Origin of the sequence: Pseudonocardia terrae, from assembly GCF_021343995.1 — a bacterium.
Classification (GTDB): Bacteria; Actinomycetota; Actinomycetes; order Mycobacteriales; family Pseudonocardiaceae; genus Pseudonocardia; species Pseudonocardia terrae.
In genome coordinates this window covers 1-82,987 of the sequence record NZ_JAJTTE010000034.1, presented here as the reverse complement: position 1 = coordinate 82,987, position 82,987 = coordinate 1, and the positions used below count along the sequence as shown (strand labels likewise).

The following is an 82,987-nucleotide window of genomic DNA, read 5'->3' as shown; positions in this document are numbered from 1 at the left end:
TCGTGTGTCACGACTCGCCCGAATCAGCGCGCTTCACCGGTGGATCCAGGCTGAGCTAACGGCCGGACCCGGCGGTGACGATCACGGTCGAGCCGCTCACCGTCGCGCTGATCCCGGGCGTGGCGCTGGCCGAGGCCCAGGGGGTGCCGAAGGCGTCGACGTCGAACTCGATGTCGACGTGCGGGTGCCCGGCACCGGCCGGGATCTCCACGCACAGGTCGGCCTTGTTCTCGTGACCGAACCGGTGGCCGACCTCGAAGTTCCACGCCTGGTCCGTGTGCAGGACCGCGCCCACCGCCGGACGGCTCTCCCACTCGCCCGACTCGTACGCCACGATCGCGAGGTCGCGGTCGACGAGGTTGAGGATCTGGAACCGGCGGGGGTAGCCGGCCACGAGGATCTCGGGGTCGTCGACGGCGGTGGCGGGAGCGGTCGTGGCGGGGGCGGTCATGGCGGGTGTCCTTCGCTCGAGGTGGGGCCGGTCGACCGGGCGGTCGGCGACCTCACGACGGTCCCGCCGACGCGGGCCGGGCCCCATCCGTCGCCCGGCCGGTCCGGCGCACGACCCGGCCGTCGGTCGATCGGGGGACGTCGCGAGTACTCACAACGAAGGGGAGACACCATGTCCGAGACCCTGCAGCCCGTGGACCTCACCGTCGTCGACACGAACACCGCGGAGTGGCAGAAGTTCCCGATCCCGCAGATCGAGGCCGTGCTCGACTGCCTGCCGCTCCTGTCGGATCCCGACACCGGCATGCAGGTCATGAAGATGGTCTACAAGGCCGGTTTCACCAACCCCTGGCACACCCACCCGTGCGCCCACGGGATCTACGTCCTCGACGGCACGCTGTCCACTCACCGGGGCGACTACCCGGCCGGCAGCTTCGTCTGGTTCCCGGAGGGCGGCACGATGCACCACGGCGCCACCGCCGACGCGGACTGCACCTTCCTGTTCATCACGAACAAGCCGTTCGACATCCACTACTCCACGGACTGACCCGCGGGGGTCAGTCCCGGCGCGGGCCCCGCGCCCGCTCCCGCAGCGCGAGAACGGCGCGGTCGCGCAGCTCGTCGGCCGCCTTGATCCCGGTCTGGACGAACGGGATCATGTCCCGGACCAGGTCCAGGACCGCGGCCGTCACGTGCTCCGGCCGCGCCGTCCGCGAGAGCCACGTCCCCGGTACCACCGCCACACCGTCACCCCCTGGAATCGGTCCCGCCGCAGTCAAGCCGAGGACGGACCGCGACGCCAGGGCCGGACGCCGTCTCGTCCGGTGTCCGGCGAAAGTCGGGTCGGCACCGCCGCGCGTCGGACGCACGAAAGGACCACGATGGTCGTGGCACCTGCCACACTGGACCGCTCGACGAGTGCCGCGGAGGCCGCCCGGTGAACACCACGCGCGCGCACGGCACCGCCCTGCAGCGGCTCGCGGTCGCCCTGCTGGGTGCCGTCACGCCCGAGGCGATCGGCCGGGTCTCGGTCACCGTCTCGGTGCAGCTGCTGGGCGCCGACGCCGGGATCCTCTTCGACCGCACCGACGCCGGCACCCTGACCTCGCTGTTCAGCGTCGGCTGGCCCGCCGAGATCGAGGCGCCGTACCGGCACCTCGAGCTGCGCCGGGGACGCCCGTTGTCCGACGCGGCGCTCGACGGCACCCCCGTGTGGCTCGAGGGCGCCGGCCAGTGGCGTGCGCGCTACCCGGAGATGGCCGCGATCGGCACCGCGGGCGACCGCGAGGCCACCGCCTGCCTGCCGCTGCGCGTCGACGGCCGCGACCTCGGCGCGATGGTGTTCAGCTTCGACCGCCCGCACGCGTTCGGGCCCGACGAGCGGGCCTACCTCGAGGCCGTCGCCGCCCTCTGCGCGCAGGCGCTGGACCGCGCCCGGCTGCTCGTGGTGGAGCGCCGCGCGCGGGGCGACGCCGAGCGGGAGCGCGACCGCATGGAGGTCCTGGCCCGCACAGCGGGACTGATGGAGGAACCGCTGTCCGTCGAGGAACGTCTGCAGCGGCTGGCCGACCTGATGGTGCCCGCGCTGGCCGACTGGTGCGCCGTCCACCTCGTGCGGGGCGACGAGGTGGAACAGATCGCCGTCGCCCACGACGACCCGGCCCGGCTCGACTTCGTGCTGCGGCTGCAGGAGCGGTACCCGCCGGACCCGTCGGAGCGGAGCGGCGCGTTCGAGGTCAGCCGCAGCGGCACGCCCGTGTTCCTCCCCGACATCCCGGACGAGCTCCTCGTCGCCGGCGCCGTCGACGAGGAACACCTGCAGCTGATCCGCTCGATCGGCATGCGGTCGGCGGTCCTGGTGCCACTGGTGGTGCGCGGGCACAGCCTCGGGGCGCTGACGCTGGTGCACGCCGAGTCGGGCCGGCGGTTCGACGAGCTCGATCTCGCGTTCGTGCAGCGCGTCGCGGGTACGGCGGCCGTCGCCCTGGACAACGCGCGGCTGTACCAGCAGCAGCGGCGGATCGCCCACACCCTGCAGGCGGCGCTGCTGCCGACGGTCCTGCCCGACACGCCGGGACTGCGGCTGGCCGCGCGGTACCGGCCGCAGACCGACGAGCGGACCGGCGTCGAGGTGGGCGGCGACGTCTACGACGTGGTGGCCACCCCGGACGGCCGGTCGGCGGCGATGATCGCCGACGTCTGCGGCAAGGGCCCGGACGCCGCCGCCCTCACCGCCCTGATCCGGCACACCCTGCGCGCCGAGGTCGCGCACGGCCTCGGCCCGGTCGACGCGCTCCACCGGCTCAACGACGCGATACTGCGCGAGGCCCGCGCCGACGGCCGGTTCGCGACGGTGGCGCACGCGCGGATCGCGGTCGAACCCGACGGCGGGGCCACGGTGACGCTGGTCGGGGCCGGGCACCCGCCCGCACTGGTGCGCCGCACGGCCACGGTCGAGCTCGTCCCGACGTCGGGGACCCTGCTCGGCGTGTTCCCCGACCCCGTGCTGCGCGAGACGACGCTCCGGCTGGACCCGGGGGACATACTGGTGCTGTACACCGACGGGGTGACGGAGGCCCGAGGCGTGGACGGCTTCTACGGCGTGGACCGCATGACCGCGGCGGCGGGCGCACCTGGCCCGTGGACCGCCGCGGCGCTCGCCGACGCGCTGCTGACGGACGTCGTGACCTTCCAGCAGGGCGTGCTGCACGACGACGTGGCCCTGCTCCTCGTCGAGGTGGCGCCGTGAAGCCGGTCCCGGAGGACGCCGCCCCCGACGACGCCGCCCCCGACCCCGCCGACCAGGAGGGCGCCGCCGTCGCCGAGGTCGTGCTCGACGGCGAGCTCGACATCTCCACCCTCGACCGGGCGACCCACCGGGTCGAGGAGGCCGAGCGCGGCGGGCCACGGCTGCTCGTCGTCGACCTCTCGCAGCTGCGGTTCGTCGACTCGTCCGGGGTCCGGCTGGTGCTCCTCGCCCAGGAGCGGGCCCGGGCCGAGGGCCGCCGGGTCGCGGTGCGGCTGGGAACGGGACCGGCGCTGCGGGTGTTCCAGGCGCTCGGCCTGGTGGACAAGCTCGACGTGCTCCCGCCGCGTCCCGTCGGCGAGACCGCGCCCGGCGCACGGACCTGACGACCGCGTCCGGCGCGCGCCGGACCTCCACCCCGGGGAGCACCGATGACGTCGCCACCGGCGGGCAACACGAGGTCGCTGGAGGCGGACATCGTCCGGGACCTCCGGTCGACGACCTCGTACGGCTCCTACCTGTGTCTCGACCGCCTGCTCGACGCGCAGCACCCGCGCAGCGAGCCGCCGCACCACGACGAGATGCTGTTCATCATCCAGCACCAGGTGTCGGAGCTCTGGCTCAAGCTGGTCCTGCACGAGCTGCGCGCGGCGATGCGCAACATCGCGGCGGACGACCTGGCGCTCGCCCTCAAGCAGCTGGCCCGGATCAAGCACGTGCAGCGCACGCTCACCGACCAGTGGTCCGTGCTGGCCACCCTCACCCCCGCCGAGTACGCCGAGTTCCGGCCGGCGCTCGGGCCGTCGTCGGGTTTCCAGTCCCACCAGTACCGCGCGGTGGAGTTCGCGCTCGGCAACAAGAACGCCGACATGATCGAGGTGTTCGGCCACGACCCGGCCGCGCAGGCGCTGCTGCGGGAGCTGCTCGACGCGCCCAGCCTCTACGACGAGTTCCTCCGCTACCTCGCCCGGCTCGGCCACGCGGTCCCGGCGCACCTGCTCGAGCGCGACGTCCGGCGGGCCCACACCTTCGACGCCGGCCTGGTCGAGGTGTTCCGCCGGGTCTACGAGCACGCCCACGACCACTGGGCGGTCTACGAGACCTGCGAGGAGCTGGTCGACATCGAGGAGAACTTCCAGCTCTGGCGCTTCCGCCACCTCAAGACGGTCGAGCGGACGATCGGGTTCAAGCGCGGCACGGGCGGGTCGAGCGGGGTCACGTTCCTGCGCGAGGCCCTCTCGCTGACCTTCTTCCCGGAGCTGTACGCGGTCCGCACCGAGATCGGGCGGTGACCGTGGCCCCGGTGACAGACGTCCACACCCACTACGTGCCGCGGGGCTGGCCCACCCTGCCCGGCACCGGCCCACGCCCCTCGCTGCGGGTCGACGGGCCCGGAACGGCGACCATCCTGCTCGGCGAGCACCCGTTCCGGGTGATCACCGACTCGGCGTGGAACGCCGACGTGCGGCTGGCCCACATGGACGCCCACGGCGTGGACCGGCAGGTCCTCTCCCCCACCCCGGTGTTCTTCTCCTACGAGCAGGCGGCCGACGCCGCGGCCCGCACCGCCGCCGTGTTCAACGACCTCGCCCTGGGGATCGCCGCCGAGGCCCCGGACCGGCTGCTGCCGTTCTGCCAGGTCCCGCTGCAGGACGCCGACGCGGCGTGCCGCGAGCTGGACCGGGCCGTGGCGGCCGGGCACGTGGGCGTCGAGATCGGCAACCACGTCGGCGACCGCGACCTCGACGACGTCGGGATCGTGACGTTCCTGCAGCACGCCGCCGCGCTCGGGGTGCCGGTGTTCGTGCACCCCTGGGACATGCCGGAGTCGTTGCGCAGCTCGCGGTGGATGGCGCGGTGGCTGGTGGGGATGCCGGCCGAGACGCACCTGTCGATCCTGGCGCTGGTGCTCGGTGGCGTGTTCGACCGGATCGGCCCCGAGCTGCGGATCTGCTTCGCCCACGGCGGCGGCTCGTTCCCGTTCTGGATCGGCCGGATGGACAACGCCTGGCGCGAGCGGCACGACGTCGTGGGCACCTCCGAGCTGCCGCCCTCGGGGTACCTCGACCGGTTCGCCGTCGACTCGGTGGTGTTCGACGAGCGGGCGCTGCGGCTGCTGGTCGACACACTCGGCGCCGAGCGGGTCCTGCTCGGCACCGACTACCCGTACCCGCTCGGCGAGCAGGCGCCCGGGTCGCTGATCCGCGGCGCCTCCTTCCTCACCGAGGCCCGCCGGGACCTGCTGCTGGGCGGCAACGCCGAGGCGTTCCTGGGCCTGCCCGCGCGCGAGGGGGCGGGATGAGCACCGTGGTGTGCCCGGTCGACGAGGCGCATGCGCTGCACCTCGACGCCGTCGACCCGCTGCCCGCGCGGCGGGCCGACTTCCACGTGCCGCCGACCACCGCGGGCGGGTACGCCGAGGTCGCCTACCTGGCCGGGAACTCGCTCGGGCTCCAGCCCCGCGCCACCCGCGCGGCGCTCGAACAGGAGCTGGCCGACTGGGCGCGGCTCGGGGTCGAGGGGCACCTCGAAGCGGGGCGGCCGTGGAAGCCGTACCACGAGCTCCTGCGCGATCCCGCCGCCCGGCTCGTCGGGGCCCTGCCCGCCGAGACCGTGGTGATGAACTCGCTGACCGTCGACCTGCACCTGATGATGACCAGCTTCTACCGGCCCACCCCGGAGCGGTACGCGATCGTCGTCGAGGACAGCACGTTCCCGTCGGACTCCTACGCCGTGCAGAGCCAGGCCCGGCTGCACGGGCTCGACCCGGCCGAGGCGGTCGTCCGGCTCCGCCCGCGACCGGGCGAGGACTGCCTGCGCACCGAGGACGTGCTGGGGTTCCTGCGCCGCGAGGGGCACCGGGTCGCGCTGGTGCTGTTCGGCGGGGTCAACTACCTGACCGGCGAGCTGATGGACGTCCCCGCGATCACGGCGGCGGGCCGGGCGGCGGGTGCCGTGGTCGGCTGGGACCTGGCGCACGCCGTCGGCAACGTCCCGCTGCGGCTGCACGAGTGGGGTGTCGACTGGGCTGCGTGGTGCCACTACAAGTACGTCAACGGCGGGCCCGGCGCCGTCGCCGGGTGCTTCGTGCACGAACGGCACATCGCGGACCGGACCCTGCCGAAGCTGCAGGGCTGGTGGAGCACCGATCCGGCGACCCGGTTCGCGATGGGGCCCGACGTCGCCCCCGTCGACACCGCGGACTCGTGGCAGCTCTCCAACCCGCCGATCCTCGCGATGGCACCGGTCCTGGTCTCGCTGCGGATGTTCGACGAGGTCGGGATGGAAGCGTTGCGGGACCGCAGCGTCCGGCTCACCGGGTACCTCGCCGACCTGCTCGCCACGGCGTGCGCGGACGTGTCGGCCCGGGTGATCACCCCCGCCGACCCGCGGCGGCGCGGCTGCCAGCTCTCGGTGCGGATCACCAGGACGCCGGCCGAGGAGGTCTGCGCGCGGCTCCGCCACGAGCACGGGGTGATCGCCGACGCCCGGCCGCCCGACGTCGTCCGGTTCGCGCCGGTCCCGCTCTACTGCACCCACCACGACGCCTGGCGGGCGGCGACCGCGCTGGCCGCGGTGCTGTCGTCCGGTCCCCTGTCGTCCGGTTCCGGGGAGACGCACGATGCCTGAGCCGACCTGGTCCGGGGCCCCCGTCGGACGGGTGGCCGTGGTGGGCGCCGGGCTGGCCGGCTGCCTGCTCGCCGCCCTGCTCGGCCGGCGCGGCATCGCCGTCGACCTCTACGAGCGGCGCCCGGACCCGCGCAGCGCGGGTGCCGAACGCGGCCGGTCGATCAACCTCGCGATCTCCGCCCGCGGCCTCGACGCCCTCGACCGCGTCGGGCTCGCCGACCAGGTCCTCGCCGAGGCCCTCCCCATGCGCGGCCGGACCCTGCACCCGGTCCGCGGCGCGCTGGGGTTCCAGTCCTACTCCGCGGACGGCACCCGGGCGATCAACTCGATCGGCCGGGCGCGGCTCAACCACGCCCTGCTGGACTGCGCCGAGAAGACCGCCGAGGTCGCGCTGCACTTCGAGCACCGGCTCACCGCCGTCGACCCGGCCACCGGCGAGCTGACCTTCGCCGGGGGCGGCACCCGTCGCGCCGACGTCGTGATCGGGGCCGACGGCGCCTGGTCGGCCGTCCGGCGGTCCGTGCAGTTCACCGAGGGGTTCGACTTCCGCCAGGACTTCCTCCCGCACGGCTACAAGGAGCTGGAGATCCCGCCCACCCGCGGCGGGGACTTCGCGCTGGACCCGGGCTCGCTGCACATCTGGCCGCGCGGGTCGTCGATGATGATCGCGCTGCCGAACCCCGACCGCTCCTTCACCTGCACGCTGTTCTGGCCGCAGGAGGGGCCCGGCGGGTTCGCCGCGCTCGACACCCCCGAGGCGGTGACCGGCTACTTCGCCGCGCACTATCCGGACGCCGTGCCGCTGATGCCCACGCTCGCCGAGGACTTCCTGCGCAACCCGGTCGGCTCGCTGGTCACGATCCGCTGCGCGCCGTGGGTGCGGGGCCGGGTGGCGCTGCTCGGCGACGCGGCGCACGCCATCGTCCCGTTCTTCGGGCAGGGCGCGAACTGCGCCTTCGAGGACTGCGTGGAGCTCGACCGCTGCCTCGACGCCGCCGGTGGGGACCTGGCCGTCGCGCTGCCGCGCTACCAGGAGCGGCGCAAGGCGAACGCCGAGGCGATCGCCGACATGGCCCTGGACAACTTCGTCGAGATGAGCGACCGGGTGAACTCGCCGGTCTTCCGCTGGACCACGAGGGCCCGGCACGCGCTGGAGCGCGTCGTGCCCGGGTACGTGTCCCGCTACGAGCTCGTCTCGTTCACGACGTTGCCGTACTCGCAGGTCGAGGGGCGCATCCGCCGGCAGGACCGGATCGCCGGTGCGGTCCTCGCGGCGGGTGTCGCGGCGGGCGCGGCCGCCCTGCGGAGCGTGCGGTCATGAGCGACGACGCCTTCCTGGTCCCGGGGCGGGCCCGCCCCCGCGGCCGGTTCCCGCACGCCCGCCGCGCCGGCGACCTGATCTACGTCTCCGGGACGAGCAGCCGCCGCCCGGACGGGACGTTCGCCGGCGCCGCGGCCGACGCGACGGGCACCACGGCCCTGGACATCCGGGTCCAGACCCGCGCAGTGATCGAGAACGTCCGGGAGATCCTCGCCGCGGCCGGGTCCGGGCTGGAGGACCTCGTCTCGGTCACCACCTACCTGGTGAACATGAACGACTTCGGCGGCTACAACGAGGTCTACGCCGAGTTCTTCGACGAGTCCGGCCCGGCGCGCACCACGGTCGCCGTGCACCAGCTCCCCCATCCCCACCTGCTGATCGAGATCTCCGCCGTGGCGTACCGCCCCGTGCCGGGACCCGAGCCGAGGGAGCACACATGACCGGGATCAGCGAGCCCGTCCGGTTCGACGGCTGGGTCGACGAGCACCGCCACCTGCTGCGGCCGCCGGTGGGCAACAAGCAGCTGCACGAGGGGGCCGAGGACCTGATCGTGATGGTCGTGGGCGGGCCGAACCAGCGCCAGGACTACCACGTCGACCCGTACGAGGAGTGGTTCTTCCAGATCAAGGGCGACATCCACGTCCACCTGGTCACCGCCGAGGGCCCGCGCACGGTGCACATCCATGAGGGCGAGTCGTGGCTGCTGCCGGCCGGGGTCCCGCACTCGCCGCAGCGGCCGCAGGAGGGCTCGATCGGGCTCGTCGTCGAGCAGGTCCGCAAGCCGGGGACGCTCGAGAAGTTCCAGTGGTACGCCCACACCGCCGACACCGCGACGCTCGTCCACGAGGTCGAGCTGCAGGTCGGCGACATCCGTGCGGACCTGCCGCCGGTGTTCGCGGAGTTCTACGAGAAGACGCTGCCCACCCTGCGCGGGGCCGACGGTGCTCCGTTGTCGCGGGACGCGTTGTCCCCGGCGACGTGAGCAGAACCGCATCCGTGCGCAGGTTCAGATCGTCACCGAGTGGGCACCCGGGTGTCCGGTGGGATCGGCCGAGGGGCTCGGCCGGGTTGTTGAGCCGACAGCAACTGAAGGCGGGACCGATGCTGGAACAGAGCAGTGCGCCGACGCAGGGACAGGTCACCGCCGGGCTTCCTCCCGAGACCGGCGGGTTCACCGTGACCGCCAACGCCGCGGAGTGGCGGTTGTCCACGCCGAAGGGCGCGGGCCCGCCGTCGGCCGACCAGATCGGCACCCTGCTGCGGGAGTGGCTGCGCACCCTCGCCTGGCCCCGCGCCCAGACCGCGCTCGTCCTGAAGGCCGTGGCCGAGGCCGTCGACGCGCTGCAGCGCTGCCGGGACGTCCCCGCGGTCCTCCTCGCCGAGCTGCGGATCGAGACGACCCAGGTCGCGACCGCAACTGCCCGGTGGCTGCAGATCCTTGTCGCCGGCGGGGGCGCGACGGCCGGCCCGGACGTGTCGACGCTCCGCGAGCTGGTGGACGACGTGACGGCCGGTCCGGGTGCGACGATCACGATGCAGAGCCGCGTGGTCCCACGGTGGTGAGGGAACCCGTCCCGTCCGGCGCCGGGGGTGTCGACGTAATCCCGGCGTGATCAGCTGCGAGCAGGGCGGTGTGATCACGTGGCTGGCCGACACCTCCCTCGCGCTGCTGACCGCGGTGATCTTCTTCGCGGTGTACCTCGCCGCGGCGGTCGTCCTGGTCGTGCTGTACCTGGTGCGCCGGTCCGGCCACGCAGCGGCGCTCGGCCCGCTGAGCCCCGGGCTGCTGTCGCCGCTGGGGCTGATATTCGGTCTTCTGGTCGGGTTCCTCGTGGCCGACGTCTGGTCCGACCGTGCCCAGGCCGCGACCGCCGTCGGCCAGGAGGCGAGCGCCCTGCGCGACGTCGACCTGCTGAGCAGCGCGTTCCCGGCCCAACAGCCGCAGATCCGGCAGCTGCTGCGCGACCAGATCGACGAGTACGTCGCCGGCGAGTGGCCGCGGATGGCCGACGGGCAGGGCACGTTGACCCTCGCTCCCGCGCTCCTCGTCCAGATCCGGGGCGTCGTCCTGGGAGTCCCGATCCAGAGCGACGGCCAGCGCGTGGCCCAGGATCGCCTCGAGACCTCGATCGACCGGGCGCTCGAGGCCGCCGCACCCGCCTGGCGCTGAGCACCTCCGCCATCGACCCCCTGCGGCTGACGGCGTTGTACCTGGTCGCGGTGACGACCCTCGCCGCCATGGCGTGCGTGCAGGCCGACCGGCTGCGCCGGGCCGCGACCGCCCTGGCGCTCCTCGCCACGGCCATGGCGCTCGCCCTGACGCTGCTGGTGGCGCAGGGTGCGCCCTTCACGGGCCACTACGCGATCGGCCCCGATCTCCTGCTCCAGGTGCACCCGTGAACACCGCTCCAACTCCCGGGCCCGGCGTTGGCGTGGTTCTGGAGCGGCCGTTGCGAGCCTCGGTGCCCCACACGCACAGGAGGACCTCACGATGACCGAGCACGCCGCCGGCACCCGGCGCGGCCGGAGCCCCCTCACCCTTCTCTCGATCGTCGCCGGCTTCGTGCCCTGGATCGCCTTCTCCTTCGTCTCCACCCGGCTCGCCGCGGACGGGGTCGCCTGGAGCGCCCTGCTCGCAGTGGCGATGACGGTGATCGCACTGGTCCACGGACGCCGCCGACACGCCCCGACCCGGCTCACCCTGTACTCGTTCGTCCTGTTCGGGTCGCGGTGGTCGGCTTCGTCGGCGGCCCGGACGTCGACCGCTGGCTGTTCGACTGGGGACGGCCCCTGGTCGGGGTCGTGCTCGGACTGACGATCCTGGTCACCGCACCGTTCTCGCCGTTCACGGCGGAGTACGCCCGGCAGAGCACGCCGCGCGAGTACTGGGGGTCGCCGACGTTCCTGGAGATCACCCGGACAATCTCGACGGTCTGCGGCGTCGCGCTGGTGGTGATGGGTGTGGCCGCCGTCGTGGTCAGCGCCCTCGATGTGCACGCCGACGGGACCGACAGCGCATACCTGCTCGACCTGCTGCTGAACTGGGTCGTCCCGATCGTGGCGATCGTCGTCGCGGTCCGCTTCACGGCCGTCCACCCGGCCCGGGTCACCGGCGACCGGCCCACCGACGCCGCGGCGCCCTGACGGCGAGGACGAACACCACAGTGCTCCACGCCGCCCGCAACCCGACCGAGGCCGCGGAGGCGCGCGACGCCCTGGAGCGGGCCGTGCGGACGCTCGACGCCTCGTCGCCGTCCCGGAGCCGAAAGGCTCGTCCGACTCCTAGGACGACCCGCGTCCCCTGGGTCGGAGGGCCGCCGGGAGCTCTCCGTTCGGCCCTGGTGCCCACCGCGGCGCCGGACGACCGTCGGCCGGGCCCGGCACCACGACCCCAGGAGCGACCATGCCCACCAGCGCCAGCACCGCGACCGTCGTCGACGACAGCGGCGTCCGCATCGGCACCGTGGACCAGGACGGGAAGGTGCTCGACTTCGCCCATGTCCGCATCGGTACCAGCCGGTCCGACGGGGTCGCCCTCGACTTCTCCGGACGCCGGCTCGGGCGCGTCGTCTCCTGACATGTCCACGGATCTCGCCGCCGGCATGCTCGAGCGGTCCGTCCAGCTCGCGCTCCGGGCGCCGTCGGTGCACAACACCCAGCCGTGGCGCTGGCGGCTGCGCCCGCGCGAGGTCGAGCTGCACAGCGACGCCGCGCGACACCTGCCGGGCACGGACCCGGACCGCCGGGACCTGGTGATCAGCTGCGGCGCCGCCCTCCACCACCTGTGCGTGGCCGTGGCGGGGTTCGGCGGCGCCGTCGACGTCGACCGGCTGCCCGATCCGGAGGACTCCACGCACCTGGCCACGGTCCGGCTCACGGACGGGCAGCCGGACCCGTCCGCGGCCGCGCTGTTCGGCCAGCTCGCGCGCCGGCACAGCGACCGGCGGAGGTACTCGCCGGAGCCCGTCCCCGCGGCGCACCTGGCGGCGCTGGTCCAGCGCGCCGCCCAACTCGGCGCGGTCGCGGTCCCGGTGACCGATCCTGCGGTCCTGACGAAGATGAACGATGTCCTCGGGCAGGCCGCTCGGGAGCAGCGCCACGAGCCCGGCTACCTCGCCGAGCTGTTGATGTGGACCCGCCGCTACGCCGACGCCGGCGACGGTGTGCCACCCGCCGCCGTGCCGGTCCGGACCGGCCAGTGGGACGAGCCGGGCCTGCAGCGTTTCCCGTCGGGCACCCTGTCCCCCGGCCACGGACTCGGGCCCGACGGCGGCGTGCTGCTCGTGCTGGCGACGCCGGACGACGACACCGCGGCGCGGCTGGCGGCCGGGGAGGCCACCAGCGCCGTGCTGCTCACCGCCACGCGCGGCGGGCTGGCCACGGACCCCCTCAGCCAGGCCGTCGAGATGCCGGACGCCCGGGAGGGCCTGCGCGCCGCGCTGGGTCTCGCGGAGCACCCGCAGCTCGTGATCCGGCTGGGCTTCCCCGCGCCTGGCGCGCCGCCGCTGGAGCCCACGCCCCGCCGTCCCCTGCGGTCGGTCCTACTGCCGCCGTGAGGGGGTGATCGTCCGCCCCGGACACGCCGGTGATCGCCCGCCCCGGCCCGCCGGGATGAGGCCACCCTGCTGAGCCTTGGTCTTCCCGCTCTTCGGGTAGGTCGTCGGGTGGTGCCGTCGTGCGGCGCGGCTGAGGGCGGGGGTCGACGATCAAGCCTCGACGACGAGTGGCGGAGGCCGGGACGCAGGCGCCCGGCCCCCGCGTTCTGCCGGCTACCGCGCCGCAGCGGCCTGCGACTCGCTCATGTCGCCGCCGATCCACTCCCACATGGTCCAGCGGTAGCTCCCATCCTCCTCGACCTCGTACTCGATCACGTTCGCGACCTCGCCGAGGCGGCCGAGCTTCTCCGACTTCGTCTGCGCGGTGCCGAAGACGCCGTAGCTCGCCTTGTACCCAGGCCCCGTCGGCCGGCCCACACCACCGCCGACCCAGTCGACGAGATCACCGGCCGGCGACATCATCAGCACGTGGCCCTCCCCGTAGAGGACCCCGCCGGGCCGGATCGTCTGCCGGTAGGTTCCGGTGTCCGCGATCTCCTGTCCCAGCAGGTTCCCGCTGCCCTGGAAGGACACCTCGATCCAGACCTGCTCGCCCTCCGTGGGGAGGACGCGGACGCCCGTGATCCTGCCGGCGGACTCGCCCAGTCGATCACCCAACATTGCTGGTGCACCTCCTCGTGCGTCCGTGCCCCGGTCGGCCGGCCGAGGCGCACCGGACAGGGTGGGCCTGCCCTGCCCGCGCTCCAATACGGAGAGGTACGTACTGGCGGTGATCACGAAGCAGCCCTGGCTCCCGGCACGAGAATCAGCGGGCGGGAACGCGATGGTCAGTGCGTCGTGGCGCGGCCGCGGTGGACCCGCACGTTGATCCGGGGGGCCGCAGGTCCTGGTGCAGTAGGTCCGGCGGCCTCCCCTGGAGACGTCGATGAACACCCGCCGGCAGTCGGGCGCGGCACAGGCGTCGAGGCGCTCCTCCGTGGCTTCGGCCACGATCGCCGCGAGTCCGGCGATGGTCACCGCACGAACCCGCACCACGACGTCGGCCTGGTCGTCCGCGTAGTGCAGGTGCGGGGCCTGCCCGTCGTGGGTGGAGAGGAACGGTCGGGCCGCAGCCTCCGCCAGGAGCTCGTTGACCCGTCCGACCAACGCAGGCCCTCCGGCGAAGATCGGACGCAGGCGGTCGCCCCAGACCAGCAGCGCGGCCAGCTGGTCGTCGTCGACGGTGGCGCGGGCGACGAGCCGGCAATCGTCGGCCAGCACCCGGTATCGCATCCCGATGTGAGGCCACTCAGGTGTCGCCTACCCGCTTCGTGGGGAGCGGTGAGTGAGACGCGACGAGTGGTCCGACCTCTGAGGGCAGCGCCGTACCGGTCCACGAAGGGCGCGCCGAATGGCATCTGAACTGCGACGATGTGCTGCATTTCGAACTGGTGTTCGACTAGGATCAGGGCATGGACGCAGGGGCGGTCGGCACCGCGCGCGAACGCCTCCAGCAGGCCATCGCGCAACTGGTCGACGCCGCCGGACCCACCGCCGCGGCCGACGCGGTCGTCGATGGGCTGCGTGCCTTCGAAGAGGCCCGCCGGGCGCTGGACCGCGCCGTGGTCGAGGCGACCGCCGATCTGCAACGGCGGGGTGTGTTCGCCGAGCGTGGCTACCGCTCCCCCACCGGGGCGCTGTCCGACCTGCTCGGGTGGGAACGCTTCCAAGCCCGCCGGCGGGTGATCGCCGCCGAGAACGTGTGCGCACAGATCGGGCTCGACGGCAGCGTCCTGCCCGCCCGGCTCCCGGCCACCGCCACCGTGTTCGCCGCCGGCGAGGCCGGGCTACGCCACGTCGAAGTCATCGCCCGCCTCCTCGACAGCGGCCCCGCCCGCCGACTACCGGCAGAAACCTGGGCCGGCGCCGAAGTCCAACTCGCCGCCAACGCCGCCAACTACACACCTTCCGAGCTGCACACCTGGGGCACCCAACTGATCGAGCTCCTCGATCAGGACGGGCCCGAACCCGACGACTCCCCACCGGTGCAGCTCAACGAACTACGCCTCTCCCGCTTCCGCACCCGCCCCGGCGGCAAACTCGCCGGCCGCTACGACGACGCCGCCCTGTTCGACGCCATCGCCGCCGCCATCGACGCCGGCGCCGCACCCCGCGACCCCGACGACCCCCGCACCGCCGCCGAACGACACGCCGAAGCCCTCGCCGAAGTGTGCGCCCAAGTCCTCTCCCGCGGCCGGCTCCCCGAGACCGGCGGGCGGCGCCCCCAGCTCACCGTCACCGTGCGCCTGGAAGACCTGGAGCGCCGCGCCGCGTCCGCCTCCCTGGAATTCGGCGGCCAACTCACCGCCCCCACCCTGCGCCAACTGGCCTGCGACGCCGCCGTCATCCCGGTCGTGCTCGACGGCCGCGGGGTGCCCCTCGACGTCGGCCGGATCTCCCGCACCGTCCCCGACGGACTCCGCCGCGCCGTCACCACCCGCGACGGCGGCTGCGCCTTCCCCGGCTGCGACCGCCCACCCTCCTGGTGCGAAAATCCACCACGTCCACGAATGGCAACACGGCGGCCCCACCGCGCTGCACAACCTCGTCATGCTCTGCGCGGTGCACCACCGGCTCATCCACCACTCGCACTGGGAAGCCCGCATCCTCGACGGCCTGCCGGAGTTCATCCCACCGTCCTGGATCGACCTCAGCAGAACGCCCCGCCGCCGACCACCACCGCTCCTCCAGCCGGTGGGGTGAGCGCCCACGGGCAGGTCTCACCAATGACCTGGAAGGCGCGCCGTCATGCGCTGCTGTTCGACGCGGAGGTCTACCTGGCGGCCCGCAGGACTGGCCCTACCGCGATCGCCGTCGGCCGGGTCCGAGCGCGACACCCCGCCGAGCTGCGGGGGTTATCTACGAGGCGCTCCTCCGGCTCGAGGAGGTGGAGCCGGTCGACCGGACCGTCGACGTCGACGGCCGCACCCGCCTGGCCCTGCGCCACGACGGTGCAGAGCGGGACCGCGACCTGCTGATCGACGTCGACTCCGGCCACTATGCCGGCGAGCGCGACGTCGTCACCGGCTACGCGGGACCACTCCCGGCCGGCACCATCACGGCGACCAGCAGTGTCCTCACCGCCGTCGTCGACGAACCCGGTGTTCTCCCTCCCGGCTTCGACGCACCCAGCCGTACCGGCACCCCGCACGACGACCGAGGGAGCACCTGAGCGAGATCCACGCCGGGTCTGGCCGACCTCAGCGTCGGACCGTCCGCAGCACCCGGGTGACCATGGGCAGCGCGAAGCCGGCGTCCGTGATCTCCGGCCGCGCGGCGAGGTAGCGGCGCAGTCGGTCGAAGGCGGCCTCGCGGTCCTCCCGCGAGCTGATCAGCGCCCGGCGAGCACCCCGCCCGGCCGCAGCACGCGCGCGATCTCGGGGAACGCACGCCCGGGGTCGAACCAGTGGATGGCCTGCCCGACCAGAACGGCGTCGACCGAGGCGTCCGGGAGCGGGATCTGCTCGGCGGCCCCCTCGTGGGCCTCGACGTCGGGCAGCTCTGCGCGGAGCCGGGCGAGCATCGCGGGATCGGGCTCCACGCCGACCACCTCGCGGACCCGGCCGACGAGGCTCGCCGTCAGTTTCCCGATCCCGGCGGCCAGGTCGAGCACCCGGCCCCGCACGGTGCCGAGGGCCCAGTCGACCGCCGGGCCCGGGTAGCCCGGCCGGTGGGCCGCGTAGGCCTCCGCGCTCGGGCCGAAGGACCGCGCCCGCGCGGGATCGGGGAGCTGCGTCACCACCCGACCGTAACCGCCGGTGCGATCAGCGGCCGCCGTTTCCACCGCAGCCTCGCGACGGCGGCAGGCAGGAGGGCGAGGCAATGGGGCAGTCCGGCGACGGGCGTCGGGTCGACGGGGCGCGGTGGTCGCCGCGACCCCTGAGCTCGGGCGGAGCCGGTCGGCGACCCGCATCGCCCGGCGGGTGATCAGCTCGAACACCTCTCACCAGTCGCCCGAGCGGGCCACGTACGGGCCGCCGGTGAAGCCGGCCCATTCGCGACGGCGAGGAACGGCCCGTCACCGCCGCGTCAATTCCCTCCCTCATTCTGACGACGGCGACGAAAACGCGACACGACGACGGGTCTGGGCCCGGGAGAACGGCGTCCCGCCACGGAGTCCCCGAGCGCACGCCCGGCGAGAAGCGCCAATGCCGCGACGAGGACGACGGCCACCGACGGGGCCAGGACGACGTGCGGTGCGGCGAACAGGAACTCCCGGCCCTCGGCGACCATCGCACCCCACTCCGGGGAGGGCGGCTGGATGCCGAGCCCGAGGAACGACAGGCCGGACACCGTGAGCAGCGTCCCGGCGAACCGCACGCAGGCGTGCGCGACGAGCGGGCGGGCGATGTTGCGCAGGACGTGCCCGCCGAGCACCCGGGCCCGCGCGGCCCCGAGGGCGCCGGCGCCCTCGACGTAGCCCTGCCCGAGCTCCCGCACCGTGAGCTGGTGGGCCTGCCGCGCGAACGGGGTCCAGCCGACGAGGGTCACGGCGATCAGCAGGGCCACGGTCCCGGGTCCGAGGACGACCGCGGCGAGCAGCCCGAACAGGACCGTCGGGAGCGCGGCGAGCAGGTCGGTCAGGCGCAGCACCGCCCGCCCGACGGGCCCGCCCGCGTATCCGGACGCCAGCCCGACGGCGGTCCCGACGACGCCGGTGACCAGGACCGTCACCGCCGACAGCCCCAGCGTGAGCCGGGCCCCGACCAGCAGCCGGGCGGCCACGTCACGGCCGAGCTGGTCGGTCCCCGACGGGTGCGCGGCCGACGGCGGGCGGAGGATCGCCGCGAAGTCCGTGGCCACCGGGTCGGGCAGCAGCATCGGCAGGACGACGACCAGGAGCAGCAGGATCCCGGCCCCACCGGCGAGCCGCCTCACCGGTCCGCCTCGCGGTCGTGGGCGACCGGGTCGAGCGCGAGCTGCGCGACCTCGGCCACCATCCCGGCGACCACCGCGACGGCGACGAGGACGAGCGTGCCGGCCTGCAGCACGGGCAGGTCCCGGGCCAGGACGGCGTCGAGCAGCAGCCGGCCCACCCCGGGGATCCCGAACACGGTCTCCACCACCACCGCCCCGCCGAGCAGCCCGGCCACGAACATCCCGGACAGTGAGGTCACCGAGGTCAGCGCGAGCCGGGCGGCGTGCCGCCAGAGCACCCGCCGCTCCGGCAGCCCCTTCGCCCGGGCGAGTCGGACGTGGTCGCGGCCGAGGACGTCGATCGTCTCGGCCCGCACCAGCTGCGCCGCCAGGGCGGCCGGGTAGGCGGCCAGGGTGAGCACCGGGAGTACCAGGTGCTCCGGCCCGCCCCAGCCGATGGCCGGGAACAGCCCGGCGCCGACCGCGAACACCAGGACCAGCCACGGCGCGAGGACGAACTCGGGCACGGCGATCCCGGCGATGCCGGCGGCGGACAGGGCCCGGTCGAGCGGGCCGCCGGGGCGTCGGGCGGCGAGCACCCCGGCCGGGATGCCCACCAGCGCGGCGAGCGCGAGGGCGGCCCCGGTGAGCAGCCCGGACACCCCGAGCGCCGACCCGAGCTGGTCGGCGACGGGCGTGCGGGCGACGTAGCCGATGCCGAGGTCCCCACGCAGCACGGCGCCGAGCCACCGCAGGTACTGCCCCGCCACCGGGCCGTCGAGCCCGAGCTCCGCGGCGACCCGGGCCGTCACCGCGGGGTCCGGCGCGTCGGAGGCGACCCGGGCGCGGAGCACCGCCCGCGTGACGTCGCCGCCGACGAGCCGGGGCAGCGCGAACGCCACGACCGAGGCCGCCAGCAGGATCAGCGGGAGCGGCAGCAGCCGCCGCAGCAGCGGGCCGAGCACTCAGGTGTCGGTGCGCGACAACGGGGGCAGCACCGGGCGCACCCCGAGCGGGTCGGCCACGAAGCCGCTCGCCCCGCGCGAGCCCGCGGTGTTCAGCGGGTGCACCACCATCACCCCGACGGCGTCGGCGGTCAGCACGCGTGCCGCCTCGGCGAAGAGGCGCTGCCGCTCTGCGGTGTCGGTCACGGTCGGCAACCGGGCGGTCAGCGCGTCGTAGGCCGCGGAGCAGTAGTGATCGATGTTGTAGCTGCCTGCGCAGGTGTAGTCGGAGGTCAGCGTGCTGGTCGCGTCCGGGTAGTCCGACAGGTAGCTGCGCGAGTTGAGGAACATGTCGAAGCGCCCGGCGAGCACGTCGGGCTCCTGCGCGGAGTAGTCCCCGACGGTCACCTCGACGCCGATCCCGGCCCGGCCCAGCATCGACTGGATCGCACCGGCCAGGACGGGCATCTCCGGGCGGTTCGGGAAGGTCCACAGCCGCACCTGCAGCGGCCGATCCGGGCCGTACCCGGCCTCGGCGAGCAGGGCCTTCGCGCCGTCGACGTCCGCTCCCGGCGGCGGGGCGGTCCCGCCCCACGGCACCGCCGCCCCGAACAGGTCCGCCGCGGGCGCCGCCGCACCGCCGAGCACCTGCGCGGCCAGCACCGGTCGGTCGATCGCCTTCGTCACCGCCTGCCGCACCCGCAGGTCCGAGAAGGGCGCTGCGGACTGGTTGAGCAGCAGCTCGATCGTCCGTGCGGCCGGATACTCGGCCACGTCGACGCCGGCCGAGCGCAGCTGGTCCAGCGACGCGTTCGGCAGGCCCTCGGCGAACTGGACGTCGCCGGACTGCAGGGCCAGCGCCCGGCTCTGCGGGTCGGTCACGTACCGCACGGTCACGCGTGCGGCGCCGGCCTTCGGGCCCCAGTAGCCGTCGTTGCGCACCAGGACCGCGGAGTCGGTGCCGTTCACCGTGTTCAGCACGTACGGGCCGGTGCCCGTCCGGACCACGTCCGGCTGCCCGCCGGTGTAGGCCGCGGGCGCGAGGATCCCGAGGTTCCCGCTGCTCATCCGCAGCGGCACGACCGGGTCCGGCGCCGCCGTCGTGATCCGCACGGCATCCGCGCCGTCCGCGGCGATCGTGAACCCGATCCCGCGGATCGAGCGCGGGGGCGCCGTGACGCCCGCGATGTAGCGCAACGCCGTGACCACGGCGTCCGGGGTCAGCGGGCTGCCGTCGTGGAAGGTCACGCCGTGGCGCAGCACGAACCGCCAGGTCCGCGGGTCCGCGGTCTGCTCCCACGAGGTCGCCAGGCCCGGCGCGGGCTGCACCGCGTCGTCGACCGTCGTCAGGGTCTCGGCCACGCCGAGGCTCTGGAGCCGGGCCCCGTCGTCGGCGTCGAAGGCGTACGCGGCACGCGGCGGGAACTGCAGCGCCACGGTGAGCTCGCCGTCCGCCCCGGCCTCGCCCCCTCCGCCACCCTGTCCGCTGCACCCCGCGGCCAGCAGGATCGCCCCGGCCACCGCGGCCACCAGCCGCGCCGCCCGCCGTCGTGGCATCCGGTCGTCACCTCGCCCCTCGTCCGGGCCACCCCGGCTCCGGCGCGGCCGGGTGCATCATCTGTGCAACTGTTCAGGTTGGTCAACATGAGATCCACCGAGCTCAGTTGCGCGGCGGAACGAACTGGGGCCGGCGGGTCAGCCCGCCCTGACCCATCTGTCGTCTTTTCGACCTCGACGTCGAGGGCGGGGTTGGATCACCCCGCTCCGCAGGTTAGGGTCCGGCGGACCTCGCGGTTCCGGGCACGCCAGGACCGCGGGCGTGCCCGCCCGTCGGCTCGTGCACCGGAGAGTGCCCGTGTACCCGCGGCGGTCGAACCAGGCGCCTGCCCGATGCCCACCCCTCCGGCCTCGCGGCAGGCGCCCGCTCCCGCCCCGCCGCTCCTGAGGGGCGGGCGTCCGCGCGCTACACCACCGCGGTCTCGCCCCAGATGTCCTCGAGGTAGCGGTTGCTCGTCCGCAGGCCCGCGAGCCAGGCCTCGCCGTCGGACGCCCCGGTCCCGGTCTTGGCGCGGAACACCGAGACCAGCGCGGCGCGCACGCCGGGGGCCATGGTCGAGGCGTTGCCGCACACGAGCACGACGGCCTCGTCCTGCAGGGCCTCCCACACCTGGTCGGCCGACGCCTCGAGGGCGTGCTGGACGTAGCGGTGCGGGTAGCCCTTCACCCGTGAGCACGCCCGGATCAGCGTCGCGACACCGTCGGCCTCGTAGCCCTTGAGCTCGTCGGCGTAGAGCAGGTCGTCCTCGGGGTCCCGGCAGCCGAGGAACAGCAGCGACCGGGCGATCGGCACGCCGCGGGCCCGCAACGACTCCCGCTCCTGGAGGAACCCGCGGAACGGGGCCATCCCGGTGCCGGCGCCCACCATGATCATCGGTACGTGCGGGTTCTCCGGTGGCCGGAAGGCGATGGTCGGCTGCCGGACGAAGGTGAACACGGTGCCGCCCTCGGGCACCGCGCTCAGGTGCCCGGAGCAGACCCCGCGGAAGGTCGAGCCGTCCCCGCTGCGCGCCGGGCCCTCGAGCACGCCGACGGTCACCGAGGCGGCGGAGCTCATCGTCGGCGACGACGAGATGGAGTAGTAGCGCGGGCGCAGCGGCGGCAGGAGGTCGAGGTACTCCGCGAACGGGAGGTCGCACTCCGGGTGCTCCTCGAGCAGGTCGAGCAGCGTGCGGCGCGGCGCTGCGATCTTCTCCCGGTAGCGGGCCTTCGCCTCGTCGTCGGTCCCGGCCAGCCCGGCCAGCTCGTCGCGGTAGGGCCCCTCCGGCATGTGCGCCGCCATCGCCGCCAGGCCGGCCCGGCTCGCGACGTCCTGCAGCTCCACGCAGCCCGCCAGGATGCCGAGCAGCGGGTAGGGCTCGCCGATCGGCAGGTGGGTCGGGCTCGCCCCGCTGGCGGTGAGCGTCGCGTACTGGCCGCCGTCGAGGCCGAAGCGCGCGATCACCCGGTTGACGACCGCCATGTCGTTGCGCGGCAGCACCCCGAGGTGGTCGCCCGCGGCGTAGGTCGTGCCCGTGGGCAGCGCGATCTCCAGGTGCCGCACCGAGCGCCCGCCCGGGGTGCCCGCCCGGGCGGTGAGCTCGCGGTTGACGCGGACGGTCGCGGCCTGCCCGCGGTAGGACTGCAGGATCGGGCTCGCGGTGCGGCGCTGCTCCAGCTCCACGGCCAGCCGCGGGCCGCCGCCGGCCGCCGTCGTCGCCCCGGCCTCCAGCCCGAGCGCCGACCCGAGGGCGTCCCACAGCCCCGCGTACCAGGCCTCGAACTGCCCGTCGAAGTCGCCGCGCGCATCGCCCTCGCCGCGCGGGTAGACGCGCGTCGCGCCGCGGGCCTCGAGCGCGGCGTCGACCCGCGTCGGCACCGCCTGGTAGGTCGCGGCCCAGTCGCGGTTGCCGCAGCCGAAGACCGTGTAGCGCACCCCGGCCGCCGAGGTGGCGGCGTCGTCGGCCCACGTGCAGAACTTCCCCGCGTTGTCCGGGGGCTGTCCGTTGTACGACGAGGTGACGACCACGACCGCGCCGTCCGTGGGCAGCTCCCCGACCGCGTCGTCCAGCCCCGCGGTGCGCGCCGTGTAGCCCCGGTCCGTCGCGTCCCGGGCGATCCGCGAGGCGAGATCCTCCGAGGCCCCCAGATTGGAGCCGAACAGCACCAGCAGCGGGGTGCCGTGCCGGTCGGCCGGCGCGACGGCGAGGGCCGGGGACCGCGGGATCGAGACGACCTCCGCCTGCCGCGACGACGCGCCCCAGGTCCGGCCGCTGCGCGGGCGGATGGTGATCGTCAGGCCCTCGGGCTTGAGGGTCAGCGACTCCTTGATCTTCAGCTGGTAGTTCGCGTGGTCGATCAGCTCGAAGCGCTGCAGGACCATGCCGAGCACCAGGGTCGCCTCCTGCAGCGCGAACTGGCGCCCGATGCAGGCCCGCTGGCCGGAACCGAAGGGCCGGAAGGCGTTGGGGGGCAGGCCGTCGAGACGCTCGGGCGCGACGTGGTCCGGGTTGAACTCCTCCGCGTCCGGCCCCCACACCTCGGTCAGCCGGTGCAGCATCGGCGTCAGGGCGATGACCGCCTGTCCGGGCTCGAAGGGCCCCCACCCGCCCACGGTGGTCGCCCGGCGGGTCTGGCGGGTGAACGCCGGCGCGGTCGGCCAGAGCCGCAGCGTCTCGTCGAGGATCTGCCGGACGTAGCCCAGCTGCTGGACCTGCGCCACGGTGGGCGGCACCGACGGGTCGGTGCCCAGCACACGGTCGACCTCCTCGTACGCCCGCGCGACGACCTCGGGGTGCTTGAGCAGGTAGGAGATGGCGAACGACAGCAGCCCGCTGGTCGTCTCGTGGCCGGCGACCAGGAAGGTCTGGCACTGGGCGACGATGTTGTGGTCGGGCAGCTTGTTCCCCTGCTTGTCCGTGCCGACGAGCATGTGCCCCAGCAGGTCGTTCCCGGGGTCCCCGGACGCCTTCCGCTCCGCGAGGATCTTCCCCACCGTGTCGTCCATGAACCTGCTGTCGGCCTCGAGCTGTCGCTGGGCCCCGCGGCGCACCTTGATCGCCACCGGGAGCAGGCGCTGCCGGGCCTGGGTCTCGTGCAGCGCCCCCATCATCGCCGCGACGAACGGGTGCTGGCCCTCGCGGTAGAACGAGTTGAACCGGTAGCTGAACCCGCAGAGCGCGATGGTGTCGAGGGTCAGCCGCGTCATGTCGGCGGTGACGTCGATCGGCTCGTCGGTGTTCAGCCGCTCCCACTTGAGGCACAGCTGCTCGGCGATGTCGATCATCGGGTCGAGGTAGCCCTTCATCGCCCAGGTGCTGAAGCTGGGCAGCAGGATGTCGTGCGCGGACTTCCACAGTGGGTCGTCGGTGTCCGCGGTGAACAGCCCGGCGCTCTCGTGCGTCTTGCGCAACTCCCGCTGGCTCAGCCCGACGAGCTTGTCGAACCGGCTGTCGTCGCACAGGTCGTTCACCATCTCCAGGCCGGAGGCGACGTAGAGCGGCCCGTTGGGGGTGTTGAGCCTGAGCATCGGCCCCCACTCGCGCACGAGCTTCATCAGGTCCTGGATCATCGTGGCCTGGCGGATCTCGAACATGTTGCCGAGGAACGGCACGCCCTTGGGCCCGGGGATGTCGTCGACGGTCTTCGAGGTGACGGGCGTGACGGAGGCGGTCATGGCTGGTCACTCCTGAGGCTCGGGCTGGTGGTGTCGAGGGCCGGGGCGGCGTCGGGCGCGGGTTCCTGAGGCCCGGTGTCGGGCTCCGGCGCGTGCGCGGCCGCGCGGTGCGCGTGGCGCAGCAGGAAGATCGAGATCAGCACGACCCACGCGGGGAAGACGAGGACGGCCACGGGCTTGTTGGTCACCGCGAGCAGCAGGAAGGCGGCGAGCAGGTACGCGACCACGGCCGGTACCAGTGGCAACACCTTGGCGTTGCGCAGCAGGGTCGTGGTGGTGAGCGCGAACATCCCGGCCCCACGGACCGCGAAGATGAACACCAGGCCGTATCCGACGCCGGTGAGCGCCCGCGCCGTCTGCGGGTCCTCGGCGGGCGAGTGGCCGAAGTAGACGCCGAACGCCACCGCACCGGCGGCGGCCGTCCCGGCGAACAGCAGCGTCACGAAGATGGCCCCGGCCAGCAGGTTCAGCCCGTGCGCCATCGCCGACGGCGTCGGGGTCAGCGTGTCCAGGACGGCGCGGATCGCGGTCATGTGCCAGAGGAAGGCGATGCCCGCGAGCGGCACGAGATAGATCCCGACGGCGACGAAGAGCTGGTCGCCGCCGTTCGCGTAGAAGCCCGCGTACGCCGAGTCGGGGTCGGCGAGCGTCGGGGCCCGGTGCACCAGGAGCAGCGCCACCACGAACAGGACCGCGAAGACGATCCCGCTGATCGCCGCGATCCGCGCGGCCGAGGCGGTGTCCGACGACGACGCCCCGGTCGACGCGGATGCCGCTTCCGGCGCGGTCACCGGGGCCGCCGGGGCGCCGGCCCGTCGCGGGGCGGGCCCGGCGGCTCGAGGTCCTCGAGGTCCTCGAGGATCCGCAGCAGGTCGAGCGTGCCGGAGAACGGCAGTTCCCGGCCGGAGTCTGTCGTCACGGTGCCCCCCAGTCGCCCGTCGGCGGCGCGGAGAAGCTGGACCCTCAGGTACATGACCTCCCCCTGTCACCGCCGGACACGGTGGCAGGGGGAGGACGTGGCGGACCACGGTCGGACCTTCCAGCCGACCTTCCAGTTGACTCCGGCGGACCGGCCGGGCGCCGTCCGTGACGGGGAGCCGGGCTCAGTCCCGCGTGACGCAGCGGCGCCCGGTGCCCGGTGCCCGGACCCGCCAGCGGGCCGCGCGGGCTGCCAGAGCGCGAGCGTCATCGGCACCACCCCACCCGGGACTACACCCGGCCCGCCACCCGGGTCAGGAGGTCGCGCAGGTACCGGTGTTCCGGGTCGTCGTCGTACAGGGGGTGCCACCAGATCGCCTCGACGAGCGGGGCGACGTCCACGGGGCAGGGCAGCGCGCGGACCCCGAGCTCCACGGGGATCCGGTCGACGAGCCGGCGCTGCAGCAGCGCGACCCGGTCGGAGCCGGCGACCAGGCCGGGCACGGTCAGGAAGTTCTCGGTGACGACCTGGACGTCGGGTTCGATGCCGAGCATGCGCATCTGCCGCAGGGCCGGCGTCGACGCCGTCGGGCCGTGGTAGGTGACGACCCAGGGCTGTACTTCCGCGCCACCAACTACCTGTGCCAGGCCGAGCGCATGCTGGGCCACTCCGACCCGAACCGGGTCCCGACCTACCGCCGGGTGCTGGAGCTGGCGCAGAAGTCGTTCGACCTGCGGGACCCGCGGATCAGCCGGGTGGCGATTCCGTACGAGGCCACCACGCTGCCCGCCTACTTCAGCGCCGCGCCCGCCACCGACGACGGCCCCGCCCCGGTGGTCGTGCTGGTCAACGGCCTGGACTCCACCAAGGAGCACATGTACGGCTCGGCCCACTGGGAGGAGTTGGCCGCCCGCGGCGTCTCCTGCCTCATGCTCGACCAGCCCGGCACCGGCGAGGCCCTGCGCCTGCAGGGCCTCACCGCCCGCATCGACACCGAGGCCTGGGCGGGCGCCGCCGTCGACTGGCTCGAGCAGCGCGACGACGTCGACGCCTCGCGGATCGGGATCGTCGACTGGTCGCTGGGCGGCTACTACGCACCGCGCGCCGCGGCGTTCGAGAAGCGGTTCGCGCTCTGCGTGGCCTGGGGTGCCAACCACGACTGGGGCGCCGTGCAGCGCCGCCGCCTCGAGCGCGAGGGCGAGGGCGAGGGCGAGGGCGAGGGCGAGGGCGAGCGTCCCGTGCCGCACTACTGGGAGCACGTGCTGTGGGTGTGGGGACACGACGACCTCGACACCTTCATCGCCTTCGCCGACGACGTGCACCTCGACGGCGTCGTCGAGAAGATCACCGTGCCGTTCCTGATCGCGCACGGCGCCAACGACCGGCAGATCCCGCTCGAGTACGCCCACCGCTCCTACGACAAGGCGGTGAACTCCCCCAAGCGGGAGCTGCGCGTCTTCACCCCGGAGGAGGGCGCGACCGAGCACATCGGCCTCGACCACCTGCCCCACGTCAGCACCTACATCGCCGACTGGGTGGCCGACACCTTCGCCGAGCTCGGGACGCCCCGCACTCAGTAGGTGATCAGCGGCTCAGTAGGTGATCAGCGGCTTGATCACCCCGTCCCGCTTCTCCCGCATCACCGCGAAGGCCTCCTCGGCGTCGCCGACGGAGAACCGGTGGGTGGTCATCGGGGTGGGGTCGACAGCATGTCGCAGGCGTAGACGGCGACCTCGTCGGCGAGCGCGTCCGGGATCGGGGCGAGGTTGTAGTCGGCGTCGTTGACGTGGAAGTACTCGGCGAGGTTGCCGTCCTTCTGCACGGTGAAGCGGTAGCCGCCGAGCGGGCCGCCGCACTGCGAGCTCAGCCCGCGCTGGCAGTAGTCGCAGGTGCCGTCGGGGGTGACGGCGTTGACCGCGACCCGGTCCCCGACCTGGACCGAGGTGACGCCGTCGCCGATCTCGTGGACGACGCCGACGCTCTCGTGCCCGAGGAGCCGCCCCTCGGGCACGGGGAGGACCCCGGCCACGGTGTGGACGTCGGAGGTGCAGATCAGCGAGGCGGTGCTCCGGACGACGGCCTCGCCGGGGCCGGCGGTCGGGATGCCGCGCTCGACGAGCCCGATCCGGCCCTCGCCGAGGAACGCGAGGCCGCGCATGGTGCTGCTCATGGGTGTCCTTCCGGGGAGGGCGGTCAGGCCGGGCCGGCCAGGAGCTCGCCGAGGTGCTGGTCGATCTGGGGCATGTAGGTGGGCGCCACACCGAACAGGCCGAGGTGGCCGAGGATGTCGTCGACCACGCGCAGCTCGGAGCTCTTGATCTTCTCCTGCTCGGCCCGGCAGTCCCGGACCGGGAAGAACATGTCCTCGCTGATGGGCATGACGAACGTGCGGGCGGTGATGCGGCCCAACGCGGCGTCGAGGTCCCCGCCGGTGTGCCGGGCGACGTCGCCGCGCTGCCACTTCCAGGCCATGCACAACAGGTCGTTGGGGTCCATGACGGTGAAGTAGGGCTCCAGGAAGCCCTCGAGGAAGGCCTCCTTGGACTCGAACTCCAGGGCCCGCCACACCTCCTGCTTCCAGAACTCCGTGGACAGCCCCATCACCGCCCAGATCCCCGCGTGCCGCTTCAGCCCGGCCTCGACCTCGGTGTTCGAGGTGTACTCGCCGTCGGCGAAGCCGGGATCGGAGGTGATCGCCTCGTTGAGGGCCTTGGTGAACAGGAAGTCGTGCGGGGTGTTCTGCGCGGTGCCCGCGATCGCCGCGGCCCGCTTCACCTTGTCCGGGAAGCGGACGGCCCACTCGTACGTCTGCTGGGCGCCCATGGACCCGCCGACGACGGCGTGCAGCGTCTCGATGCCGAAGTGCTCGCGCAGCAGCCGCTCCTGGGCGACCACGTCGTCGCCGATCCGGACGTGCGGGAACGCCGACATGGCGATCCCGGCGTTCTCGCCGTCGGCGTTGTGCGGCGAGGTCGACAGGCCGGAGCCGATCTGGTCGACCACCACGATGAAGTACCGCTCGGGGTTCAACGCGTGGTCGGGACCGATGTAGACGTCGCGCCAGATCTGGTGGCTGCCGGAGTACCAGGTCGTCACCAGGATCGCATTGTCCCGGGCCTCGTTCAGCTCGCCGAAGGTGGCGACGGCCAGCCGGCAGTCGGGGATGCTGCCGCCCTCCTCCAGGTCGAGCCGGCCGACGGAGATCAGGTCGTAGTCGCCGTGGAACTCGGGCGAGTAGAACGGGTTGTCGATCATGTCCAGCTCCTCGTCGAGGGACCGTGTCGCCCCACTCTCCGGGGTGTCCCGCCGACCGTCGTGTCCCTTCTTGGGACACGCCACGAGCTTGACCCGTGCCGCAGGATGTGAGTGGGGCCACAAGGAGGTGCTCCTGACGATGACCGACGCACCGGACCGCCGCCTGCTGCTCGCGAGCGCCCGCGCCGACCTGCTGGAAGGCGGTGGCGCCCCGGAGCGGGAGGGGGTGCCCGACCACGTGGCGGCCTCCTGGCGGCGCAGCGTCGCCGGCGGGGTGCCGCCGGACAGCGTGGAGACCCAGTACTTCACCGAGCTCGACCTGGGGTCCCGCCTGGTCCGCTGCGCCGCCCCGGTGATCGACCAGCTCGCGGAGCAGATCGCCGGCGTCCCGATGTGCGTCGCGCTCACCGACGACCGGGCCCGGATCCTGGCCCGCCGGGACAGCAGCCGCTGGCTCGGGCGGATCCTCGACCGGGTCTACTTCGCGCAGGGCTTCGGCTACGCCGAGGGGGCGGTCGGCACCAACGGCGTGGGCACGGTGCTGGAGTTCGGCGAGTCCGTGCACATCGTCGGCGCCGAGCACTTCGTCGGCACGCTGCAGGCCTTCGCCTGCGCCGGCGCCCCGGTCCGGGACCCCTTCACCGGACGCATCGAGGGCGTCCTCGACATCAGCTGCCTCGCCGACCACTCGACGCCGCTCATGCACTCGCTGGTACGCGACGCGGCCCGGCGCATCGAGCACAACCTCGTCCGGGACCGCGACCAGGCCCAGCAGGCGCTCTTCGACGTCTACTCGCGGGTCGACGCCCGCACCCGCGGCGCGGTGCTCGCCGTCGGCCCCCGGGTGGTCGTGGCCAACACGTCGCTGCAGACCCTGCTCGCGGCCGGGGACCAGGAGGCCCTCCACGACCACCTGCGCTTCCTCGCGGGCCGGCACGACTCCGTCGACCAGCGGATCGACCTGCCCTCCGGCGCGCGGGTGCGGCTGCGGGGCTCGACCGTCGCGGTGGGCGACGACGTCGCGGGCATGATCGGCGTCGTCACGCTGCTGGACGAGGTCGACGCCCACCCCGCCGACCATCCCGCCGCCCCGGCGGTGGCCCGGCCCCGGGGCGCCTCGTCGTCGCCCGGGTGGTGCGCGGCGGCCGCCGCCGCGCGCGCCGAGCTCGACGCCGGCAATCCGGTGCTCGTGCTCGGCGAACCCGGCTCCGGCCGGGTCGCCCTGCTGAGCGAGCAGCACCTGCACCGGAACCCGGGAGGCCGGATCGCCCGGGTCGCCGCCCCGACGGTCGAGGCCGATCCCCAGCAGGTCGCCGCCGCCGTCGCGGAGCCCGGGGAGGGGACCCTCACCGTGCTGTGCGACGTCGACCGCCTCTCGCCGCGGGCCGCGGAACGGCTGGTGGCCGCCCTCGCCGAGCACGGCGGTGCACCGGCCCTCCTCGCCGCGACCGCCGCGACCGCCGCGACCGCCACGACAGCCACAGCAGCGGACGGCTCGGCCCCCTCCGTGCACCGCTCGCTCCTGGCGGTCTTCCGCGGCTGCGTCACCGTGCCGCCGCTGCGCCACCGCACGGCGGACCTTCCCGCGCTGGCCAGGGAGATCCTCGACCAGCTCGCACCGCACCGCGAGGTCCGGCTCTCGGCCGAGGCCACCCGCCTGCTCACCCGGTACCGGTGGCCGGGCAACGTCCGCGAGCTCCGGGAGGTCCTCGCCGCCGCCGTGGCCCGACGCCCGGTGGGCGCGATCGAGGCGGCGGACCTGCCCGCCCGCTGCCAGAGCACACCGCGCAGCGCGCTGCGCCCGGTCGACGAGATCGAGCGCGACGCCATCGTGTCGGCGCTGCGTGCGACGGGCGGGAACCGCAAGGCCGCCGCCGCCGCGCTCGGGATCGCCCGCTCGACCGTGTACCGCAAGATCCGCCAGTACGGAATCACCGACTGACCTCGCACCGTGTCCGTTGTTGGGACACCTCGGGCGGGCGGGACACCGCTCACCATGTGCGGGTTCGCCCGGGACACACAGGAAGAGGTCGAGACGATGACGTCCGCACCCGACACCGCAACCGCGACCGACCGTCCCCCGCTGGAGCTCGACGCCGTCGTGATGGGCGCCGGGGTCGCCGGGCTCTACCAGCTCCACCAGCTCCGCGAGCAGGGACTGCGGGTCCGCGCCTACGAGGCCGGGGACGACGTGGGCGGGACCTGGTACTGGAACCGCTACCCCGGGGCGCGGTTCGACTCCGAGGGCTACATCTACCAGTACCTGTTCTCCGAGGAGCTCTACACGGAGTGGAGCTGGAGCGAGAAGTTCCCCGGCCAGCCCGAGGTCGAGCAGTGGCTGCGGTACGTCACCGAGCGGCTTGACCTGCGTGCGGACATCGAGTTCGGCACCCGGATCGTCAGCGCGCACTACGACGAGGACCGGGGCCGCTGGACCGTGCGCACCGACCGCGGCGACACGATCGACACGCAGTTCTTCGTCACCTGCGGCGGGATGCTCTCCGCGCCGATGGACGCCCTGTTCGAGGGCCAGGACACCTTCCGCGGGCCGATCGTCCACACGTCCCGCTGGCCGAAGGAGGACGTCGACCTCGCGGGCAGGCGGGTCGGCGTCGTCGGGATCGGGGCCACCGGGATCCAGGTCATCCAGACCATCGCGAGCGAGGTCGGCCACCTGACGGTCTTCGCCCGCACCCCGCAGTACGTGCTGCCGATGAAGAACCCGAAGTACGGCGAGGCCGAGCAGCGCTGGTACAAGGGCCGCTTCGCGGAGCTGCGCTCGACCATCCCGCACACGTTCACCGGGTTCGAGTACGACTTCGAGCACGTCTGGGCGGACTGCACGCCCGAGCAGCGCCGCGAGGTGCTCGAGGAGATCTACCAGGACGGGTCCCTCAAGCTGTGGCTGGCGAGCTTCGGCGAGATGTTCTTCGTCGAGGAGGTCAGCGAGGCGGTCTCGGAGTTCGTGCGCGACAAGATGCGCGCGCGGCTGAAGGACCCGCGTCTCATCGACGTCCTCGTGCCCACCGACTACGGCTTCGGCACCCACCGGGTCCCGCTCGAGACGAACTACCTCGAGGCGTACCACCGCGAGAACGTCGAGCTGGTGGGCGTGCGGGACAACCCCATCGCCCGGATCCGGCCCGACGGCATCGAGCTCGCCGACGGCACCGTCCACGAGCTCGACGTGATCGTCCTGGCCACCGGGTTCGACGCGGGCACGGGCGCCCTGACCCGCATCGACATCCGCGGTAGGGGCGGACGGTCGCTGACCGAGGACTGGGGCCGCGACATCCGCAGCACGATGGGGCTGATGGTCCACGGTTACCCGAACATGCTGACCACGGCCGTGCCGCTCGCCCCGTCGGCGGCGCTGTGCAACATGACCACGTGCCTGCAGCAGCAGACCGAGTGGATCACCGCGACCATCCGCGTCCTGCGTGAGCAGGGCAAGACCGTGATCGAGCCGACCGAGGCCGGCGAGGAGGCGTGGGTGGCCCACCACGAGGAGATCGCCTCGGCGACGCTCGTACCGAAGACCCACTCCTGGTACCTGGGCTCCAACGTCCCGGGCAAGCCCCGGCGGCTGTTGTCCTACATCGGCGGCGTCGGGCAGTACCGGCAGAAGTGCGACGAGGAGGCGGCCGCCGGGTACCCGGCGTTCGAGCTGCGCTGAGCCCCGCCCCGGCCCCGCCGGACGTGGCGGGGCCGGAGTGGGCGCGCGTCAGACGACGACGGTGTCGATCGCCTCGTGGTGCTTCTCGAACTTCACGTACTCGTCCTCCATGATCGCCCGCGGGTTGAAGAGCGGGTCGGCGAGGACGCCGTGGACGCGGCGGCGCTGCATGCCCATGTTGCCGCCGTCGTAGATGGGCAGCACCGCCGCCTCGCGGAGGATCTTGCCGAAGCCGGCCTTCGTCTCCAGGGCGTTCACCCCGACGATCTGCATGCACTTGTACACGCAGTCGAACATCATCTCGGTGACCTGGATCTTGTTCATCGCGCCGACCAGCTCGGCGTGCTGGTCGTGCTTGTCGAGGTAGTCCGCCGCCCGCCAGGAGAAGTAGCGGCCCATCTCGATCTTCGCGGCGACGTCGCCGAGCACGTAGCCGACGTTCTGGAACGAGATGATCGGCTTCAGCGCGCCGGCCGTGTTGCCCCGGGCGAAGTCGAGCGCCATCTCGTAGGCGGCCCGCGCCATGCCGACCGCCGCGATCGCCGCGATCGGTCCGGACCAGGCGAAGTTGCGGTTGATCACGAGGTCGCCGTTGCCCTCGGCCCCCGGCAGCAGGTTCGCGGCCGGGATGCGGGCGTCGTCGAAGACGATCTCGGCGTTCGACGCGAGGCGGTGCCCGGTCTTGTCGAGGGTCCGGTAGGTCACGCCGGGGGTGTCCCGCTCCAGGATCAGCGCGGACAGCCCCTCGGTGCCGCCCTTGTCGGGGTCGGAGCGCACGATCAGGGTGCCGGCGTTGACACCCCGCTCGTCCCAGCCCGCCGACGACGGCCAGTACTTGCGGCCGTTGACGACGAAGTCGTCGCCGTCGCGGACCGCGAGGAGGCCGACCCCGGCCGGGCGCGGCAGCGGGATGTCGAAGTTCGCGGTGCCGGCGGGGTTGCCGGGCGGCTCGCTGGCCGTCCACCCGCCGAGGTACTCCCCCGTCGGGTCGGAGGTCGCCGCCTTCAGGAACTTCTCCTTCTGTGCCTCCGTGCCGTACCAGGCGATCGGCATGAGCCCGAGGCCGTTGCACAGGACCGTGCAGGCGAAGCCGGGGTCGACGACGCAGAGCTCCTCGGCCGCGACCGTGAGGTCGACGCACGACACCCCGCCGCCCCCGTAGGCCTTCGGCAGCATGCACATCGCGATCCCGGCCTTGTACGCCTCGACGTAGGCCGGCTTCGTCTTCTGGAAGCCGACGAGCGGGTCGCGCTCGGCGTCGGCCTCGGCCACGACCGGCCGGAGGACGTTCTCCGCGAAGGCGCGTACCTCGTGCTGCAGCTTCTTCTGCTCGTCGGACATCGTGAAGTTGATGGTCATCGGAACTCCGAGTGGCGTCGGCGGTGTCCTGTTCGCTGTGGTGATCGCCGCGGCGCGAAGAAGCGCGGCGTTCGACGCTACGCCGGTGCCGCGGCAGTGCCTATCCGTCGTTGCGCCGCCTCGGCGGCGGCGACAAGGAGTGCGGAAGCAGGTGTCGGAGGTCCCCCGGTCGGACGCTCGGCGACAGGCAGGCGGCTGCGGACCGCGTCGGACGCAGCCCGGAGACCGGTCGAGGCCGCCCCGGGTGCCCGGACGGCCTCGACGGTGCGTGACGCCGTCAGCGCTGGATGGACTTCGTCTCGAGGAACTCCTCCAGGCCGTAGCGGCCCAGCTCGCGGCCGTTGCCGGACTGCTTGTAGCCGCCGAACGGGACGAGCATGTTGACCTTGCCGCCGTTGACGTCGACCTGGCCGGTCCGCAGCCGCCGGGCGACCGCGAGGGCGTGGTCGGGCTCGCCGAAGACCGCGCCGGCCAGGCCGAAGACCGTGTTGTTCGCGATCTCCACGGCCTGCTCCTCGGAGGCGTAGGGGATCACCGAGAGCACCGGGCCGAAGATCTCCTCCTGCGCGATGACGGCGTCGGGCTCGACCCCGGCGAAGATCGTCGGGCGGCGCCGCCGAGGTCCAGCGCCACGCGCGTGATCGTGTCGGCGGCGACGACCGAGACGCGCTTCCCGGCGCGCGTGGAGCCGGTGAACGACACCATGTCGACGGCCGGGTGCCCGGCGATCGCCTCGCCGACGACCGGCCCGGTCCCGTGCACGATGTTCAGCGCGCCGGCCGGCACCCCGCCCGCTTCGATCGTCTCGCCGGAGCTCACGGTCGGTGGGCGGCCACCGCCTCCGCGCCGCGGGCGTCGCCGACCGCGCGGAGGCCGTCGACGACGCCGTCGATGTCCGCTGCCGGCCGGTTCTGGCTGAGCTTGAACTTCGCGTCGACGCGCTCGATGCGGACCTCGACGCCCACGATGGCGCGCAGCTGGCCGCGGAAGTACTTCTCCGGGGCGTCCTCGACGCGCCACCGGCCCGGCCGGTCCGCCTCGTGCAGGTCGGTCAGCCGCCGCACGACGTCGGCGAGCCAGTCGACGTCGTCGTGCACGGTCACGGTGCCGTGGACGTGGGCGGTCATGTAGTTCCAGGTGGGGACCACGCGCCCGTGCTCGGCCTTCGAGGCGTACCAGGTCGGGCTGATGTACGAGTCCGGGCCGCGGACGATCACCAGGCCCTGCCGCCCGTCGGCGCGCCTCCAGTGGTCGTTGTTGCGGGCGAAGTGCCCCAGCAGCCGGCCGCCCTCACGGTCGTAGACGAACGGCAGCATCGTCGCCTCCAGCCCGTCCGGGCCGTGGGTGATCAGGTCCGCGGCGCCGTGGTGGTCCAGCAGCTGCTGCACGTCCTCGTCGGCGGGGGCGAAGTGGGTCGGCACGTACACGATGCGGTCGCTCCTCCTGTCGGTCCTTGCCGCCTTAGGATGCACCCCGGGGCGGCCTTCTCCGATGGCCGATCCGCCGCCGTTCCACCAGGCCAATCCGGGCCGGGCAGGTCAGCGGGTCAGGACCGCGTGCAGGACGTCGGCGAGCGGTTCGGGGTGCACCTGGACGCCGAGGTGGCTCGTGGCGATCTCGTGCACGTAGAACGGGTTGTCCGGAGTGAGGGCGTCCGCCTCGGCGATGTAGCGGTCCTGCAGGGCGGGCGGCAGCGCCCGGTCCCCGGTGAGCCTGACGTAGCTGCGCGGGATCCGGCCCCAGGTCGCGGCGTCGGCGCGCACGCGGTCCTCGTCGATGAGCAGCGTCTCGTCCGGGTCCCGCCCTTCATCCCGCTGGGCTCCGCGGCCAGCGCCGCCGGGTCCTGGGAGCCGAGGTAGCCCCGCGGGATGCGGGCGGAGAACCGGACCGGCCGTCGCGGGTCAGGGGTCGCGCAGGACGGTGCGGCGGTCGATCCGCCAGCCGGACGGGGTGCGGACGATGTCGTCCACGACGGTGGTGAGGCGGTGCAGCCGGGACGGCCGGCCCGTCGGCGTGCCGACGATCTGCAGATAGGCGCGGGAGGTCAGGGTGTCCGACCCCACCGGCGTCACGTCGACCGTGCTGATGACGTGGTGCAGCACCTCGCCGGACTCCAGGAAACCCGCGTGGAACCGCTCGGCGAACGCGGTCAGTTCGGCCGCCCCGACGGCCGGCTCGGGATAGCTCGGCGAGTGGAACTCGCCGTCCGCCGTGAAGGTCGCGGCCCAGTCCGCCGCCCTGCCCGAGTCGATCGCATGGCTCTGTCGCCCGTAGAGCTGGTGGACGGCGAGCACGTCCTCGGCCGAGATGTCCATGGCCGCATCCTGGCCGTCAGCCGGGGAGGTGTCACCCTCGTCGGCGGGCGCCCCCGCTGTGATCAGCGGTCGGGGCTGTCCGGGACGAGCGGGACGAAGCTGACGTCGGCCAGGTGCTCGGTGCGGCCGTCGCGGTAGCGGACGAGGGTGCCGACGCGGTGGTCGCCGACCGGGCAGACGATCGTCCCGCCCGGGGCGAGCTGGTCGACCAGGTCCGGCGGGATCGTCCCGCTGGCCAGGGCGGTCACCACGACGCCGTCGAACGGCGCGCGGTCCGGGGCGCCGCGCGTCCCGTCCCCGGTCCGCACCTCCACGCCCGGGGCGAGCTCGGCGAGCAGCGCGCGGGCCCGTTCGGCGAGCACCGGGTCGCGCTCGACGGTCACCACCTGGCCGACGCAGCGGGCCAGCACGGCGGCCGCGTAGCCCGACCCGGTCCCGATCTCCAGCACCTGCGCCGACGGCGGCTGCTGCAGCGAGGCCACGCTGAACGCCACGATCCACGGCGAAGAGATCGTCTGGCCGCGTCCGATGTCGAGCGGGTGGTCGCCGTAGGCCTCGCCGGCCAGGTCGGGTCGCAGGAAGCGCTCGCGCGGCACCTCCCCCATCGCGGCGAGCACCCGCCGGTCCGTGATCCCGCCGGCGCGCAGCCGCGCCACCATGGCCTCGCGGGCCTTCGCGGCGTCGTGCCCGGCGGCCGTCCGGTCTTCCCGCACCGGAGCCATGTGACCACCTCCCGCCACCGGGTCTACCCGCTCCCCGCCCGGCCATGTCGGGTCAGGGCTGGTCCTTCGTCAGGTGCAGCAACCAGTCCTGACCGGTGTGGATCAGGGCGTAGCGCCGCGAACCGGTGCGTCCGTGCAGCGTGAAGACGATCCGCCGGTCGTCCCGGTCGTGCTCCTCCCACCAGCCCGTGTCGGCGATGGACTTGTCCTCGTCGGTGTAGCCCAGGTGGTCGAGGTCGTGATCGGGGACGCTGACGGCCAGCCGGTTGCGCCGCGGGTCGTCGGGCAGCCCGCGGGGCACCGCCCAGGACCGGAGCACCCCGTCCTCCTCCAGCCGCAGGTCGAAGTGCGGCCGCGGCCGGCGGTGGTCGTGCAGCACGAAGGCGGGACGGTCCACCCGTCCAGTGTGGCGCAGGACCGCGTCGCGGACCGGTTCCGTGGCCGGGGTGACCGCGTCCGACGGGCGGCCCGCCACGGCTCGGCTCGGCTCAGCGGCGCAGCGCGGTCTCCCGCTCCATGTGCGACAGCTTCGCGGGGTTGCGCACGGCGTAGAGCCCGGTGACGAGGCCGTCGTCGATGCGCACCGCCACCACGCTGTCGAGCTCGCCGTCGAGCCGGAGGACCAGCGCCGGGTGCCCGTTGACCTGCACCGGGTGCAGGGACACCGCCCCGTCGACCCGGCCCGTCCCGGCGCTGAGCAGCCGCGCCACCTTGTCCGCCCCCACGACGGGCCGCAGCACGGCCTGCTTGACCCCGCCGCCGTCGCCGACGAGGACGACGTCGGGGGCGAGGACGTCGAGCAGGCCCTGCAGGTCCCCGGTCTCGACCGCCCGCCGGAACGCGTCGAGCGCGCCCCGGGTCTCCGCCGGGGACACGACCTCCCGCGGCCGGCGCGCGGCGACGTGGGCCCGCGCCCGGTGCGCGATCTGGCGGACCGTGGCGGGACTCCGGTCGACCGCCTCCGCGATCTCGTCGTAGCCGACGTCGAAGACGTCGCGCAGCACGAACACCGCCCGCTCGGTCGGCGCGAGCGTCTCCAGCACCAGCAGCATCGCCATCGAGACGCTGTCGGCCAGCTCGACGTCCTCGGCCACGTCGGGCGTGGTCAGCAGCGGCTCCGGCAGCCACGGGCCGACGTAGGACTCCTTGCGCCGGCCGAGCGTGCGCAGCCTGGTGAGCGCCTGGCGGGTGGTGATCCGGACGAGGTACGCCCGCCGGTCCCGCACCGTGTCGAGGTCGACGTCCGCCCAGCGCAGCCAGGTCTCCTGGAGGACGTCCTCCGCGTCGGCGGCCGAGCCGAGCATCTCGTAGGCGACGGTGAACAGCAGGTTGCGGTGGGCGAGGAAGGCCTCGGTCGCGGCTCGGCCCGTGCTCCCGCCGCGGTCCGTGGGGACGGTCGACGACATGGGCGCCTCCTGTTCACGCTCGGCCGGCTCTGTCGGCATCAGACGCCGGGCACCGCCGATCCGTGACACCTCGCCGCCATGAGCCACGTCACATCCTCGCCCTGTCACACGCTCCGGGCCGCCGGCATCTGGTGTCCGACACGTGCAGCACCACGAGGGAGGACGAGATCATGGACGCCCGGATCGACCTGTTCCACAACGAGCTGGCCGCGAAGTTCGGCCGGCGGTTCGCCAACGCCGCGATGGTGGTCCACGGGTCGCCGCTGCCGAAGGCGGTCCAGGAGCTGGTGTCGCTGCGCGCCAGCCAGGTCAACGGCTGCAGCTTCTGCACCGACATGCACACCAAGGACGCCGCGACCGCCGGTGAGGACCCGGTCCGGCTCAACCTGGTCGCCGCCTGGCGCGAGGCCACCGTGTTCACCGAGGCCGAGCGGGCTGCGCTGGCGTTCGCGGAGGAGGGCACCCGCCTCGCCGACGCCCACGAGGGTGTGTCCGACGAGACCTGGGCGCGGGTGCGCGCGCACTACGACGAGGACCAGGTCGCCGCGCTCGTCTGCCTCGTCGCGCTGGTCAACGCGGCGAACCGGATGAACGTCATCGCGCGCACCCCGGCGGGTTCCTACGAGCCCGGCATGTTCGCCGCCATGGCGGGCTGACCCCGGCGGCCCGGCCCGGGCCTTGCGTCCGGGCCGGCCGCCGCCGACGCCCCGGAGCCCGACGGCGTCCGGCGCCGTGGTCACCCGCCGGAGCGGCGGTGGTCACGCATGGCGAACTGGCTCCACAGCGCGGAGGCGGCGGTGAGGGCCGCGGCGACGAGGACGGCGGCCTGGAGGGAGGCGAGCGCCGCGGTGACGCCGCCGACGAGCGCGCCCACGGCGTAGCCCGTGTCGCGCCAGAAGCGGTAGCCGCCGAGGGCGGCGGCGCGGACGCCGGGATCGACCCCGTCGCTGACCGCGGCGAGCAGGGCCGGGTAGACCAGCGCGGTGCCGACGCCGAGCAGGAACGCCCCGACGATGCCGGCGAGGAAGGCGTGGGGCAGGCCGACGACGAAGGTCAGCAGTCCGAGGGACTGGATCGCCATGCCGGTGACGACCGGGATCTTGCGGCCGATGCGGTCGGCGAGGTGGCCGGTGCCGAGCATGCCGACGGCCCACATGAACGGGTAGAGCGCCTTGACGATCCCGACGCCGCCGACCGTCACCCCGGCCTGCACGAGCAGGACGGGGAGCAGCACCCAGGTCAGGCCGTCGTTGAGGTTGTTGACCAGGCCGGCCTGGCTGATCGAGGCCAGGCTCCGGTCGCGCCAGGTGATCTCGGCGAACATCGCGCCCAGCCCGAGCGCCGCGACCCCGGGTCCGCCCGTCCCGGCGCCGGCCTTCGCCCGCTGCTGCTCGGCCTCGAGGCGGGCGTGGGCGGTGGTGTCCCGGACCAGGGTGACGCTGAGGGCGAGCCCGGCGACGACGTACACGGCGCCGAGCAGCTCGGGTGCGGGACGGAGCCCGTACGCGGTCGCGAGGTAGCCGGTGGCCAGGGCGGTCACGGCGACGCCGAGGTAGCCGGCGGTCTCGTTGATCCCGAGGGCGAGCCCGCGCCGTGCCGGACCGACCAGGTCGATCTTCATGTTGACCGTCATCGACCAGGTGAGGCCCTGGTTGACGCCGAGCAGCACGTTCGCGCCGATCACCCACCACCAGTTCGGGGCGAGGGCCAGCAGGAAGGGCACGGGCAGCCCGACGACCCAGCCGGCGATCAGCACCTTCCTGCGGGTGAAGCGGCCGACGACCGCGCCGCCGACGAGGTTGGTCACGGCCTTGGTGAGCCCGAAGGCCATCACGAACAGGGCGATCGTGAGGTCGCCCAGCCCGAAGACCTGCGCCCCGACGAGCGGGGTGACGGTGCGCTCGAGACCGACCATGCCGCCGACCAGCAGGTTGACCAGCGCGAGCAGCATGAACTGGCCGAGGTTCTCGCGCAGGCCGAGCCGGATGGGCGCCCCTGTCGTGGAGGACCTCACGCGCGGGTCCGCCCGCGGGACGCGGTCCGGGGCGCACCGGTCTCGTCGGCCCCGTCGGCCCCGTCGGCCCCGTCGGCCCCGTCGGCCCCGTCGGCCCCGTCGTCCCCGTCGTCGGTCCCGGTGACCAGCACTCCTCCGGTGAGGTCGGCCCAGTCCCCCGGCCCGCCGACGACCACGGCGAGGTCGTGGTGCCCGGCCCGTTCGAGCAGGCCGGCGGCGGTGGCGGCGCGTTCGCCGTGCCCGCACATGACCGCCGTCGGCTCCGCGGGCAGGTCGGCGGCGCGGTGGGGAAGGGCGCCGAGCTCGACGTGGTGGGCGGCGGGCAGATGTCCGGCGGCGTACTCGGCGGTCTGACGGACGTCGAGGACGCGGCGCCGCCCACTGCCCGCGGCCCTGCCCGGGACCGGCAGGTCGTCGGGGCGCAGGATCCGGGTGCTCGCCGTCTCGTGCCCGGCCGCGGGCCAGGCGGCGAGCCCGCCGGCGAGCTCCCCGGCGAGGCGGTCGACCCCGATGTTAAGGGCGGGCCCGACGACGTCGGCGGGATCCTGCTCCGGGCCACGGACGATCACGACGGCGCCGTCCGCGGGGACGACCCAGCCCAGCCAGGTCGCGAACTGGGGGCGCAGCGCGATGGACAGGGACCCGGGCACGTGCGCGGCCGCGTACTCGATCACCGGCCGGACGTCGACGAGGGTCGCGCCGTCGGCCCGCAGGCGCCGCACCACGGAGACCGGGAGCGGGGCGAGCGTTCCGGCGTCGGCCGCGTCGAGCACGGCCGGTCCGCGCCGGTTGATCTCGCCCAGCCGGCGGAAGTAGCCCGGGTAGCTGCCCAGCGACCCGAGGAGGGCGTCGACGAAGGCCTGCTCCTCCGGGAGCGCCAGCAGGGCGTTCGTCGCCAGCTCGTGCCCGATGGTGGAGGTGCGCCGGGTCCCGGACGGCGCGGAGCAGAACGACCCGGCCCCGTGGGTCGGCCACACCGCGGTCGGCGCGGGCAGGGTGGCGAGCCGGCGCAGGGAGGCGAACTGCGCGCGGGCCAGCTCGTCCGTGCGGTCCGGTCCGAGCAGGTCGGGCCGTGCGGCCGAGCCGACGATGAGCGATCCCCCGGTGAACACGCCGACCGGGCGCGGACCGTCGGAGATCAGGAAGGACAGGTGCTCATCGGTGTGACCGGGGGTGGCCAGCGCCGTGAGGCACAGGCCGCCGAGATCGACCTCCTCGCCGTCGCGCAGTCCCCGGTGCGCGAACCGGCGCCCGCCGGCGGCCGAGGCGAGGACCGTCGCCCGCTCGTCGTGGGCGAGCTGCACCGCCCCGGACAGGAAGTCGGCGTGCAGGTGGGTGTCGGCGGCGAACCGGATCCGCAGCCCCTCGGCCTCGGCCCGGGCACGGAGGGCGCGCAGGTCGCGCGGCGGGTCGACCGCCAGCGCCGACCCGTCGCCCAGGTCGAGCAGGTAGGCGGAGTTGCCCAGCCCCTCGTCGACGACCGCGTGGAGCCGGACCTGCGTGGGCGTGACCATCGCTCCTCCTCGCCCGTCCCGACGACCCGGCGTCCGGCCCGCAGGGCACGCCCGCCGGAGGCGCTACAGTATTCCATGGATTCATGGAGGAGGCGCCGTGCCCGACGGGAAGGCGAAGGGTGAGCTGTTCGCCGAGCTCGCGCGGGTCGGCAAGGCACTCGGCAACGGCACGCGTCTGGAGCTGCTCGACCTGCTGGCCCAGGGCCCGCGCAGCGTCGCCGAGCTCGCCGCGGCCGCCCACCTGGGCCTGACGACGGCGTCGGCGCACCTGCAGACGCTCAAACGCGCCGGGCTGGTGACCACCACGCGGTACGGCACGACCGTGGAGTACGCGCTGGCGGGCGACGACGTCGCCGCGCTCTGGCACCAGGTGCGGGAGGTGGCCGCGGCCCGCGTCACGGACGTCGGCCGGGCCGCGCGGACCTACCTCGGCCCGGACGACACCGAGGAGATCGGCCGGGAGGAGCTGCTCCGCCGCGTCGCCGACGGACGTGCCGTGGTCCTCGACGTGCGCCCGGGCCCGGAGTTCGCGGCCGGTCACATCCCCGGCGCGGTGTCGATCCCGATCGACGAGCTCGCGGGCCGGCTCGAGGAGATCCCCGCCGACCAGGAGATCGTCGCCTACTGCCGCGGCGCCCTGTGCGTGTTCTCCCACGACGCGGTCCGCCTGCTCGCCGCGCACGGCCGGAGCGCGGTGCGCCTGAGGGACGGCTTCCTGGAGTGGCGCCTGTCCGGGCACCCCGTCGCGGGCCCGGCCCTGCCCTGACGGCTGCCCTACCGGCGGCGGTCGGCGACCGGGGAGGAGCGGGCGGCTCCGCTTCCCTCGTCCTCGTTCGACGCGTCGGGGTCCAGCAGCGGGGACCGCGCCAGCAGGACCGTTCCGGCGCCCACGAGGAGGGCGCCGGCGATGGCGCCGACCAGGAACCAGCCGGTGCGACCCTGTTCGTTGAACACCGCCAGGCCCCAGGCCACGGACACCGCCGGGTTGGTCAGGGTGAACCCGGGCTGGGAGGCGACGAGGCTGCCTCCCTCGAGCGCGTTCTGGAGCAGGAAGAACGACGCCGGCCCGACGACCGCCACCGCGTAGGTCTGCCAGGTCGTGAACAGGCTCCCACCGTGGCCGACCGAGGCGCCCACCCCGGCGATCAGCGACGAGTTCAACCCGAACGCCGCGCCCGTGGCCACCCCGAGGAAGGCGGCCCGATGTTCGTGGCGGGCCCGGTAGCCCAGCAGGACCAGGATCAGGACGCCGCCCGCGGTCAGCCCGATCCCCCACGCCCACGTGCTCACCGGCACCGCTCCCGGGTCGCCGCCGGTCGGCGACAGGCATCCCACGAGCGCACCCAGGCCGACCGTCTGCAGGACGACGGCCGTCCAGTCCCGCCGCCCCAGGTGCAGGGTGAACATCCACGACGCCAGCAGCAACGTGAAGGGGAGCTCGACCACCAGCAGGGGCTGGACCAGCGCGATCCGCGACACCGATATCGACACGGCGTGCAGCAGGAACCCGGTGAGCATGGAGAGGATCCCCAGCACCCACGCGGGGCGGCGCACCAGGTCCAGGAACATCCGGAGGGAGAACGACCGCGACTCCGGCTCGTCGCGCGCGGCCCGGCGTTGCAGTACCGACGCCAGGGCGTTCAGACCCGCCGCGACGATCATGAGCACGACGCCGAGCACCCTCGTCCACCTCGTCCCTCGTCCGCGTGACGTTCCTCTTCGGCCGGCGACGCCGGCCGAGCCTCACAGCGCCGTGTCCGCGACCGCCGCCGGGAGCGCGCTCCGCACGGTCGGCCGGGTATCGACCAGCGGCAGCACCCCGGCGGCCTGCAGGGGCAGGTGAACCGCGTGATGGCCGGTGCCGACGAGCACCAGGCGCATGTCCCGCAGCCACGTCAGGCGACGCAGCCGCACCAGCATGCCGAGGGCCGCGGCCGACAGCACCGTCACGTCGTGCAGGTCGACGACCACGCGGCAGGTGGCCTCGCGGGCCAGCTCGTCGGCGATCCGGCCTTCGAGGACCTCACAACCCGGTTCGCCCACGGCGGTGTGCAGGGACACCACGAGCACGCCGGTGCACGGCCTGGCCATGACCAGGGCCTCCGCGACCGCGCCCGGCGAGCCGGTTCGACGTCGCGCAGGCCACGTCCCGTCCCGTCCGCCGGTGGATCCGGACGTGCCGTGCCGGTTGTCGCCGCTGGTCTGTGTGTACATCGTCGTCTCCTGATCGTGCGATGCCGCGGACGCCGCCGGGTGGGCGCTCCGCACCCGCGAGCCCGTGGTCAGGGCCGGTTCCGAGGGCCGTCGTGGTGGACGGGACGGGTGGCGGCCAGGCAGAGGACGGCCACCACCGTCGCCGCACAGACCACCGCGCCCACCGCGCTGCCGAGCACCGCGAAGAGGACCGCTGCGGCCAACGCGACCGCGATCACCGGCACGAACCAGTTCGAGACGTGCGGCCGGGCCCGAGGCGGCCGCCGGCGGCGCATCGCCTCGACCAGTCCGGCGTCGTCGGCGAGGAAGCGCTCGATCTCCCTCAGCTCACGGGTCTCTCGCTCGCTGAGCATCACGGTCCTCCTCGCTGCTCGACCTCACGGTCGAGCTACCCCTCGGGCGTCCGCGTACCCACGGCCAGGGCGAGGAGGGAGCGGTTGTCAGCCAACCGGAAGGTGGTCGACGGCTCACCGGCCGCTGCCGCGGTCCGCGGCCTGTGGTCGGATGGCAGGCGTGCAACGACGTGTCACGGAGTTCTGCGACCGGTTCGGCCTGCGGCTGCCGATCCTCGAGGCCCCGATGGCCGGTGCCTGCCCGCCGGAGCTGGCGATCGCGGTGGCCGAGTCGGGCGGGATGGGCGCCGACGGCGTCGTCCTCGACCCGCCCGATCGCATCGCGGCATGGGTCGAGCGGTTCCGGGCCGGCTCGACGGGGCCGTTCCAACTCAACATCTGGATCCCGGACCCGCCGGTCGAGGCGCCCGACCGCCTGCGCGCGGCCGAGGAGTACCTCGGCGGCTGGGGCGAACCGGGCGAGGCGGGGGCGGCCGCCCCGGTCTTCGCCGAGCAGTGCGAGGCGATGCTCGAGGCCGCGCCGACCGTGATCTCCTCGATCATGGGCGTGTTCGACGCGGACTACGTCGAGCGGATGCACGCCCGCGGGATCGCCTGGTTCGCCTGCGCGACCACACTGTCCGACGCGCTGGCCGCCCAGGAGGCGGGCGCCGACGCGATCGTCGCGCAGGGCATGGAGGCGGGCGGGCACCGCGGCACCTTCGACCCCGCCGCCGCCGAGCACACGAACGTCGGGCTCCTCGCCCTGCTCCCGCACCTGGTCGACCGGCTCCGGGTCCCGGTCGTCGCCTCCGGTGGCATCGGCGACGGCCGGGGCGTGGCCGCGGCACTGGCCCTCGGCGCCAGCGCCGTGCAGGTGGGCACGGCGCTCCTGCGGTCGCCGGAGGCGGGGATCCACGAGGACTGGGCCTCGGCGTTGGCGGACCTGCCCCCGGAGCGGTCGGTCCCGACGCGCGCCTACTCCGGCCGGCTCGGCCGGGCCGTGCCGACGCCGTTCGTCACCGCCTGGGCACGGCCCGAGGCGCCCCTGCCCGCGCTCTACCCCGACCAGCGCCGGCTGGTCGGCCGGTTCCGGCGCGGTGCCGCCGCCGGGGTGGACCCGGTCAACCAGTGGGCCGGGCAGGGTGCGGCGCTGGCGCGCCGCGCCCCCGCGGCCACGATCGTGCAGGACATGTGGGACACCGCCCGCGGCCTGCTGGCCTAACTGGAGGGCACGCCGAGCGCGGCGAGCAGCACCAGGACCACCGTCGCCACGGCGAGCACGCCGTGCGCGCCGACGACGGCCACCGGGAGGTGGGACTCGGCCGGCTCGGGCGCGGCCCCGGCCTCGGACGCGGCCCCCGGACCGCCCGCCGGGTCCCTCGTCCCGACGGTGGCCGTCGCGGCGCGGGCCCGGTACGCGGGCACCCACAGCCGGAACATCGTGAAGCCGAGCAGCGCCACGACGACCAGCAGTGCCAGGGAGATCCACGACAGCACGCGCGCGTCGAGGACGAGGTAGACGATCCAGACGACCAGGCCGGCGGCCGCCAGGCCGAAGTGGCCGAGGATCAGGCCGGGCGGGAACCGGCTGGCCCCCGAGGACCGGAGGCCGCCGTGGGCGACCCACCTGCCGAGCATGACGAAGCCGCCGACGGCGGCCAGGACCCAGGCGATCAGTGCGGCGATACCCATGTCGGCCTCCTTGCCGAGCCGGGGAAGGTCGCGCCCGTGCGGGCGCGGGTCGTGCGGGGTCGTGCGGGGTCGTGCGGTCGGGGCGCTCAGGGTGCCGGACGGGCGTCCCGGCGGACGGCGGTGCGGGAGGTGGCGACCCGGTACCCCTCGGACTGGGTCGCCTCGTCCGCCACGCGGACCCCGTAGCGGTAGGCCAACATCCCGCCCAGGTAGCCCGACACGGCGAGCGCGACCAGGCTGACCACCGACAGCACGAGTGGCCCCGTACCCACCGAGGGCGCCGTGCCCGCCGTCGCCGACGTCATGGCGGTGGCCTCGGCGGCCCGGCGCCACAGGAAGTTCCCGACGTACGCCGCGGTGATCACCAGGTTGAGGGCCATGTGGGCGATGCCGATGCGGAACGCGCGGGTCCCCGTCGGAATGACCAGCAGGTCCATGGTGCCCACCAGGGCCGCCAGGAGCGCACCGATCACGCCGAGCCCGATCAACCACATCGACCCGACGACCAGGAAGCCCGGCCGGGACACCAGGTGGGACCCGACGTCGAACACCAGGCTGGCGACCCAGGCCCCGATCGGCACGGTGACCAGGATCGGGTGGAACGGGTGCCCGTACGGGCCCGCGAGCGTCGTGCTCACCGGCTCCTTCGCCGGCAGGGCGTGCTCCTCCATGATGGCCTCCCGAACGCCACGAAAACGCCACCAAAACGCCAACGAAGTTTGGTCTTATCCCGATGCCCCCGTCAAGACCTGCAGGTGAGAACGACGCTCGATTCCGCTGAGGGAAGGCTCGTTGGCGCAAACCGGTGCTAATGTCACCCCATGGCGGTCGACCCGGCGATCAAGGCGGTGGCCGCGCTGGACGACGATCTGCGCCGCGGGATGTACCAGTTCATCCGGGGCGAGCGCAGGCCGGTGAGCCGCGACGAGGCGGCGGCCGCGGTCGGGATCTCCCGGAAGCTCGCCGCGTTCCATCTCGACAAGCTCGTCGACGCCGGCGTCCTGCGCGCGCACTACCGGTCCGCCACGGGTATCCGCAGGGTCGGCCGTGCCCCCAAGGTCTACGAGCCCGTCGACACCGACCTGCGGATCAGCATCCCGCCGCGTCGGCACGACCTGCTCGCCGACATCCTCCTCACCGCCGTCCTCGCCCCCGGTACGCCGGAGTCGTCCGCCCCACCCTCGTCCGCCCCACCCTCGTCCGCCCCACCCTCGTCCCCATCGGAGTCCGCCGCGCCGTCGTCCGTGGCGCCCCCGTCGGCAGCGCTCGAGGCCGCGACCGGGCGTGGCCGGGACCTCGGCGACTCCGAGCGCCGGAGCGCCCGTCCCGGCCGGCTCGGTGTCGAGCGCGCCCTGACGCTGGTGACCGCACTGCTGACCCGGCACGGGTTCGAGCCGGTCCGGACGGCACCGGGCTGCGTGCGCCTGCACAGCTGCCCGTTCCACCCGTTGGCCGACCGGGCCCCGGAGCTGGTCTGCGCGATCAACCACGCGTTCCTCTCCGGGGTGATCGAGGGGCTGGACCCGCGGCCGTCGATCCGGGCCGTCCTCGACCCCCGCGACGGCGACTGCTGCGTCGAGCTGCGCGCCCGGGCCTGACGCCACCCCCGGATCCAACGGCACCCCGACAGCCCCTCCACAGCACGCCGACGGTGTCGCCGGCCGCCCGACGCTCGCGCCCGGTCGGCCGGGCCCCTGGATCTTCTCGGCGCCGTACGGCACCGTGGGCGGCGGACGAGCCGGAACGGACGGCAGGAGGGACGGCACCGCATGGCGCCCGAGGACGCGGAGGAGGCCCCGCTCGCCGGGGTGCGGGTGATCGACCTGACCACGACCTTCATGGGCCCGTACTGCACCCTGCTGCTCGCGCAGATGGGTGCCGACGTCATCAAGGTCGAGGCACCCGGCGGGGACGTCGTCCGCTACGTCGGCGACGAGAACGGCACGGGCCTGGGCCCGGTGTTCCTCACCGCGAACCGGGGCAAGCGCAGCATCGTGCTCGACCTGAAACGGCCGTCCGAGCGGGACGTCCTGCTGAGCCTGGTCCGCACCGGCGACGTGTTCGTCCACAACATGCGTCCCGAGGCGGTGACGCGGCTCGGGCTGGGCGCCGAGGACGTGCGCGCCGCCAGCCCGCGCACCGTGTACTGCGTGGTGCGGGGGTTCTCCAGTACCGGCCCGTACCGCGACAAGGCCGCGTACGACGACGTCATCCAGGCCTCGTCGGGCCTCGCCGCCGTGCAGGGCGGGCCGGACGGACCGTCGTACGTCCGCACGCCGGTCGCCGACAAGGCGACCGGGCTGATGGCCGTCGGCGCGATCGCCGCCGCGCTGTACCGGCGGGAACGCACGGGCCGGGGCGCGACGATCGAGGTGCCGATGATGGAGACGATGGTCTCGTTCACCCTGCTGGACCAGCAGGGCGGCTACGTCTTCGACCCGCCCCGTGGGCCCGCGGGCTATGCGCGCACGGACTCCCCCTACCGCAAGCCGTACCGCACGGCCGACGGCCACATCGGCGTCATGGTCTACACGGACGCGCAGTGGCGGGCGTTCTTCGAGCTCGTCGGCAAGCCGGAGCTCGCGGCGGACCCCCGCTTCCGCACGATCACCCTCCGCACTGTCCACATCGACGAGCTCTACCGGCTGCTCGAGGAGGAGGTCCGCACCCGGCCCACGGCGGAGTGGCTGGCCGCGTTCGACGAGCGCGGTATCCCGGCGATGCCGGTGCTCACGGTGCCCCAGCTGTTCCACGACGAGCACCTGCGCGCCACCGGCACCTTCGAGGACGTGCTGCACCCCGTGGAGGGGCCGCTGCGGTACGCCCGGTTCCCGGTCGACTTCGCCGGGTCCGCACGCGTCGACCTCCGGCCGGCACCCCGGCTCGGCGAGCACGGGTCGGAGATCCTCGCCGAGCTGGGCCTGGCGGACGGGCTCCCCCGGGACCCGGCCGGACACCGGGACCCGGCCCCCTCCCAGGAGGCGTGAGGCGAGCGCCTCCCATGCCGGCCCGACGGCGACGTACCCGGACACTGCGGCCGGACGCGCGCCGGCCCACCACCGAGGGCGCTCGATGGCGGGCCGGGCCGCCCACCTCACCGCTCCCCCCGTGCCGGCGCGATGGGCTCCCCATCCAGACGCCTCGGACCCGCCCGATGTGACAGTCGGCCCTGGCTTCCGAGGAAAATCTCAGCCCGGGTCCCGCCGGGCGTCGTGATGGGCGGCGGCGAAGCGCTCGATCGTCGTGAGGCAGACGTCGGGCGGCTGGAACGTGCCCGCCGCCCAGGTCTGCAACCACGACCCGAGCCCGAACACCGGCGTCCGCCGGTACAGCCGCCAGGCGTCGGCTGGCCGACGGCCGAGGGCGTCGAGATAGCCGGCCAGCAGGTCGCGCTCGTGCTCGCGCCGGTCGGCGACGGTGAGGCTGGAGGTCACGAAGTAGCCGACGTCGTGGACCCAGCTGCCGGAGCGGACCAGCTGCCAGTCGTAGAAGCCGACGGTGGCCCCGACCGTGTAGGTGTTCCCGGGGTGGGGATCGCCGTGCAGCAGCGTCTGCGGGCCGGCGGCGGCGATCCGTGCCCAGCTCCGGAACCCCCGTTCGATCTCCGCGGTGCCGAGGTCGAGGGGGTGCCCGGCCCGTCGCAGCGTCCGCAGGGCATGGACGAAGCCGGCCCGGGCGACGGGGGCCCAGGCGGGACCGAGCCGCCACGGACGCACGAACGGCGGCAGTGGGGCGTCCCAGAACGCCGCGTGCAGGCGTGCCAGCTCGCCCAGACCGGCGGCGACCTGCTCGACGGTCAGGGGCGCGAGCGCGCTGTTCGGGCGCCCGCCGCGGAGCGTGACGTCCTCCATGACGACCACGGCGGCGAGGCGGCGGCGGTCGGTCGCCGCGGCGTGGAACGCGGGGTGCTCCAGCGGCAGGGTCGGGGCGTGCGCGACGAGGTCCGCCTCGGCCTCGCGCGCGCCGAGCGCGGTCAGGGCCAGCCGGTTGAGCCACCGGCCCTCCCGCTTGACGAACACCCGCGGCGGCCCGGCGGGGCCCGCGTACTCCAGCTCGACGACCGCGCGGGCGTTCGTGCCGTCGACGACGTCCCTGACGCGCGCCCGCACGACGGTCCGCCCCAGCGCGGCGCTCATCCACGTCGGCGTCAGGTCGGACCAGTCCCGCGGCACCGCCAGCACACGGTGATCATCGCGCCCCGGTCGCCCGCGCCCGGTACCGGCGTCCGGTCCCGCACCGGACGCCGGCACCGTCGACGTCGCGTCCGCGACCGGCGAACCTCAGGAGTACCGGATCACGCCGCGGATGTTCTTGCCCGCGTGCATGTCCTCGTAGCCCTGGTCGACCTCGTCGAGGGTGTAGGTGGTGGTGACCAGCTCGTCGAGCTTGAGCGCGCCGGTGCGGTAGAGCTCGAGCTGACGCGGGATGTCGAAGCTGGGCGACGTCTCCCCGAACAGCGAGCCCTGCAGCCGCTTCTGGAACAGGGTGAGCTCGCCGAGCGGGATGTTCACCCCGGTGTCGGTGATGTCGCCCAGCCCGGTCACCACGCAGGTGCCCTGCTTGCGCACCGCGGCGAACGCGGCCGCCACGTGATCGCCCGTGGTCACCCCGACCGTGACGATCGCCGAGTCCGCACCCTGCCCGTCGGTGAACGAACGGGCCAGCTCGGCGGCCTCCTCGATCCACTCCACGGCGTGGGTGGCACCGAACTGCTGGGCCTTCTCCCGCTTGAACGCCACCGGGTCCACCGCGATGACCTGCGAGGCGCCCGCGTGCACCGCGCCCTGCACCGCGTTGGCGCCGACCCCGCCGACGCCCATGACGATCACCGTGTCGCCGGGCCGGACGGCCGCGGAGTTCACCGCCGAGCCCCACCCGGTGCCGACCGCGCAGCCGGTCAGGCAGGCCGCCTCGAGCGGGATGTCCTTCGGGATCGTGATGGCCGAGTGCACCGAGACGGTGGTGTCCTCGCAGAAGGTGGAGATCCCCGCGATCTGGCCGACCGGGGCGCCGTCGAGGGAGAGCCGGAAGCTGGTCGGGTCGTCGGGGCGGCATCCCGCGAGCAGGAACCGCCCGAGGTCGCAGAGGTTCTGGTGGCCGGTGGCGCACCAGCGGCAGCGTCCGCAGCCGGGCAGGAACGAGAAGACGACGTGATCGCCCTCGGAGAAGCCGGGGGTGTTGGGCCCGACCTTGGTCACCACACCGGCGCCCTCGTGCCCGCCGGCCATCGGGAAGATGCCGGCCGGGATGTCCCCGGTGGCGACGTGATCGTCGGAGTGGCACAGCCCGGAGGCGACCATCCGGACCTGGATCTCGCCGGGACGAGGGTCGTCGAGCTCCAGGTCCACGACCTCGTACTTGCCGGGGGCCTTGCGGAGAACGGCACCGCGTGTGCGCATCGGGATCGCTCCTCCCGTCGTCGTCGGGCGCCGGACGGTCCCGCCGCGTCACACGGATTCCCTCACCCGCTCCGGGTGGTTTCCCGAGCACCCGTCCCCCGCGTCGCGCGACGTCGTCGGGTGCTCATGCCATGCGGTGCCGCCATCTCTCGGGATCGGCCTCCAGGGCTGTGCGGTCCCACTTGCCGAGCTCGGCCGCCGCCTCGTAGGTGCTCTGCAGGAACTCCCGCACCACCCGGTCCGGGTCGGAGGCGGTACGCGCCGCCTCGTAGGGCAGCACGAACTGCTGGAACTCGGGGCTGAAGGCCGCGCCCTCCGCCTCGACCGGGTACTCGGAGAACCCGTCCGGCGCGGGGTAGGCGTAGGCGTAGAAGGCGCCCTCCGCACCGCCACCGGGCCAGAACCCGCAGCTGGACAGCTCGTGGGAGTAACCCTCGACCATCACCCAGTCGCCGCAGTTCGGCGCCCCGCCCGGGTGCGGCGGGGCCGGGCGCCCGGAGAACCGGGTGCAGGCCAGGTCCATCGCGCCCCAGAAGAAGTGGACGGGGCTGACCTTGCCCACGAACCGCGACCGGAACTCTCCGATCAGGCGGTTCGCCTGCAGCAGCTGCCGCCAGAACAGCTCGGCCGCCTCGCCGTCGTAGGACGCGTGCTCGTGGTCGTCGGGGAACGGGACGGCCGGGTCCACCTCGTTCGGGACCGGTCGGATCGGCGCCTCGACGCCCAGCCGGCCGAGCAGCGCCGTCGTCTCGGCGTAGAAGTCGGCGACGGACATCGGACGCAGCGCGAACCCGCCCGTCCCGCCGTCGCTGCTGCGGACCTCGAGCCGACGATCGACGAAGTCGAACTCGATGTCGAACGCGCCCGTGCCGTACGGGATCGACGACGTGGTCAGCCCGCGGGGGCTGACGTACAGCGTCACCTGCCACCAGTGGTTGACCAGCGGCGCGTGCGCCATCCGGATCTTGCCCACGATCTGGGTCCACATGTGCAGGGTGTTCCGCGTGTCCGTCCAGTCCGCGACCCGCAGGTCGGGCCACGCGGATGCCGCGCCCCTCGGCTCTGCCCCCACCGCGCGCTCCTTCCGTCGAGTGCTCCCGCCTACCGGTTCGACGGCGCGCTCTGGTCCTTGACCACGGTGAGGAGGACGGAGGAGTCCTCGAGCGCCTCCAGGGTGTGCCGGTCCGGCGGCACGGCGATGAGGTCACCGCGCCGCCCCTCCCACGACGTGCTCCCGGCGGAGAGGCGCACCCGGCCGTGCAGGACGTGCACCGTCGCCTCGCCGGGACTGTCGTGCTCCGCGAGGGCGGATCCCGCGGAGAGCGCCACGACGGTCTGCCGCAGTGCGTGTTCGTGCCCGCCGTACACCGTCTGCGCGCTGCGGCCGGCCGAACTGGTGGTGGCGCTCTTCAGCTGCTCACGCGCCACGGCATCGAGGCTGATCTTGTTCGTCATCGAGCAAGTCTGCTCCTTCCGCGGGCGAGCAGCACGCATTGCGTCCGGGCCGGTCGTGGACCGGCCGTCAGTGCGCGAGGGCCGCCCGCCGCCGGACCGCCGTGCCGCTCACCACTCCCGCGCCCGCGGCGGTGGCGGCGAGGAGGAGGAACCCGACGAAGTAGCTGCCGGTGAGCCCGTACACGAGCCCCATGACCAGGGGCGGGAAGAACCCGCCGAGCCCGCCCGCGGCGCCGACGACGCCGGTGACGGCACCGACCCGCTCCGCCGGGACCATGCGGGCGACGAGGGCGAACACCGCGCCCGTCCCGGCGCCCAGCGCCGCGGCCATGGCGAGGAACACCACGGTCTCCACGGGCAGGAGCGGGAACTGGAAGGCGGCCAGCACCGCGAGCAGCGTCGTCGCACCGAACGCGGCGAGGAGGACGGGCACGGGATCGAACCGGTCCGAGAGCCAGCCGCCCACCGGGCGCATGGCCACGGCGAGGAGGACGAAGCCGGCGGTGCGGAGGGCGGCGTCGGACTTGTCCAGATGGTAGGCGCTGACGAGGTAGGTGGGCAGGTAGACGCTGAAGGCGACGAACCCGCCGAAGGCGACCGCGTAGAGGAAGGACAGCTGCATCGTCGCGGGCAGGCGCAGGGTGGCGCGCAGACGGTTCCCCATCGTGCCCGCGGGGACCGGCCGGTCCGGCCGGTCGCGCAGCAGCAGCCAGGCGACGACGGAGTAGACGACGAGCACGACGGCCACCAGGTCGAACGGGAAGCTCGGGCCCAGCGCCTCGGCGAGCTGCACCGTGGTGAACGAGGAGAGGGCCGTTCCGCCCATGCCGACGCCGAAGATCCCGAGCGCGAGGCCGCGCCGGGCCGGCGGGTACCAGGAGTTCACGAAGGGGACGCCGATGGCGAAGGTGGTGCCGCCGAGGCCGAGGAAGAACCCGCCGACGAGGTAGGCGGCGAGCGACGAGGCCAGGTGCCCGAGGTAGAGCACGGGCAGCACGGTCAGCAGCGCCATGACCGGGAACATCCGCCGGGCGCCGAGCCGGTCGGTCAGCGCCCCGACCGGGATGCGCCCGAGGGACCCGACGACGACCGGGACCGCGACCAGCAGCGACTGCTGGAACGAGCTGAGGTTCAGCTGCTCCCGCAGGGTCGCGCCGAGCGGGGACAGCAGTGCCCAGGCCCAGAACGTCACGACGAAGCCGACCGTGGCGACGGTCAGCATCAGTGCGGGTCGCGCCGAGGTCCGCGACGCGACGGGGCCGTGCTCGGCCTCTCCACGCGCTGCCGATGTGCTCACGATGCACTCCTCGTGTCGGCCCGGCCCGATCGCCCCGATCGTCCCGAGCTGTCCGGACGTCCCGGCGGTCGAGGGTGCACGCGCGTCCGGCGTCGCAAGCAGAGGCGATGGTCCTCGTAGGAGGGACCATCGGCCGAGGTCCGCAGGGCTCGGGAGCTGCGAAGGTCATCCCGTCGGTTCGGCTGTACGGAGGTACCGATGAGTCTCGACGTCGGTGAGGAGCCCGGGGCGGACGCCGGTACGGACGGCCCGGCGGCGGACGCCCTGCTGCGGACGGGACGCTTCCTCACCCGCTCGTCGACCTCGGACGACCTGCGCGCGGTGTTCAAGACGGGCGGCCGCGAGGGCGACGTGTTCTACCGGGACCGGTGGAGCCACGACAAGGTCGTCCGGTCCACGCACGGGGTGAACTGCACCGGCTCGTGCTCGTGGAAGGTCTACGTCAAGGACGGGATCATCACCTGGGAGGCCCAGCAGACCGACTACCCGTCGGTCGGACCGGACTCGCCGGAGTACGAGCCGCGCGGCTGTCCGCGCGGGGCGGCGTTCTCCTGGTACACCTACTCCCCCACGCGGGTGCGCTACCCGTACGCCCGCGGGGTGCTCGTCGAGATGTACCGCGAGGCCAGGGCCCGCCTCGGGGACCCCGTCGCGGCGTGGGCCGAGGTGACCGGGGACCCGGAGAAGCGCCGCCGCTACCAGTCCGCCCGCGGCAAGGGCGGGCACGTGCGGGTCTCCTGGGAGGAGGCGACGGAGATCGTCGCCGCCGCCCACGTGCACACGATCACGACGTACGGCCCGGACCGGGTGGCGGGGTTCTCGCCCATCCCGGCGATGTCGATGGTGTCGCACGCCGTGGGGTCCCGGTTCATCGAGCTCGTCGGCGGGGCGATGACGTCGTTCTACGACTGGTACGCCGACCTGCCGGTCGCGTCGCCGCAGGTGTTCGGCGACCAGACCGACGTCCCGGAGTCCGGGGACTGGTGGAACGCCACGTACCTGGTGATGTGGGGCTCGAACGTCCCGGTGACCCGCACCCCGGACGCGCACTGGATGGCCGAGGCCCGGTACAAGGGGCAGAAGGTCGTCGTGGTCTCTCCCGACTACGCCGACAACACGAAGTTCGCGGACACGTGGCTCCCCGCGCAGCCGGGCACCGACGGCGCGCTCGCGATGGCCATGGGCCACGTCGTGCTCAGGGAGTTCTTCGTCGACCGGCGGGTGCCGTTCTTCGTCGACTTCGTGCAGCGCCACACCGACCTGCCGTTCCTGGTCACCCTCACCGAACACCCCACGGACGACGGGCGCGTCGCGTACGTCCCGGGCAAGTTCCTCACCGCCGCCGACCTCGGGGACACCGGCGAGGGCGCGGAGTGGAAGACCGTGCTCGTCGACGGCCGGACCGGGAATCCGGTCGTGCCGAACGGTTCGCTGGGCTTCCGCTACACCGACTCCGGCGCCGGCCGCTGGAACCTCGACCTGGGCGAGGTCGCCCCGCAGCTGACCCTGCTCGACGGCCAGGCCGCCGAGGTCCTGCTGCCCCGCTTCGACGACCCGGCCGGTACCCCCGGCGTCCTGCGCCGCGGGGTGCCCACGCGCCGCGTCGCCGGGCGGCTCGTCACCACGGTCTTCGACCTGATGCTGGCCCAGTACGGGGTGCGCCGCGACGGGCTGCCCGGCGTCTGGCCGTCGGGCTACGACGACGCCGACGAACCGTGTACGCCGGCCTGGCAGGAGGCCATCACCTCGGTGCCGGCCGAGCAGGTCGTCCGCGTCGCCCGGGAGATGGCCGGCAACGCCGAGGAGTCCCACGGCCGCACCATGATCATCATGGGCGCCGGGATCTGCCAGTGGTTCCACGGCGACGCCACCTACCGCGCCGTGCTCGCGCTGCTCATGCTCACCGGGTCGATGGGCCGCAACGGCGGCGGCTGGGCGCACTACGTGGGGCAGGAGAAGTGCCGCCCCGTCACCGGGTGGGCCACGATGGCCATGGCCACCGACTGGCAGCGCCCGCCGCGCCAGATGATCGGCACCGCGTACTGGTACACCCACACCGACCAGTGGCGCTACGACGGCTACCGGGCCGACGTGCTGACCTCGCCGCTGGCCGACGGGAAGCTCGCCGGCCTGCACACGATGGACACCGTCGCCCTGTCCGCCCGGCTGGGCTGGATGCCGTCCTACCCCCAGTTCGACCGCAATCCCCTCGACCTCGCGGACGACGCCGGGGACGAGGACGTCGCCGAGCACGTGGTGCGCCGGCTGCGGGACGGCACGCTGCGGTTCGCGATCGAGGACCCCGACGCTCCCGGGAACTGGCCGCGGTGCCTGACGTTGTGGCGGGCCAACCTCCTCGGGTCCTCGGCCAAGGGCGACGAGTACTTCCTCAAGCACCTGCTCGGCACGCACCACAGCGTGAACGCCGAGCAGGCGGGCCCGGACCGGCGCCCGCGCGACATCGTGTGGCGCGACGAGGAGCCGCCCGGGGGCAAGCTCGACCTGCTGCTGTCCCTGGACTTCCGGATGACCAGCTCCACCCTGCTCTCCGACGTCGTGCTCCCGGCCGCCACCTGGTACGAGAAGCACGACCTGAACACCACGGACATGCACCCGTTCGTCCATGCCTTCACCCCGGCGATCGACCCGCCCTTCCAGTCCCGCACCGACTTCGACGCCTTCCACGCCATCGCCCGGCGCTTCTCCGAGCTCGCCCGCACCCACCTCGGCGTGCGCCGCGACGTCGTGGCGGTGCCGCTGCAGCACGACACCCCCGGCGAGACGGCACAGCCCGGCGGACGCGTGCGGGACTGGCGGGCCGGCGAATGCGAGCCCGTGCCCGGGCGCACCATGCCGAACTTCGTCGTCGTCGAGCGGGACTATCCCGCGGTGGCGGAGAAGATGGCCGCCGTCGGTCCCCTCGTCGACCGGCTCGGGGTGACGACCAAGGCCGTCACCTACCACCCGGACGAGGAGATCGGCTATCTCGCCGCGAAGAACGGGGTGATGCTCGGCGGGGCCGCCGAGGGTCGCCCGGCGATCGACACCGACGCCAAGATGGCCGAGGCGATCCTCGCGCTGTCCGCCACGACCAACGGCCGCCTCGCCGTCCAGGGCTTCCGGGATCTGGAGCGGCGCACCGGCACCCCGCTGGCGGACCTCGCCGAGGGCAGCGAGGAGAAGCGGATCACCTTCGCCGACACCCAGGCCCGGCCCGTCCCGGTGATCACGAGCCCGGAGTGGTCGGGCAGCGAGACCGGCGGGCGCCGGTACGCGCCGTTCACCGTCAACGTCGAGCGGTCCAAGCCCTGGCACACCCTGACCGGGCGGATGCACTTCCTGCTCGACCACGACTGGATGCACGAGATGGGCGAGGCGCTGCCGATCTACCGGGTGCCGCTGGACATGTCCCGGCTGTTCGGCGAGAGCCGGCCCGGTGAGCTCGGGGCCGACGGCGCCTCGGTGACCGTCCGCTACCTCACCCCGCACTCGAAGTGGTCGATCCATTCCGAGTACCAGGACAACCTGTTCATGCTCTCGCTGTCCCGCGGGGGGCCCGTGGTCTGGATGAGCGAGCAGGACGCGGCGGCGATCGGCGTGCGGGACAACGACTGGGTCGAGGCCGTCAACCGCAACGGGGTCATGGTGCTGCGTGCGATCGTCAGCCACCGGATGCCCGCCGGCACGGTGTTCGTCTACCACGCCCAGGAACGCGTGGTGAACGTCCCGAGGTCCGAGGCGAACGGCCGCCGCGGCGGCATCCACAACTCGCTGACCCGGGTCCTGGTCAAGCCGACCCACCTCATCGGCGGCTACGCCCAGCTCTCGTTCGCCTTCAACTACCTCGGCCCGACCGGCAGCCAACGCGACGAGGTCACCGTGATCCGTCGCCGGGCCGGCCAGGACGTGCAGTACTGACGAGTGGAGTACAGGCGATGCGTGTGATGGCCCAGATGGGCATGGTCATGAACCTCGACAAGTGCATCGGCTGCCACACCTGCTCGGTCACCTGCAAACAGGCCTGGACCAACCGCAGCGGCGTCGAGTACGTGTGGTTCAACAACGTCGAGACCCGCCCCGGGCAGGGCTACCCCCGCCGCTACCAGGACCAGGAACGCTGGCGCGGCGGCTGGGTCCGCAACCGGCGCGGGCGGCTGCAGCTCAAGGCGGGCGGCCGGTTCCGCAAGCTGATCACGATCTTCGCGAACCCGGTGCTGCCCAACATCCGCGACTACTACGAGCCGTGGACCTACGACTACGAGACCCTCACCGACGCCCCGCTCGGCGACGACTTCCCGGTCGCCCGGCCCAAGTCGCTGATCTCCGGCGAGCCCCTCGCGGTGGAGTGGAGCGCGAACTGGGACGACGACCTCGGCGGGGCGCCCGAGCACGGCCCGCACGACCCCATCGTCGAACGGATCCGCGCCGAGTCCGAGGAGAAGGTCAAGTTCGACTACGAGCGCGCCTTCATGTTCTTCCTGCCCCGGATCTGCGAGCACTGCCTCAACCCGTCCTGCGTGGCCTCGTGTCCCTCGGGGGCGATGTACAAGCGCGCCGAGGACGGGATCGTGCTCGTCGACCAGGACCGGTGCCGCGGCTGGCGGATGTGCGTCACCGGCTGCCCGTACAAGAAGGTCTACTTCAACCACCGCACCGGCAAGGCCGAGAAGTGCACCTTCTGCTATCCCCGGGTCGAGGTCGGGCTGCCCACGGTGTGCTCGGAGACCTGCGTGGGGCGGCTGCGCTACCTCGGGTTGTTCCTCTACGACGCCGACCGGGTCACCGCGGCGGCCTCCGTCGCCGACGAGCGGGACCTCTACGCCGCCCAGCTCGACCTGCTGCTCGACCCGCACGACCCCGAGGTGATCGCCGCCGCCCGCCGCGACGGCATCGCCGAGGACTGGCTCGAGCACGCCCGCCGCTCGCCGGTGTACCGGCTGGCCAAGGAGTACCGGGTGGCGCTGCCGCTGCACCCGGAGTTCCGCACCATGCCCATGGTCTGGTACATCCCGCCGCTGTCCCCGGTCGTCGACCGGCTCGTCGAGACCGGGCACGACGGCGAGTCCGCGCCCAACCTGTTCGGCGCGATCGAGGCCCTCCGCATCCCGGTCGAGTACCTGGCCGAGCTGTTCACCGCGGGCGACCCCGCGCCGGTCACGGACGTGCTGCGCAAGCTCGCCGCCATGCGTTCCTTCATGCGCGACGTCACCCTCGGCCGGGAGATCGACGAGTCCATTCCCACCGCCGTCGGCATGGACGCCGGGCAGATCCTGGAGATGTACCGGCTGCTCGCCCTGGCCAAGTACGACGAGCGCTACGTGATCCCCACCGCCTACGAGGGCGAGGCCCGGAACCTGGAGGAGGTGGGCTGCAGCCTCGACGTCGAGGGCGGACCCGGCATGGGCGGCACCGGACCGTTCGGCGAGGCGTCGGGCCGTCCCGTCCCGGTGTCGGTCGAGACCTTCCACGCGTTGCGGGTGCGCCAGACCACCGAGGGACTGGCCGACCCCGAGTCGCCGGGCGCGCGGATCAACCTGCTCAACTGGGACGGCAAGGGCCGACCGCCCGGCCTCTTCCCCCCACCGCGGGAGGCGCCGGTCGAGCCCGGCGACGTCACCGCGCGTGGTTCGGATCCGGAGCGGTCCGCCGGGGCCCCGACGCTCGAGGACCGCCGGTGAACGCCGGGCCGCTCCGCGCGCAGCAGGCCGCCGTCGTCCTGCAGGCGGCGTCGGTGTGCCTGCAGTACCCGGACGGGACCGTGCTCGCGACGCTGCCGCTCGTGCAGCGGGCGGTCGAGGGGCTCCCGGCCGGACCACCACACGAGCACCTGACGTCGTTCCTCGGCTCGGTCGCGCGGACGTCGCCCGCCGAGCTGGCCGAGCACTACGTGGCGACCTTCGACCGGCGCCGGCGGTGCTGCTTGTACCTGACGTGGTGGAGCGACGGGGACACCCGCCGCCGGGGCGGATCGCTCGCCGCGCTCAAGGCCCGGTACCGCGCCGCCGGACTGGACCTGCGCGGCGACGAGCTACCGGACTACCTGCCCCTCGTGCTCGAGTACGCGGCCACCGCCGACCGGGCCGACGGTCTCGCCCTGCTGCAGGAGAACCGGGCCGGGCTCGAGCTGCTCCGGCTCGCCCTCCTCGACGCCGCCACCCCGTACGCGGGGCCCGTCCAGGCCGTGTGTGCACTGTTGCCGGGTCCCTCACCGGCGGATGTCGCGGCCGCCAAGCAGCTCGCGCGCAGCGGACCACCCCGCGAACAGGTCGGACTCGAGCTCACCCCGTTCGCGCCGAACCCCACCGGAGGTCGTCGATGAGCACCTGGGACGTGCTGCTCTGGGGCGTGCTGCCCTACGTCATGGTCGCCGTCCTCGTCGTCGGCACGATCTGGCGCTACCGCTACGACAAGTTCGGCTGGACCACCCGCTCCTCGGAGCTCTACGAGTCGCGGTTGCTGCGCATCGGCAGCCCGCTGTTCCACTTCGGGCTGCTGGTGGTGATCATCGGGCACGTCATCGGCCTGCTGATCCCGCAGAGCTGGACGAGCGCGGCCGGGCTCTCCCCCACCGCGTACCACGTCCAGGCCCTGGCCCTGGGCGGGATCGCCGGCTTCTGCACCCTGGTCGGCATCGGGATCCTGATCTACCGGCGCCGGACGACCGGACCGGTGTTCTCGGCGACGACCCGCAACGACAAGTCGATGTACGTGGTGCTGGTCGCCGCCCTCGTCGCCGGCCTGGCCACCACCCTGCTCGGCGTCGTGGGCGGCGAGAGCGGCAACTACCGCGAGTCGGTCTCGCCGTGGTTCCGCTCGCTGTTCGTGCTGCAACCGGACATCGCCAGCATGGCCGGCGCCGGTCTCGCCTTCCACATCCACACCCTGATCGGCATGGTGCTGTTCGCGATCTGGCCCTTCACCCGCCTCGTCCACGCCTTCACCGCGCCGCTCGGCTACCTGTTCCGCCCCTACGTCGTCTACCGCTCCCGCACCGCCGGCCCCGCCACCCGCCCGCCGCGGCGGGGCTGGGAGAAGGTGACCGGCCGGTGAGGGCCGGCCCACATCCCGTGGCAGGGCGCTGACCGGTCCCGACGCGGGGTGCGTCGTCGTCAGAGGTCTCAGAGGTCGTAGTAGAGCATGAACTCCCACGGGTGCGGGCGCCGGCGGATCTCGTCGAGCTCCTTGGTGCGCTTGTAGTCGAGCCAGGTCTCGATCAGGTCCTCGGTGAAGACGCCGCCGTCGAGCAGGAAGTCGTGGTCCTCCTCCAGCGCCGCGAGGACGGCCTCGAGCGAGGCGGGCACCTGGCGGATCGCCGTCGTCTCCTCCGGCGGGAGCTCGTAGAGGTCCTTGTCGATCGGCTCCGGCGGCTCGATCTTGTTGCGGATCCCGTCGAGGCCGGCCTGCAGCATCGCGGAGAAGGCGAGATACGGGTTCGCGGTGGGGTCGGGAGACCGGTACTCCAGGCGCTTCGCCTTGGCGCTCTGCACGTACATCGGGATCCGGACGCACGCCGACCGGTTGCGCTGCGAGTACACGAGGTTGATCGGCGCCTCGAAGCCCGGGACCAGGCGCCGGTAGGAATTGGTCGTCGGCGCGCAGAACGCCAGCAGCGCGGGCGAGTGCTGCAGGAGCCCACCGATGTAGTACCGGCCCAGGTCGGTGAGCCCCGCATATCCGGACTCGCTGTAGAAGACGTTCTGCCCGTCCTTCCACAGGGACTGGTGGACGTGCATGCCCGAGCCGTTGTCCGCGAAGACCGGCTTGGGCATGAACGTGGCGGTCTTGCCCGCCCGCCACGCCACGTTCTTGACGACGTACTTGTAGTTCATGACGTTGTCCGCCATGTGCAGCAGGGACGAGAAGCGCATGTCCATCTCGGCCTGACCGGCGGTGCCGACCTCGTGGTGCTGGACCTCGACGGGGATGCCCAGGTCGATGAGGGTCAGCGCCATCTCGCTGCGCAGGTCCTGGTGCTGGTCCATGGGAGGCACCGGGAAGTACCCCTCCTTGTACCGGGGACGGTAGCCACGGCTCCCCGGTTGTCCGGACGCCCAGACGCCCTCCACCGACTCGACGTGGTAATAGCCTTCGTGCTGGTTCTGGTCGAAGCGCGCCCCGTCGAAGATGTAGAACTCGAGTTCGGGGCCCCAGTACGAGACGTCGGCGAAGTCGGTCGTCCGCAGGTGCGCCTCCGCCTTCTGGGCGATATGGCGCGGATCGCGCGAATAGCTCGTGCGGGTGATCGGGTCGGCGACGAAGCAGTGGATCTGCAGGGTCGGCACGTCCCGGAACGGGTCCATCACCGCCGTCGTCGGGTCCGGGATCAACAGCATGTCGGATTCGTGGATCTCCTGGAACCCGCGGATCGAGGAGCCGTCGAAGCCGTAGCCCGCTTCCATGGCGTCCTCGGTCAGTTCGTCCACCGGGACGGAGAAGTGCTGCATCAGCCCGGGCAGGTCGCAGAAGCGGAGATCCACCATCCGGACGCCGCGGTCCTGCGCGAGATCGAGAACGTCGTGCGGGGTTTCAGGCATTTCCGGCTCCTCGGTGAATCCCGCCATGCCGCGGAGACTCGCGCGAGGTCGGTGGCCCGCGTCGCGGGTGAGCGGGGCGCCGCCCTCACCGCTGTCGGCGCGAGGAGAAGATACCGGCGAGCCGTCGCCGAGCGCCAGGACGACCGACTGCTCCGAGGCGGCTCCGGGCGCCCCGGCGCGGCGACGACGGGCGGCTGCCGGTCGTCGCCGCGGGCGTCAGCGGGCCGCCCTCCGGCGGACCGCGCCGAAGATCCCGGTCACCACGAACAGCACGATCGCCGCGATCGCCAGCCACAACAACGACTTCACGGCGAAGCCGACGATCGCCAGGACCACCCACAACACCAGCAACCCGATGATGAGTCCCATGTGAACCTCCTCAGAGCCGTGATCGACGCGGGCGGTATTCCCCGTCCGTCGACCGGCCATGCCCGTTCGCCCCCACGAGTCGGGCCAGGAACGGGGCCTGGCCGCGGCGCAGCACCGCGGCGGCCTCGGGCTCCCGGCAGGCGGCCCCAGCGAGGACACCGAAGGCGAACATCGTGACCACCAGCGACGTGCCACCGGAGGAGATCATCGGCAGCGGGATGCCGGTCACCGGGAGCAGCCCCACGACGTAGCCGATGTTGATGGCCGCCTGGCCGACGAGCCACGTGGTCAGGGTGGCCGCCACGATCTGCAGCCAACGGTCGCGGGTGCGTGCCGCGATCCGCAGCCCCACGTAGGCGAGGGCGGCGAACAGGCCGATGAGCAGCAGACCGCCGATCGTGCCGAGCTCCTCGCCGAGGATGGCGAAGATGAAGTCGTTCGACGCGTTGGGCAGGTAGCTCCACTTCGACGCCCCCTGGCCGAGCCCCTGCCCGAACCAGCCGCCGTCGCTGAGCGAGTACAGGGCCTGCGTCGACTGGTACGCCGCGCCCAACGGGTCGGCGGTGTCCGGGTTCAGGTACGAGGCGATGCGACTGTGCCGGTACCCGGCGGTCAGGCCGAGCAGGACGACGCCGAGCAGGCCCCCGCCGCCGATCGCCGCGAGCAGCCGCCACGGGGCGCCCCCGAAGTAGAGCAGCGCGAGCACCAGGATCGCGAGCGACACCGCCGTGCCGAGGTCCGGCTCCAGGACGACCAGCGTCAGCATGAGGACGGCGACCGGCAGCAACGGTGAGAGCAGGTCCTTCCACCGCGGGCGGCGCAGCCGGGCGAGGACGTGTGCACCCCAGAGCGCCAGTGCGATCTTCGCCGGCTCCGACGGCTGGAACGACAGACCCGCCACCGAGTACCACTTGCGGGCACCCGCGATGGCCGTACCCACCCCCGGCACCAGGACCCCGGCGAGCAGCACCAGACCGCCGAGCAGCAGGACGGGCGACGCCCGCCGCAGCCAGGCCGGGTCGACCCGCATCCCGAGCACGAACAGCACCAGGCCGGCCGCGCAGAACGCCAGCTGCCGGGCGAACACCCCGTACGACGACCCGCTCTGGAGCAGCGACTCGACGCTCGACGCGGACAGCACCATGACCAGGCCGGTGACCGTCAGCAGCCCGAACAGCCCGACGAGAAGGGTGAACGAGGCCAGCGGGCGCTGCAGCCAGGCCGTGAGCCGGCCGCTGACCACCGCGACGACGGCCCGGACCGATCCCGTCGGCCGGGAGACTCGAACCATTCCTGAATGCTCCGCAATTCACGGCGAGAATCGTCGGAAGCGGCGGGGTGAGTCGGGCTCATCGTCCCGTTCCCGACCCGGAGGAGGACGGTTCTCCGGTTCGCCCGAAGTTAACGGAGGGCCAGGCCACGGCTAATTCTTCGCCCTGGACACGCAGTGCTGGTCGAGAACCCGGGACGATAGGATCCGGATGCTCGAATACGGAACGGAGCGCCTATTGTCCGCCCTCGGTCCGCCCTCGTGCATCACTTGTGAACCATAGGATCGACACGCGAGACGACCGGGTCCCGAACCGGCCGATCAAGGAAGGAGCCGACGTGCCGGACGGGACCCCACGGACCCGCCCCCACAGCCGGGGCCCGGGCCCGTACCCCCAGCAGCCTCGTCCTCAGCAGCCTCGTCCGCAGCGGCCTCACCCACCGCAGGCACGCTCGCCGCAGCCGAGCCGGCAGCAGCCCCACCCGCAGGAACCGCGGCCACCGCAGCCGGGCCCGGTGTCGCCGCCGCCCCGCCGCACCGCGGGTCGCCCCGCGGCTGCCGCGGGCCCGCCTCGCCGGGGCCGCGCCGGTCGATGGATCCGCGCCGTCCTCGCGGTCACGTCGGTCCTCGTCCTGGTCGGCACGGGCTACGCCTGGACCCGGTACCACGACCTCGACGCCTCGATCCGCCGCTCGGGGACGCTGAACGGCCTGGCTTCCGGCACCGCCGACCAGAACATCCTGGTCATGGGCCTGGACAGTAGGCTCGACGAGAACGGCGACCCGCTCCCGCCGGCCCTCTACGACGCGCTGAACGCCGGGACCGCCGACAACGGCGGCCACAACGCCAACGTGCTCATGCTCGTGCACCTCCCGGCGGGGGGCGGACCCGCGACCGCGGTCTCGGTACCCCGCGACGACTACGTCGACCTGCCCGGCGCGCCCGACGGCGTCGCCAAGGGCAAGATCAAGCAGGCCTACGGGCTGGCGTACGACGAGGAACACCGCAGCCTCGCCGCCTCGGGCGTCACCGACCCCACGCGCCTCGAGCAGGCCGGCCGCGACGCCGGACGCAACGCGGAGATCACCACCGTCAGCCAGTTCCTCGCCGTCCCCGTCGACCACTTCGTCGAGGTCACGATGGTCGCCTTCTACCAGATCGCGCAGGTCGTCCAGCCCATCACCGTCTGCGTGGACGAGGACACCCAGGACGACTACTCCGGGGCGAACTTCCACCAGGGCTACCAGCAGATCGACGCGTCACAGGCCGTCGCGTTCGTCCGTCAGCGCCGCGACTACGTCCACCCCGGCCTGAACTTCACCGACCTCGACCGCGAACGCCGCCAGCAGGCCTTCATCGCCTCCCTCGCCCACCAGCTCAAGCAGGCCGGCACCTTCACCGATCCCACCCGCCTCAACGGCCTGCTCGACGTCGCCCGCCAGAACACCGCGATCGACCCCGGGCTGGACCTGCTGTCCCTGCTGGGCCACGCGGGCGACCTGGCCTCGGGGAACATCTCCTTCACGACCCTGCCCATCGACCACTTCGGCCAGGACCCCGCCGGGGAGGACGTCAACATCGTCGACCCGGCCACCGTCCGCCGCACCGTGCAGGGCCTGTTCGCCGACACCCCACCGGCCGACTCCCCGCCGGCCGACGGTGCGGCGGCGGCTCCCGCTGCGGCGGCAGCCGGGGCCGGCGGGCGCACCGTGGACATCACCAACGCGAACGGCCGGAACGGACTGGCCGCCACGGCCGGCGCCCTGGTGACCCCGGCCGGTTACCAGCTCGGGCAGACCGACGACGCGTCCCGGCGCGGCCACAGCACGGTCGACTACGCCGCCGGCGACCAGCCCGCCGCCGCGGCCCTCGCGAGCCTTCTGGGGATCAGGTCGACCACCCACGAACCCGGGCTGCCGTCCGGCCACCTGCACGTGATCCTCGGGGCGGACTTCGTCGCCCCCACCCCGGCATCCGCGCCGTCGCCCACGCCCACGCCGTCCCCGACGCCGGCGGCCCCGGCCCCGTCGGCCCCCGGGTCCGGCTCGATCGTCACCGGCGGGATCCCGTGTGTGAAGTAGCGGCCGACCCGCCTCGGGCACGACCGGCCTCCCGCCGGCCCGGCCACGTCCCGTGCAACCACCGCGAGGAGCCATGTTCGGCATCGGTTTCGAGAAGCTGCTGGTCCTGATCGTGGTCGGCCTGTTCGTCATCGGGCCGGAGCGCCTGCCGGCCGCGGCACGCTGGCTGGTGCAGGCGCGGCGCGCGGTCCGTTCGTACACGACCGACGCGCGACAGAGCCTCGACGCCGAGTTCGGACCGGAGCTGCGGCAGGTTCGCGACGTCCTCGCCGATCTCCCGCTCCAGGAGTTCCGCACCCTCCGCAGCCCGCGTCAGCTCGCCACGCAGTGGCTGCTGTCCGTCCCCGCGGACACTCCCGGCCCTGCCGCGCCGGCCCCGGCGACGCGTGCCGACACGGGCAGCGCGCCGCCGCGCCGCCACGAGTCGTTGCCCGAGGGGGCACGGCCGCCGGTCGACCCGGAGGCCACGTAGAGCACGCACCGCGAGCTCGAGTGCGAGCAGATGCCCTCAGATGTCCTCCTGGAAGACCGCGGCCGGGCCGCCCCGGAAGGTCACGGAGGCCTGCCACCCCGTCGCGCCGGCCGGCGCCGCGAACGCGAGCACCAGGATCCGGGACCGGCCGGCGGGCAGCGGGTCCGAGGTCAGTCCCGGGGCCTGCGCGTCGGACACCGGGGCGACGGGCCGGCCTCCCGCGGCGAGGTCGACGCGCAGGTCGGAGCGCGGGACCACGGGCTCGTCGGCCGCGGTGAGCTCGAGCCGGAGCTCGACACGCTCGGTCCCGGGTGCGCCCTGGCCGGGCGACGCCGTGAGCGGCTCCGGGCGCAGGACCAGCACACGCGGGCCGCCGGGGAAGGTGAAGGTCTGGCCGAACAGGAGCGTCGTCGGAGCAGCCTCCGTCGTCGGCGGAGGAGCCGTGGTCGGCGGGGCGGCACCCGCCGACGGCTGCACCGCACCGCACCCCGCCAGCAGCACGAGGACGGCTACCACGACCGTCACGACCGCCACGACGGCAGCGGTCGTGCGCCGGTCAGGGGTGGCGGCGGAACCGCTCGGCCAGTTGCGGGTCGTCCTCCCACCACAACCGCGACCGCTGCGGCGGGCCGGGCTCGGACTCGGCAGCGGACCTCCCGGTGGCCGTCTCGGTGGACATCGCTGCGGCATCGCGGGCTGCCTCCGCTTCCTCGCGGTCGAGCCTGGCGTCGATCTCGCGCGCCTTGTGCTCCTCCTCGCGGGTGAAACGGTGCAGCACCACACCCACGAACGGCAACCCGACGACGTCGCCGCCGATCCACAGGATCCCGGCACCGATCAGCTGGTCGGTGCGCAGCCCCGGGCCCCAGCCCCGGGCCGCGTACCACGCCTCGGCCACGATCGGCCCGAGCCAGAGCACGACGCCGAGCACGGCGTCGCCCACCATCTCCACCCCGGTGATCCAGAGGGTGACGAGGTACGAGCCGGCGCGCGGCGTCGGGTCGATCCGGAACCGCGTCCAGAAGTACACGAAACCGCACGTCCCGATCACCGCCGAGACGAGCCCGGACACGACCCCGCTGCGCAACGTCTGCTCGTAGAGCGGGCCGAGGTAGAGCACCAGCAGCGGGACCACGAGCAGGATCGTCACCGTGAACGGGAACGTCAGCACCTGCGCCGTACGCCCGTGGAACCAGCGGCGCATCCTCGGCCGCCATCGGTCCGGCACGGCCGCCGCGGCGAGCGTCAGCGGCGCCCCCACGGCCAGGAACAACGGCGCGACCATGAGCAGCACGAGGTTCTGCAGGGCCCGGACCCAGAACAGGGTGTCGTCGTAGACGCCGATGAACGACAGGCCGACCAGCGCGAGCAGCAGGACGCCGAGCGCGAACGCGGTCACCCGGCCGCGCGGCCACGCCGCGCCGCTGCGGCGCCAGCGGCGCAGTCCCACGGCGTAGGCGCCGCCCAGGGCGAGACAGGCCGCGACGACGGCCGGTTCGAACCGCCAGGCCGTGAGCAGCCGGAGCGGTGTCAGCGGCGGCAGCGGGGGGAGTCCGGCCGCGGCGGGCAGCATGTCGTCAGGTCGCCGTCCCGCCGCCGTCCCGCGGCGGTGTTCCGGCGGCGCGGTCGTCCTCGCGCAGCCCGCGCATCTCGCCCTTGAGCACGCGGGCCGACTGCCCGACCGCGCGCGCCATGTCCGGCAGCTTCTTCGCGCCGAAGAGCAGCACGACGACCCCGATGACGATCAGCCAGTGCACGGGGCTCAACGAACCCATGACGGGCCACCTCCCTCCTGTCCGCGCCGGACCGCCCCGGACCGCGCGGACCGCACGGCCCGCGCCGACAAATCGGGCAAACAATTGCGCAACTATTTGAGTATAAGCCGAGCCCGTCCCGGCCCGCGGCGTCCCCTGCGTGCCGCCGTCAGGCCGTGGTGCGGCGTCGCGGGCGCCCGTCGGCCGGATCGTCGGTGTACGGCGCGGCGGCGAGCCGGATGAGGTCGATGACCGACTCGTCGGCAACGTCGTAGATCTGCCGCTTGCCGTCGCGTCGGGCGTGCACGAGGCCGCCGAGCCTGAGCTTCGCGAGGTGATGGCTCACCGTCTGGACGGACTGGTCCAGCTCGGCGGCCAGCGTGCCGACGTCCCGGGGTCCGGCGGCGAGCAGCCACAGGATCTGCAGCCGGACCGTCGCGGCGAGCATCCCGAACACGGCGGCGACCGCCTGGAGCTGCTCGGCCGGCAGCGGCGTGCCGGGACCCTGCGGGGCGGCACGCGCAGCTGACACGGACAGCCCCCATCGATGATCGTCCCAGCCGGCGCCGGTTTACCCGACGATGTTCCGCTCTTGTGCAGTGGTTGTACACGATGCCGCCCCGGCACTCCCGCAGCCCGGGGCAGCCGGCCGACGCCGACACCGCGGCGTTCGGGCCTCCCGTGGCGGCCCGCTCGTGGCGGTGAACGGGTACCGGCTGGTGAGAAATGCCGGAATCGTCATTCCGGGGCCCCTCGGAAATGCCGGACCGGCCGATGCGGCGATACCGCCACCGTCGATAATCCCGACGATGAGCGCGAGTGATTCCGGCGACCCGCCCGCAGGGCACAGGAAAGACGAGTTCGGCCATCAGCACGCCCTCGACACCATCCGGCGCGAGCTCACCCGGCTCGAGGCCGACCTGGCGCCGGACGCCTCACACGCCGGGCTCCCCGCCTGGAAGCGCCGGACCGCCGGTGAACCCCGCTGGCCGGCCGCCGTCGCCGTCGTGGTCGCGATCGCGCTTCAGCTGGCCCTGCCGGACAGCCTGGTGCCCGTCTCCCGCTGGCTGCTGCCGGGCCTGGAGCTGCTCGTCCTCCTCGGGCTGGTGGCCGCCGGACCGACGCGGCTGGACCGCGGGTCGGACTGGCTGCGTGCGGCCGGCCTGGTGCTGGTCGGCCTGCTCAGCCTGGCCAACGCGTGGTCGGCCACGCTCCTGGTGGTCGGCATCCTGTCCGGACGATCCGGCGACGACGCAGGTCCGCTGCTCAGCAGCGGTGCGGCGATCTGGCTCACCAACATCATCGCCTTCGGGATCTGGTACTGGGAGCTCGACCGGGGAGGACCGGTGTCGCGGGCCCACGGGCTGCGCCACGACGCGGACTTCGAGTTCGTGCAGATGCAGAGCGACGACCCGCACAAGCGGGAGTGGGAGCCGCGGTTCCTCGACTACCTCTACGTGTCCTTCACCAACGCCACCGCCTTCAGCCCGACCGACACGATGCCGCTCAGCCGCTGGGCGAAGATGCTGATGACGCTGCAGGCCCTCGTCTCCCTCGCCACGGTGGCCCTGGTCGTCGCCCGGGCGGTGAACGTCCTGCACTGATCGTTCCGCCGAGCCGCGCCGTCGCGCACGGATCCGGCGACCGGGCCGGGAACGGACGGCAAGAAAAGGGAATCCGGCGGCCGGCCACGGCCATTCCGGTCGAACCGCCGCCGGGCACACGGTGCCGTTGCCGTCGCCTTACCGTGCGCTTTCCTTCGCCGCATTACCGTCGGGAACGTGGTCGAGAACGCACCGGCGGAGGTCACCGCCCCCGCCGACCACACGGTCGTCCCCGTGCGGAGGCTCCGCGTGACCGAGCTGCTGCTCGTGATCCTGGCCTGCACGGTCGTCACGCTCGCGCTGGTGCTGGTCGAGGTCGGCCAGAACCAGCAGCTGTCCGCCCAGGTCCTTCTCCTCGGGCCCGGCTACCTCGCCCTCTTCGTCCTCGCGCACCTCGTCGTGCGGGCGACCGCTCCTTTCGCGGACCCCCTGCTGCTCCCGCTCGTGGCGCTGCTCAACGGACTCGGCCTCGTCATGATCCATCGCCTGGATCTCGCCGCCGCCGCGACCGCCGCCGCCGCGGGCTCCCCGGCCCCGTCCGCCGACGCCGTGCGCCAACTCGCCTGGACCGCCGCGGGTGTCGTGCTGCTGGCACTGCTCTGCTGGCGGCTGCGCGACCACCGCGTGCTCGCGCGCTACGCCTACACCCTCGGGCTCGCCGGCCTCGCGCTGCTCGCCCTGCCCGGCCTGCTTCCGGCACGGCTCTCCGAGATCAACGGCGCCAAGCTCTGGCTGCGCCTCGGTCCCTTCTCGATCCAACCGGGCGAGTTCGCCAAGATCTTCGTCATCGTGTTCGTGGCCGCGTTCCTGGTCTCCAAGCGCGAGCTGTTCCGCACCGCCGGCCGGACGGTCGGTCCGGTCGTCCTCCCCCGCCTGCGCGATCTCGCCCCGCTGCTGGTCGCCTGGGGACTCGCGGTCGGGGTGCTGACCCTCGAGCGCGAGCTCGGCGCCTCCATGCTGATCTTCGGCGTGGTGCTCGTGATGATCTACGTCGCGACGTCCCGGATCTCCTGGGTGCTCATCGGCCTGCTCTGCTTCGCCGCCAGCTCGGTCGCGGCCTACGAGCTCTTCGATCACGTGCGGACCCGCTTCGAGGTCTGGCTCGACCCGACCGCCGAGTACACCGGCAGTGGCTACCAGGTCTCGCAGTCCCTGTTCGGGCTCGGCACCGGCGGCACGTTCGGCACCGGCCTCGGGCAGGGGCGCCCGGACCTCGTCCCGCTGGCCAACGCCGACTTCATCGGCTCCGGCATCGGCGAGGAGCTCGGGCTGGTCGGGATCAGCGCCGTCCTGCTCGTCTACGCCCTGCTGGCGGCGCGCGCGTTCCGGACCGCGCTGCGCCTGCGCGACGGCTTCGGCACGCTGCTCGCCGCCGGACTCGGCACCACCATCGGGCTGCAGGTCTTCATCGTCATCGGCGGCGTCACCAACCTCATCCCGGAGACCGGGCTGACCACGCCCTTCCTCTCGTACGGCGGATCGTCCCTGCTCGCCAACTACCTCCTGGTCGGCCTGCTGCTGCGGCTCTCGCACCACGCCTACGTGCCGCTGGCCCCGCAGCGCCGGCCCCTCGCCCCGCTCGACCGGGCCGCGACCCAGGTCGTCGCCCGGCCGTCCGGCCCCAGCCCGCGATGACCCGGCGTCGACGCGGGACGCGGGGGGCGGCACCGGCCGCGTCCGACGGATCCCACGCGTGGGGCAGAGGTCCCGGGGTATCCCGCCGCATGGACGGAAAGACGGCCGAGCGGCCGACGGTGCTGCGGACGGCACCGGGGACCGAGCGGCCCCGACGCTTCCGCCCCCGGCTGCGCTACGAGCTGATCGGGTGCGGACTGCACGGACACGAGCTGCTGGGCACGGACGCCGAGCACCTACGCCCGGCGGACGCCCTGTTCGCCCGCGAGGCCGGGGGCCTGCGCTGGTACCGCTGCCTGCGCTGCGACTCCTGGGTGGCGCTCCCCCCTCCGACCGCTCCGACCAGGCAGTTCCCGCCGGAGCGCGAGCAGGTGACGCTGCCGCTGCGGGGCAAGGCGTTGCGCGATCGCTACGTGCTGAGGCTCATCGCGCTCGACCGGCTCCTGCACTTCCTGGTGCTCGGTGTGCTGTCCGCCGCGGTCTTCCTGTTCGCGACGCACGAGGTCGCGCTGAACGCCGAGTTCTCCCGGGTGCTGCAGGGTCTGCAGGGCGGGCTGGGCGGCCCGGTGAACGACACCGAGGCGGGGCTCGTCCACCAGGTCCAACGCGTGTTCTCCGTCGCGGCCGTCAACCTCTACCTCGTCGCGGCGGGCGCCGCCGCCTACGCGGCGCTGGAGGGCGTCGAGGCGATCGGGCTGTGGCGCGGCCGCCGCTGGGCGGAGTACCTGACGTTCGTCGCCACCGTCGTGTTCGTGCCCTACGAGATCTGGGAGCTGACGCGGAGCGTCTCCCCGCTGAAGATGCTGACCCTGGTGATCAACCTGGCGATCGTCGTGTACCTCGTCGTCGCGAAGCGGCTCTTCGGGATCCGCGGCGGCGGAGCGGCCGAACGCGCCGAACGGGCCGAGGACAGCGGCTGGGCGGCACTCGAGCGGGCCACCCCGGTGCCCGGCGCGGCGCCCGTGGCCGTCCGCGCCGATCACACGGACTTCGTGGTCGAGGGCTGAGCCGCGTCGGCGCGAGGCGCCGGCGAGGTCGTAGGCTCCGGACCATGGCGCGCCTGCTCGTCGTGGAGGACGACGACACGATCGGCCGGGCCCTGCGCAGCAGCCTGGCCGTGCACGGGCACGACGTGGTGTGGTGCACCAGCGGCCGGGACGCGCTGCAGGCGGGGCGCGACGGCCGGTTCGACCTGGTCCTGCTCGACCTGGGCCTGCCCGACGCCGACGGGATCGACGTCTGCCGGGACCTGCGGCTCACCCAGCCCGGCGCGGTCCTGGTGATACTGACCGCCCGGGACGCCGAGATGGACGTGATCATCGGCCTGGAGGCCGGCGCCGACGACTACCTCACCAAGCCGGTCGGGCTGGCCGAGCTGCACGCCCGCGTCCAGGCCCACCTGCGCCGGGCCGAGACCGGCTCGCGGGCCGCCGCGGACGACGGCGACGGGGGCAGCACCGTCCTGGGCGACCTCGTGATCGACCTGGCCGGCCGCCGCGTCCTCGCCGCCGGGATCGAGCTCCCGCTGCGGGCCAAGGAGTTCGAGCTGCTCGCCCGGCTCGCCGCGCAGCCGGCGACCGCCGTCAGCCGGGAGACCCTCATGTCCGAGGTGTGGGACGAGCACTGGTTCCGCTCGACCAAGACCCTCGACGTGCACATCGCCGCGCTGCGCCGGCACCTGACCGACCTGCCACCCGGCACCGCGCTCCCGCGGATCACGACCTTGCGCGGGCACGGCTACCGTCTGGACCCGCCCGAGACCGGCTGAGCCGCCGGCCGGCACTTTTTGCCGTGGCCTTGCCGGAGGAGGGCCGCGGTTAACCGAGCCCTGCCTACCGTGACCGGGGTGCAGCTGGTCGACGAAGCAGGCCCGGCCCGGGGCACGGCGACGGCGGCGGTGCGGACGGGTGGAGGGCCGGCCGCCCGCCGGGAGGAACCGTGGTGAGCGCGCCGGGCGAGTGGCGCCACGACCCGGCGACCTGGTCGGACGACGGACACCCGCAGGGGCCTCCGGGATCCGGGACGGCCGACGAGGTGCACGAGGTAGACCGGGAGCGCGCAGCGGCGCGGATCCGGGTCGCCCTCGACGACGGGGTGCTCACCGTCCAGCAGGCCGGGCAGCGTCTCTCCGAGGTCTATCGGGCCCGCAGCCGCGCCCGCCTGGACCGCCTCACCGAGGACCTCGACCCGCCCGAACCTGCCGCCGACGACCGACTCGACCGCGCGACGCTGCTCCGCGCGGGCCTGCGCGTCCTGTTCCTCGCCGCGCTCGCCGCGCTGCTGCTCACCGCGCTGCTGCACGGCATCGGCCCGATCGACCGCTTCTGACCACCCTCGCCACTAGGTTCTGGTGACGTGCGCAAACGGATCGTGGTGCTCACGCTGGGCGCCGCCGTGCTGGCCATCGCCCTGTTCGGGCTGCCGCTGGCCGCGATCGTGGTCCCCTACCTCGCCCACGACGAGACCAGCGAGCTCGACCAGGTCGCGGACGTCGCCGCGCTCACCGTGGCCGTCGACCTCGCCCACGGCAACGCCCCGCACCTGCCCCCGAGCGTGGAGAACGCCGACGTCGCGCTCTACGACCGCGCCGGCAACCGGATCCTCGGCACCGGCCCGGACCGGGCCGACGGCTCCGTCTCGGACGTGCTCTCCGAGGCGCACCAGGACACCGACGACGACGGCGTCGTGGCCGTTCCGATCATCGGGGAGGACGACCCGCGGGCCGGCGCGATCCGCGTGTCCAGCAGCCCCGCCGAGGTCTACGTGCAGATCGCGCTCGTGTGGGGGGTCATGCTCGCGCTGGCGGCGGCGGCGCTGACCGTGGTGGGGCTGGTGGCCCGGCGTCAGGCGGGTACCCTCGCCGGCCCGCTCGAGCGGTTGTCCGCCACCGCCCGGCGCCTCGGCGACGGCGACTTCACCGCCCGCACGGCACGGGTCGGCATTCCCGAGATCGACTCCGTCGGCGTGGACCTGGACACCACCGCCGAACGGCTCGGCGGTCTCGTCGCCCGCGAACGCGCCTTCACCGCCGACGCCTCCCACCAGCTCCGCACGCCGCTGGCCGGGCTCCGGTTGACACTCGAGGCCGCCCTGGACGTACCGACCCCGGCGCTGAACGACCCCGCCGCCACCGGGGAGGTGGATCGGCTGCGCGAGGCGATGCACCAGGCCGTGCGGGCCAGCGGTGGGCTGCAGCGCACCATCGAGGACCTGCTCGCCCTCGCCCGCGACACCCACGAGCCGCGCGACGCGCTGGTCCTCGCCGACCTGGTCGCCGACCTCGCCGGCGACTGGCACACACGCGCCGAGGCGGCCGGTCGGGCGCTGAAGCTCGAGGCTCCCCGCGGGCTCACGGCCGCCGCGTCGGAGGCGGCGACCCGCCAGGTCCTCGACGTCCTGGTGGACAACGCCCTGCGCCACGGGAACGGGCTGATCACGGTCCGGGTCCGCGGTGCGGGCGGGGCCGTCGCCGTCGACGTCGCCGACGAGGGCGAGATCCCGCCGGACGCCTCGACCGGGCTGTTCACGCGGCGCGCGCGCCGCTCCGAAGGGCACGGCATCGGGCTCGCGCTCGCACGCAGTCTCGCCGAGGCCGAGGGCGGGCGGCTGACCCTCACCCGCACGCGCCCCACCACCTTCACCGTCCTGCTGAGGGCCGCCGCCGCGCGGCCCGAGACCGTCGACGACCCCGTGCCCGGACGTCTTGCCGAACGCTAACCATCCGTTGGGTGTCCGCAGCGGCAACGGCTCCTAACGTCCACGGGGTCGCCGGTCTCCGGCGGTCTGTCGGAGGGCGGAGCAGGGATGAGATTTGCCGATACCGAACAGGTCCTGGGTGTCGTGGCGCTGGTGGCGTGGGCCCTCGTGGCCGCGCTGTCGGCGTCCGGTCGCCTCCCGCACGGGCGGCGGGTGTCCCGGGCGACGCTGGCCGGGACCGGGGTCGCCGCCGTCCTGTTCGCCCTGCAGGCCACCGTGGTCGACGCGGTCGCCGACCCCGACGGCATCTCCGCCGCGGACGTGCCCGCCTTGCACTGGTTCGTCGAGCATCGGTCCGCCGGCGCGACCGTGCTGGCGCTGACGGTCTCGACCCTGGGCGGCACCGCGTCGATGGCCGTCCTCGCCGCGGTCGGCACCCTCGTGCTCTGGTTCCGCCGGCGCCGCTGGGAGGCCGTGGTCGTCGTCGTCGCCTCCGCCGGGGCGGGCCTGCTCGTCGAGACGCTCAAGAACGTCTACGACCGGCCGCGCCCCCCGGAGGCGACCCGACTGGCCGTCGAGACCAACTACTCCCTGCCCTCCGGGCACGCCCTCGGCTCGACCGTCGTGCTCGGCGTCCTCGCGGCCGTGGCCGTCGTCGTGCTGCGGAGTGTCGCCGTCCGCGTGGCCGCGGTGGTGCTCGCGGTCGCGGCGGTCGTCGTCATCGGGCTCTCCCGCCTGTACCTCGGGGTGCACTGGCTCACCGACGTGCTCGACGGGTGGCTGGTGGGCGCGACCTGGCTGGCCCTGTGCGTCACGCTCCTGCTGCACCGCCGCCCCGTGCCGGTACCCGACCCCGACCTCGGCCCACCCGTCGAGGGGTCGGCGGCCGACACCGCAGGGCCCCGCCCGGAGGATCCGCAGACCGTCCGCCTGGCGCTCGACCCCACCGCACCCGACGTCGGCGACCAGCCGACCACGCCCATGCCCCGACCCCGCGGCGGCCGCTCCTGAGCGACCCGGCGGCGGCCGCCGCCGGACGCCCGGCCCCGAGATCGCGCTAGGGAGTGGACCGGTTCAGGCGCGGGAGGCGGCGCCGCGGGCGCAGACGTCGTTCGCGGAGCTGCTCCACCGCCGGCACCTGCAGCGGCGGCAACGGCTCGCCGACGGCCCACTCCAGCAGCAGGTCCGCCAGCGCGGGGTTGCGGGCGAGGACCGGGCCGTGCAGGTAGGTCCCCACGACCCGGCCGGCCACCACCCCTTCGGTGCCCTGGCCGCAGCCGTTGCCCACCCCGGACTCGACACGGGCGAGCGGCCGGGCGGTGGGGCCCAGCCGGGTCGCGCCACCGTGGTTCTCGAAGCCCGTCAGGGGCGTTCCGGCCAGCTCGGGCACCAGCGGCGTGGCCACGACCTCCCCCACCGCCCGCCGGACGCGCCGGGTCGTCGTCAGGTCGAGCACGCCCAGGCCCGCATGGTCGTGACCGTCCGGGCCGGCGAAGCGCTCCCCGAGGATCTGCAGGCCGGCACAGACCGCCAGCACGACGGCACCCCGCTCGACCGCCCCGCGCAGGCCCGGCGGGCGGGCCGCGCGCTGCGCGGCCAGGACCTGCGCGGAGTCCTCCCCTCCGCCGAGGACGTAGATGTCGCAGCCGGTCGGTACCGCGCCCGTGACGGTCACGATCTCCGCAGTACGCCCGCGCCAGCGCAGGCGTTGCCGGAGCACCTCGGCGTTCCCCTTGTCGCCGTAGGTCCCCAGCAGGTCCGGCGAGACCGACGCGATCCGTACCGCCGACTCCGTGGGCAACCGGCTCACCCCGTCCCGTCCGCCCGCGGGCTGGTCCGGTCCTCCGCGGCGGCGCGGGCCAGCCGGGCCCGGACGCCGAGGAACGCGGTGTAGTCGGCAGCCACGTCGACCCGACCGCCCAACATCCGCGCGGCCATCACCGGGTCGGGCTCCACCTCGTGGTCGACCTCCGCGTAGGCGAGCCGGACCGCGAGGTCCGCCGCCCGGTCCCCGCTGGCCATCACCCGCCGGCCGCGCAACCGCTCGAAGGGCACGTCCCACAGCCAGGAGGGGTCGCGGCCGTCCGCCTCCCGGGAGTTCACCGCGATCACCACCGCACTCGGCGAGGCCTCGATCACGGCGAGCGTCTCCGACCAGCCGGCCGGGTTCTTCGCCAGCAGCAGCCGGGTCTCCCCGTCCGGTCGGGGGAACGACCGGTACCGGCCCGCGATCTCGTCCAGGCCCGCGACGGCGTCGACCGCCCGGTCGGGCGCCACGCCGTACGCGGTGGCGGCGGCGACCGCGAACGAGGCGTTGACCAGGTTCGCCGCGCCGGGCAGCCGCAGCTCCAGGGTCCGCCGGTACCCGTCGGGCCCGAGCAGCTGCCCGTCCTCGGTCACCGTCCACGTCGCGGACGGCTCGCGCAGCGCGCACTCCGCGCAGCCCCACGTCGTGGCGACGGGGTCGATGTGGCCACCGCACAGCAGGCAGGTGACACCGTCGTGCCGCCACGTCCGCGGCGGAGCGACCCAGATCCGGTGCTCGGCCGCCTGCGCCGCGGCCACCACCAGGGGATCCCCGGCGTTGGCGATCACCGTGGTCCGCGGGCTCGCCGCCAGGGCCGTCCTGATCCGGCGGACGACCGAGTGGACCTCCCCGACCCGGTCCAGCTGGTCCCTGCTCATGTTCAGCAGCACCACGTACGCCGGCCGGGTCTGCGCGATGACCCCGGGCAGGTAGCCCTCGTCGATCTCCAGCACGGCGCTGTCCGCGTCCGGGTGGTCGAGCAACGCGGCGAGCGCCCCGTCGGCCATGTTGGCCCCGGTCCGGTTCCACGCGGGGCGGGAACGGACCGCGACCGCGGCGGCGAGCATCGCCGTCGTCGTCGACTTCCCGTTGGTGCCGGAGACCAGCGCGACCGGCCGGGAGGTCGCCAGCTCGGCCAGCAGCCCGGGATCGAGGGCGAGGGCCACCCGCCCGCCGAGGACCCCGCCCGGTCGGCCCACCGACCGGCACACGGTCGTGGTGAGGCGGCCGGCGGAGGCGGCGAGGCGGGCGCGGACGTTCAGTGGAGCCGAGGTCGCCGCAGCACGCGACCCCCCGACGGACCGGGACCGCACACCCGACGAGGACGAGGACACGCCCCGACGATGCCCGCGCGCGGGTTAACGATCGGCAAACCGGTCGCTCAGCCCCGGCCAACTCCTCCGCGCCGGCCGCCTCACCCGCGCGGAGAGACCCGGTCCGCGCGATCCGCCGTCCAGGCGGGGTCGCGGCCGAGGGAGGTGAGCAGGCGGGTCCAGGCGTCGGCGTCTGCGGGGGCGGGAACGGCGTGCCGGAAGGGGGCTCCGGGGGCCTCGCGGCTCTCGTCGTCGGCCACCTGCTCGGCGATCGCGAGGCCGGCCTCGACCAGCTCCGCGTCGAGCACCCCCAGATACGCCTCGACGACGTCCAGGCCGGCAGCGACGTCCCAGCCGTGCACCAGGGTGTCGACCAGGTGCATCGAGACCAGCACCGGTGCGGGCACCCGGACGTCGAACTCGGGCAGCAGGACGGTCCGCTGCAGCTCCTCCACCCCGGAGAAGGCCGCGCCGACCTCGTCGAGCGTCGAGGCGAGCGTCGCGGCGGGAGACGCCCCCAGTGCGCGCGGGGCGAACGCCGCCAGATCGGTGCCGGCTCCCCGACGGGCGGCGGTCACGGCGGTGGCGAAACCGTGGTCCTGGCCGGCCATGTGCTCGAGGAGGGCGCGCAGGTCCCAGCCTGCGCAGGGGGTCGGGCGGTCGAGGTCGGCCGGGGTGACGCGGTCGAGGACGGTCCGCGCCGCGCCGACCGCCCGGTGATGGAGCGCCACAACAGTAAGCATGCGCAGATCGTCTACCTCGGTAGATTATCTGTCAACGCCTATGGTCTCCCCATGGAGAGGCGGCACGATCTCGGCGCGGCGTTCGCGTGGCTGACCCGCGCCATGGTCGCGGCCGAGGAGCCGGTGCTCCGGGCGCACGAGCTCGAGATGTGGGACTACGCGGTCCTCTCGGCGCTGGAGGACGGTCCCGCGTCGACGCAGGCCGAGCTCGCCGACACCGTGCGCCGGGACAAGACGCGCCTCATCCCGATCCTCGAGAGACTGGAGGCCCGGGGGCTGCTGCGGCGCACACCGGACCCGGCCGACCGGCGCAACCGGGTCGTCGCGCTGACCGGCGCCGGGCGCGAGGTGGTCGCCTCCTGTCGCGCCGGCATCCGCGAGGTGGAGGCCGACCTGCTCGCCGACGTCGAGCCCGGGGAGCGCGCGATCTTCGTCGCCGTGCTCGACCGCCTGGCCGACGCCGCACGAGCGCGGTAGGGCGTCGACCGGCGCGGCCCTCGCGTCGTCACCTCCCGGTGCCGACCCGCGTCGTCATCGACGAGTCGCCGTGGCTGCTCCGGTGTGTCCGCCCGCGGTCGTGGCGGCACGGATCGCCGGGAGCGCCGCCGGGCCGAGCAGCCCGATCGCCGCCGCATGGTCGGCGATCTCCGTGCTGTCGTCCACGGCCAGCATCGGCACCCCCAGCGCGGTCACCCGGTCGGCCAGCGCGCGGACCTCGGCGTCCCGCCGCGGGGTGCGCCCCGGGGGCCGGCGCACGTAGACCGCGCGGATCCGGTCCGGGTGCGCCTCCGCGACCGCCGCGTAGATCTCCGGGTCGAGTTGGCCGGTGTCACCGACGAGGACCAGCCCGAGCGCCGGGTGCTCGTGCAGGATCCGCGTGATCAGCTCGGTCTTGTGCTCGCGCGCGCCGATGCGGAACAGGTTGCCGTGCCCCGGGCCCCAGTCCGTGAGCAACAGCGGGCCGAGCGGGAACGCCCGCAGCGCGATGAACTCCAGCAGCGTGCCGTGCAGGTTCCACGGGCTGGTCGACACGTAGAACACCGGCCGGGACACCCCCGAGGCCGGCGCCACCAGCGCCCGGTACAGCGCGGCCGAGCCCGGTAGCGGGGCGCGGTCCGCGGTCTCGGTCAGCAGCGTCGCCCGCAGGAACGCCAGCCCGCGCGTCAGGCCGGTCTCGAGGATGGTGTCGTCGACGTCGCTGACCAGCCCCACGTCCGCCCGCGGGTCGACGACCAGGACCTCCGCCCGCGCGCCCGTCCCGTCCTCGAGGGTCAGCTCGGCCGTCCGCCAGCCGGGCTCCAGACCCGGCTGCTCGATCACGGCGTCCACGTACCCCTCGTCGTCCGCCCGGACGTGCTCCGTCCCGGCGGGCGTGCGGATCGCGATGCGCGCCCCGGGCAGTTCGACGGTGAAGAACCGGCTCAGGCTCGCGAGCAACACCTGCCGACGCGAGCGTGGACCCGGCGCGAGATCGTCGGCGGGGACCGCGTCGGGGTGCCCCATCACCACCCGCGCGCCGATCCGCACCCGTTCGGCCGAGCCGTGCCCGACGAACGGGATGACGAGCGGCCGGCGCCGCCCGCGGAGCACCACGACGACCAGGACGACGCGCCCCAGCACGCGCTCCGCCGCCACGGCCAGGCGGACGAGGGTGGCCTTCACCTGCGCGCGTCTCACGATCCCAGCGTGTCGTGAAGACGATCAGTCCGCCACCCGTCGGTCAGAAGGTGGCGATCGGGTTGACCGGGCTGCCGGACGTCCCGGCGAAGCGGACCGGCGCGACCGCGAGGTGGAAGTCCCACTGGCCGAGCTCGGCGGCCGTCGTCGCGCACGCCTCCAGGTCGCAGTTGTCGAGCAGCCACAGACCCATCGCGACGAGGCTCACGGCGTGAACCGGCATCAACACGTCGTCGTACCCCGACGGCTGGACGTCCTGGGGGGTGTCGGCGCCGATCAGCGCGACCTCCCGTTCGTGCAGCCACGGCAGGCAGGACGCGTGCCAGCCGGCCTGCGCGAGTCCGCCGGCCGGCCCGGCCTCGTGCCGGGCGCGGCCGTAGCCGGTCCGCAGGAGCACTGCATCGCCGGAGCGCACCCGCACACCCTGGCGACGCTCGGCCTCCTCGAGATCCTCGGGGAACACCCCCTGCCCCGGCTCCAACCACGGCACATCGCGGGCCGCTGCGACGTCCAGCAGGACCCCACGCGTGATGATCCCGTTCGCCGCCGCCGTGACGGCCGCCCACGCCGATCCGGTCGCGGCGTCGACCAGTGAGTGCGGCCGGCCGTTGTAGATCGTGCCGTCCCAGAAGATGTGGCACGGCGAGTCGACGTGGGTGAGGGTGTTGCCGTGGAACGCGAGGCCGAGCCGCTCGGACGAGAAACCCCACCGCCGGTCGGCGTGGAACGAGGCCGGCATGGTCTCGGCACCCGGCATGTCGGCGGCGCACGGGCACGTCGTCGTCGACCGCTCCATGTCCTCCGGCACGGCGACCTCCCACGCGCACGACACGCTCCTGCCGTGGCGCACGGCCCGCGCCGCCGCCACCCGGACGTCGTCGGTGATGTGGTTCAGGGTGCCGAGCTCGTCGTCGTCGCCCCACCGACCCCAGTTCGACAGCGTGGCGAAGTAGCCGAGCACGTCGTCCTGGGTGGGTAGCGGTCGCCCTGCGGTCATCCCGGCATCGACTCCTCCGGTCACGGGGTGCGAGGCACCCGGCTCGGGGCAGCGAGGCCCGCTGAACGGGCATGACCCTAGATCAGCGGCCGGCGGTCGGCCGGTCGGCAGGGAGGGCACGGCGCACCTGTGCTGCGACCGCGATGAGGCAGGTGTCACTCCGGGCACGGTTCGGGATGGGCGACAATGCGGCAGACGGCCCCTCGCGGTCAGGGCGGGCGGAAAGGACACGACGCACGACATGCACGAGGCGCTGCAACCGATCTACCAGCGGGTCCTGTCCCGCAACCCGGGTGAGACGGAGTTCCACCAGGCCGTCCGGGAGGTGCTGGAGAGCATCGGCCCGGCGGTCGACAAGCACCCCGAGTTCGCCGACGCGAAGATCGTCGAGCGGATCTGCGAGCCGGAGCGGCAGATCATCTTCCGGGTGCCGTGGGAGGACGACCAGGGCGACATCCACATCAACCGCGGGTTCCGGGTGGAGTTCAACAGCGCGCTCGGCCCGTACAAGGGCGGGCTGCGGTTCCATCCGACGGTCCTGCTGGGCACGGTGAAGTTCCTCGGCTTCGAGCAGGTGTTCAAGAACGCGCTGACCGGGCTGCCGATCGGCGGGGGCAAGGGCGGCTCGGACTTCGACCCGCGCGGCCGCTCGGACCGCGAGGTCATGCGGTTCTGCCAGAGCTTCATGCTCGAGCTCTACCGCCACATCGGTGAGTACACCGACGTGCCGGCCGGTGACATGGGCGTCGGCGGCCGCGAGCTCGGCTACCTGTTCGGCCAGTACAAGCGCATCACCAACCGCTACGAGTCCGGGGTGCTGACCGGCAAGGGGCTGATCTACGGCGGCGCGCAGGTCCGTCGCGAGGCCACCGGGTACGGCAGCACGTTCTTCGTCGAGGAGATGCTGCGCGTGCGCGGGCAGTCCCTCGAGGGCAAGGACGTGGTGGTCTCCGGCTCCGGGAACGTCGCGATCTACACGATCGAGAAGGTGCACGAGCTGGGCGGGCGGGTCGTCGCCTGCTCGGACTCGGGCGGGTTCGTGCACGACCCGGACGGCATCGACCTGGAGCTGCTCAAGGACGTCAAGGAGGTCCGCCGCGAGCGGATCAGCGCCTATGCCGACAAGGCCTCGGGCGCGACCTTCGTCGAGGACGGCTCGATCTGGGAGGTGCCCTGCCAGGTGGCGCTGCCCTCGGCGACCCAGAACGAGCTCGACGCCGCCGGCGCCGCCGCGCTGGTGCGCAACGGCTGCGTGGCCGTCGGCGAGGGGGCCAACATGCCGACGACTCCGGGGGCGGTGCGGGTGCTGCAGGACGCCGGGGTCGCGTTCGGGCCGGGCAAGGCCGCGAACGCCGGCGGGGTCGCGGCGTCGGCGTTGGAGATGCAGCAGAACGCCTCCCGGGACTCCTGGACCTTCGAGCACTCCGAGGCGCGGCTGCGCGACATCATGATCGACATCCACGCGCGGTGTCATCGGACCGCCGAGGAGTACGGGGCGCCCGGGAACTACGTCGCCGGAGCGAACATCGCCGGCTACGCACGGGTGGCCGAGGCGATGCTCGCCCTGGGCCTGATCTAGGTCCCGCGACCCCGCCCGCACCGCGCGGGCGGGGACGCGGTTCGCGCAGCTCGGCGACGACCGCGGCGCCGAGCGGTCGGCTCATCGCAGCGGCCGGAACGCCTGCAGCTCGTACGGCACGGAACCGGT

87 protein-coding genes are annotated in these 82,987 nt (G+C 73.7%); 41 read left to right on the top strand and 46 right to left on the bottom strand.

Annotation, left to right across the window (positions count from 1 at the left end; genetic code table 11):
- Positions 1-55: 55 nt before the first annotated feature.
- Entirely contained in the window at positions 56-451 is a 396-nt protein-coding gene (locus LWC33_RS22165) for a hypothetical protein (protein WP_233306353.1), read from the bottom strand.
- 171 nt (positions 452-622) lie between these two features.
- Here LWC33_RS22165 and LWC33_RS22160 point away from each other — a divergent pair, with 171 nt between their 5' ends.
- Complete coding sequence (locus tag LWC33_RS22160; RefSeq protein WP_233306352.1) at positions 623-997, top strand: cupin domain-containing protein; 375 nt, start codon at positions 623-625, stop codon at positions 995-997.
- Between the two features lie 10 nt (positions 998-1,007).
- Here LWC33_RS22160 and LWC33_RS22155 read toward each other — a convergent pair whose 3' ends face one another.
- Positions 1,008-1,193 carry a hypothetical protein gene (locus LWC33_RS22155; RefSeq protein WP_233306351.1) on the bottom strand — a complete coding sequence of 62 codons (186 nt, stop codon included), beginning with the start codon at positions 1,191-1,193 and terminating at the stop codon, positions 1,008-1,010.
- 194 nt (positions 1,194-1,387) lie between these two features.
- Here LWC33_RS22155 and LWC33_RS22150 point away from each other — a divergent pair, with 194 nt between their 5' ends.
- The 15 genes from LWC33_RS22150 (at position 1,388) to LWC33_RS22080 (ending at position 12,703) form a co-directional block, all read left to right on the top strand.
- A complete protein-coding gene (locus tag LWC33_RS22150; RefSeq protein WP_233306350.1) occupies positions 1,388-3,199 on the top strand; it encodes a SpoIIE family protein phosphatase in 1,812 nt (603 codons plus the stop codon).
- Entirely contained in the window at positions 3,196-3,582 is a 387-nt protein-coding gene (locus LWC33_RS22145) for an STAS domain-containing protein (RefSeq protein ID WP_233306349.1), read from the top strand. Before LWC33_RS22150 ends, LWC33_RS22145 begins: the two co-directional genes overlap by 4 nt.
- Positions 3,583-3,627: 45 nt before the next feature.
- Complete coding sequence (locus LWC33_RS22140) at positions 3,628-4,488, top strand: tryptophan 2,3-dioxygenase (protein ID WP_233306348.1); 861 nt, start codon at positions 3,628-3,630, stop codon at positions 4,486-4,488.
- A gap of 11 nt (positions 4,489-4,499) precedes the next feature.
- Positions 4,500-5,498, top strand: a complete 999-nt coding sequence (locus tag LWC33_RS22135; RefSeq protein WP_233306347.1) for an amidohydrolase family protein — start codon at positions 4,500-4,502, stop codon at positions 5,496-5,498.
- The gene (kynU, locus tag LWC33_RS22130; RefSeq protein ID WP_233306346.1) at positions 5,495-6,826 is read left to right on the top strand and encodes a kynureninase; all 1,332 of its coding nucleotides are present in this window, start codon (positions 5,495-5,497) and stop codon (positions 6,824-6,826) included. The genes LWC33_RS22135 and kynU overlap by 4 nt, the downstream gene beginning before the upstream one ends.
- Positions 6,819-8,147 (top strand): FAD-dependent oxidoreductase, encoded by a 1,329-nt coding sequence (locus LWC33_RS22125; RefSeq protein WP_233306345.1) that lies wholly within the window; start codon positions 6,819-6,821, stop codon positions 8,145-8,147. Before kynU ends, LWC33_RS22125 begins: the two co-directional genes overlap by 8 nt.
- Positions 8,144-8,587 (top strand): RidA family protein, encoded by a 444-nt coding sequence (locus tag LWC33_RS22120; protein ID WP_233306344.1) that lies wholly within the window; start codon positions 8,144-8,146, stop codon positions 8,585-8,587. Before LWC33_RS22125 ends, LWC33_RS22120 begins: the two co-directional genes overlap by 4 nt.
- The gene (gene nbaC / locus LWC33_RS22115) at positions 8,584-9,129 is read left to right on the top strand and encodes a 3-hydroxyanthranilate 3,4-dioxygenase (protein ID WP_233306343.1); all 546 of its coding nucleotides are present in this window, start codon (positions 8,584-8,586) and stop codon (positions 9,127-9,129) included. Before LWC33_RS22120 ends, nbaC begins: the two co-directional genes overlap by 4 nt.
- Positions 9,130-9,248: 119 nt before the next feature.
- A complete protein-coding gene (locus LWC33_RS22110; protein ID WP_233306342.1) occupies positions 9,249-9,710 on the top strand; it encodes a hypothetical protein in 462 nt (153 codons plus the stop codon).
- Between the two features lie 46 nt (positions 9,711-9,756).
- Positions 9,757-10,317, top strand: coding sequence for a bestrophin-like domain (locus LWC33_RS22105; RefSeq protein WP_233306341.1), 561 nt, complete (start codon positions 9,757-9,759; stop codon positions 10,315-10,317).
- A 50-nt stretch (positions 10,318-10,367) separates the two neighbouring features.
- Entirely contained in the window at positions 10,368-10,547 is a 180-nt protein-coding gene (locus LWC33_RS22100) for a hypothetical protein (RefSeq protein ID WP_233306340.1), read from the top strand.
- 91 nt (positions 10,548-10,638) lie between these two features.
- The gene (locus LWC33_RS22095; RefSeq protein ID WP_233306339.1) at positions 10,639-10,962 is read left to right on the top strand and encodes a hypothetical protein; all 324 of its coding nucleotides are present in this window, start codon (positions 10,639-10,641) and stop codon (positions 10,960-10,962) included.
- Positions 10,950-11,291 (top strand): hypothetical protein, encoded by a 342-nt coding sequence (locus LWC33_RS22090; RefSeq protein WP_233306338.1) that lies wholly within the window; start codon positions 10,950-10,952, stop codon positions 11,289-11,291. The genes LWC33_RS22095 and LWC33_RS22090 overlap by 13 nt, the downstream gene beginning before the upstream one ends.
- Positions 11,292-11,550: 259 nt before the next feature.
- Positions 11,551-11,724 carry an RNA-binding protein gene (locus tag LWC33_RS22085; protein WP_233306337.1) on the top strand — a complete coding sequence of 58 codons (174 nt, stop codon included), beginning with the start codon at positions 11,551-11,553 and terminating at the stop codon, positions 11,722-11,724.
- Between the two features lies 1 nt (position 11,725).
- Complete coding sequence (locus LWC33_RS22080; protein WP_233306336.1) at positions 11,726-12,703, top strand: Acg family FMN-binding oxidoreductase; 978 nt, start codon at positions 11,726-11,728, stop codon at positions 12,701-12,703.
- Between the two features lie 213 nt (positions 12,704-12,916).
- Here LWC33_RS22080 and LWC33_RS22075 read toward each other — a convergent pair whose 3' ends face one another.
- Positions 12,917-13,963 carry a CGNR zinc finger domain-containing protein gene (locus LWC33_RS22075; RefSeq protein WP_233306335.1) on the bottom strand — a complete coding sequence of 349 codons (1,047 nt, stop codon included), beginning with the start codon at positions 13,961-13,963 and terminating at the stop codon, positions 12,917-12,919.
- A 191-nt stretch (positions 13,964-14,154) separates the two neighbouring features.
- On the opposite strand from LWC33_RS22075, the gene LWC33_RS22070 reads away from it, so the two are divergent.
- Both LWC33_RS22070 and LWC33_RS22065 read left to right on the top strand, forming a co-directional pair.
- Complete coding sequence (locus LWC33_RS22070; protein WP_233306334.1) at positions 14,155-15,720, top strand: DUF222 domain-containing protein; 1,566 nt, start codon at positions 14,155-14,157, stop codon at positions 15,718-15,720.
- A complete protein-coding gene (locus LWC33_RS22065) occupies positions 15,630-15,914 on the top strand; it encodes a hypothetical protein (RefSeq protein ID WP_233306333.1) in 285 nt (94 codons plus the stop codon). The genes LWC33_RS22070 and LWC33_RS22065 overlap by 91 nt, the downstream gene beginning before the upstream one ends.
- A 159-nt stretch (positions 15,915-16,073) precedes the next feature.
- Here LWC33_RS22065 and LWC33_RS22060 read toward each other — a convergent pair whose 3' ends face one another.
- The 8 genes from LWC33_RS22060 to LWC33_RS22030 form a co-directional block, all read right to left on the bottom strand.
- Complete coding sequence (locus LWC33_RS22060) at positions 16,074-16,481, bottom strand: class I SAM-dependent methyltransferase (RefSeq protein ID WP_308190984.1); 408 nt, start codon at positions 16,479-16,481, stop codon at positions 16,074-16,076.
- Positions 16,482-16,771: 290 nt separating this feature from the next.
- Complete coding sequence (locus tag LWC33_RS22055) at positions 16,772-17,620, bottom strand: ABC transporter permease (protein WP_233306332.1); 849 nt, start codon at positions 17,618-17,620, stop codon at positions 16,772-16,774.
- On the bottom strand, positions 17,617-18,564 hold the full coding sequence (locus tag LWC33_RS22050) for an ABC transporter permease (RefSeq protein ID WP_233306331.1): 948 nt from the start codon (positions 18,562-18,564) through the stop codon (positions 17,617-17,619). The genes LWC33_RS22055 and LWC33_RS22050 overlap by 4 nt, the downstream gene beginning before the upstream one ends.
- A complete protein-coding gene (locus LWC33_RS22045; RefSeq protein ID WP_233306330.1) occupies positions 18,565-20,100 on the bottom strand; it encodes an ABC transporter substrate-binding protein in 1,536 nt (511 codons plus the stop codon).
- 406 nt (positions 20,101-20,506) lie between these two features.
- The gene (locus LWC33_RS22040) at positions 20,507-23,755 is read right to left on the bottom strand and encodes a bifunctional cytochrome P450/NADPH--P450 reductase (RefSeq protein ID WP_233306329.1); all 3,249 of its coding nucleotides are present in this window, start codon (positions 23,753-23,755) and stop codon (positions 20,507-20,509) included.
- Positions 23,752-24,546: a hypothetical protein gene (locus LWC33_RS22035; protein ID WP_233306328.1), complete on the bottom strand. Its 795-nt coding sequence runs from the start codon at positions 24,544-24,546 to the stop codon at positions 23,752-23,754. Before LWC33_RS22035 ends, LWC33_RS22040 begins: the two co-directional genes overlap by 4 nt.
- Positions 24,543-24,674: a hypothetical protein gene (locus tag LWC33_RS35350; RefSeq protein ID WP_255692472.1), complete on the bottom strand. Its 132-nt coding sequence runs from the start codon at positions 24,672-24,674 to the stop codon at positions 24,543-24,545. The genes LWC33_RS22035 and LWC33_RS35350 overlap by 4 nt, the downstream gene beginning before the upstream one ends.
- A 290-nt stretch (positions 24,675-24,964) precedes the next feature.
- Positions 24,965-25,228, bottom strand: a complete 264-nt coding sequence (locus LWC33_RS22030) for a type 2 periplasmic-binding domain-containing protein (protein WP_233306327.1) — start codon at positions 25,226-25,228, stop codon at positions 24,965-24,967.
- 39 nt (positions 25,229-25,267) lie between these two features.
- On the opposite strand from LWC33_RS22030, the gene LWC33_RS22025 reads away from it, so the two are divergent.
- On the top strand, positions 25,268-26,254 hold the full coding sequence (locus tag LWC33_RS22025) for an alpha/beta hydrolase family protein (protein WP_233306326.1): 987 nt from the start codon (positions 25,268-25,270) through the stop codon (positions 26,252-26,254).
- 107 nt (positions 26,255-26,361) lie between these two features.
- Here the strand turns inward: LWC33_RS22025 and LWC33_RS22020 are convergent, their stop codons facing one another.
- Positions 26,362-26,844 carry an alcohol dehydrogenase catalytic domain-containing protein gene (locus LWC33_RS22020; protein ID WP_233306325.1) on the bottom strand — a complete coding sequence of 161 codons (483 nt, stop codon included), beginning with the start codon at positions 26,842-26,844 and terminating at the stop codon, positions 26,362-26,364.
- A 23-nt stretch (positions 26,845-26,867) separates the two neighbouring features.
- Positions 26,868-27,929 carry an alpha/beta fold hydrolase gene (locus tag LWC33_RS22015; protein WP_233306324.1) on the bottom strand — a complete coding sequence of 354 codons (1,062 nt, stop codon included), beginning with the start codon at positions 27,927-27,929 and terminating at the stop codon, positions 26,868-26,870.
- Positions 27,930-28,068: 139 nt separating this feature from the next.
- Here LWC33_RS22015 and LWC33_RS22010 point away from each other — a divergent pair, with 139 nt between their 5' ends.
- Both LWC33_RS22010 and LWC33_RS22005 read left to right on the top strand, forming a co-directional pair.
- The gene (locus LWC33_RS22010; protein WP_233306323.1) at positions 28,069-29,871 is read left to right on the top strand and encodes a sigma-54-dependent Fis family transcriptional regulator; all 1,803 of its coding nucleotides are present in this window, start codon (positions 28,069-28,071) and stop codon (positions 29,869-29,871) included.
- A gap of 96 nt (positions 29,872-29,967) precedes the next feature.
- Positions 29,968-31,605, top strand: a complete 1,638-nt coding sequence (locus tag LWC33_RS22005) for a flavin-containing monooxygenase (RefSeq protein WP_233306322.1) — start codon at positions 29,968-29,970, stop codon at positions 31,603-31,605.
- A 48-nt stretch (positions 31,606-31,653) separates the two neighbouring features.
- Here LWC33_RS22005 and LWC33_RS22000 read toward each other — a convergent pair whose 3' ends face one another.
- The 9 genes from LWC33_RS22000 to LWC33_RS21965 all read right to left on the bottom strand — a co-directional run bounded on the left by LWC33_RS22000 (position 31,654) and on the right by LWC33_RS21965 (position 37,407).
- Positions 31,654-32,964, bottom strand: coding sequence for an acyl-CoA dehydrogenase family protein (locus LWC33_RS22000; protein ID WP_233306321.1), 1,311 nt, complete (start codon positions 32,962-32,964; stop codon positions 31,654-31,656).
- Between the two features lie 277 nt (positions 32,965-33,241).
- On the bottom strand, positions 33,242-33,520 hold the full coding sequence (locus LWC33_RS36720; RefSeq protein ID WP_443719895.1) for an aldehyde dehydrogenase family protein: 279 nt from the start codon (positions 33,518-33,520) through the stop codon (positions 33,242-33,244).
- The gene (locus tag LWC33_RS36715) at positions 33,496-33,783 is read right to left on the bottom strand and encodes an aldehyde dehydrogenase family protein (RefSeq protein WP_443719890.1); all 288 of its coding nucleotides are present in this window, start codon (positions 33,781-33,783) and stop codon (positions 33,496-33,498) included. The genes LWC33_RS36720 and LWC33_RS36715 overlap by 25 nt, the downstream gene beginning before the upstream one ends.
- Positions 33,780-34,391: an FMN-binding negative transcriptional regulator gene (locus tag LWC33_RS21990; RefSeq protein WP_233306320.1), complete on the bottom strand. Its 612-nt coding sequence runs from the start codon at positions 34,389-34,391 to the stop codon at positions 33,780-33,782. Before LWC33_RS21990 ends, LWC33_RS36715 begins: the two co-directional genes overlap by 4 nt.
- Positions 34,392-34,502: 111 nt before the next feature.
- Positions 34,503-34,727, bottom strand: a complete 225-nt coding sequence (locus LWC33_RS21985) for a hypothetical protein (RefSeq protein ID WP_308190983.1) — start codon at positions 34,725-34,727, stop codon at positions 34,503-34,505.
- Between the two features lie 138 nt (positions 34,728-34,865).
- On the bottom strand, positions 34,866-35,279 hold the full coding sequence (locus LWC33_RS21980; protein WP_233306319.1) for a nuclear transport factor 2 family protein: 414 nt from the start codon (positions 35,277-35,279) through the stop codon (positions 34,866-34,868).
- Positions 35,280-35,341: 62 nt separating this feature from the next.
- The gene (locus LWC33_RS21975) at positions 35,342-36,001 is read right to left on the bottom strand and encodes a protein-L-isoaspartate O-methyltransferase family protein (RefSeq protein WP_233306318.1); all 660 of its coding nucleotides are present in this window, start codon (positions 35,999-36,001) and stop codon (positions 35,342-35,344) included.
- Between the two features lie 52 nt (positions 36,002-36,053).
- Entirely contained in the window at positions 36,054-36,398 is a 345-nt protein-coding gene (locus tag LWC33_RS21970; RefSeq protein ID WP_233306317.1) for a DNA polymerase ligase N-terminal domain-containing protein, read from the bottom strand.
- Positions 36,399-36,489: 91 nt separating this feature from the next.
- The gene (locus LWC33_RS21965; protein ID WP_233306316.1) at positions 36,490-37,407 is read right to left on the bottom strand and encodes an RNA polymerase sigma-70 factor; all 918 of its coding nucleotides are present in this window, start codon (positions 37,405-37,407) and stop codon (positions 36,490-36,492) included.
- Positions 37,408-37,577: 170 nt separating this feature from the next.
- Here LWC33_RS21965 and LWC33_RS21960 point away from each other — a divergent pair, with 170 nt between their 5' ends.
- Positions 37,578-38,063, top strand: a complete 486-nt coding sequence (locus tag LWC33_RS21960) for a carboxymuconolactone decarboxylase family protein (protein ID WP_233306315.1) — start codon at positions 37,578-37,580, stop codon at positions 38,061-38,063.
- An 80-nt stretch (positions 38,064-38,143) separates the two neighbouring features.
- On the opposite strand, the gene LWC33_RS21955 is transcribed toward LWC33_RS21960, so the two are convergent.
- Both LWC33_RS21955 and LWC33_RS21950 read right to left on the bottom strand, forming a co-directional pair.
- On the bottom strand, positions 38,144-39,421 hold the full coding sequence (locus tag LWC33_RS21955; protein WP_233306314.1) for an MFS transporter: 1,278 nt from the start codon (positions 39,419-39,421) through the stop codon (positions 38,144-38,146).
- Positions 39,418-40,935, bottom strand: coding sequence for an MBL fold metallo-hydrolase (locus tag LWC33_RS21950; protein WP_233306313.1), 1,518 nt, complete (start codon positions 40,933-40,935; stop codon positions 39,418-39,420). Before LWC33_RS21950 ends, LWC33_RS21955 begins: the two co-directional genes overlap by 4 nt.
- Positions 40,936-41,032: 97 nt before the next feature.
- Between LWC33_RS21950 and LWC33_RS21945 the strand changes: the two genes are divergently transcribed.
- Positions 41,033-41,701, top strand: coding sequence for an ArsR/SmtB family transcription factor (locus LWC33_RS21945; protein ID WP_233306312.1), 669 nt, complete (start codon positions 41,033-41,035; stop codon positions 41,699-41,701).
- Between the two features lie 8 nt (positions 41,702-41,709).
- Here the strand turns inward: LWC33_RS21945 and LWC33_RS21940 are convergent, their stop codons facing one another.
- From LWC33_RS21940 to LWC33_RS21930, 3 genes are all read right to left on the bottom strand, one after another.
- Positions 41,710-42,615, bottom strand: coding sequence for a DMT family transporter (locus LWC33_RS21940; protein ID WP_233306310.1), 906 nt, complete (start codon positions 42,613-42,615; stop codon positions 41,710-41,712).
- 63 nt (positions 42,616-42,678) lie between these two features.
- Entirely contained in the window at positions 42,679-43,149 is a 471-nt protein-coding gene (locus LWC33_RS21935) for an STAS domain-containing protein (protein ID WP_233306309.1), read from the bottom strand.
- Between the two features lie 68 nt (positions 43,150-43,217).
- Complete coding sequence (locus LWC33_RS21930) at positions 43,218-43,502, bottom strand: DUF3040 domain-containing protein (RefSeq protein ID WP_233306308.1); 285 nt, start codon at positions 43,500-43,502, stop codon at positions 43,218-43,220.
- 151 nt (positions 43,503-43,653) lie between these two features.
- On the opposite strand from LWC33_RS21930, the gene LWC33_RS21925 reads away from it, so the two are divergent.
- A complete protein-coding gene (locus LWC33_RS21925; protein WP_233306307.1) occupies positions 43,654-44,706 on the top strand; it encodes an NAD(P)H-dependent flavin oxidoreductase in 1,053 nt (350 codons plus the stop codon).
- Here LWC33_RS21925 and LWC33_RS21920 read toward each other — a convergent pair.
- Both LWC33_RS21920 and LWC33_RS21915 read right to left on the bottom strand, forming a co-directional pair.
- Positions 44,703-45,176 carry a hypothetical protein gene (locus LWC33_RS21920; protein ID WP_233306306.1) on the bottom strand — a complete coding sequence of 158 codons (474 nt, stop codon included), beginning with the start codon at positions 45,174-45,176 and terminating at the stop codon, positions 44,703-44,705. The two genes, LWC33_RS21925 and LWC33_RS21920, sit on opposite strands and share 4 nt — an antisense overlap.
- A gap of 86 nt (positions 45,177-45,262) precedes the next feature.
- The gene (locus LWC33_RS21915; RefSeq protein ID WP_233306305.1) at positions 45,263-45,847 is read right to left on the bottom strand and encodes a DUF2231 domain-containing protein; all 585 of its coding nucleotides are present in this window, start codon (positions 45,845-45,847) and stop codon (positions 45,263-45,265) included.
- A gap of 150 nt (positions 45,848-45,997) precedes the next feature.
- Here LWC33_RS21915 and LWC33_RS21910 point away from each other — a divergent pair, with 150 nt between their 5' ends.
- Positions 45,998-46,774: a helix-turn-helix transcriptional regulator gene (locus LWC33_RS21910; RefSeq protein ID WP_233306304.1), complete on the top strand. Its 777-nt coding sequence runs from the start codon at positions 45,998-46,000 to the stop codon at positions 46,772-46,774.
- Positions 46,775-46,945: 171 nt separating this feature from the next.
- The gene (locus tag LWC33_RS21905; RefSeq protein WP_233306303.1) at positions 46,946-48,163 is read left to right on the top strand and encodes a CaiB/BaiF CoA transferase family protein; all 1,218 of its coding nucleotides are present in this window, start codon (positions 46,946-46,948) and stop codon (positions 48,161-48,163) included.
- A gap of 201 nt (positions 48,164-48,364) precedes the next feature.
- Here the strand turns inward: LWC33_RS21905 and LWC33_RS21900 are convergent, their stop codons facing one another.
- The 5 genes from LWC33_RS21900 to LWC33_RS21880 form a co-directional block, all read right to left on the bottom strand.
- Positions 48,365-49,357: a phosphotransferase gene (locus tag LWC33_RS21900; RefSeq protein WP_233306302.1), complete on the bottom strand. Its 993-nt coding sequence runs from the start codon at positions 49,355-49,357 to the stop codon at positions 48,365-48,367.
- A gap of 99 nt (positions 49,358-49,456) precedes the next feature.
- Complete coding sequence (locus tag LWC33_RS21895; RefSeq protein WP_233306301.1) at positions 49,457-50,575, bottom strand: NDMA-dependent alcohol dehydrogenase; 1,119 nt, start codon at positions 50,573-50,575, stop codon at positions 49,457-49,459.
- Between the two features lie 124 nt (positions 50,576-50,699).
- Positions 50,700-51,647: a DUF5996 family protein gene (locus LWC33_RS21890; RefSeq protein ID WP_233306300.1), complete on the bottom strand. Its 948-nt coding sequence runs from the start codon at positions 51,645-51,647 to the stop codon at positions 50,700-50,702.
- 29 nt (positions 51,648-51,676) lie between these two features.
- Complete coding sequence (locus LWC33_RS21885) at positions 51,677-52,030, bottom strand: cupin domain-containing protein (protein ID WP_233306299.1); 354 nt, start codon at positions 52,028-52,030, stop codon at positions 51,677-51,679.
- Positions 52,031-52,097: 67 nt separating this feature from the next.
- On the bottom strand, positions 52,098-53,252 hold the full coding sequence (locus tag LWC33_RS21880; RefSeq protein WP_233306354.1) for an MFS transporter: 1,155 nt from the start codon (positions 53,250-53,252) through the stop codon (positions 52,098-52,100).
- A gap of 273 nt (positions 53,253-53,525) precedes the next feature.
- On the opposite strand from LWC33_RS21880, the gene LWC33_RS21875 reads away from it, so the two are divergent.
- From LWC33_RS21875 to narI, 4 genes are read left to right on the top strand one after another with little or no spacing between them, the layout of a single operon-like run.
- Entirely contained in the window at positions 53,526-57,245 is a 3,720-nt protein-coding gene (locus LWC33_RS21875; protein ID WP_233306298.1) for a nitrate reductase subunit alpha, read from the top strand.
- A gap of 17 nt (positions 57,246-57,262) precedes the next feature.
- Positions 57,263-59,005, top strand: a complete 1,743-nt coding sequence (narH, locus tag LWC33_RS21870; RefSeq protein ID WP_233306297.1) for a nitrate reductase subunit beta — start codon at positions 57,263-57,265, stop codon at positions 59,003-59,005.
- Positions 59,002-59,646 carry a nitrate reductase molybdenum cofactor assembly chaperone gene (gene narJ, locus LWC33_RS21865; RefSeq protein WP_233306296.1) on the top strand — a complete coding sequence of 215 codons (645 nt, stop codon included), beginning with the start codon at positions 59,002-59,004 and terminating at the stop codon, positions 59,644-59,646. Before narH ends, narJ begins: the two co-directional genes overlap by 4 nt.
- Positions 59,643-60,377, top strand: coding sequence for a respiratory nitrate reductase subunit gamma (gene narI, locus LWC33_RS21860; RefSeq protein WP_233306295.1), 735 nt, complete (start codon positions 59,643-59,645; stop codon positions 60,375-60,377). Before narJ ends, narI begins: the two co-directional genes overlap by 4 nt.
- Positions 60,378-60,445: 68 nt before the next feature.
- On the opposite strand, the gene glnA is transcribed toward narI, so the two are convergent.
- The 3 genes from glnA to ftsW all read right to left on the bottom strand — a co-directional run bounded on the left by glnA (position 60,446) and on the right by ftsW (position 63,521).
- Positions 60,446-61,861 (bottom strand): type I glutamate--ammonia ligase, encoded by a 1,416-nt coding sequence (gene glnA / locus LWC33_RS21855; protein ID WP_233306294.1) that lies wholly within the window; start codon positions 61,859-61,861, stop codon positions 60,446-60,448.
- A gap of 216 nt (positions 61,862-62,077) precedes the next feature.
- The gene (locus LWC33_RS21850; protein ID WP_232875222.1) at positions 62,078-62,230 is read right to left on the bottom strand and encodes a hypothetical protein; all 153 of its coding nucleotides are present in this window, start codon (positions 62,228-62,230) and stop codon (positions 62,078-62,080) included.
- 10 nt (positions 62,231-62,240) lie between these two features.
- A complete protein-coding gene (gene ftsW / locus LWC33_RS21845; RefSeq protein ID WP_233306293.1) occupies positions 62,241-63,521 on the bottom strand; it encodes a putative lipid II flippase FtsW in 1,281 nt (426 codons plus the stop codon).
- 494 nt (positions 63,522-64,015) lie between these two features.
- Between ftsW and LWC33_RS21840 the strand changes: the two genes are divergently transcribed.
- Complete coding sequence (locus LWC33_RS21840) at positions 64,016-65,581, top strand: LCP family protein (RefSeq protein WP_233306292.1); 1,566 nt, start codon at positions 64,016-64,018, stop codon at positions 65,579-65,581.
- A 73-nt stretch (positions 65,582-65,654) separates the two neighbouring features.
- The gene (tatB, locus tag LWC33_RS21835) at positions 65,655-66,053 is read left to right on the top strand and encodes a Sec-independent protein translocase protein TatB (protein WP_233306291.1); all 399 of its coding nucleotides are present in this window, start codon (positions 65,655-65,657) and stop codon (positions 66,051-66,053) included.
- Positions 66,054-66,089: 36 nt separating this feature from the next.
- Here the strand turns inward: tatB and LWC33_RS21830 are convergent, their stop codons facing one another.
- From LWC33_RS21830 to LWC33_RS21815, 4 genes are all read right to left on the bottom strand, one after another.
- Positions 66,090-66,587 carry a hypothetical protein gene (locus LWC33_RS21830; RefSeq protein ID WP_233306290.1) on the bottom strand — a complete coding sequence of 166 codons (498 nt, stop codon included), beginning with the start codon at positions 66,585-66,587 and terminating at the stop codon, positions 66,090-66,092.
- 22 nt (positions 66,588-66,609) lie between these two features.
- A complete protein-coding gene (locus LWC33_RS21825; RefSeq protein ID WP_233306289.1) occupies positions 66,610-67,626 on the bottom strand; it encodes a cytochrome c oxidase assembly protein in 1,017 nt (338 codons plus the stop codon).
- 4 nt (positions 67,627-67,630) lie between these two features.
- Entirely contained in the window at positions 67,631-67,828 is a 198-nt protein-coding gene (gene tatA / locus LWC33_RS21820) for a Sec-independent protein translocase subunit TatA (protein ID WP_233306288.1), read from the bottom strand.
- Positions 67,829-67,976: 148 nt separating this feature from the next.
- Complete coding sequence (locus tag LWC33_RS21815) at positions 67,977-68,339, bottom strand: ArsR/SmtB family transcription factor (RefSeq protein WP_233306287.1); 363 nt, start codon at positions 68,337-68,339, stop codon at positions 67,977-67,979.
- A gap of 277 nt (positions 68,340-68,616) precedes the next feature.
- On the opposite strand from LWC33_RS21815, the gene LWC33_RS21810 reads away from it, so the two are divergent.
- The 7 genes from LWC33_RS21810 (at position 68,617) to LWC33_RS21780 (ending at position 75,753) form a co-directional block, all read left to right on the top strand.
- Positions 68,617-69,411, top strand: coding sequence for a DUF1345 domain-containing protein (locus LWC33_RS21810; RefSeq protein WP_233306286.1), 795 nt, complete (start codon positions 68,617-68,619; stop codon positions 69,409-69,411).
- Between the two features lie 177 nt (positions 69,412-69,588).
- Positions 69,589-71,046, top strand: a complete 1,458-nt coding sequence (locus LWC33_RS21805) for an FtsW/RodA/SpoVE family cell cycle protein (protein WP_233306285.1) — start codon at positions 69,589-69,591, stop codon at positions 71,044-71,046.
- A gap of 89 nt (positions 71,047-71,135) precedes the next feature.
- Positions 71,136-72,053: a DUF2127 domain-containing protein gene (locus LWC33_RS21800; RefSeq protein ID WP_233306284.1), complete on the top strand. Its 918-nt coding sequence runs from the start codon at positions 71,136-71,138 to the stop codon at positions 72,051-72,053.
- A 44-nt stretch (positions 72,054-72,097) separates the two neighbouring features.
- Entirely contained in the window at positions 72,098-72,814 is a 717-nt protein-coding gene (locus LWC33_RS21795) for a response regulator transcription factor (protein WP_233306283.1), read from the top strand.
- A gap of 173 nt (positions 72,815-72,987) precedes the next feature.
- Positions 72,988-73,374, top strand: coding sequence for a DUF1707 SHOCT-like domain-containing protein (locus LWC33_RS21790; protein WP_233306282.1), 387 nt, complete (start codon positions 72,988-72,990; stop codon positions 73,372-73,374).
- A 27-nt stretch (positions 73,375-73,401) separates the two neighbouring features.
- Complete coding sequence (locus LWC33_RS21785; protein ID WP_233306281.1) at positions 73,402-74,763, top strand: sensor histidine kinase; 1,362 nt, start codon at positions 73,402-73,404, stop codon at positions 74,761-74,763.
- Positions 74,764-74,850: 87 nt separating this feature from the next.
- On the top strand, positions 74,851-75,753 hold the full coding sequence (locus LWC33_RS21780; RefSeq protein ID WP_233306280.1) for a phosphatase PAP2 family protein: 903 nt from the start codon (positions 74,851-74,853) through the stop codon (positions 75,751-75,753).
- A gap of 46 nt (positions 75,754-75,799) precedes the next feature.
- On the opposite strand, the gene LWC33_RS21775 is transcribed toward LWC33_RS21780, so the two are convergent.
- The 3 genes from LWC33_RS21775 to LWC33_RS21765 all read right to left on the bottom strand — a co-directional run bounded on the left by LWC33_RS21775 (position 75,800) and on the right by LWC33_RS21765 (position 78,605).
- Complete coding sequence (locus LWC33_RS21775; RefSeq protein WP_233306279.1) at positions 75,800-76,543, bottom strand: type 1 glutamine amidotransferase; 744 nt, start codon at positions 76,541-76,543, stop codon at positions 75,800-75,802.
- A gap of 5 nt (positions 76,544-76,548) precedes the next feature.
- A complete protein-coding gene (locus LWC33_RS21770; protein WP_233306278.1) occupies positions 76,549-77,748 on the bottom strand; it encodes a Mur ligase family protein in 1,200 nt (399 codons plus the stop codon).
- Positions 77,749-77,963: 215 nt separating this feature from the next.
- A complete protein-coding gene (locus LWC33_RS21765; RefSeq protein ID WP_233306277.1) occupies positions 77,964-78,605 on the bottom strand; it encodes a TIGR03086 family metal-binding protein in 642 nt (213 codons plus the stop codon).
- 51 nt (positions 78,606-78,656) lie between these two features.
- On the opposite strand from LWC33_RS21765, the gene LWC33_RS21760 reads away from it, so the two are divergent.
- On the top strand, positions 78,657-79,082 hold the full coding sequence (locus LWC33_RS21760) for a MarR family winged helix-turn-helix transcriptional regulator (protein ID WP_233306276.1): 426 nt from the start codon (positions 78,657-78,659) through the stop codon (positions 79,080-79,082).
- A gap of 54 nt (positions 79,083-79,136) precedes the next feature.
- On the opposite strand, the gene LWC33_RS21755 is transcribed toward LWC33_RS21760, so the two are convergent.
- Together LWC33_RS21755 and LWC33_RS21750 are read right to left on the bottom strand one after the other, a co-directional pair.
- Complete coding sequence (locus LWC33_RS21755) at positions 79,137-80,282, bottom strand: App1 family protein phosphatidate phosphatase (protein ID WP_233306275.1); 1,146 nt, start codon at positions 80,280-80,282, stop codon at positions 79,137-79,139.
- A gap of 43 nt (positions 80,283-80,325) precedes the next feature.
- Positions 80,326-81,279 carry a cyclase family protein gene (locus LWC33_RS21750; protein ID WP_233306274.1) on the bottom strand — a complete coding sequence of 318 codons (954 nt, stop codon included), beginning with the start codon at positions 81,277-81,279 and terminating at the stop codon, positions 80,326-80,328.
- 241 nt (positions 81,280-81,520) lie between these two features.
- Here LWC33_RS21750 and gdhA point away from each other — a divergent pair, with 241 nt between their 5' ends.
- Complete coding sequence (gene gdhA / locus LWC33_RS21745) at positions 81,521-82,858, top strand: NADP-specific glutamate dehydrogenase (protein ID WP_233306273.1); 1,338 nt, start codon at positions 81,521-81,523, stop codon at positions 82,856-82,858.
- The last annotated feature ends 129 nt before the right edge of the window (positions 82,859-82,987 follow it).

Excerpts from the sequence above, each read along its gene's own strand:
- LWC33_RS22165 (WP_233306353.1), bottom strand. The coding sequence starts at position 451 with ATGACCGCCCCCGCCACGACCGCTCCCGCCACCGCCGTCGACGACCCC.
- LWC33_RS22160 (WP_233306352.1), top strand. The coding sequence starts at position 623 with ATGTCCGAGACCCTGCAGCCCGTGGACCTCACCGTCGTCGACACGAAC.
- LWC33_RS22140 (WP_233306348.1), top strand. The coding sequence starts at position 3,628 with ATGACGTCGCCACCGGCGGGCAACACGAGGTCGCTGGAGGCGGACATC.
- kynU (WP_233306346.1), top strand. The coding sequence starts at position 5,495 with ATGAGCACCGTGGTGTGCCCGGTCGACGAGGCGCATGCGCTGCACCTC.
- LWC33_RS22125 (WP_233306345.1), top strand. The coding sequence starts at position 6,819 with ATGCCTGAGCCGACCTGGTCCGGGGCCCCCGTCGGACGGGTGGCCGTG.
- LWC33_RS22120 (WP_233306344.1), top strand. The coding sequence starts at position 8,144 with ATGAGCGACGACGCCTTCCTGGTCCCGGGGCGGGCCCGCCCCCGCGGC.
- nbaC (WP_233306343.1), top strand. The coding sequence starts at position 8,584 with ATGACCGGGATCAGCGAGCCCGTCCGGTTCGACGGCTGGGTCGACGAG.
- LWC33_RS22110 (WP_233306342.1), top strand. The coding sequence starts at position 9,249 with ATGCTGGAACAGAGCAGTGCGCCGACGCAGGGACAGGTCACCGCCGGG.
- LWC33_RS22095 (WP_233306339.1), top strand. The coding sequence starts at position 10,639 with ATGACCGAGCACGCCGCCGGCACCCGGCGCGGCCGGAGCCCCCTCACC.
- LWC33_RS22085 (WP_233306337.1), top strand. The coding sequence starts at position 11,551 with ATGCCCACCAGCGCCAGCACCGCGACCGTCGTCGACGACAGCGGCGTC.
- LWC33_RS22080 (WP_233306336.1), top strand. The coding sequence starts at position 11,726 with ATGTCCACGGATCTCGCCGCCGGCATGCTCGAGCGGTCCGTCCAGCTC.
- LWC33_RS22070 (WP_233306334.1), top strand. The coding sequence starts at position 14,155 with ATGGACGCAGGGGCGGTCGGCACCGCGCGCGAACGCCTCCAGCAGGCC.
- LWC33_RS22045 (WP_233306330.1), bottom strand. The coding sequence starts at position 20,100 with ATGCCACGACGGCGGGCGGCGCGGCTGGTGGCCGCGGTGGCCGGGGCG.
- LWC33_RS22040 (WP_233306329.1), bottom strand. The coding sequence starts at position 23,755 with ATGACCGCCTCCGTCACGCCCGTCACCTCGAAGACCGTCGACGACATC.
- LWC33_RS22030 (WP_233306327.1), bottom strand. The coding sequence starts at position 25,228 with ATGCTCGGCATCGAACCCGACGTCCAGGTCGTCACCGAGAACTTCCTG.
- LWC33_RS22020 (WP_233306325.1), bottom strand. The coding sequence starts at position 26,844 with ATGAGCAGCACCATGCGCGGCCTCGCGTTCCTCGGCGAGGGCCGGATC.
- LWC33_RS22015 (WP_233306324.1), bottom strand. The coding sequence starts at position 27,929 with ATGATCGACAACCCGTTCTACTCGCCCGAGTTCCACGGCGACTACGAC.
- LWC33_RS22010 (WP_233306323.1), top strand. The coding sequence starts at position 28,069 with ATGACCGACGCACCGGACCGCCGCCTGCTGCTCGCGAGCGCCCGCGCC.
- LWC33_RS22005 (WP_233306322.1), top strand. The coding sequence starts at position 29,968 with ATGACGTCCGCACCCGACACCGCAACCGCGACCGACCGTCCCCCGCTG.
- LWC33_RS22000 (WP_233306321.1), bottom strand. The coding sequence starts at position 32,964 with ATGACCATCAACTTCACGATGTCCGACGAGCAGAAGAAGCTGCAGCAC.
- LWC33_RS21980 (WP_233306319.1), bottom strand. The coding sequence starts at position 35,279 with ATGGACATCTCGGCCGAGGACGTGCTCGCCGTCCACCAGCTCTACGGG.
- LWC33_RS21975 (WP_233306318.1), bottom strand. The coding sequence starts at position 36,001 with ATGGCTCCGGTGCGGGAAGACCGGACGGCCGCCGGGCACGACGCCGCG.
- LWC33_RS21965 (WP_233306316.1), bottom strand. The coding sequence starts at position 37,407 with ATGTCGTCGACCGTCCCCACGGACCGCGGCGGGAGCACGGGCCGAGCC.
- LWC33_RS21960 (WP_233306315.1), top strand. The coding sequence starts at position 37,578 with ATGGACGCCCGGATCGACCTGTTCCACAACGAGCTGGCCGCGAAGTTC.
- LWC33_RS21950 (WP_233306313.1), bottom strand. The coding sequence starts at position 40,935 with ATGGTCACGCCCACGCAGGTCCGGCTCCACGCGGTCGTCGACGAGGGG.
- LWC33_RS21935 (WP_233306309.1), bottom strand. The coding sequence starts at position 43,149 with ATGTACACACAGACCAGCGGCGACAACCGGCACGGCACGTCCGGATCC.
- LWC33_RS21930 (WP_233306308.1), bottom strand. The coding sequence starts at position 43,502 with ATGCTCAGCGAGCGAGAGACCCGTGAGCTGAGGGAGATCGAGCGCTTC.
- LWC33_RS21925 (WP_233306307.1), top strand. The coding sequence starts at position 43,654 with ATGGCAGGCGTGCAACGACGTGTCACGGAGTTCTGCGACCGGTTCGGC.
- LWC33_RS21920 (WP_233306306.1), bottom strand. The coding sequence starts at position 45,176 with ATGGGTATCGCCGCACTGATCGCCTGGGTCCTGGCCGCCGTCGGCGGC.
- LWC33_RS21915 (WP_233306305.1), bottom strand. The coding sequence starts at position 45,847 with ATGGAGGAGCACGCCCTGCCGGCGAAGGAGCCGGTGAGCACGACGCTC.
- LWC33_RS21910 (WP_233306304.1), top strand. The coding sequence starts at position 45,998 with ATGGCGGTCGACCCGGCGATCAAGGCGGTGGCCGCGCTGGACGACGAT.
- LWC33_RS21905 (WP_233306303.1), top strand. The coding sequence starts at position 46,946 with ATGGCGCCCGAGGACGCGGAGGAGGCCCCGCTCGCCGGGGTGCGGGTG.
- LWC33_RS21895 (WP_233306301.1), bottom strand. The coding sequence starts at position 50,575 with ATGCGCACACGCGGTGCCGTTCTCCGCAAGGCCCCCGGCAAGTACGAG.
- LWC33_RS21885 (WP_233306299.1), bottom strand. The coding sequence starts at position 52,030 with ATGACGAACAAGATCAGCCTCGATGCCGTGGCGCGTGAGCAGCTGAAG.
- LWC33_RS21880 (WP_233306354.1), bottom strand. The coding sequence starts at position 53,252 with ATGCTGACCGTCGCCACGGTCGGCTTCGTCGTGACGTTCTGGGCCTGG.
- LWC33_RS21875 (WP_233306298.1), top strand. The coding sequence starts at position 53,526 with ATGAGTCTCGACGTCGGTGAGGAGCCCGGGGCGGACGCCGGTACGGAC.
- narH (WP_233306297.1), top strand. The coding sequence starts at position 57,263 with ATGCGTGTGATGGCCCAGATGGGCATGGTCATGAACCTCGACAAGTGC.
- narI (WP_233306295.1), top strand. The coding sequence starts at position 59,643 with ATGAGCACCTGGGACGTGCTGCTCTGGGGCGTGCTGCCCTACGTCATG.
- glnA (WP_233306294.1), bottom strand. The coding sequence starts at position 61,861 with ATGCCTGAAACCCCGCACGACGTTCTCGATCTCGCGCAGGACCGCGGC.
- LWC33_RS21850 (WP_232875222.1), bottom strand. The coding sequence starts at position 62,230 with ATGGGACTCATCATCGGGTTGCTGGTGTTGTGGGTGGTCCTGGCGATC.
- ftsW (WP_233306293.1), bottom strand. The coding sequence starts at position 63,521 with ATGGTTCGAGTCTCCCGGCCGACGGGATCGGTCCGGGCCGTCGTCGCG.
- tatB (WP_233306291.1), top strand. The coding sequence starts at position 65,655 with ATGTTCGGCATCGGTTTCGAGAAGCTGCTGGTCCTGATCGTGGTCGGC.
- LWC33_RS21825 (WP_233306289.1), bottom strand. The coding sequence starts at position 67,626 with ATGCTGCCCGCCGCGGCCGGACTCCCCCCGCTGCCGCCGCTGACACCG.
- tatA (WP_233306288.1), bottom strand. The coding sequence starts at position 67,828 with ATGGGTTCGTTGAGCCCCGTGCACTGGCTGATCGTCATCGGGGTCGTC.
- LWC33_RS21810 (WP_233306286.1), top strand. The coding sequence starts at position 68,617 with ATGAGCGCGAGTGATTCCGGCGACCCGCCCGCAGGGCACAGGAAAGAC.
- LWC33_RS21800 (WP_233306284.1), top strand. The coding sequence starts at position 71,136 with ATGGACGGAAAGACGGCCGAGCGGCCGACGGTGCTGCGGACGGCACCG.
- LWC33_RS21795 (WP_233306283.1), top strand. The coding sequence starts at position 72,098 with ATGGCGCGCCTGCTCGTCGTGGAGGACGACGACACGATCGGCCGGGCC.
- LWC33_RS21780 (WP_233306280.1), top strand. The coding sequence starts at position 74,851 with ATGAGATTTGCCGATACCGAACAGGTCCTGGGTGTCGTGGCGCTGGTG.
- LWC33_RS21765 (WP_233306277.1), bottom strand. The coding sequence starts at position 78,605 with ATGCTTACTGTTGTGGCGCTCCATCACCGGGCGGTCGGCGCGGCGCGG.
- LWC33_RS21760 (WP_233306276.1), top strand. The coding sequence starts at position 78,657 with ATGGAGAGGCGGCACGATCTCGGCGCGGCGTTCGCGTGGCTGACCCGC.
- LWC33_RS21750 (WP_233306274.1), bottom strand. The coding sequence starts at position 81,279 with ATGACCGCAGGGCGACCGCTACCCACCCAGGACGACGTGCTCGGCTAC.
- gdhA (WP_233306273.1), top strand. The coding sequence starts at position 81,521 with ATGCACGAGGCGCTGCAACCGATCTACCAGCGGGTCCTGTCCCGCAAC.